The 112,545-nt window shown below is 71.4% G+C and carries 107 protein-coding genes and 1 pseudogene (2 of these 108 only partly in view); 53 read left to right on the top strand and 55 right to left on the bottom strand.

What is annotated here, in order from left to right; translation table 11 throughout:
- The 6 genes from JO379_RS21775 to JO379_RS21750 form a co-directional block, all read right to left on the bottom strand.
- Nucleotides 1-390, bottom strand: partial view of a type II secretion system F family protein gene (locus JO379_RS21775; RefSeq protein WP_372449147.1) — the 5' end (the start) only. 549 nt of this gene lie to the left of the window's left edge; 390 of the gene's 939 nt are visible here — the first part of the coding sequence; the start codon lies at nt 388-390; the stop codon falls past the left edge of the window.
- Nucleotides 391-407: 17 nt separating this feature from the next.
- Nucleotides 408-1,751, bottom strand: a complete 1,344-nt coding sequence (locus JO379_RS21770; RefSeq protein WP_130879641.1) for a TadA family conjugal transfer-associated ATPase — start codon at nt 1,749-1,751, stop codon at nt 408-410.
- Complete coding sequence (locus JO379_RS21765) at nt 1,748-2,242, bottom strand: TadE family protein (protein WP_130879640.1); 495 nt, start codon at nt 2,240-2,242, stop codon at nt 1,748-1,750. The genes JO379_RS21770 and JO379_RS21765 overlap by 4 nt, the downstream gene beginning before the upstream one ends.
- A gap of 3 nt (nt 2,243-2,245) precedes the next feature.
- Entirely contained in the window at nt 2,246-3,934 is a 1,689-nt protein-coding gene (locus JO379_RS21760; protein WP_130879639.1) for a TadE/TadG family type IV pilus assembly protein, read from the bottom strand.
- 27 nt (nt 3,935-3,961) lie between these two features.
- The gene (gene cpaB, locus JO379_RS21755) at nt 3,962-4,684 is read right to left on the bottom strand and encodes a Flp pilus assembly protein CpaB (RefSeq protein WP_209516508.1); all 723 of its coding nucleotides are present in this window, start codon (nt 4,682-4,684) and stop codon (nt 3,962-3,964) included.
- 109 nt (nt 4,685-4,793) lie between these two features.
- Nucleotides 4,794-5,681, bottom strand: coding sequence for a hypothetical protein (locus JO379_RS21750; protein ID WP_307842100.1), 888 nt, complete (start codon nt 5,679-5,681; stop codon nt 4,794-4,796).
- Between the two features lie 296 nt (nt 5,682-5,977).
- On the opposite strand from JO379_RS21750, the gene JO379_RS21745 reads away from it, so the two are divergent.
- Nucleotides 5,978-7,717, top strand: a complete 1,740-nt coding sequence (locus tag JO379_RS21745; protein WP_307842099.1) for a chitinase — start codon at nt 5,978-5,980, stop codon at nt 7,715-7,717.
- A gap of 68 nt (nt 7,718-7,785) precedes the next feature.
- Here the strand turns inward: JO379_RS21745 and JO379_RS21740 are convergent, their stop codons facing one another.
- Nucleotides 7,786-8,673, bottom strand: coding sequence for a trypsin-like serine peptidase (locus JO379_RS21740; RefSeq protein WP_209516505.1), 888 nt, complete (start codon nt 8,671-8,673; stop codon nt 7,786-7,788).
- 216 nt (nt 8,674-8,889) lie between these two features.
- On the opposite strand from JO379_RS21740, the gene JO379_RS21735 reads away from it, so the two are divergent.
- Complete coding sequence (locus JO379_RS21735; RefSeq protein WP_130879636.1) at nt 8,890-10,185, top strand: M14 family metallopeptidase; 1,296 nt, start codon at nt 8,890-8,892, stop codon at nt 10,183-10,185.
- A 78-nt stretch (nt 10,186-10,263) separates the two neighbouring features.
- Here JO379_RS21735 and JO379_RS21730 read toward each other — a convergent pair whose 3' ends face one another.
- From JO379_RS21730 to JO379_RS21720, 3 genes are read right to left on the bottom strand one after another with little or no spacing between them, the layout of a single operon-like run.
- The gene (locus JO379_RS21730; RefSeq protein WP_209516502.1) at nt 10,264-10,668 is read right to left on the bottom strand and encodes a RidA family protein; all 405 of its coding nucleotides are present in this window, start codon (nt 10,666-10,668) and stop codon (nt 10,264-10,266) included.
- Complete coding sequence (locus JO379_RS21725; RefSeq protein ID WP_209516499.1) at nt 10,665-11,438, bottom strand: IclR family transcriptional regulator; 774 nt, start codon at nt 11,436-11,438, stop codon at nt 10,665-10,667. Before JO379_RS21725 ends, JO379_RS21730 begins: the two co-directional genes overlap by 4 nt.
- Nucleotides 11,435-12,505, bottom strand: a complete 1,071-nt coding sequence (locus tag JO379_RS21720) for a sugar kinase (RefSeq protein WP_209518800.1) — start codon at nt 12,503-12,505, stop codon at nt 11,435-11,437. Before JO379_RS21720 ends, JO379_RS21725 begins: the two co-directional genes overlap by 4 nt.
- Before the next feature lie 206 nt (nt 12,506-12,711).
- On the opposite strand from JO379_RS21720, the gene JO379_RS21715 reads away from it, so the two are divergent.
- From JO379_RS21715 to JO379_RS21700, 4 genes are all read left to right on the top strand, one after another.
- Complete coding sequence (locus tag JO379_RS21715) at nt 12,712-14,019, top strand: amino acid deaminase (RefSeq protein WP_209518798.1); 1,308 nt, start codon at nt 12,712-12,714, stop codon at nt 14,017-14,019.
- Nucleotides 14,020-14,108: 89 nt separating this feature from the next.
- Nucleotides 14,109-15,725, top strand: a complete 1,617-nt coding sequence (locus JO379_RS21710) for an N-acyl-D-amino-acid deacylase family protein (RefSeq protein ID WP_209516496.1) — start codon at nt 14,109-14,111, stop codon at nt 15,723-15,725.
- An 87-nt stretch (nt 15,726-15,812) separates the two neighbouring features.
- A complete protein-coding gene (locus JO379_RS21705; RefSeq protein WP_209516493.1) occupies nt 15,813-17,024 on the top strand; it encodes a pyridoxal phosphate-dependent aminotransferase in 1,212 nt (403 codons plus the stop codon).
- A 125-nt stretch (nt 17,025-17,149) separates the two neighbouring features.
- A complete protein-coding gene (locus tag JO379_RS21700; RefSeq protein ID WP_130879631.1) occupies nt 17,150-17,575 on the top strand; it encodes an SCO4983 family protein in 426 nt (141 codons plus the stop codon).
- A gap of 119 nt (nt 17,576-17,694) precedes the next feature.
- Here the strand turns inward: JO379_RS21700 and JO379_RS21695 are convergent, their stop codons facing one another.
- Nucleotides 17,695-19,527 carry a phosphoenolpyruvate carboxykinase (GTP) gene (locus tag JO379_RS21695; RefSeq protein WP_130879630.1) on the bottom strand — a complete coding sequence of 611 codons (1,833 nt, stop codon included), beginning with the start codon at nt 19,525-19,527 and terminating at the stop codon, nt 17,695-17,697.
- 272 nt (nt 19,528-19,799) lie between these two features.
- Between JO379_RS21695 and trhA the strand changes: the two genes are divergently transcribed.
- On the top strand, nt 19,800-20,534 hold the full coding sequence (trhA, locus tag JO379_RS21690) for a PAQR family membrane homeostasis protein TrhA (RefSeq protein ID WP_130879629.1): 735 nt from the start codon (nt 19,800-19,802) through the stop codon (nt 20,532-20,534).
- A 379-nt stretch (nt 20,535-20,913) separates the two neighbouring features.
- On the top strand, nt 20,914-21,546 hold the full coding sequence (locus JO379_RS21685) for a TetR/AcrR family transcriptional regulator (RefSeq protein ID WP_130879628.1): 633 nt from the start codon (nt 20,914-20,916) through the stop codon (nt 21,544-21,546).
- A gap of 40 nt (nt 21,547-21,586) precedes the next feature.
- Here the strand turns inward: JO379_RS21685 and JO379_RS21680 are convergent, their stop codons facing one another.
- Complete coding sequence (locus JO379_RS21680; RefSeq protein ID WP_209516490.1) at nt 21,587-23,677, bottom strand: thioredoxin domain-containing protein; 2,091 nt, start codon at nt 23,675-23,677, stop codon at nt 21,587-21,589.
- Nucleotides 23,678-23,837: 160 nt separating this feature from the next.
- Between JO379_RS21680 and JO379_RS21675 the strand changes: the two genes are divergently transcribed.
- The gene (locus JO379_RS21675) at nt 23,838-27,221 is read left to right on the top strand and encodes a tetratricopeptide repeat protein (RefSeq protein ID WP_209516487.1); all 3,384 of its coding nucleotides are present in this window, start codon (nt 23,838-23,840) and stop codon (nt 27,219-27,221) included.
- A gap of 126 nt (nt 27,222-27,347) precedes the next feature.
- Here JO379_RS21675 and JO379_RS21670 read toward each other — a convergent pair whose 3' ends face one another.
- Both JO379_RS21670 and mca read right to left on the bottom strand, forming a co-directional pair.
- The gene (locus JO379_RS21670; protein ID WP_130880279.1) at nt 27,348-27,638 is read right to left on the bottom strand and encodes a hypothetical protein; all 291 of its coding nucleotides are present in this window, start codon (nt 27,636-27,638) and stop codon (nt 27,348-27,350) included.
- A gap of 7 nt (nt 27,639-27,645) precedes the next feature.
- Entirely contained in the window at nt 27,646-28,515 is an 870-nt protein-coding gene (gene mca / locus JO379_RS21665; protein WP_130879625.1) for a mycothiol conjugate amidase Mca, read from the bottom strand.
- A gap of 118 nt (nt 28,516-28,633) precedes the next feature.
- On the opposite strand from mca, the gene JO379_RS21660 reads away from it, so the two are divergent.
- Both JO379_RS21660 and greA read left to right on the top strand, forming a co-directional pair.
- The gene (locus tag JO379_RS21660) at nt 28,634-29,044 is read left to right on the top strand and encodes a DUF4307 domain-containing protein (RefSeq protein WP_130879624.1); all 411 of its coding nucleotides are present in this window, start codon (nt 28,634-28,636) and stop codon (nt 29,042-29,044) included.
- A 187-nt stretch (nt 29,045-29,231) separates the two neighbouring features.
- Nucleotides 29,232-29,729: a transcription elongation factor GreA gene (gene greA, locus JO379_RS21655; protein ID WP_130879623.1), complete on the top strand. Its 498-nt coding sequence runs from the start codon at nt 29,232-29,234 to the stop codon at nt 29,727-29,729.
- A gap of 127 nt (nt 29,730-29,856) precedes the next feature.
- Here the strand turns inward: greA and JO379_RS21650 are convergent, their stop codons facing one another.
- From JO379_RS21650 to ilvA, 3 genes are all read right to left on the bottom strand, one after another.
- Entirely contained in the window at nt 29,857-30,717 is an 861-nt protein-coding gene (locus tag JO379_RS21650) for an ABC transporter permease (protein WP_242626229.1), read from the bottom strand.
- A complete protein-coding gene (locus JO379_RS21645; protein ID WP_209516485.1) occupies nt 30,714-31,772 on the bottom strand; it encodes an ATP-binding cassette domain-containing protein in 1,059 nt (352 codons plus the stop codon). Before JO379_RS21645 ends, JO379_RS21650 begins: the two co-directional genes overlap by 4 nt.
- Before the next feature lie 86 nt (nt 31,773-31,858).
- A complete protein-coding gene (gene ilvA, locus JO379_RS21640; protein ID WP_245382363.1) occupies nt 31,859-33,055 on the bottom strand; it encodes a threonine ammonia-lyase in 1,197 nt (398 codons plus the stop codon).
- A gap of 416 nt (nt 33,056-33,471) precedes the next feature.
- Here ilvA and JO379_RS21635 point away from each other — a divergent pair, with 416 nt between their 5' ends.
- The 3 genes from JO379_RS21635 to JO379_RS21625 all read left to right on the top strand — a co-directional run bounded on the left by JO379_RS21635 (nt 33,472) and on the right by JO379_RS21625 (nt 34,804).
- A complete protein-coding gene (locus JO379_RS21635) occupies nt 33,472-33,972 on the top strand; it encodes a MarR family winged helix-turn-helix transcriptional regulator (protein ID WP_207303966.1) in 501 nt (166 codons plus the stop codon).
- Between the two features lie 68 nt (nt 33,973-34,040).
- On the top strand, nt 34,041-34,577 hold the full coding sequence (locus JO379_RS21630; protein ID WP_130879619.1) for a sigma factor-like helix-turn-helix DNA-binding protein: 537 nt from the start codon (nt 34,041-34,043) through the stop codon (nt 34,575-34,577).
- A complete protein-coding gene (locus JO379_RS21625) occupies nt 34,574-34,804 on the top strand; it encodes a hypothetical protein (RefSeq protein WP_209516482.1) in 231 nt (76 codons plus the stop codon). Before JO379_RS21630 ends, JO379_RS21625 begins: the two co-directional genes overlap by 4 nt.
- Before the next feature lie 28 nt (nt 34,805-34,832).
- Here the strand turns inward: JO379_RS21625 and JO379_RS21620 are convergent, their stop codons facing one another.
- The gene (locus JO379_RS21620) at nt 34,833-35,978 is read right to left on the bottom strand and encodes a cystathionine gamma-synthase (protein ID WP_130879617.1); all 1,146 of its coding nucleotides are present in this window, start codon (nt 35,976-35,978) and stop codon (nt 34,833-34,835) included.
- A 125-nt stretch (nt 35,979-36,103) separates the two neighbouring features.
- Between JO379_RS21620 and JO379_RS21615 the strand changes: the two genes are divergently transcribed.
- From JO379_RS21615 to JO379_RS21590, 6 genes are all read left to right on the top strand, one after another.
- Nucleotides 36,104-37,198, top strand: a complete 1,095-nt coding sequence (locus JO379_RS21615) for a hypothetical protein (protein WP_130879616.1) — start codon at nt 36,104-36,106, stop codon at nt 37,196-37,198.
- 75 nt (nt 37,199-37,273) lie between these two features.
- On the top strand, nt 37,274-37,933 hold the full coding sequence (gene msrA / locus JO379_RS21610; RefSeq protein WP_209516481.1) for a peptide-methionine (S)-S-oxide reductase MsrA: 660 nt from the start codon (nt 37,274-37,276) through the stop codon (nt 37,931-37,933).
- A gap of 298 nt (nt 37,934-38,231) precedes the next feature.
- A complete protein-coding gene (locus JO379_RS21605; RefSeq protein ID WP_209516477.1) occupies nt 38,232-38,741 on the top strand; it encodes a DUF6879 family protein in 510 nt (169 codons plus the stop codon).
- Nucleotides 38,723-39,592: a helix-turn-helix domain-containing protein gene (locus JO379_RS21600; RefSeq protein ID WP_307842216.1), complete on the top strand. Its 870-nt coding sequence runs from the start codon at nt 38,723-38,725 to the stop codon at nt 39,590-39,592. Before JO379_RS21605 ends, JO379_RS21600 begins: the two co-directional genes overlap by 19 nt.
- 119 nt (nt 39,593-39,711) lie before the next feature.
- On the top strand, nt 39,712-39,936 hold the full coding sequence (locus JO379_RS21595; protein WP_130879611.1) for a DUF397 domain-containing protein: 225 nt from the start codon (nt 39,712-39,714) through the stop codon (nt 39,934-39,936).
- Between the two features lie 84 nt (nt 39,937-40,020).
- Nucleotides 40,021-40,497: a hypothetical protein gene (locus tag JO379_RS21590; protein ID WP_130879610.1), complete on the top strand. Its 477-nt coding sequence runs from the start codon at nt 40,021-40,023 to the stop codon at nt 40,495-40,497.
- 204 nt (nt 40,498-40,701) lie between these two features.
- On the opposite strand, the gene JO379_RS21585 is transcribed toward JO379_RS21590, so the two are convergent.
- The 3 genes from JO379_RS21585 to JO379_RS21575 all read right to left on the bottom strand — a co-directional run bounded on the left by JO379_RS21585 (nt 40,702) and on the right by JO379_RS21575 (nt 43,739).
- Nucleotides 40,702-42,738, bottom strand: coding sequence for a tetratricopeptide repeat protein (locus tag JO379_RS21585; protein ID WP_209516474.1), 2,037 nt, complete (start codon nt 42,736-42,738; stop codon nt 40,702-40,704).
- Nucleotides 42,735-43,139, bottom strand: coding sequence for a hypothetical protein (locus tag JO379_RS21580; RefSeq protein WP_130879608.1), 405 nt, complete (start codon nt 43,137-43,139; stop codon nt 42,735-42,737). Before JO379_RS21580 ends, JO379_RS21585 begins: the two co-directional genes overlap by 4 nt.
- An 87-nt stretch (nt 43,140-43,226) precedes the next feature.
- Nucleotides 43,227-43,739, bottom strand: coding sequence for a hypothetical protein (locus tag JO379_RS21575; RefSeq protein ID WP_130879607.1), 513 nt, complete (start codon nt 43,737-43,739; stop codon nt 43,227-43,229).
- 50 nt (nt 43,740-43,789) lie between these two features.
- On the opposite strand from JO379_RS21575, the gene JO379_RS21570 reads away from it, so the two are divergent.
- The gene (locus JO379_RS21570; RefSeq protein ID WP_209516471.1) at nt 43,790-44,692 is read left to right on the top strand and encodes a phosphorothioated DNA-binding restriction endonuclease; all 903 of its coding nucleotides are present in this window, start codon (nt 43,790-43,792) and stop codon (nt 44,690-44,692) included.
- Between the two features lie 14 nt (nt 44,693-44,706).
- Here JO379_RS21570 and JO379_RS21565 read toward each other — a convergent pair whose 3' ends face one another.
- Nucleotides 44,707-45,273, bottom strand: coding sequence for a class I SAM-dependent methyltransferase (locus tag JO379_RS21565; protein WP_165451599.1), 567 nt, complete (start codon nt 45,271-45,273; stop codon nt 44,707-44,709).
- Between the two features lie 55 nt (nt 45,274-45,328).
- Here JO379_RS21565 and JO379_RS21560 point away from each other — a divergent pair, with 55 nt between their 5' ends.
- Nucleotides 45,329-46,120 (top strand): AraC family transcriptional regulator, encoded by a 792-nt coding sequence (locus JO379_RS21560; RefSeq protein WP_209516468.1) that lies wholly within the window; start codon nt 45,329-45,331, stop codon nt 46,118-46,120.
- Between the two features lie 64 nt (nt 46,121-46,184).
- Here JO379_RS21560 and JO379_RS21555 read toward each other — a convergent pair whose 3' ends face one another.
- The 3 genes from JO379_RS21555 to JO379_RS21545 all read right to left on the bottom strand — a co-directional run bounded on the left by JO379_RS21555 (nt 46,185) and on the right by JO379_RS21545 (nt 49,043).
- A complete protein-coding gene (locus JO379_RS21555; RefSeq protein ID WP_307842096.1) occupies nt 46,185-47,474 on the bottom strand; it encodes a DUF2786 domain-containing protein in 1,290 nt (429 codons plus the stop codon).
- A 68-nt stretch (nt 47,475-47,542) separates the two neighbouring features.
- Entirely contained in the window at nt 47,543-48,532 is a 990-nt protein-coding gene (locus JO379_RS21550; protein ID WP_209516466.1) for a GNAT family N-acetyltransferase, read from the bottom strand.
- Nucleotides 48,533-48,692: 160 nt separating this feature from the next.
- Nucleotides 48,693-49,043 carry a winged helix-turn-helix transcriptional regulator gene (locus JO379_RS21545; protein WP_130879603.1) on the bottom strand — a complete coding sequence of 117 codons (351 nt, stop codon included), beginning with the start codon at nt 49,041-49,043 and terminating at the stop codon, nt 48,693-48,695.
- 89 nt (nt 49,044-49,132) lie between these two features.
- Between JO379_RS21545 and JO379_RS21540 the strand changes: the two genes are divergently transcribed.
- Nucleotides 49,133-49,792, top strand: a complete 660-nt coding sequence (locus JO379_RS21540; RefSeq protein ID WP_209516463.1) for an NADPH-dependent F420 reductase — start codon at nt 49,133-49,135, stop codon at nt 49,790-49,792.
- Here the strand turns inward: JO379_RS21540 and JO379_RS21535 are convergent.
- The gene (locus tag JO379_RS21535) at nt 49,789-50,223 is read right to left on the bottom strand and encodes a winged helix-turn-helix transcriptional regulator (RefSeq protein ID WP_209516460.1); all 435 of its coding nucleotides are present in this window, start codon (nt 50,221-50,223) and stop codon (nt 49,789-49,791) included. The genes JO379_RS21540 and JO379_RS21535 overlap by 4 nt on opposite strands.
- Before the next feature lie 119 nt (nt 50,224-50,342).
- Here JO379_RS21535 and JO379_RS21530 point away from each other — a divergent pair, with 119 nt between their 5' ends.
- Nucleotides 50,343-51,275, top strand: coding sequence for an NADP-dependent oxidoreductase (locus JO379_RS21530; protein WP_245381515.1), 933 nt, complete (start codon nt 50,343-50,345; stop codon nt 51,273-51,275).
- 18 nt (nt 51,276-51,293) lie between these two features.
- Here the strand turns inward: JO379_RS21530 and JO379_RS21525 are convergent, their stop codons facing one another.
- Nucleotides 51,294-51,671: a DUF6415 family natural product biosynthesis protein gene (locus tag JO379_RS21525; RefSeq protein WP_209516457.1), complete on the bottom strand. Its 378-nt coding sequence runs from the start codon at nt 51,669-51,671 to the stop codon at nt 51,294-51,296.
- Between the two features lie 273 nt (nt 51,672-51,944).
- Between JO379_RS21525 and JO379_RS21520 the strand changes: the two genes are divergently transcribed.
- Entirely contained in the window at nt 51,945-53,303 is a 1,359-nt protein-coding gene (locus JO379_RS21520) for an NsdA family TPR-like regulatory protein (protein ID WP_209516454.1), read from the top strand.
- A 35-nt stretch (nt 53,304-53,338) separates the two neighbouring features.
- On the opposite strand, the gene JO379_RS21515 is transcribed toward JO379_RS21520, so the two are convergent.
- Both JO379_RS21515 and JO379_RS21510 read right to left on the bottom strand, forming a co-directional pair.
- On the bottom strand, nt 53,339-54,307 hold the full coding sequence (locus JO379_RS21515; protein WP_209516451.1) for a hypothetical protein: 969 nt from the start codon (nt 54,305-54,307) through the stop codon (nt 53,339-53,341).
- Between the two features lie 190 nt (nt 54,308-54,497).
- Nucleotides 54,498-55,766, bottom strand: coding sequence for a L,D-transpeptidase (locus JO379_RS21510; RefSeq protein WP_165451598.1), 1,269 nt, complete (start codon nt 55,764-55,766; stop codon nt 54,498-54,500).
- 319 nt (nt 55,767-56,085) lie between these two features.
- Here JO379_RS21510 and JO379_RS21505 point away from each other — a divergent pair, with 319 nt between their 5' ends.
- Complete coding sequence (locus tag JO379_RS21505; RefSeq protein WP_130879591.1) at nt 56,086-56,406, top strand: hypothetical protein; 321 nt, start codon at nt 56,086-56,088, stop codon at nt 56,404-56,406.
- Between the two features lie 152 nt (nt 56,407-56,558).
- On the opposite strand, the gene hutH is transcribed toward JO379_RS21505, so the two are convergent.
- From hutH to JO379_RS21480, 5 genes are all read right to left on the bottom strand, one after another.
- Nucleotides 56,559-58,097, bottom strand: coding sequence for a histidine ammonia-lyase (hutH, locus tag JO379_RS21500; RefSeq protein ID WP_130880273.1), 1,539 nt, complete (start codon nt 58,095-58,097; stop codon nt 56,559-56,561).
- 184 nt (nt 58,098-58,281) lie between these two features.
- On the bottom strand, nt 58,282-59,391 hold the full coding sequence (locus tag JO379_RS21495; RefSeq protein ID WP_130880272.1) for a GGDEF domain-containing protein: 1,110 nt from the start codon (nt 59,389-59,391) through the stop codon (nt 58,282-58,284).
- Nucleotides 59,392-59,600: 209 nt separating this feature from the next.
- Nucleotides 59,601-60,395: an enoyl-CoA hydratase/isomerase family protein gene (locus JO379_RS21490; RefSeq protein WP_130879590.1), complete on the bottom strand. Its 795-nt coding sequence runs from the start codon at nt 60,393-60,395 to the stop codon at nt 59,601-59,603.
- 128 nt (nt 60,396-60,523) lie between these two features.
- On the bottom strand, nt 60,524-61,747 hold the full coding sequence (locus JO379_RS21485; protein ID WP_209516448.1) for an adenylate/guanylate cyclase domain-containing protein: 1,224 nt from the start codon (nt 61,745-61,747) through the stop codon (nt 60,524-60,526).
- A gap of 189 nt (nt 61,748-61,936) precedes the next feature.
- A complete protein-coding gene (locus tag JO379_RS21480) occupies nt 61,937-62,794 on the bottom strand; it encodes a biotin--[acetyl-CoA-carboxylase] ligase (RefSeq protein WP_130879588.1) in 858 nt (285 codons plus the stop codon).
- A gap of 147 nt (nt 62,795-62,941) precedes the next feature.
- On the opposite strand from JO379_RS21480, the gene JO379_RS21475 reads away from it, so the two are divergent.
- The 8 genes from JO379_RS21475 (at nt 62,942) to JO379_RS21440 (ending at nt 70,219) form a co-directional block, all read left to right on the top strand.
- Nucleotides 62,942-64,546 (top strand): acyl-CoA carboxylase subunit beta, encoded by a 1,605-nt coding sequence (locus JO379_RS21475; RefSeq protein ID WP_130879587.1) that lies wholly within the window; start codon nt 62,942-62,944, stop codon nt 64,544-64,546.
- 35 nt (nt 64,547-64,581) lie between these two features.
- Complete coding sequence (locus JO379_RS21470; RefSeq protein WP_130879586.1) at nt 64,582-64,788, top strand: acyl-CoA carboxylase epsilon subunit; 207 nt, start codon at nt 64,582-64,584, stop codon at nt 64,786-64,788.
- A 176-nt stretch (nt 64,789-64,964) separates the two neighbouring features.
- On the top strand, nt 64,965-65,093 hold the full coding sequence (gene mmpB / locus JO379_RS21465) for a morphogenic membrane protein MmpB (protein ID WP_278046337.1): 129 nt from the start codon (nt 64,965-64,967) through the stop codon (nt 65,091-65,093).
- Nucleotides 65,094-65,226: 133 nt separating this feature from the next.
- Nucleotides 65,227-66,687, top strand: coding sequence for a peptidoglycan D,D-transpeptidase FtsI family protein (locus tag JO379_RS21460; RefSeq protein ID WP_130879585.1), 1,461 nt, complete (start codon nt 65,227-65,229; stop codon nt 66,685-66,687).
- Nucleotides 66,688-66,862: 175 nt separating this feature from the next.
- Nucleotides 66,863-67,243 (top strand): hypothetical protein, encoded by a 381-nt coding sequence (locus tag JO379_RS21455; protein ID WP_130879584.1) that lies wholly within the window; start codon nt 66,863-66,865, stop codon nt 67,241-67,243.
- A gap of 164 nt (nt 67,244-67,407) precedes the next feature.
- On the top strand, nt 67,408-68,016 hold the full coding sequence (locus JO379_RS21450; RefSeq protein ID WP_130879583.1) for a carbonic anhydrase: 609 nt from the start codon (nt 67,408-67,410) through the stop codon (nt 68,014-68,016).
- Nucleotides 68,017-68,082: 66 nt separating this feature from the next.
- Nucleotides 68,083-69,570, top strand: a complete 1,488-nt coding sequence (locus JO379_RS21445) for a SulP family inorganic anion transporter (protein WP_130879582.1) — start codon at nt 68,083-68,085, stop codon at nt 69,568-69,570.
- Nucleotides 69,571-69,607: 37 nt separating this feature from the next.
- A complete protein-coding gene (locus JO379_RS21440) occupies nt 69,608-70,219 on the top strand; it encodes a Maf family protein (RefSeq protein ID WP_130879581.1) in 612 nt (203 codons plus the stop codon).
- 46 nt (nt 70,220-70,265) lie between these two features.
- Here JO379_RS21440 and JO379_RS21435 read toward each other — a convergent pair whose 3' ends face one another.
- Nucleotides 70,266-70,556 carry a hypothetical protein gene (locus JO379_RS21435; RefSeq protein ID WP_130879580.1) on the bottom strand — a complete coding sequence of 97 codons (291 nt, stop codon included), beginning with the start codon at nt 70,554-70,556 and terminating at the stop codon, nt 70,266-70,268.
- A gap of 207 nt (nt 70,557-70,763) precedes the next feature.
- Here JO379_RS21435 and JO379_RS21430 point away from each other — a divergent pair, with 207 nt between their 5' ends.
- The 3 genes from JO379_RS21430 to JO379_RS21420 all read left to right on the top strand — a co-directional run bounded on the left by JO379_RS21430 (nt 70,764) and on the right by JO379_RS21420 (nt 74,709).
- The gene (locus tag JO379_RS21430) at nt 70,764-71,549 is read left to right on the top strand and encodes an IclR family transcriptional regulator (protein ID WP_130879579.1); all 786 of its coding nucleotides are present in this window, start codon (nt 70,764-70,766) and stop codon (nt 71,547-71,549) included.
- A 285-nt stretch (nt 71,550-71,834) separates the two neighbouring features.
- Nucleotides 71,835-73,589, top strand: coding sequence for an acetyl/propionyl/methylcrotonyl-CoA carboxylase subunit alpha (locus tag JO379_RS21425; protein WP_209516445.1), 1,755 nt, complete (start codon nt 71,835-71,837; stop codon nt 73,587-73,589).
- Between the two features lie 517 nt (nt 73,590-74,106).
- Nucleotides 74,107-74,709 carry a TetR/AcrR family transcriptional regulator gene (locus JO379_RS21420; protein ID WP_130879577.1) on the top strand — a complete coding sequence of 201 codons (603 nt, stop codon included), beginning with the start codon at nt 74,107-74,109 and terminating at the stop codon, nt 74,707-74,709.
- 2 nt (nt 74,710-74,711) lie between these two features.
- Here JO379_RS21420 and JO379_RS21415 read toward each other — a convergent pair whose 3' ends face one another.
- Both JO379_RS21415 and JO379_RS21410 read right to left on the bottom strand, forming a co-directional pair.
- Nucleotides 74,712-75,761 (bottom strand): DeoR/GlpR family DNA-binding transcription regulator, encoded by a 1,050-nt coding sequence (locus tag JO379_RS21415; RefSeq protein ID WP_130879576.1) that lies wholly within the window; start codon nt 75,759-75,761, stop codon nt 74,712-74,714.
- A gap of 133 nt (nt 75,762-75,894) precedes the next feature.
- Nucleotides 75,895-77,343 (bottom strand): NAD(P)H-quinone dehydrogenase, encoded by a 1,449-nt coding sequence (locus JO379_RS21410; RefSeq protein ID WP_130879575.1) that lies wholly within the window; start codon nt 77,341-77,343, stop codon nt 75,895-75,897.
- Nucleotides 77,344-77,541: 198 nt separating this feature from the next.
- On the opposite strand from JO379_RS21410, the gene JO379_RS21405 reads away from it, so the two are divergent.
- The 3 genes from JO379_RS21405 (at nt 77,542) to JO379_RS21395 (ending at nt 81,022) form a co-directional block, all read left to right on the top strand.
- A complete protein-coding gene (locus JO379_RS21405) occupies nt 77,542-77,979 on the top strand; it encodes a gamma-glutamylcyclotransferase family protein (protein WP_130879574.1) in 438 nt (145 codons plus the stop codon).
- Nucleotides 77,980-78,105: 126 nt separating this feature from the next.
- Complete coding sequence (locus JO379_RS21400) at nt 78,106-78,927, top strand: purine-nucleoside phosphorylase (protein WP_130879573.1); 822 nt, start codon at nt 78,106-78,108, stop codon at nt 78,925-78,927.
- Nucleotides 78,928-79,354: 427 nt separating this feature from the next.
- Nucleotides 79,355-81,022 carry a phospho-sugar mutase gene (locus JO379_RS21395; protein WP_307842094.1) on the top strand — a complete coding sequence of 556 codons (1,668 nt, stop codon included), beginning with the start codon at nt 79,355-79,357 and terminating at the stop codon, nt 81,020-81,022.
- 104 nt (nt 81,023-81,126) lie between these two features.
- Here the strand turns inward: JO379_RS21395 and JO379_RS21390 are convergent, their stop codons facing one another.
- Nucleotides 81,127-81,786, bottom strand: coding sequence for a PH domain-containing protein (locus tag JO379_RS21390; RefSeq protein WP_209516439.1), 660 nt, complete (start codon nt 81,784-81,786; stop codon nt 81,127-81,129).
- A 103-nt stretch (nt 81,787-81,889) separates the two neighbouring features.
- Between JO379_RS21390 and deoC the strand changes: the two genes are divergently transcribed.
- Genes deoC through JO379_RS21375 form a run of 3 tightly spaced genes read left to right on the top strand, consistent with a single transcriptional unit; the run spans nt 81,890 to nt 85,192 of the window.
- Nucleotides 81,890-82,882: a deoxyribose-phosphate aldolase gene (gene deoC / locus JO379_RS21385; RefSeq protein ID WP_207303992.1), complete on the top strand. Its 993-nt coding sequence runs from the start codon at nt 81,890-81,892 to the stop codon at nt 82,880-82,882.
- Nucleotides 82,879-84,315 carry an aldehyde dehydrogenase family protein gene (locus tag JO379_RS21380; RefSeq protein ID WP_165451609.1) on the top strand — a complete coding sequence of 479 codons (1,437 nt, stop codon included), beginning with the start codon at nt 82,879-82,881 and terminating at the stop codon, nt 84,313-84,315. Before deoC ends, JO379_RS21380 begins: the two co-directional genes overlap by 4 nt.
- Nucleotides 84,308-85,192: an aldehyde dehydrogenase family protein gene (locus JO379_RS21375; RefSeq protein ID WP_130879569.1), complete on the top strand. Its 885-nt coding sequence runs from the start codon at nt 84,308-84,310 to the stop codon at nt 85,190-85,192. Before JO379_RS21380 ends, JO379_RS21375 begins: the two co-directional genes overlap by 8 nt.
- A gap of 97 nt (nt 85,193-85,289) precedes the next feature.
- Here JO379_RS21375 and JO379_RS21370 read toward each other — a convergent pair whose 3' ends face one another.
- Nucleotides 85,290-85,727 carry a hypothetical protein gene (locus JO379_RS21370; protein ID WP_209516437.1) on the bottom strand — a complete coding sequence of 146 codons (438 nt, stop codon included), beginning with the start codon at nt 85,725-85,727 and terminating at the stop codon, nt 85,290-85,292.
- 93 nt (nt 85,728-85,820) lie between these two features.
- On the opposite strand from JO379_RS21370, the gene JO379_RS21365 reads away from it, so the two are divergent.
- A complete protein-coding gene (locus JO379_RS21365; RefSeq protein ID WP_209518791.1) occupies nt 85,821-86,501 on the top strand; it encodes a uridine kinase family protein in 681 nt (226 codons plus the stop codon).
- Between the two features lie 281 nt (nt 86,502-86,782).
- On the opposite strand, the gene JO379_RS21360 is transcribed toward JO379_RS21365, so the two are convergent.
- Nucleotides 86,783-87,541 carry a SigE family RNA polymerase sigma factor gene (locus JO379_RS21360; RefSeq protein ID WP_130879566.1) on the bottom strand — a complete coding sequence of 253 codons (759 nt, stop codon included), beginning with the start codon at nt 87,539-87,541 and terminating at the stop codon, nt 86,783-86,785.
- Nucleotides 87,542-87,758: 217 nt separating this feature from the next.
- On the opposite strand from JO379_RS21360, the gene afsQ1 reads away from it, so the two are divergent.
- The 5 genes from afsQ1 (at nt 87,759) to JO379_RS21335 (ending at nt 91,618) form a co-directional block, all read left to right on the top strand.
- Complete coding sequence (gene afsQ1 / locus JO379_RS21355; RefSeq protein WP_207303965.1) at nt 87,759-88,436, top strand: response regulator; 678 nt, start codon at nt 87,759-87,761, stop codon at nt 88,434-88,436.
- Nucleotides 88,437-88,536: 100 nt separating this feature from the next.
- Nucleotides 88,537-90,063, top strand: a complete 1,527-nt coding sequence (locus tag JO379_RS21350; RefSeq protein WP_130880270.1) for an ATP-binding protein — start codon at nt 88,537-88,539, stop codon at nt 90,061-90,063.
- Between the two features lie 5 nt (nt 90,064-90,068).
- Nucleotides 90,069-90,659, top strand: coding sequence for a hypothetical protein (locus tag JO379_RS21345; RefSeq protein ID WP_372449101.1), 591 nt, complete (start codon nt 90,069-90,071; stop codon nt 90,657-90,659).
- An 87-nt stretch (nt 90,660-90,746) separates the two neighbouring features.
- Nucleotides 90,747-91,301 (top strand): VanZ family protein, encoded by a 555-nt coding sequence (locus tag JO379_RS21340; protein ID WP_130879563.1) that lies wholly within the window; start codon nt 90,747-90,749, stop codon nt 91,299-91,301.
- A gap of 107 nt (nt 91,302-91,408) precedes the next feature.
- A complete protein-coding gene (locus JO379_RS21335) occupies nt 91,409-91,618 on the top strand; it encodes a PspC domain-containing protein (RefSeq protein WP_130879562.1) in 210 nt (69 codons plus the stop codon).
- Between the two features lie 223 nt (nt 91,619-91,841).
- On the opposite strand, the gene JO379_RS21330 is transcribed toward JO379_RS21335, so the two are convergent.
- Both JO379_RS21330 and JO379_RS21325 read right to left on the bottom strand, forming a co-directional pair.
- Entirely contained in the window at nt 91,842-92,228 is a 387-nt protein-coding gene (locus JO379_RS21330; RefSeq protein WP_165451579.1) for an ATP-binding protein, read from the bottom strand.
- Between the two features lie 137 nt (nt 92,229-92,365).
- Complete coding sequence (locus tag JO379_RS21325) at nt 92,366-93,532, bottom strand: adenosine deaminase (protein WP_130879560.1); 1,167 nt, start codon at nt 93,530-93,532, stop codon at nt 92,366-92,368.
- 103 nt (nt 93,533-93,635) lie between these two features.
- On the opposite strand from JO379_RS21325, the gene JO379_RS21320 reads away from it, so the two are divergent.
- The gene (locus JO379_RS21320) at nt 93,636-94,403 is read left to right on the top strand and encodes an alpha/beta hydrolase (protein WP_209516432.1); all 768 of its coding nucleotides are present in this window, start codon (nt 93,636-93,638) and stop codon (nt 94,401-94,403) included.
- 135 nt (nt 94,404-94,538) lie between these two features.
- On the opposite strand, the gene JO379_RS21315 is transcribed toward JO379_RS21320, so the two are convergent.
- Nucleotides 94,539-95,549: a LysR family transcriptional regulator gene (locus JO379_RS21315; protein WP_207303964.1), complete on the bottom strand. Its 1,011-nt coding sequence runs from the start codon at nt 95,547-95,549 to the stop codon at nt 94,539-94,541.
- Nucleotides 95,550-95,611: 62 nt separating this feature from the next.
- Here JO379_RS21315 and JO379_RS21310 point away from each other — a divergent pair, with 62 nt between their 5' ends.
- A complete protein-coding gene (locus JO379_RS21310) occupies nt 95,612-96,922 on the top strand; it encodes an MFS transporter (protein WP_130879558.1) in 1,311 nt (436 codons plus the stop codon).
- A gap of 135 nt (nt 96,923-97,057) precedes the next feature.
- On the opposite strand, the gene JO379_RS21305 is transcribed toward JO379_RS21310, so the two are convergent.
- From JO379_RS21305 to JO379_RS21250, 12 genes and pseudogenes are all read right to left on the bottom strand, one after another.
- Nucleotides 97,058-98,335 carry a thymidine phosphorylase gene (locus JO379_RS21305; protein WP_130879557.1) on the bottom strand — a complete coding sequence of 426 codons (1,278 nt, stop codon included), beginning with the start codon at nt 98,333-98,335 and terminating at the stop codon, nt 97,058-97,060.
- 101 nt (nt 98,336-98,436) lie between these two features.
- On the bottom strand, nt 98,437-98,781 hold the full coding sequence (locus tag JO379_RS21300; RefSeq protein ID WP_242626284.1) for a cytidine deaminase: 345 nt from the start codon (nt 98,779-98,781) through the stop codon (nt 98,437-98,439).
- 47 nt (nt 98,782-98,828) lie between these two features.
- Nucleotides 98,829-100,115, bottom strand: coding sequence for an ABC transporter permease (locus tag JO379_RS21295; protein ID WP_130879555.1), 1,287 nt, complete (start codon nt 100,113-100,115; stop codon nt 98,829-98,831).
- Entirely contained in the window at nt 100,112-101,224 is a 1,113-nt protein-coding gene (locus tag JO379_RS21290; RefSeq protein WP_130879554.1) for an ABC transporter permease, read from the bottom strand. The genes JO379_RS21295 and JO379_RS21290 overlap by 4 nt, the downstream gene beginning before the upstream one ends.
- On the bottom strand, nt 101,221-102,858 hold the full coding sequence (locus JO379_RS21285; protein ID WP_130879553.1) for an ABC transporter ATP-binding protein: 1,638 nt from the start codon (nt 102,856-102,858) through the stop codon (nt 101,221-101,223). Before JO379_RS21285 ends, JO379_RS21290 begins: the two co-directional genes overlap by 4 nt.
- 206 nt (nt 102,859-103,064) lie before the next feature.
- Complete coding sequence (locus tag JO379_RS21280) at nt 103,065-104,096, bottom strand: BMP family lipoprotein (protein WP_130879552.1); 1,032 nt, start codon at nt 104,094-104,096, stop codon at nt 103,065-103,067.
- 130 nt (nt 104,097-104,226) lie between these two features.
- Nucleotides 104,227-105,471, bottom strand: coding sequence for an amidohydrolase (locus JO379_RS21275; protein WP_209518788.1), 1,245 nt, complete (start codon nt 105,469-105,471; stop codon nt 104,227-104,229).
- A gap of 86 nt (nt 105,472-105,557) precedes the next feature.
- Nucleotides 105,558-106,706 (bottom strand): hypothetical protein, encoded by a 1,149-nt coding sequence (locus JO379_RS21270; protein ID WP_209518786.1) that lies wholly within the window; start codon nt 106,704-106,706, stop codon nt 105,558-105,560.
- 125 nt (nt 106,707-106,831) lie between these two features.
- On the bottom strand, nt 106,832-107,785 hold the full coding sequence (locus JO379_RS21265) for an N-acetylneuraminate synthase family protein (RefSeq protein WP_242626225.1): 954 nt from the start codon (nt 107,783-107,785) through the stop codon (nt 106,832-106,834).
- 62 nt (nt 107,786-107,847) lie between these two features.
- Entirely contained in the window at nt 107,848-109,032 is a 1,185-nt protein-coding gene (locus JO379_RS33390; protein ID WP_372449146.1) for an HAD hydrolase family protein, read from the bottom strand.
- Between the two features lie 9 nt (nt 109,033-109,041).
- Nucleotides 109,042-109,527: pseudogene (locus JO379_RS34190) on the bottom strand (acylneuraminate cytidylyltransferase family protein); the annotation flags it as partial.
- A gap of 35 nt (nt 109,528-109,562) precedes the next feature.
- Nucleotides 109,563-110,846 (bottom strand): DUF6716 putative glycosyltransferase, encoded by a 1,284-nt coding sequence (locus JO379_RS21250; RefSeq protein ID WP_207303990.1) that lies wholly within the window; start codon nt 110,844-110,846, stop codon nt 109,563-109,565.
- Between the two features lie 223 nt (nt 110,847-111,069).
- Between JO379_RS21250 and JO379_RS21245 the strand changes: the two genes are divergently transcribed.
- A complete protein-coding gene (locus tag JO379_RS21245; protein WP_209516429.1) occupies nt 111,070-112,047 on the top strand; it encodes a glycosyltransferase family 2 protein in 978 nt (325 codons plus the stop codon).
- Nucleotides 112,047-112,545, top strand: partial view of a polysialyltransferase family glycosyltransferase gene (locus JO379_RS21240; protein ID WP_209516426.1) — the start only. 908 nt of this gene lie beyond the right edge of the window; the window shows 499 of its 1,407 coding nt (coding positions 1-499); the start codon lies at nt 112,047-112,049; the stop codon falls past the right edge of the window. Before JO379_RS21245 ends, JO379_RS21240 begins: the two co-directional genes overlap by 1 nt.

The following is a 112,545-nucleotide window of genomic DNA, read 5'->3' as shown; positions in this document are numbered from 1 at the left end:
GCGCTGCCAGGCGAGGAAGGCGGACGCGGACCAGAGGGCGACGACCGCGGCCAGCGGGCCGAAGAACGGTGCGAGGGAGGCGGCCGCGACGAGCCATAGTCCGGCCGCCGCGGCGAGGGTGCACAGGACGAACTCGGCGGGGGTGACGTCCAGCCCCGTCGAGGCGATCCGTGACTCCAGGCGGCCGCCGAAGCGGGTGCCGCGCAGCCTCCGGTCGAGGCCGGTGAAGTACCGGGCCCGGCCGCCGGGCGGCAGGGCGGGGGCGTCGGAGAGCCGGTCGACCAGCGCCTGGTGCCGGGCCCGCCCGGTGGCGTACAGGTGCACGCCGGCGATGCCGAGGGCGCCGCACACCAGGGTGAGTCCGGCGGTGACGGTCGCGAGATTGTCCATACTGTCCATGTACGGCGTTACCTCTGTCCGGCCTCTCGGGGGCTGGGTGCGGTGGGTGACGCGGCGACGCCGAAGGCCGGTGGCACGGCCTCGTCGGCCAGCCGCAGCCGCTCCGCGACCCGCCCGGGAACGGGGAAGTGCGTGAAGTGCCCGCGGACCACGCGGTCCGCGCCCATCGGCCGGGCGTCGAAGCGGCAGACGGTGGCGAGGCGGTAGTCCTCCCGGCCGTGCGAGTCGAGGAGGGCGACCTCGGCGACGCGGCGCGAGCCGTCGGCGTTGCGGGTGAGCTGCACCAGACAGTCGACGGCACTGTTGATCTGGTCCCGCAGGGCCTCGTACGGGATCTTGACCTCGGACATGGACGCCAGGGTCTGGAGCCGCATGAGCGCGTCCTCGGCGCTGTTGGCGTGGACGGTGGCCAGCGAGCCGTCGTGGCCGGTGGACATGGCCTGGAGCATGTCGAGGGTCTCGCCGCCGCGCACCTCACCGACGATGATGCGGTCCGGGCGCATGCGCAGGGAGTTGCGCACGAGGTCGCGGATGGTGATGCGGCCCTTGCCCTCGACGTTCGGGGGCCGGGATTCGAGGCGGATGACGTGTGTCTGCTGGAGTTGCAGCTCGGCCGCGTCCTCGACGGTGATGATGCGCTCGCCCTCGGGGATCAGCCCGGACAGGGCGTTCAGCAGCGTGGTCTTGCCGGAACCGGTCGGCCCGGAGACGACCACGTTGAACTTGGCGCGCACGAGGGCCGCCAGCAGCATCAGCGTCTGCTCGTCCAGCGTCCCCATGCCGATCAGCTCCCGCAGCGTGTAGGCGCGCGGGAAGCGGCGGATCGTCAGGGTCGCGCCGTTCAGCGCGAGGGGCGGAATAATCACGTTGACACGTTCGCCGCTCGGCAGCCGGGCGTCGACCATCGGATTCGACTCGTCCACCCGGCGGTTGACGGTGGAGACGATGCGTTCGATGGTCTGCATCAGCTGCTCGTGGGAGGCGAACCGTACGGGGACGAGCTCGACGCGGCCCGCGCGCTCGACGAAGACCTGGTCGGGGCCGTTGACCATGATCTCGGTGACGGAGGGGTCCTCCAGGAGGGGTTCGAGGACCCCGAGGCCCAGTGCCTCGTCCACGACCCGGCGGATCAGCCGGTCGCGTTCGGCGGTGGACAGCACCGGCCCCTCACGGCTGATGATGTGGCCGAGCACCCGCTCCAGCCGGGTGCGCCGCTCGGCGGCGGCCAGGACGGACATCTCCGCGAGGTCGATCTCCTCCAGCAGCTTCGCGCGGTAGACGGGGACGAGATGGCTCGACTCCCGTCCGTCGGCGGGTGCTTCCGGTGCGACGATCCGCGCCCGTAGGCTCATGGCGCACTCCTCGCGGACGGGGGTGGGTAGGGGAACCCGCCGGATCCCAGGGCGGCGGGGCACGGCATGGTGGCGCGGCGCGTGGTGCTGAATCCGGTACCGGGGACGAGCTCGGGAACGGTGACCGTGACGGTCGCGGTGACCTCACCGCCGTCCGGGCACGTCGGCGCGCCGATCTCGGCACGGTCCGCGACCCAGCCGGTCATCGCGGACCGCGCCGCGGCCTCCGGGTCGGGGGGCTCCGCACCCGGCGTCCGGTCCAGCGTCGCCGTCCGGGCCGCCGCGCGGGCCCCGCTGCCCGCCTGCTGGGTGGCGAAGGCGGCGAGCCCCAGCTGGACGGCGGCCAGCGCGACGATCAGCAGCAGGGGCAGGAACCCGAGGAACTCGATCGACGCGACGCCGCGGTCCCGGGCGGGCGGGCGGGCCGCCGGGGGCGGCCCGCCGACGGAGCCGCCCTCGCCGGTGCGGCGGGACCGGAATCGCGCGCGCATCGCTCAGTCCTCCCGCGCCGCGCCGGCCGAGCTCTCCACCTGCCAGGGCCAGCTCACCGCCCCGGGGAAGAGCACCGGGACGTCCAGGGAGACCGTCGCCCGGTAGACCCCGTTCTCCTCGCCGCAGCCGATGCCGTCGCCGCCCCAGGCGCCGGGTAAATCGGCCTGTGCCGCGGCTGCGCAGTCGCCGCCGACGGCTCCCGTCCGGGCACCCTTGTCCGCCGCGTTCCCGGCGAGGGAGTAGGTGTAGCCGACCAGGACGCACTGCCAGACCACCGCCAGCACCACGAGGATCAGCGGCAGTACGCCCGCGAACTCCACCGCGACCTGTCCCCGGTCGCCGCCGCCCCGTCTGCGGAAACGGCTGGTCGGTACGGGGGCCAGCTGGTCGGGGCCGGTGCCGCCGGCGGGGGCGGGGCCGGGGCCCCCTATGGCCCGCCGTCGGCGCGGGGTGCCCGCGATCGGGCGGGCGGCGTGAGCGGCGTGGGCTCCGCCGTGCGCGAGCCGGGCACCTGAAGCGTCGGCCAGGCCCAGCTCGCCCGCCAGCGTCCACAGGGCTCCCCGTACGGAGGACTTGGCGTCGAGGTCCTGCATGCGGCCGGAGTCGACGGCGGCCTGGAGCTCCTTGTACCCGGCGGGGATCGTGGTCCGCGCGGTCCTCGTGCCCGTGGTCCGTTCGACGAGGGGCGGCTGGATCTCGGCGGTGCGGGTGTGACGGTTGATGACGGTCGTGGTCTCCTCGGCCTTGCGGATCTGGAGCCGGTCCCAGAGCCGGACCATGCGTTTGGCGGCCCGTACGGACACCACGTCCGGCGTCGTGACCAGCAGGGCCGTGTCGGCGGTCTCGACCACCGCCGCACCGGCGGCCGTGATCTGGGTGCCGCAGTCGACGACGACGAGTTCGTAGCGGCCGCGCAGCGCGGCGGCGATCTGGCGGGCGGCGAGGTCGCCGACCTCCTCGCCGCGCTCGCCCTCCGCCGGGGCGAGCAGCAGCCCGAGCCCGGTGGGGTGGGGGAAGACGGCGTCCTGAAGGACCCGGGGGGAGATGTCGTTGATGCCCGCCAGGTCGGCGATGGACCGGCGGAACTGGACGTCCAGGTAGGAGGCGATGTCGCCGGACTGGAGGTCCATGTCGACCAGGGCGACCTCCCGGCCGGCGGCGCACGCGGCGAGCGCGAGCTGTACGGCGGTGACGGTCGTCCCGACGCCGCCCTTGGCGCCGATGACGGCGACGAGCCGGCCGCCGGGTCCGCCCCCGGGGACGAGGTCGCCGGTGCCGCCCAGATGCCGGCGGACCCCGCTCGCCCACTGCGCGGCGGCCTGGACGCGGGCGCCCAGCTCCTCGTAGGACAGCGGCGTTCCGACGAGGCCGCGCGCTCCGGAGTCCATGGCGGCGGCGTACAGCGCGGGCCCGGCGTCGGCTGCGGCCAGGACGACCCCGGTGGCCGGGAAGCGGAGGGCCACCTCCCGGATGAGTTCGAGGGCGGGCACCGGCCCGATGCGCTCGTGCACGAGGACGACTTCGGGCAGTTCCTCGAGGGAGGCCGCGGCCAGGACGGCGAGGGTGTCGAGGAGCCGGGTGGTGTCCCCGACGGTCGGCAGTGGCTCGACGCCGGGGAGCTGGCCGAGCAGGCCGCCGATGGAGCGGGCGGTGTCCGGGTCGCCGATGGCCGGCAGGATTCTGATCGTCACCGTGGCCCCTTTGCCTCTCTTGTGCCGCTACTTGTCGCCGTCGAGGGTGTACGTGCGGTCGCCTTCGCTGACCGTGTCGTCGCCACCGGGCGCGACGAGGGCGAGCCGGACGTGCGAGGCGAACGACTCGGCGTACGCGACGCGCTGGGCGTCCTTGGTGCCGAGGGCGAAGGTGATCGGCACCGCGTCGCCGGCCGCCTTGCGCGTCGTGCCGCCCCCTCGGCTGCCGCCGTCGCGGTCGAGGGGGGTGAGCTTGCCGACGTCGATGACCTGGGCACCGCTGACGATGACCTTGGAGACGGGCTTGGCGCCCTGTTCCTTGGCGTCGAAGGTCGCGTAGATATTGACCTTCGCCCCCGGATTGATCTTGCCCGCGACCCCCGTCGCCGCGTCGATCATGATGGCGATCTCCTGCTGCCCGGCCGTCAGCGCCGGACGGGCGACGATCATGTCGCTCTGCAGCAGCGAGCCCTTGCGCAGGGGGGTGACGGCGATCTTCCCGCGTACCCGCGCGAGGTCGGTGACGGCCGTGGCGGGGAGCCAGCGCCTGGGCATCGAGACCTTCTCGAACTCGTCCTCTTCGAGGGTCCGGTAGGCGGGGACGTCGGCTTTCAGCCGGTAGGCGGCGACCTCGGGACCGACCTTGGATTCGACGTCGTCGATGACCGAGAAGACTCCGGCGCACGCGCCGACGGCGCAGAGGACCGACAGGAGCAGCAGGATGATCCCGCGGCGCTGGCGTGAATTCATGGGGCGGCGGACCTCATTCGTCGGCGTTCGTCAGCTTCGTCGGATGTGACCGGGGTGCGGCCCGGCGGGGCCGGTGGCGACCGGGCTCACGGGCCGGGCGCGGCGGGGATCAGCGGCGGCCGGGCGGGGCGCCCGCCCCGGCCCGTACGGGCGGGTCGAGGGCACCGGCGGCGGCACGCGGCACGGCCGCCCGGCAGAACCCGCAGCGGTCGCCGATGAGTTCGAGCCCGCACCAGCGGCACTCCTCCCGCCGTACGGACGTGACGAGCTGATAGAGCACGGAGGGGTCCCCGATGGCGGCGGCGAACTCGACGGCCCGGCGGGTGCCCCACCAGCGCGCGGACTCGGCGGGGAAGACGGCCTCCTGCACGCCCTGGACCCGCCAGTGGGGGGCGACGGTGTCGAGGACCCAGTCCTCGCCGCCGGCGGGCCTGCCGCGCGCCAGCGTCAGCCGGGTGCCGAAGCCGGGGCCGTCGGGGGGGCCACCGACGCCGATCCGCAGCAGCCGGGACACGGGGTTGACGAGGACCCCGAAGCGGGCGCCGGGCAGCAGGGACGCCAGGTGATCGCCAAGTCCGACGTCCGCCCTCTCCAGCCGGGTGACGGTGGAGAGCTGGGCTCCCGCGTAGATGTAGTGGGCGAGCAGCCGGGCGGCGGAGGCGAGCACGCCGGGGCTGAGGTCCGACACGGACAACTGCCGTAACTGGCGGGCCAGTACGCCGACGGCGAGCGGCGGCAGCGCGATGGGCAGCAGGGCCACCCGGTCGCTCTCCAGGACGGACCGGATCGTGTGCAGGCGCCGGACGTAGGGGCCGGGGAGCGAGTCGGGGTAGAGCACGACCAGATGGCCGCACTGATCGAGCAGGACGCCCGCCTGGGCGACCGCGGTCTCCAGCGGCTGCGCTTCGGGCGGCTGGAACACGGCGGCGTGCGGGGTCTTCCCGTCGGGGGGCGGGAGCACCAGATCGGAGCTGGTGACTGCTATCGCGATGGGCACGTCGGCTTCCCCGTTCACTCCGGCCGCGGGGGGCTCCGGCGGACGCGGATCGATACTGCCCGGTGCTGGTGCCTCCGCACTTTATCCACGAATGGAGCGGCTGAGAACCGTTCTTCGGGCTTTGCCACCGGCGCCCCGGCGCGACGTGGACGGGAGTTCACCGACCCGTTCCCCGCCCTTGACGCGAGCATTGGTCTGGACCATATTCACGCGCATACGGAGCCCACCACCCCCACGGTCACACCCCCCAGGGCTCCGGCTCACCCCCGTCAACTCCCTTCCCACCGGAGGCATTCGTGGAACGGGTACATCACATCGGCCGCACCGGCTTCACCAGAGGAAGACGCCGACTCGGCGGCGCCCTCGCCGCCCTGGCCCTCACGGCGGGCACGCTCCTGACCGTCGGCGGCGCGAACGCCGAGGCGGTCGGCGCGCACGCGAGGGCCGTCACGACCACCGGGGCCAACCTCGTCAAGAACCCGGGCTTCGAGTCGGGGATCGCCGACTGGACCTGTTCGAACAGCAGCGGCCAGGCGGTCGCCTCCCCCGCGCGTTCCGGCTCGGCCGCGCTCAAGGCGGCCCCCGCCGGATCCGATCACGCCAGGTGCGCGCAGACCGTCGCCGTCCGGCCCGGCTCCTCCTACACGCTCAGCGCGTGGGTCCAGGGCAGCTACGTCCACCTCGGCGCGAGCGGCACCGGCACCACGGACGTCTCCACCTGGACGCCCTCGGCGAGCGGCTGGCAGCAGCTCACCACCCGCTTCACGACCGGCGCGGACACCACCTCCGTCACCGTCTACACCCACGGCTGGTACGGGCAGCCCGGCTACTTCGCCGACGACGTCGAGCTGTCCGGCCCCGGCGGCACCGACCCCGGCGACCCGGTACCCGGCGCCCCCGACGGGCTGAAGGCCGGCGCCACGACGTCCTCGTCCGTCGCCCTGTCGTGGAACCCGGTCGGCGGCGCCACCGGCTATCACGTCTACCGGGACGGCACCAAGGTGCAGGCCGTCAGCGGCACTTCGGCGACCGTGACCGGCCTCGCGCCCTCGACCTCGTACCGGTTCGAGGTGACGGCGACGAACGCCAAGGGCGAGTCCCCGAGGTCGGCGGCCGTCACCGGCACCACCACCGCCGGCAGCGGCAACGGCCCCGGCGTCCCCAAGCACGCCGTCACGGGCTACTGGCAGAACTTCGACAACGGCGCCACGGTCCAGAAGATCAGCGACGTACAGGATCAGTACGACATCATCGCCGTCGCCTTCGCCGACGCCACGGCCACCCGCGGGGCCGTCGACTTCACGCTCGATCCCGCCCTGAACTACACGGAAGAGCGGTTCAAAAGCGATATCGCCGCCAAACAGGCGGCGGGCAAGTCCGTCGTCATCTCCGTCGGCGGCGAACGGGGGACGGTCACCGTCAACGACGCCGCCTCCGCCGCCAACTTCGCCGACTCCGTCCACGCCCTGATGCGGAAGTACGGCTTCAACGGCGTCGACATCGATCTGGAGAACGGGATCGACCCGACGTACATGACGCAGGCGCTGCGCGCCCTGTCGGCGAAGGCAGGCAGCAAGCTCGTCATCACCATGGCCCCGCAGACCATCGACATGCAGTCCACCTCGGCGGGCTACTTCAGGACCGCACTGAACATCAAGGACATCCTGACCGTCGTCAACATGCAGTATTACAACAGCGGTTCCATGAACGGCTGTGACGGCAAGGTCTACTCACAGGGCTCGGTGGACTTCCTCACCGCCCTGGCCTGCATCCAGCTCGAAGGCGGCCTCGTCCCGTCGCAGGTCGGTCTCGGCCTGCCGGCCTCGCCCCGCGGGGCGGGCAGCGGCTACGTCTCCCCGTCCGTCGTCAACAACGCGCTCGACTGCCTCGCCAAGGGCACGGGCTGCGGCTCCTTCAAGCCCGCCCGGACCTATCCGGACATCCGGGGTGCGATGACCTGGTCGACCAACTGGGACGCCGCGAACGGCAGCGCCTGGTCGAAGGCGGTGGGACCGCACGTCCACGGGCTGCCGTAACGGCCCCGCGGGAACGCGCGAGCGCCGGACGGGCCGAAAGGCCCGTCCGGCGCTCGGGACCGCAGCGGTTACGGCTTGGGCAGCGTGCAGCCCGGCCGACCGAGGTCGATCTTGTTGCCGGTGCCGACGCACTTGGTTATCTGGAAGGTCTGCTGGGCGTAGTTGATGCCCTTGCGGACCGTGATCCGGCCCTTCTCGTCGACCTCGCACGGGTTGTTGACCGTGCAGCGCTCACCGCTCTCGTTGCCGGTGTTGTTGATGGCGACGACCTTGCCGGAGTTCACGTCGATCACCGGCGAACCTGACGTGCCACCTATGGTGTTGCAGGCGGAGGTGTAGCGCAGGGAGTCCTTCCAGGTCCACTCCCCCTCCTTGAGCCGGTACACGAACGCGTCGGCGTTGCAGGAGTAGATCCGCTTCCAGTAGCCGGAGACGACCTTGATCGCGGTGCCCGCGGTCGGGTGGTCACCCGAGAGGGCCAGCGCGTTGATGTTGTACCGGTGCTTGATCTGCGCGTAGGTGGTGTTCAGCTCGTAGAGCGCGACGTCCGTGTCGGTCATCGTGCCGTACGAGAGCTTGGTGGCACGCAGCGTCGCGACCTTGCCCGCCGTGGAGTTGAGCAGGCTGAACGTACGGCTGGAGGGCTTGTCGGTGAGGACCTCGCCGGGGCCCGGCATGCCGCTCTCCAGACAGTGGCCGTTGGTCATGACGAGAGCGGGGTCGTTGTCGGCCGAGCCGGGCATGCGGATCAGCGAACCGGAGCAGTTGCTGAGCGCGACGGTACCGGCGAAGTCGACGGCCTTGGGCTTGGCTTCGGCCTGCGGGGCCGCGGCCGTCACGGCCGCCCTGCTGTCCGCCTTCTCCTGCGAGGTCGCGAAGGCGGAGGTCGTGCCGACGCCGACGGTGGCTCCGGTGAGGAGGAGCGTCGCGAGCGCACCGACGAGAGGTCGTCTCATGGGGGGTGGTCCTCTCTAGACCGACGTGCTTTTCGGTTTTGACGTGTTCATTGTTGGTACCGGTGGGGCCGATGAGCAATCAACCGGACGCAAGTACGAGGGAAGTTGGCTTGATTCACCCGCACTCGACACCTTGACCGTTGCATGCCAAAACTCGAACACTGGGAAGGCTCGCACCCCCCACCCGTCGCACTAACGGACCCTCCAGGAGACCGCATGCGACTGCGTTCCCAGGGCAGATGGGCCACCGCCCTCGCCGCCCTGCTCACCCTGGCCCTCGCCGCACCGGCGTCCCCCGCCACCGAGGAACAGGCCCACGAGTACGAGGTCACCGGCGCCCGGACCGCCGCCGAGCGCACCGCCCTCGCCGCCACCGGCGCCTCCGTGGACGCCGTCCGCGAGCGGTCCGTCGTCATCACGGCGGACGACGCACAGGCCGACGCCGTACGCCGGCTCGGTTACCGGCTGAAGCGACTGGCCGGACCACCGGAGCGGAGCGGCGGCGGCAAGCTCAAGCCGTACGACTTCCCGCCCGCCGACTCCGGCTACCACAACTACAACGAGGCCCTCGCGGAGATCAACGCCGGAGTCGCCGCGCACCCCTCGATCATGGCGAAGAAGGTCATCGGCAAGTCCTACGAGGGCCGCGATATCGTCGCCATCAAGATCAGCGACAACGTCGGCACGGACGAGGCCGAGCCCGAGGTGCTCTTCACCCACCACCAGCACGCACGTGAGCACCTGACCGTGGAGATGGCGCTCTATCTGCTGAAGGAGTTCGGCGGCAAGTACGGCAGCGACGCGCGCGTCACCAAGATGATCGACAACCGGGAGATCTGGATCGTGCCCGATGTCAACCCCGACGGCGGGGAATACGACATCGCGACGGGTTCGTACCGCAGCTGGCGCAAGACCCGCCAGCCCAACGCCGGCTCGTCCTCACGCGGCACCGACCCCAACCGCAACTGGGACTACAAGTGGGGCTGCTGCGGCGGCTCCTCCGGCAGCCCGGGTTCCGAGACCTACCGCGGCACCGCTCCCGAGTCGGCGCCCGAGGTGAAGGTCGTGGCCGACTTCGTCCGCGGCCGGGTCGTCGGCGGGAAGCAGCAGATCAAGGCCGCGATCGACTTCCACACCTACAGCGAGCTGGTGCTCTGGCCGTTCGGCTACACCTACAGCGACACCGCTCCCGGCATGACCAAGGACGACCGCGACGCCTTCGCGGCCATCGGCAAGTCCATGGCCGCCTCCAACCGCTACACGCCCGAGCAGTCCAGCGACCTCTACATCACCGACGGTTCGATCGACGACTGGCTGTGGGGCAACCAGAAGATCTTCGCCTACACCTTCGAGATGTATCCCGGCCCGAGCGGCTCCGGCGGCTTCTACCCGCCCGACGAGGTGATCGGCCGCGAGACCGCCCGCAACCGCGACGCGGTGCTCCAGCTCCTGGAGAACGCGGACTGCATGTACCGGGCCATCGGCAAGGAAGGGCAGTACTGCGCCCAGTGAACGCGCGACGCGGAACGCTCCCGCCCCGCCGGACCGACGGATCCGGCGGGGCGGTACGGCATTGGTGCCCAGCCGCACTCAGCCGAGGACGGCCAGGGCGTCGATCTCGATGAGCAGCCCCTCGGGCAGGCCGACGTACACCGTCGTACGGGCCGCCGGGGCCTCCTTCAGGCCGGCGAAGTAGTCGTCGTAGAGCGCGTTCATCTCGGCGAAGTGCGCGGTGTCGGTGAGGTAGACGCGCAGCATCATCACGTCCTCCCATGTCGCGCCGCCCGCTTCGAGGACCGACCGCACGTTGGCGAGCGTCTGCAGGGTCTGCTCGCGCAGGGTGGGGCCGGCCACGGTGGGCCCCTGCCCCGGGACGGCCGGCAGGAAGCCGACCTGGCCGGCGACCTGGAGGATGTTGCCCTTGCGCACTCCGTGCGAGAACTTCGCGGGCGGGGTGGTGTGGGTGGCCGGGGTGAGGGCGGTCTTCTCGGTCATGACAGTGCCTTCGCAGGGTTCGCGGGTGGGGTGCTTCCGGAGTACTCGGCGCTGATGGCGTCGGCGGTACGGCGCAACAGCGGGAGCAGGGCGAGGAGTTCCTCGGCGGTGACGACGACGTTCGGCGCGGAGATGGAGCAGGCGGCGACGACCCGCCCGTCGGTGCCGCGGATGGGGGCGCCGACGCAGTTGATGGACTCCTCGTGGCCGCCGAGGTCGGTGGCCCAGCCCTGGTCGCGCACGGTGGCCAGTTCCTTCAGGAACGCGGCGGCGTTCGGTGTGGAACGGGAGGTGTAGGCGGGGTAGTCGAGCCGCTCGGCGACGGCGCGCCGCTCGGCCTCGGGCAGGTCGGCGAGGAGCAGTTTGGCGACGGCGGCGACGGTGATCGCGACGGGCTTGCCGATGCGGGAGTACATGCGCACCGGATAGCGGCTCTCGAACTTGTCGATGTAGAGGACCTCGTTCTCCTCGTACACGGCCAGATGGACGGTGTGCCCGCACCGCTCGTTGAGGGCGGCGAGATGGGGGTGGGCGATCTCCCGGACGTCGAGGTTCTCGACGGCCTGCTGTGCGAGGGCGAACAGCCGGGTACCCAGCCGGTAGCGCTGGTCCTGCTGGCGGTAGACCATGCCGTGTTCGTGCAGCGTGCGCAGCAGGCGCAGCGCGGTCGACTTGTGGACCCCGAGCCGGCCCGCCACCATCTCCAGATTGGCGGGCCCCTCGGCGAGCAGCGGCAGGATGCGCAGGGCGCGGTCGACGGTCTGGCTCATACGGTGTGGTCCTCCACCTTCGCGGACCGGTCCTCGGTCTCGGCGGGACACCCGGTCCAGCCGGGGCCGAGTCGCAGTCTCTCCCAGCCGTCGGCATCGAGGGCTGCCCATCGGTCGGCGTGGGCCCGGCCGGGCGGCTCGCCGAGATCACCGGGCGCGGTGAGGGCGGCGGCGGCCATGAGGTGGCCGTGCCGCAGCCGCTCGTGGAGCGGCAGCCCCCGCAGCGTCCCGGACAGGAATCCCGCGGCGAAGGCGTCACCGGCCCCGACGGGCGCGACGACGTCGACGCGGAGCGCCGGCGCCGAGACGACGACGTCGGCGGGGCGCGGGAGCGCGGCCCGGGGCCGCGCGTCCTCGCGCCGCGCGAACACCGTGGCGCCCGCCGCGCCCCGTTTGACGACCAGCGTCGCGGGCTCCGGGAGGGCGGCCCGGACGGCGGCCGCGTCGCGCAGGCCCCAGGCGGCGGCCGCCTCGTCCTGGCCGACGAAGACGAGGTCACAGCCCCGGGCGAGGTCGGCGAGAACCTCCGGGCCGTTCGTGGTGCCCTGCCACAGGGCCACCCGGTGGTTGACGTCGAAGGAGACCAGGGGGCGGCCGGGGTGGCGGGTCGTCAGTTCACGCATCAGGGCGAGGCAGCCGGCGGAGAGTGCCGCGGTGATGCCCGTCAGGTGCAGGAACCGCCCGGACCACGCGGCGGCGCGGATCTCCCGGCCGGGCGCCATGGCCGAGGCCGCGGAGCCGGACCGGTAGTAGACGACTTCGGCGAGGCGCTCGTCCGTTCCGCGCGGCGGTGCCACATCGACCGCCCGTTCTCCCGACGTGCGGAAATAAACCCCGGTCGGCCGGTCGGGGTCGCGCCGGACGGGGGAGGTGTCCACGCCGTACGAGGCGATCGCCGCCAGGAGGTGGTCGCCGAAGCCGTCGGCGCCGACCCGGCTGACCCAGCGGGTGCGGTGCCCCGCACGGGCGAGCACACAGGCGACGTTCGATTCGGCGCCGCCGATGCCCCGGTCGAAGGACGGCACGTCGGCGAGGCGCCCCGGGGCCGACGGACGGAAGGTGACCATGGACTCGCCCAGGCACACGACATCGACGTCACCGGGCCGGCTGCCCAGCGGCGGCGGCGGGGCGGCTGCGGTCACGGGCCTCCGCTCCTTGATCCGCGCTTTACGCGCATTCTGTGACGGTCTCCCGAGGAGTCCCGGACACCGTTGACCGGGCGCTTGCCCGGATGTTAGACAGCACCGAGCGCTACTCGCAATGGGTGTTGCACATGCTGCAACCTACTTCTCTGGAGGCTCTCTTGGCCGCCCACGACGCCGTCACCCGCCTCGCCCAGGACCGGGTGGACCACCGCTTCAAGGGGCTGCCCCCGGACGCGGAGGGGCTGACCGTCGGCGAGCTGGCCGCCGAGCGCCGCTCGCTGTTCACCGGCGGCTTCACCACACCCGTCCTCGCCCTCTCCGCCGAGGCGCTCGCGCACAACCTCGCCCTCATGGAGCGCTATTCCACCGAGCACGGCCTGGCCTTCGCGCCGCACGGCAAGACCACGCTCGCCCCGCAGCTCTTCGAGCGGCAGCTCGACCACGGCGCCTGGGGCATCACCGCCGCCGTCCCCACCCAGGTCCGCGTCTACCGCGCCTTCGGCGTGCGACGGATCTTCCTCGCCAACGAGGTGGTGGACGCGGCCGCGCTGCGCTGGATCGCCGGCGAGCTGGCCGCCGACCCCGACTTCGAGCTCATCACCTACGTCGACTCCGCGCGCGGCGTCGAGCTGATGGACGCCGCCCTGCGGGGCGCCGGGGCCGGGCGCCCCCTCGACGTCGTCATCGAGCTGGGCGTCGCGGGCGGCCGCACGGGCGTACGGACCGAGGCCGAGAGCCTGGCGCTCGCCGAGGCGGTGGCGGCCACGGACACCCTCCGCCTGGTCGGCGTCGCCTGTTACGAGGCGGAGGTCCCGCGGGCCGACGGCGAGAAGGTACGCGCCTGGCTGCACCGGCTCACCGCCCTCGCCGTGGAGCTCGACAAGGCGGGACACTTCGCGGGCGTGGAGCGGATCGTCGTCAGCGCGGGCGGCAGCGCCTGGTTCGACGCCGTCGCCGAGGTCTTCGCGGAGCTCCCGCCGCTGTCCGCACCGGTGCTCAAGCTGCTGCGCTCCGGCGCGTACGTCACCCACGACGACGGGCAGTACCGGCGCAAGACCCCCTTCAACCGCCACCCGGAGGAAGGCGCCCTCCAGCCCGCCTTCCGGCTGTGGGCGCAGGTCGTCTCGCGGCCCGAGCCCGGCCGGGCCTACCTCAACGCGGGCAAGCGCGACGCCGCGTACGACCTCGGCCTGCCGGAGGCCCAGGTCGTCCGGTCCGCCCGGGACGGCTCGCTGCGCCCCGCCGAGGGGCTGAAGGTCACCGCGCTCGCCGACCAGCACGCCTTCGTCGAGATGGCGGAGGGCGCGGAGCTGGAGGTCGGGGACTGGGTCGGACTGGGCCTGTCGCACCCCTGCACGGTCTTCGACAAGTGGCAGCTGATCCCGCTGGCCGAGGCCGACGGAACGGTCACGGACTACATCCGCACGTTCTTCTAGCCCTCCGTTCCCTTCGCCGGACAGGCTCGCCGTTTCGGCGGCCCGTCCGGCGAGGAGGACCTGTCCGGCCGAGAGAAGGGCACGCACCTATGGACCTCGTCATCCGTGACACGCGCGTCATCGACGGCACCGGCGGCGCCTCCTACCGGGCGGACGTGGCCGTCGCGGGCGGCCGGATCACCGCGATCCACCGGGAATCGGCCGGCCCCCGCCCCGGCGGCGCCCGCGTTCTGGACGCCCACGGCCTGGCGCTGGCGCCCGGCTTCATCGACATGCACGCCCACAGTGACCTCGCCCTGCTGCGCGACCCCGGCCACGAGGCGAAGGCCGCACAGGGCGTGACGCTGGAGGTCATCGGCCAGGACGGCCTGTCGTACGCGCCGGTCGACGACCGCACCCTCGCCGAGGTCCGTACGCAGATCACCGGCTGGAACGGCGACGGGCACGACATCGACTTCACCTGGCGGAGCGTCGGGCAGTACCTCGACCGTCTCGACCACGGCTTCGACGGCGAAGGCATCGCGGTCAACGCCGCCTATCTCGTGCCGCAGGGCAGCGTCCGGATGCTCGCCATGGGCTGGGAGCGCCGGGCCGCCACGGCCGAGGAGACCGGGCGGATGAAGCGCCTGGTCGCCGAGGGACTGGAGCAAGGCGCGGTCGGGCTCTCCTCGGGGCTCACCTATACGCCGGGCATGTACGCCACCGACGCCGAGCTGACCGAGCTGTGCCGGGTGGTGGCCCGCTACGGCGGCTACTACTGCCCGCACCACCGCTCCTACGGGGCCGACGCGCTGCGGGCGTACGAGGAGATGGTCGCCCTCACCCGCGAGGCGGGCTGCGCCCTGCACCTGGCCCACGCCGTCATGAACTTCGACGTGAACCAGGGCCGCGCCCCCGAGTTGCTGGGCCTTCTCGACACCGCGCTCGCGGCGGGCGCCGACATCTCCCTGGACACCTATCCGTACACCCCGGGCTGCACCACGCTCGTCGCGATGCTGCCGAGCTGGGCGGGCGAGGGCGGGCCGGAGGCGGTGCTCGCGCGGCTGCGCGACGACGCGACGGCCGAGCGGATCCGGCGGGCCGTGGAGATCGAGGGCGCGGACGGCTGCCACGGAGTGCCGATCGACTGGGACACCATCGAGATCTCCGGTGTCGCGGACCCGGAGCTCGCGGACCACGTCGGCCGGTCCGTCGCCCGCAGCGCCCGCGAGCGCGGCGAGGAGCCGTGGAGCACGGCCCGCCGGCTGCTGACCGAGGACCGGCTGGGGACCACGATCCTCCAGCACGTCGGGCACGAGGAGAACGTCCGGACGATCATGCGGCACGCGGTGCACACCGGCGGCAGTGACGGCATCCTGCACGGCGAGAAGCCGCATCCACGCGCGTACGGCACCTTTCCGCAGTACCTGGGCCGGTACGCGCGGGAGCTGGGCGTGCTGTCGCTGGAGGAGTGCGTGGCGCATCTCACGTCCCGTCCCGCAGCCCGGCTCAGGCTGCCGGACCGGGGTGTCATCCGCCCGGGATTCCGCGCGGACCTCGTTCTCTTCGATCCCGAGACCGTGGCCCCCGGTGCCACTTTCGAAGCCCCTCGGACACTTCCGACCGGCATTCCATATGTCCTGATCGATGGTCGCTTTGTGATGGAAGACGGACGGCGTACGGACGTCCTGGCGGGGCGCGCGGTGCGGCGCACGCCGGCCGGCTGATCCGGTGCGCGTGGGCCCCGCCGGTGTGAGGCACGCCCGCCGACAAACAGTGCGCGCCTGATTTCGTGCCCCCGTATGGTGGCCGTCATGCAGGTGATCCAGTCAACGAAGCTCGCAAACGTCTGCTACGAAATCCGTGGCCCGGTGCTCGAGGAGGCCATGCGGCTGGAGGCGGCAGGTCACCGCATCCTCAAGCTCAACACCGGCAACCCCGCGATCTTCGGGTTCGAGTGCCCGCCGGAGATCCTCGAGGACATGCTGCGCAACGTGGGCGACGCGCACGGCTACGGCGACGCCAAGGGTCTGCTGTCGGCCCGGCGCGCGGTGGTGCAGCACTACGAGACCAAGGGCATCGAGCTGTCCGTCGAGGACGTCTACCTCGGCAACGGCGTCTCCGAGCTGATCCAGATGTCGATGCAGGCACTGCTCGACGACGGTGACGAGGTGCTCGTCCCCGCCCCGGACTATCCGCTGTGGACCGCCTCGGTGTCCCTGGCGGGCGGCACGGCCGTGCACTACCGCTGTGACGAGCAGTCGGACTGGATGCCGGATCTCGCCGACATCGAGCGCAAGGTCACCGACCGCACCAAGGCCATCGTCATCATCAACCCGAACAACCCCACGGGTGCCGTCTACGACGACGAGATGCTGCGCGGCCTCACCGAGATCGCCCGCCGCCACAATCTGATCGTCTGCTCCGACGAGATCTACGACAAGATCCTCTACGACGGCGTGACCCACACCCCGACCGCCGCGATCGCCCCCGATCTGCTGACGCTGACCTTCAATGGCCTGTCCAAGTCCTACCGGGTGGCGGGCTACCGCAGCGGCTGGATGGCGGTCTGCGGCCCGAAGGCCCACGCCGACAGCTACATCGAGGGTCTGACGATCCTGGCGAACATGCGACTGTGCGCCAACATGCCCGCGCAGCACGCGGTGGCCACGGCCCTCGGCGGCCGGCAGACGATCAACGACCTGGTGCTGCCGGGCGGCCGGCTGCTGGAGCAGCGCGACGTGGCGTACGAGCTGCTGAGCCAGATCCCGGGCGTCAGCTGCGTCAAGCCGAAGGGCGCGCTGTACGCCTTCCCGCGGCTCGACCCGAAGGTCTACAAGATCAAGGACGACCGGCAGATGGTGCTGGACCTGCTCCGGGCCGAGAAGATCATGGTCGTGCACGGCACGGGCTTCAACTGGCCGGAGCCCGACCACTTCCGTCTGGTCACCCTGCCGAACGCCAAGGACCTGGCGGACGCGGTGACGCGGATCGGCACCTTCCTCGACGGCTACAGCCAGACGTGACGGGCGACAGCCGGACGTGACGGGCGATTACAGCCCGCCGCGCCCCGAACCCAACCTGTAAGCAAAACAACTTTAGACGCCGTCTAAGTTAGGATGGCCTTCTGAGACTGTTCAGGAGGCCATTCATGTACGAGCCGATCCGTACCAAATCGGTCCACACCATGGCCGAGACCCGCACGAACCACGGTCCGCACCGCTCCCGCGAGGAGGAGCTGGACATCCGGCTGGCCGGGCATCTGACCGCGCTGCTGACCGTCACCGACGAGCTGCGCGCGCTCACGCCCGACGCCTCGCTGGACGACGCGGCGCGCCGGCTCGCCGAGCGGGTCGCGCGGCTGAGCGGCGGACACCCACCGCTGCGGGCCATGCCGTCGGCCGGCACCTCCGCCTGGACGGCCTCCCGGGTCGCCTCGCTGCACCAGCGCGCGCACACCCTCGCCGGACAGGCCCTGGTGGTCGCCACATCCCGTGGGGACGTGGCCGGCTCGGCGCTGGCCGCCGAGCGGCTGCGCGCCCACGCGACGACGCTCGGCCTCGCCGAAGTGGCCTGACGCCCCCCTCGGGCGGCGCGCCCCACTACGGCCGGCGCCGCATTTCACCTCGCGTCGTACGCCCGTGGGCCCGGTCCGAGACAGGTCGGACCGGGCCCACGGGGGTTTGCGGGGAGCGGTCAGCCGAGCCGCTGGACCAGCGCGCGGTACTCGTCCCACAGCTCCGGCGGGGTGTGGTCACCGAAGGTGTCGAGGTGCTCGGGCACGAGCGATGCCTCCTCGCGCCACACCTCCTTGTCGACCGTGAGCAGCAGATCGAGGTCGGCGTCGCTGATCTCCAGGCCGTCGGTGTCGAGTGCCGCACGCGTCGGCAGCACGCCGATCGGGGTCTCGACGCCCTCCGCCTTGCCCTCCAGGCGCTCCACGATCCACTTCAGCACCCGGCCGTTCTCGCCGAAGCCCGGCCACACGAAGCGGCCCTCAGCGTCCTTGCGGAACCAATTGACGTAGTAGATCTTCGGGAGCTTCGCGGCGTCTCCCTTGCGCGCGGCGTCCTGGCCGACCTTGACCCAGTGGCCCATGTAGTCGCCCATGTTGTACCCGCAGAAGGGCAGCATGGCGAACGGGTCGCGGCGCAGCTCGCCGACCTTGCCCTCGGCGGCGGCGGTCTTCTCGGAGGCGACGTTGGCCCCGAGGAAGACGCCGTGCTGCCAGTCGAAGGACTCCGTCACCAGCGGCACGGCCGAGGCGCGGCGGCCGCCGAAGAGGATCGCCGAGATCGGCACGCCCTTGGGGTCCTCCCACTCGGGCGCGATGATCGGGCACTGGGCGGCGGGGGTGGTGAAGCGGGCGTTGGGGTGGGCGGCCGGGGTCCCGCTGGCCGGGGTCCAGTCGTTGCCCTTCCAGTCCGTCAGGTGCGCGGGCTGCTCCTCCGTCATGCCCTCCCACCAGACGTCGTTGTCGTCGGTGAGGGCGACGTTGGTGAAGACCGAGTTGCCCCAGAGGGTCTTCATGGCGTTGGCGTTGGTGCTCTCGCCGGTGCCGGGGGCGACGCCGAAGAAGCCGGCCTCGGGGTTGATGGCGTAGAGACGGCCGTCCTCGCCGAAGCGCATCCAGGCGATGTCGTCGCCGATGGTCTCCACGGTCCAGCCGGAGATGGTCGGCTCCAGCATGGCGAGGTTGGTCTTGCCGCAGGCGGAGGGGAAGGCGGCGGCGACGTACTTGGACTCACCGACGGGCGGGGTGAGCTTGAGGATGAGCATGTGCTCGGCCAGCCAGCCCTCGTCGCGGGCCATGACGGAGGCGATGCGCAGGGCGTAGCACTTCTTGCCCAGCAGGGCGTTGCCGCCGTAGCCGGAGCCGTAGGACCAGATCTCGCGGTCCTCGGGGAAGTGCGAGATGTACTTCGTGCTGCTGCACGGCCACGGGACGTCGGCCTCGCCCTCGGCCAGCGGGGCGCCGAGGGTGTGGACGGCCTTGACGAAGAAGCCGTCGGAGCCGAGCTCGTCGAGGACGGGGCGGCCCATCCGGGTCATGGTGCGCATCGAGACGGCGACGTACGCCGAGTCGGTGATCTCGACGCCGATCGCGGACAGCGGCGAGCCGAGCGGCCCCATGCAGAACGGCACGACGTACATGGTGCGGCCGCGCATCGAGCCGCGGAAGATGCCCTGCTCACCGGAGAAGATCTCCCGCATCTCGGCCGGGGCCTTCCAGTGGTTGGTCGGGCCCGCGTCCTCCTCCTTCTCGGAGCAGATGAAGGTGCGGTCCTCGACGCGCGCGACGTCGCTGGGGTCGGAGGCGGCGTAGTAGGAGTTCGGGCGCTTGACCGGGTCGAGCTTCTTGAAGGTGCCCTTGGCGACGAGCTCCTCGCACAGGCGCTCGTACTCGGCTTCCGAACCGTCGCACCAGACCACCTGGGCCGGCTCGGTGAGGGCGGCGATCTCGTCGACCCAGGAGAGAAGCTCCTGGTGGTTGGTGAGGCTGGTGGGAGCCGCATTGCTGCGCGCCACGATCGCTCCGTCCCGCCGGAACCGCGGTGCCCGGCGTCAGATGTTGAGGGTGGAACGGACCTTGCCTGCTGGCCGTTCTGCCGGCGAAGTCCGCTTCGTGATGGTTGCCCCTTGGGGGCTGCGACCCAGACGCTTCGTGACCGCTCATCCGGTGCCGCCCGCACTCATTTGATCATCCGACTCCTCTTCCGATCTGTCCAGGGGGCGCCCCCGTGACCATCGCCACGTGATACCAGTCCGTAACCTACGGTGGCGTAGGTAGCATGTCGGGCATGACATCCGCGCCCGACGCAGCGCACAGCGCGCCCCTCGCTCCCGCCGGCGCAGTGACCGCCGCACTCCCCGACGGCACGCCGCTCGCCCCGGCGATCCCGGTCAAGCCGCGCCTGCGCGGCTGGCTGCACGCCGGGATGTTTCCCGCCGTACTGATCGCCGGCGTCTTCCTGACCGCCCTGGCCGACAGCACCCGCGGCCGGGTCGCCTGCGCGGTCTACGTCCTCACCGCGTGTCTGCTCTTCGGCATCAGCGCGCTCTACCACCGGGGCGACTGGAGCCCGCGCGTCAGCGGCCTGCTGCGCCGCCTCGACCACGCCAACATCTTCCTGATCATCGCGGGCACGTATACACCGCTGACCATGCTGCTGATCCCCGGCGGGCGGGGGCAGGCGCTGCTGTGGGCGGTCTGGGCGGCCGCCGTGGCCGGTATCGCCTTCCGGGTCTTCTGGGTCGGTGCTCCGCGCTGGCTCTACACCCCCTGCTACATCGCCATGGGCTGGGCCGCCGTCTTCTTCCTGCCGGACTTCCTGCGCAAGGGCGGCATCGCCGTGCTCGTCTGCGTGATCGTCGGCGGACTGCTCTACAGCGTGGGCGGCGTGATCTACGGCATCAAGCGCCCCAACCCGTCACCCCGGTGGTTCGGCTTCCACGAGGTCTTCCACTCACTCACGCTGGCGGCCTTCGTCGTGCATTACGTGGGCATCTCTCTGGTGGCCTATTCGCACGCCTGAGACACCCGGCGCAAGACGCGCCTGTCGGCTCCTGCGCGGTGGCCGTGGCCTCGATGCCACGGCCACTCGCCATGTCAGGGCACCGACGCCCGTCAGGACCACGGCCAGCACCGCCACCTCACCCGCCACCAGGAAGCCTCCGACGCATAACGCCGCGACCAGCGTGGCCATCAGCTTCGCGACGACACCTATCAGCATGTCCCCTCCGATCATCACTGAGTGAACCTTTGCCCTCTACTGAGCGTGACACACCCCACTGACAATCAGCGTGCCATCAAGACAGGGGAATTGAGGGCCGCATGCTTTTGAAAGCCGCCTTCTTTCCGCACCAACTCCCGCACGCGGGCGCTGTGGTCCCCCCGAACACACATGCCTGAGAATGCTCTTCATGGCCTCAGCTCAGACATCATCCGCGGCGCAGCCGCAGCCCAGGCTCGGGCTGCGCGAGCGGAAGAAGATCCAGACCCGGCAGGCGATCCGCCGCGCCGCCTACCGGCTCTTCGAGAGGCAGGGGTACGACGCGACGCCGGTCGACCAGATCGCGGAGGCAGCCGACGTCTCCCCCAGCACCGTGTTCCGGTACTTCCCGACCAAGGAAGACCTCGTTCTCACCGACGAGTACGACCGCGTCATGGAAGCCGCGATCAGAGCACGCCCGCCGCATGAGGCACCGCTGGAAGCCGTCCGGCACGGCGTCATGGACTCCCTGCGCCACACCATCGAGAACGACATCACCGGACTCATGCAGCGCACCAGACTCATGCGGGCGGTCCCGGCGCTGCGCGGCAGAACGGCGGAGGGCACGGCGGAGTCCTCCCGCATGCTCCGTGTGGTGCTGGCGGAGCGTACAGGGCGTCATGCGGACGACCTGGAGCTGCGGGTCGCCGCCGTGGCGATCCTCGCGGCGATACAGGAAGCCATGATGACGTGGGTGGACCGCGGTCAGGGCGAGGACCTTACGGCGATCATCGGCCGCGGCCTGGACGTACTGGCGCGCGGCCTGACGCTCTGACCCACCCCCTCAGGACTGCCCCCCGGGACTGCCTGCTCCCTCACTGCTGCCCCGTCAGCTGCTCCTCCAGGACCTTGGGATCGGACGTCGGCGCGTCGCAGGTGAAGTGGCGGCACACATAGGCGGCCGGACGGGCGTCGACCAGCGAACGACCGGCCAGCAGCGGGACCTCCACCTGCTCGCCCTCCGCGCCCGACGGCGGCTCGCCCACCGCGACGACCAGGCCGGGGGCCGTGGACAGCAGGGCGGTGCGGTGCAGTGCACCGGTGGAGGGGTGGTCGTGCGGGCCGACGACGGCGACCTCGCGGGGGCCGTCCAGCAGCGCCTCCGTGACGGCCAGACCCCAGCTGATGAAACGGGGGGCCTTGGGGCCCAACACCCGCACCACGCCGAGCGCGCGCTCCGCCGCCTCCCGGTGCGGGGAGCTGCCGGTGTAGGCGGCGTAGGACAGCAACGCCCCGGCGGCCGCCGTCCATCCGGAGGGGGTGGCGTTGTCCGTGGGGTCCTGCGGTCGGCGGATGAGGGCCTCGGCGTCGTCGGCGGTGTCGTAGAGCGTGCCGTTGGGGGCGGTGAAGTGCACCAGGACGGTGTCCAGGAGCAGCCCCGCGAAGTCGACCCAGACCCCTTCGCCGGTGACACCGGAGAGCGCGAGGAATCCCTCGGCCACGTCGGCGTAGTCCTCCAGGACGCCGGCGTGGGTGCCCGCGACGCCGTCGAGGGAGGTGCGGAAGAGCCTCGCCTGCCAGTCCATGTGGGTGCGTACGAGCAGGTCCGCGGCGTCCGTCGCGGCCTGGACGAGGTCGGGGCGGTCGAAGTAGGCGCCGGTCTCGGCGAGCGCGGCGATGGCCAGTCCGTTCCAGGCGGCCACGACCTTGTCGTCACGGCCGGGCCGCGGCCGCTCCGCACGCGCCGCGAGCAGCCGGGACCGTACGGACGCGATCTTCCCCGCTTCCATGAGCTGCTCGGTGTCGGGAAGCTGAAGGACGGAGGCGCCTTCCTCGAAGGTGCCGTCCTCGGTGACCCCGAAGTGGGCCGCGGCGAGCGCCGCGTCCTGCTCCCCCAGCACTTCCCGCAGCTGGGCGGGGGTCCAGACGTAGTAGGCGCCCTCGACGTGCTTGCCGCTCTCATCGCCCGGCACCGCACTGTCGGCGTCCAGCGCGGAGGCGAATCCGCCCTGCTCGGTGCGCATTTCGCGCACCAGGAAGTCGGCGGTCTCCAGAGCCACCCGCCGGGCGAGCTCGGATCCGGTGGCCCGCCACAGGTGCGCGTAGACCCGGCACAGCAGGGCGTTGTCGTACAGCATCTTCTCGAAGTGCGGCACGACCCACGAGGCGTCGACGGAATACCGCGCGAAGCCACCGCCGAGCTGGTCGTAGATCCCGCCGCGGGCCATCGCCTCGCAGGTGGCCTGCGCCATCTGGAGGGCGGCCGTCGAACCGGTGCGGGCGTGGTGGCGCAGCAGGAACTCCAGCGTCATGGACGGCGGGAACTTCGGTGCGCCGCCGAAGCCGCCGCGCACGGCGTCGAAATCGCGGGTCAGCCCCATCAGCGCCTTGTACGGGTCCTCGACGGTCGGCGGCTGCGGGGCGGCCGGGCCGCCGTCCTCCGATGTCGGCACGCCGAAGGCCAGGGTGCGCTCGGACAGCTCCCGCACGATCCGGCCGGCGACCTCACCGACCTCATCGCGGCGGTCGGTCCACGCGACCTTGATCCCCTCCAGCACCTGCCGGAACGACGGCATGCCGTGCTTGGGGGCGGGCGGGAAGTAGGTGCCGAAGTAGAAGGGCTCGGCCTCGGGGGTGAGGAAGACCGTCATCGGCCAGCCGCCCTGACCGGTGGCGGCCTGGACGGCTTCCATGTACACCGCGTCGATGTCCGGCCGCTCCTCGCGGTCGACCTTGACGGACACGAAGTGCTCGTTGAGGAAACCGGCGGTCGGCTCGTCCTCGAACGACTCGTGCGCCATGACATGGCACCAGTGACAACTCGAATACCCGACGCTCAGCAGCACGGGCACACCGCGGCGCCGGGCCTCGTCGAAGGCCTCGGGAGACCAGGGCCACCAGTCGACCGGGTTCTCTGCGTGCTGGAGGAGGTACGGGGACGTCTCATGCGCCAGGCGGTTCGGCATGACCCCATCCTTACCCGAACCGAGCCCGATGGTGAGTTGTCCACAGGCTCGACAGGCGCGGTCGGCCGGTTATCCACAGGGCTGCCGGAAATCTTGCCCAGACGGAACACTTGGGCTGCACACGTGAGGCACAGAGCAATCGCTGGTGAGGGGGAAGCACATGCCGGGTTCGCTGGCCGTGTTGCGAGAGGTCCACCGCACGGATGTCGAAGGCCTGTTGGGGCGCGCCGTCGAGGAGGAGGTGCGCCGTTCGGGTGGCCGGGCCGACGGTGCGGCGCTGCTGCGCCGGGCGCGTGAGGAGCTCGATGCCATAGCGGCCACGGCGGCCGAGGAGTACAGCGCGTATGTGCGCGCCCTCGATGAGGAGGCGGTGTCGGCGCGGCCGCTGACGGCCCGTCTGTCACGCGCCTCGCTCAGCACTCCGCTGCTGGTCACGGCCGTGGCGGCGGCGACAGCGTTCGGTGTCGACCTGGGGCACGGGACGCCGGCCGGAACCGCGCTCGGCGCGGGGGCCGTCGTGGCCCTGGCGGGCTCGGCCGCCACCCTCCTCAAGCTGACGGCCGGGCACTGGCCGGCCGCACACCGGCGGGCGGGCTTGCGGGGGCAGCCCGGCGGCGCCGAGCAGTTGCGTTTGCAGTGGCTGACGGCGGTGGAGGTGCGGGGGATCCGCCCGTTCCTGGACCAGCAGCGCATCCTGTCGGCGGCGACGCGCGCAGGCGGCACGGGTGGGCAGCCGAGCACGGACACCGTGGGCCACGACCCGCTGCGACGGGGCACGGACCGCAGCGCCGCCGCCTTGCGGCGCAGCGTGCTGGAGCAGTCCTTCGATCACCTGCCGACCCCGGACGGCCTGTTCGCGGGGCGCAGGGCACAGATCACGCAGATCGCCCAATGGGTCCATCAGGCACGGGCGAGCACGGAGACCAGGCCGACGGTCGTCCTGCTGTACGGGCCGCCCGGGTCCGGCCGTTCGACGCTCGCGGTGCGGGCCGCCCACCATCTGCGCGACCAGTTCCGGGGCGCCTGCGTGGTCGACCTGCGCGGGGAGACCCAGGGCGCACCGCCCCTGCCGACCCGGGACGCGCTGCTCCATCTGCTCAACAGACTGGGGGCGCCGCGTGATCAGCTGCTGTTCCGGGAGCGCTCCCCTCAGGAGCGGCATCTGCGGCGGCTGTCCGAGCTCTACCACCAGCACCTCACGGGGCTGCCGGTGACGGTGGTCCTGGAGGACGCCTCGGACGCGGAGCAGATCCGCACGCTGATCCCGGAGCGCTCCGACAGCCTGGTGCTGATCACGGCCCGCGCCCCGTTGGCCCTGCCCCCGGACCTGGTGGCCTGGGTGCACGAGCTGCCGGTCGAGCCGCTGGACGAGGCGGGCGCGGCGGAACTGCTGCGTTCGGCGGCCGAGGAATCTCCCCCGGTCGCCGCGCCGGGAGGCCCCGGCGGCGGGCCATGGGCGCCTTCCGGTCCTGACACCACGGCACCGGACGGCGCCGGGCCGAACGGCGCCGGACCGGAGGCCGCCGACCCGGAGGACGAGAAGGCCATGGCCCGGGTGAGGGAGCTGTGCGGTGGGCTGCCGCTCGCCCTGCGCGTGGCGGGCTCCTCGCTGGGCGCACGCAGCCCACAGTCGCTGGCTGCGGATCTGGAGGCGCACAGGACCACCGACCCGGTGGAGCGGGCCCTGCGACTGCGCTACGCCGACCAGGAGGACAGCGCCCGTCGGCTGCTGCGGCGGCTGGCGCTGGCGGGGCGGGCCTCGCTCGGGGCGGCCGCGGCGGCGGCGCTGCTGGGGACGGACGAGCAGGAGGCAGCCCATCAGCTGACGGCACTCGCCCGGGCCGGGCTGATCGAGAACGTGCGCGCCAACCGCTACCGGATGCACGATCTCGTCCGGGACTTCGCCCACGCCCGGCTGTTCGACGAGGAGGAGCCGGGCGAGCGCGCGGCGGCACAGGAGCGGCTGATCCGCAGTTACGCGGAGCTGGCCGACACGGTGATCCGCATGGTCGACGGCAAGACCTCCACCCGGGCGGACATGTTCACCCAGGGCGCCGCCGGGGGCCACGGCTTCGCCTCTCTGGCCGCGGCGCTGCGCTGGCTGGACGACGAGTCGAGCTTCATCACCGCGGCACTGCGCCACGCGGAGGGCGTCGACCAGGCGGCTGTGCTGCATCTGCTGGGTGCCCTGTGCGACTACTGCCTGCTGCGCGGCGATCTCTACCGGCTGGGTGAGCTGAGTGAGCTGACCCAGGCCACGGACCGGGGGCTGCTGTCGCGGTCGGTGCAGTGGCGCACGGGTGTCGCCGCCCGGCAGCTGGGCGAGCTGGACAAGTCCCGTACGACCCTGTCCTCCGTCGTCGATCTGTACTTCGACGCCCAGCATCCGGCGGGGGCCGCCCGGGCGCTGCGCGACTTGGGCGTCACCTTGCAGCATCAGGGCAATCTCCAGGAGGCGGCCGTGAAGCTCCGGGAGGCGCTGGAGCTCCAGGCCGCGCCGGAGCTGAGCGGGGACCGGGCCTGGACCATGCACGCACTGGCGGCGGTCGAGCGGGACCGGGCACGGATAGCGCAAGCGCTCGATCTGCTGAACGAGGCGCTGGAACTGCACCGGCGGAGCGAGAGCGTGCACGGCCAGGCGTGGGCGCACTTCCAGCTCGGCCAGGTGCGGCTGCGGATGGGCCAGGTGACGCGCGCGGAAGCCGAGCTCCGCGAGGCCCTGGAGAGCTACGGACGGACGCGGGACAGCCGTGGTGAGGCCTGGGCCCTGACCCAGCTGGCGCGGGCCCGCCTGGTGGCCGGGGATCCGGCCAGGGCAGCGGATCAGCTGCGGCGGGCGACGGCCCGCCACCGGGAGAACGAGGACGCGCGCGGCGAGGCCTGGTCGCTGTACTACCTGGGTCAGTCGCTGGAGGAGTGCGGGGACCAGGCGGCGGCGGTGCGGGCCCTGGAGCGGGCGCGCACGATGTTCAACCGCATGCGGGACGGATACGGCCTGGCCTGCGCCCGGCACCACTCGGGGCGGGTCACCCGTGATCAGCGTGCGGCGCAGACGGGTGGCCTGCGCAACAGCGGATTCGCCCGGCAATTGCTGCAGGACGCCCGGACGGACTTCCGGCGGCTGGCCGTCCCGCACGGCGAGGCGTGGTCCTGCGTGGAGCTGGCGGTGATCGACGCGGGCAACGGCCGCGCGGTGCAGGCACTGACGCTGCTGGAGGAGGCGGCACGGCTGTTCGCGGAGTACGGCGACCGGCGCGGGGGGAGCTGGGCCCGCTTCCTGCGCTGCACGCTGCTGCCGTACGCCTCGCCGGGAGGCGCGGTGGTGGGGGCGGCGGTGGCCGAGGAGGAGCTGACCGCGCTCCTGCGCGAGCTGCGGGATGCCGACTGGGCGGGCGACCCGGCGCTGGAGGACTACGCGGAGGCGTACGCCGTGATGCTGGAGAGAGGTGCCCCGCCGGAGACGGGGTGGCAGGCATGGCGGCTCGGCATGGTGCCGAACCGCCGGGCCCGAGAGGTCATGGCGGTGCTGCCCCGGGAGGCCTGAGCCACCCGCGACAGGTCGTACGACCAGGGGCCGGAGCCCTGTCCGGGCATGCCGACCTCACCCACCGGCCGGCCGGTCGCCCGTCGGGCGACCGGCCTCACCGATCGGGGTGGCCGGGCCCGCCGGTCAGGTGGCGGGCTCGCCCTTGGGCGCGGCGCCCTTGGTCATGGTGGTGGCGGTGGTCCGGGCGGTCTTGCCGCCCGAGCCGGTGCCACCCTGGTCCGGGCTCGCCGGGGTCTCCTCGAAGTCCACCTTCTTCATGTGCTTGTTCATGCTCTTCATCAGCAGCCATACGGCACCGCCGATGAGGGCGAAGACGATGAAACCGAGCACACCGGGAGTGACCTTGTTCTTGTCCAGCTCGTCGGCGGCGAACGGCACCAGGTGGGTGGCGGCGAGGGAAGCGGTCGCGCTCATCATGGGGTCAATTGTTGCGGATGCCCGCGAAGAGGTCGTCCTCGGGGAGGGAAGTGCCGACGCGGGACTTCGCCAGCTCGTACTCCTCGGTCGGCCAGACCTCCCGCTGGAGGTCCAGCGGCACGCGGAACCAGCCGCCGTCCGGGTCGATCTGCGTGGCGTGCGCGATCAGCGCCTTGTCACGGATCTCGAAGAAGTCACCGCACGGGACAAAGGTGGTCAGGGTCCGCTCGCGGCCGGCCGTGAGCCACCGCTCCAGCCACTCCCCGTACGGGGACTCCATGCCGCGCGCCAGCAGCGCCTCGTGGAGCGCCAGGGTGCGCTGCCGGTTGAAGCCCTGGTTGTAGTAGAGCTTCAGCGGCTGCCACGGCTCGCCGGCCTCGGGGTAGCGGGCCGGGTCACCGGCCGTCTCGAAGGCCAGCATCGAGATCTTGTGGGTCATGATGTGGTCGGGGTGCGGGTAGCCGCCGTTCTCGTCGTACGTGGTGATCACGTGCGGCTTGAACTCGCGGATCAGCTTCACCAGTGCCCCGGTCGCCTCCTCGACGTCCTGGAGCGCGAAGCAGCCCTCGGGCAGCGGCGGCAGCGGGTCGCCCTCGGGCAGCCCGGAGTCGACGAAGCCCAGCCACTCCTGCTTGACGCCGAGGATGTCGCGCGCCTCCGCCATCTCCTTGGCGCGGACCTCGTGGATGTGCTCCTCGATGTAGGCATCGCCTTGGAGCTTGGGGTTCAGGATGGAGCCACGCTCACCACCCGTGCAGGTGGCGACCAGCACGTCCACCCCCTCGGACACGTACTTGGCCATCGTGGCCGCGCCCTTGCTCGACTCGTCGTCGGGGTGGGCGTGAACGGCCATCAGTCGGAGCTGCTCAGTCAAGGCTCGATCCTCAGTCACTGGTCACGGGAGACGCCTCCTATAGTGACCGAAGCAGGGGTCGATTCATTCCGGCTTCCACTACCGGCCTTCCACCGGCCCCCGACCAGGAGGAAAGATCATGGCTGCGGTGCGCGACGGACTGCCCGAGGGTCGCTACGGCCGTACGGCGGACGAGCGCGCGGACCGCAAGCTGAAGATCGTCGGTGCGGTGCTGGGCGCGGCGCTGCTCGGCATGGTCGGCTGGTTCGGCGTGCACTACGTCACCAAGACGGACGTCAGCGGTGAGCTCGTACGGTCGAAGTCGATGTCGGACACCACCGTTCAGGCGGTGCTGGAGGTCCGCAAGGAGAAGGACGCCGCCGCGGTCTGCACCCTGCGTTCGCTGGCCGCGGACGGCTCCGAGACCGGGCGCAAGGACGTCAGGTTCGACCGCCGGGAGACCCATTTCACCGAGCTGGTCACGCTCCGTACGACACAGTGGGCCGCCGCTACGAAACTCGAGGGCTGCACGGTCGTTTCAAACGGCTGATCGCACCGCGCTGACCTGCCCTGACGCGATTCTTGCGCAGTATCGCCCGCTTGCTCCTTCCCCCTTCCCGGGCGGAATTGTTAGGCTCGTGGTTTCGCCCACCTCTGAAGGCGCACCCTTCTGAGTAGGGCGTTCATTTGTATCGCGATGTATCCCCAAGCATTCCCAGTACCGACGAGGAGCACCTGTGACCCAGACCAGCGACAACGTCACCTGGCTGACTCAGGAGGCGTACGACCAGCTCAAGGCCGAGCTGGAGTACCTGTCTGGTCCCGCTCGCACCGAGATCGCGATGAAGATCGCGGCGGCCCGCGAGGAGGGTGACCTGCGAGAGAACGGCGGGTACCACGCGGCCAAGGAGGAGCAGGGCAAGCAGGAGCTCCGTGTGCGTCAGCTCACGCAGCTGCTGGAGGCCGCGAAGGTCGGCGAGGCTCCTGCCGCGACCGGTGTGGTCGCCCCCGGCATGGTCGTGACCATCGCCTTCGACGGCGACCCGGACGACACGCTCGACTTCCTGCTCGCCTCCCGCGAGTACGCCAGCTCGGACATCGAGACGTACTCCCCCCAGTCCCCGCTGGGCACCGGCGTGAACGGCAAGAAGATCGGCGAGGACGCCGAGTACGAGCTGCCGAACGGCAAGAAGGCCAAGGTCCGCATCCTGGAGGCCAAGCCCTACCAGGCCTGATCCCAGCGCGCCCGGCTCCCGGGCGTGACCGAAGAGCCCCGGACCTCCTGTCGAGGTCCGGGGCTCTTCGCCGTCCACGCTTCGCCGTCCGCTCTTCACCGTCCACCCGTACGGGTGCATCCCGTGCTCAAGCCGTCGCCGAGCGGTATTTGCGGACCGACAGGGTGCGGAAGACGACGATGATCACCACTGACCAGATCAGCGACGCCCACACCGGGTGCTGCATCGGCCACGCCGCCGGCACCGGATAGCCGTCCGGCAGATTGCCGAAGAGCTGCCGGGCCGCCTGCACGGTCGCGCTGAAGGGGTTCCACTCGGCGATGTAGCGCAGCGCCGTCGGCATGTTGTCGGAGGGCACGAAGGCGTTCGAGATGAAGGTCAGCGGGAAGAGCCAGATCAGCCCGCCCGAGGTGGCCGCCTCCGGGGTCCGTACCGTCAGCCCGATCAGCGCGCCGATCCAGGAGAAGGCGTAGCCGAGCAGCAGAAGCAGCGCGAAGCCCGCCAGCGCCTTGAGGATGCCCTCGTGAATGCGCCACCCCACGATCACCGCGACGATCGCCAGCACCACCAGCGTCAGCGCCGTCTGGACGAGGTCGGCGAGCGTACGGCCCGTGAGCACGGCACCGCGCGCCATGGGCAGCGACCGGAAGCGGTCGATGAGCCCCTTGTGCATGTCGTCGGCGATACCGGCGCCCGCCCCCGCCGTGGCGAAGGTGACGGTCTGGGCGAAGATGCCCGCCATGAGGAATTGCCGGTACGTGGAGGGGTCGGTGCTGCCGCCCACGGCGATCGAGCCGCCGAACACATAGCTGAACAGCACCACGAACATGATCGGCTGAATGAGCCCGAAGATGACCACTTCGGGTATGCGCGCCATGCGGATGAGATTGCGCTTGGCGACGACCAGGGAGTCCCGCCCGGACTGGACGACCCCACCGCGCGCTCTGGGGGCCGCCGTACCGAGGGCGGTGTTGCCGATGGTGCTCACGTGGCGGCCTCCTCGTCCACACGCGTCCCGTCCAGCTTCCGCGTCCCGTCCGGCTTCCGGGTTCCGTCCGGTTTCCCGCCGCCACTCCCGCCGCCGTTCCCCCGCTCCTCCTCCGTCTCGGCGGCGTGGCCGGTGAGCGAGATGAAGACGTCGTCCAGCGTCGGGCGGCGAAGCCCGATGTCGTCGATCTCGATGCCCCGCCCGTCCAGCTCGCGGATGACCTCGGCGAGCAGCTTCGCGCCGCCGGAGACCGGGACGGTGACCTTGCGGGTGTGCTCCTCGATCTTGGAGCCGCCCTTGCCGAAGGACCGCAGGATCTCGTCGGCCACGGATATGTCGCCGGGCTCGTGCACGACGACTTCGACGCGCTCCCCTCCCGTACGGGCCTTGAGCTGGTCGGAGGTGCCGCGCGCGATGACGCGGCCGTGGTCGACGACCGCGATGTCGTGCGCGAGGTGATCGGCTTCCTCCAGATACTGCGTGGTCAGCAGCAGGGTCGTGCCGCCGGCGACCAGTTCCTGGATGACCTCCCACAACTGCTGCCGGTTGCGCGGGTCGAGCCCGGTGGTCGGCTCGTCCATGAACATCACGGGCGGGCTGACGACCAGGGCGGCCGCGAGGTCGAGGCGGCGGCGCATGCCGCCGGAGTAGGTCTTGGCGGTGCGGTCGGCGGCCTCGCCGAGGTTGAAGCGCTCCAGCAGCTGTCCGGCCCGCACCTTCGCGTCGCGGGCGCTCATCTGGTAGAGCTGACCGACCATCCGGAGGTTCTCGCGGCCCGTCAAATACTCGTCGACGGCGGCGAATTGGCCGGACAGACCGATCTGACGGCGGACCTCGGTGGGGTTCTTCAGGACGTCGATGCCCGCGACGACGGCCCGGCCGCTATTGGGTTTGATCAAGGTGGTGAGTACGCGTACTGCGGTGGTCTTGCCGGCGCCGTTGGGGCCCAGCAGTCCTAGAACGGTTCCTTCCGGAACGTCGAGATCGACGCCGTCCAGAGCCCTGACGTCGCCGAAGGTCTTGACCAGGCCTTCGGCGTAAATGGCGCCTGGCATGGAGGTTCTCCCCGTTTCGGGTGACGTATTACAGGATTTTACGTTCGCCGAGCCCGAACCGCCTTGGGAATGAACCACCCCACTTGTCACAACATGACGAGATAACCCGCATTCCGCAGGGCTTCGCCCACCTCCGTGCAGTGCTCCGGCCCCTTCGTCTCCAGGTGGAGCTCCACCTCCGCCTCCGTGAGCCGGAGCCGCGGATCGGTGCGCACATGGCTCACGTCGAGGACGTTCGCGTCCAGCTCCGACAGCACCTCCAGGAGCGCGGCGAGCGCGCCCGGACGGTCCGTCAACCGCAGCCGCAGAGAGAGATACCGGCCAGCCGCGGCCATGCCGTGCCGCAGGATGCGCTGCATGAGCAGCGGGTCCACGTTGCCGCCCGACAACACCGCGACGACCGGCCCCTCGAACGAGTCGGGCGCGGCCAGCAGCGCCGCCACCGGGCTCGCCCCGGCGGGCTCCACCACGAGCTTCGCCCGTTCCAGGCAGAGCAGCAGCGCGCTGGAGAGATCGTCCTCCGTGACCGTGACGACGTCGTCGACAAGGTCGTTGACGATCTTGAACGGCACGTCGCCGGGGCGCCCCACCTTGATGCCGTCCGCCATCGTGACCGGAGCCTGGATCGACACCGGATGCCCGGCGGCCAGCGAGGGCGGGTACGCGGCGGCGCCCGCCGCCTGCACCCCGACGATCCGCACATCGGGCCGCAGGGCCTTGACCGCCACCGCGATCCCGGCCGCCAGCCCGCCGCCACCGATGCCCACCACGATGGTGCGCACCTCGGGGCACTGCTCCAGGATCTCCAGCCCCACCGTGCCCTGCCCCGCGACGACATCGGGGTGGTCGAAGGGGTGGATGAAGACCGCGCCGGTCTCACGGGCGTAGTCCTGTGCGGCCCGCATCGCGTCGTCCACGATCTGTCCGTGCAGACGGACTTCCGCGCCGTACTCGCGGGTGGCGGCGACCTTCGGCAGCGGCGCGCCCGCCGGCATGAACACCGTGGAGCACACGCCGAGCAGGGACGCCGCGAGCGCCACGCCCTGCGCGTGATTACCGGCGCTGGCCGCGACGACGCCCGCCGCACGCTCCCGCTCGGTCAGGCCCGCGATCCGGACGTACGCGCCGCGCACCTTGAAGGAGCCGGTGCGCTGGAGGTTCTCGCACTTGAGGTGGACGGGCGCGCCGACCAGCCCGGACAGATAGCGGCTGCCTTCCAGCGCCGTGATCCGGGAAACCCCCGACAGTGTCTTCTGCGCGTGGCGCACATCATCAAGAGTCAGGACGGACAGGGCGGATGAGACGGAAGCGTCTTCCGAGGCTCTACCGGACTTTACGGACGCCTCAACCGTCGGAACGGGCGGCTCGGCCGTCGGAACGGGCGGCTCGGCCGACGAAGCAGTCGCCCCAGGCATCGAAATGCCCGCTCCCACCTCCGAAGCGGACCCCTCGGCCGGCGAAACGGTCGCCCCGGGCATCGAAGCAGAGGTACCCGCCTCGTCACCAACTCGTGCAGCCATGTGCCCAGTCTCGCAGCTCGCCCCGCCCCGGCCGCCGCAGAGCCGCACAAACCGACCGGTTTGCGCAGCACCAGTACGGCCGCCCGCCCGGCCGCGTACTCTGTCCCCCATTCCGCAGCGTTTCCGAAGCTTTTCCCCGCCCTTTTTCCGTCCCCGCCGCACGAAGTGAGTCCCAGGCCATGCCCACCCCTCCGGACATGACGACCGACCTCGCACCCGGTGTCCTCGACACCCTCCAGCACCAGGTGGCCGTCTTCGCCCGCCGCGCCGAACAGACCCGGCTCGGTGGCGTAGGCCAGGTCCGCAACTCGATGGACCGCGCCGCCTACCTCCTGCTCAACCGTCTCGACCAGGAAGGCCCGATGGGCGTCAAGGCGCTCGCAGCGGGCATGGGCATCGACTCCTCGACCGTGACCCGACAGGTGGCGCCGCTCGTCGACACCGGCCTGGTCAAGCGCACCTCCCACCCCGAGGACGGCCGGGCCGTCGTCCTGCAGCTCTCCCCGCGCGGCAAGGCCCGCCTGGAGGAGGTCCGCGCCTCCCGGCGCGAGCTGATGGCGCTGGTGACCGAGGGGTGGACCGAGGCGGAGCGGGACTCCTTCTGCACCCTGCTCACCCGCTTCAACGTGGCCCTGTCCGACCTGCACACCGCGCTCCCCCCGGTGCCGCCGACCTCTTGACCCGGCGCGGGTCCCTGCCGTGTCCTTGAGGGCACGTGCCCGTACGGGCACGTGCCACGGAGGCCCCGGTGAACGAACGGCGTGCGGCCAGGGAGCACCGTCGCGCCCAGGAGTTCGAGCTGTTCGTCGCGGGCGCGGGCGGCCGGCTGCTGCACGCCGCGCTCCTGCTGACCGGTGAGCCGTGCCGTGCCGCCGGCAGCGGTGGCGGCATCCACGGCGTCGACGGCAGCCGTGGCGGTGAGGCCGGCAGCCGTGGCACCGAGGCCGCCGAGCGCCTGCTGACGGCGGTCCTGGCGCGTACGTACGCGGACTGGGACCGGCTGCGCGGCGAGGATCCGTACGCCCGCACCCGCCAGGAGCTGGCGGCCCGCTTCGCGCGGTCCGCCCGGCGCTACCGCCGCCCGCGGGGCGGCGTCCTGGGCGGGCTCTCCCCGCGGGAGCGCCTGGTGCTCGTTCTACGGCTCCACGAAGGCGTTCCCGAGGAACAGACCGCGGCCGCCCTGGGGCTGTCCGTGGAGCGCGTGCGGGTCATCTGCACGCGGGCGGTCAGCGCCCTGCGCTCCCGCCCGGTGACACCCCCGGCGCCCGACCGGGCCGCGCCGTGAGCGCGCACGACCGCAAGGAGGACGAGGTCCGGCGGATGCTGGGCCTCTCGCACCCGCAGGTCCCGCCGGAGCTGGCCGCGCGGGCCGCGGACCGAGGGCGCGGGATCCTGCGCGCCCGCCGGGCCGTAGGGGCCGTGGTGTGGGTGCTGCTGCTGATCGCGGTCGTGGCCTTCTGGGTCTGGGCCGCGATCGAACAGCCCTGGTCGGCGCCGCCGCGGGACCCGTGACGGGCCCCGCGGCGCACGCCTCGACCGGTTAGCCCAGGGCCTGGGTGAGGTCGGCGAGCAGGTCGTCCGCCGACTCGATGCCGACCGAGGCCCGCACCAGGTCCGCCGGGACCTCCAGCGCGGAACCGGCCACCGAGGCGTGCGTCATCCGGCCCGGGTGCTCGATCAGCGACTCGACGCCGCCCAGGGACTCACCGAGCGTGAACAGCTTGGTGCGGTTGCAGACCTCGACCGCTGCCTCCTCGCCGCCCGTGACGCGGAAGGACACCATGCCGCCGAACGCGCGCATCTGCTTGGCCGCGACCTCGTGCAGCGGGTGCTCGGGCAGACCCGGGTAGTAGACCTGGGTCACCTTCGGGTGCGCGAGCAGCAGCTCCACCACGCGCTCGGCGTTGGCGGTGTGGCGGTCCATGCGCACGGCCAGGGTCTTGATGCCGCGCATCGTCAGCCAGGAGTCGAACGGGCCGGCGACGGCACCCATCGCGTTCTGGTGGTAGGCCAGCTCCTCGCCGAGGCCGGCGTCGGCGGTGATCAGCGCGCCGCCGACGACGTCGGAGTGACCGCCCATGTACTTGGTGGTGGAGTGGACCACGACGTCCGCGCCCAGGGCCAGCGGCTGCTGGAGGTAGGGGCTGGCGAAGGTGTTGTCCACGACCAGCTTCGCGCCGGCCTCGTGGGCGACGGTGGCGACGGCCGCGATGTCGGTGATGCCGAGCAGCGGGTTCGAGGGGGTCTCGACCCACACGATCTTCGTCTCCGGCCGGATGGCGGCGCGCACGGCCTCCGGGCTGGAGCTGTCGGCGACCGACCACTCGACGCCCCAGCGGCTGACGACCTTGGCGAACAGCCGGAACGTTCCGCCATAGGCGTCGTTCGGGATGACGACGTGGTCGCCGGGCGCCAGCAGCGTGCGCAGCAGGCAGTCCTCGGCCGCCAGACCCGACGCGAAGGCGAGGCCGCGGGTGCCGCCCTCGAGCGCCGCCAGGTTCTCCTCCAGCGCGGTGCGCGTGGGGTTGCCGCTACGGCTGTACTCATAACCACCGCGCAGGCCGCCGACGCCGTCCTGCTTGTAGGTGGAGACTTGGTAAATGGGCGGAACGACGGCTCCCGTCACGGGATCCGGTTCCTGTCCGGCGTGGATGGCGAGGGTTTCGAAGGAATGCTGGTCGCTCATTGAACCGAGGGTAGTACCAGGTTCACCGAAACACTCCTGTTCACTTGTAACCGGCGGATGAACGATCCGCCGGTTCCCCGCGTTGTCCCACCGTCGGCCCTCGTTCTCTGCTCTCAGGACACCTCATGGAGTTTCTGTTCATCCTGCTCGCCCTCGTACTGATCTGCGGGGTCCTGGTGGTGCCCGCGTTGCGGCGCCGCCGCGCCGGGCAGGACGCCGTACGGGGCCACCAGGCCGCCGTCGACCCGGCCGGTGTGTACGGCTTCGTCCCCGTCGAACAGCTCGACGTACGGCTGCCCGGCCCGGACCCGGAGCTGCTCGCGGCCGTCACGGAGGCCCGCCGCACCCAGGACTGGAAGCCCGCCTCCGAGCTGCTGGCCCGCACCGACGCCACCACCGCCGCCGAGCTGCGCTGGCAGCGGGTGCAGACCCTGGCCGGTGCGGCGGTCCAGGAGCTGGCCGAGGCGCCGGGCACCGGCGGGATGTGGCTGCGGCACTGGCGGGTCGTGGCGCCGAAGGACGCGGGCGGCGCGGCCGTGCAGGCCGAGTTCCTCGTGCAGCAGGCGCTGCGCGACCCGTCCTCGCAGGACTACCGCATGATCCTGGAGGAGGCCCGCTCGGTCTGCGCCGAGGCGGCCCTGCTGGCCCCCGGCGACGCCGTCCCGTACATCGTCCGGCTGGGCGTCGAGCGGGGTCTCGGTTCGAGCGAGGCGGAGTTCCAGTCCGTCTGGGAGACCGTCGTGGCCCGCGCACCGGGGCACATGGGGGCGCATCTGGCGGCGCTGCGCTACTGGAGCGCGAAGTGGCACGGCTCGCAGGACCGCGCGGACGCCTTCGCGCAGCGCGCGGCGGGCGCGGCCCCGGCGGGCAGCCTGCTGCCCGCGCTGCCGCTGTTCGCCGTGTACGACCATCTGTCGGACGTGAACCTGGTGCGCGGCCTCTACCAGAGCGCGGTCGTCACGCAGGCGATCGAGGCCGCCCGGTTCGCGGTGGCGCACGCGCCGGCCGACCACCCGGTGCTGCCGCACGTGCGGCACCTGCTGGTGTGGTTCCTGGTGCGCGCCGAGCGCTTCCAGGAGGCGATGGACCAGCTGCGCAAGGTCGACGGCCACATCGGGGCGGTGCCGTGGACGTACGAGTCGGACCCCGTCGGGGCGTACGCGACGTACCGGGCGCTGGCCGTGGCGGGCTGGGAGGCCCAGGGCGGAGCGCGGGGCTGAAGCCCGCGGGGCCGGAATGCGCTCCGGCCCCCGCACGTTCTACGGACGCCGCCTTCACCACCGCTGGGAGCCGAGATGCTGTTCCACCGCCGCGAAACCCGACTGCCGTCCCCCGAGGAAGCGCTCAAGGGCCGCCCGGAACCGGAATTCACCCTCCCCGACCGCCACACCGTCCTCGGCAACCCCCTGGCGGGCCCCTACCCCGAGGGCCTGACGGTGGCCGACTTCGGCCTGGGCTGTTTCTGGGGCGCCGAGCGCAAGTTCTGGCAGACCCCCGGCGTCTGGACGACCCTGGTCGGCTACCAGGGCGGGCACACCCCGAACCCGGCGTACGAGGAGGTGTGCAGCGGCCTGACCGGCCACACCGAGGCGGTCCGCGTCGTCTTCGACCCTTCATCGGTGTCGTACACGACCCTCCTCAAGCTCTTCTGGGAGTCCCACGACCCCACCCAGGGCTTCCGCCAGGGCAACGACACCGGCACCCAGTACCGCTCGGCGGTCTACACCCACTCCCCCGCCCAGCAGGCCGAGGCCGAGGCCTCCCGCACGGCCTACCAGTCGGTCCTGCGCGCCTCCGGCTACGGCGACATCACCACCGAAATCCTCCCGGCGGGCCCCTTCTACCCGGCAGAACCGCACCACCAGCAGTACCTCGACAAGAACCCGGCGGGCTACTGCGGCATCGGCGGCACGGGCGTGAGCTGCCCGGTGGGCGTGACGAAGGCCGACGGCTGACGGCAGCGCTTTCCTGTTTTGGAAAGATCCCGTCCTTGACCCCGCCGCAATCTCCTCGGGAGCATCAAACGCGACAGGAGCACGCCGACCCAGTGGGGGGCAAGGATGCTGCGGAAGCTGTCCGGTGACCCGGATTGCAGGAATGGAACGTGCCCGACTCTGTGGAGCACCGAGGACTCCAAGGACTACGTGGTCCAGGGATACGTGATTACCGACCCCGAACGGCTCGCACAGCTCGACCTGCCCAAGGGCGAGACCGCCGTCATGGTGCCGGCGGCAGTGCTGGAGGAGTACTTCCGTGCTCAGCGGTGAGGAGTTCGGCCGGCTCTTCGAGACGTTCGAGCGGGCCGCCTTCCGACTGGAGACGCTCTCCGTCTACGACGTGGAAGAGGAGCGCGAGGAGTTCGAACGCTTCCTGGCGAACGGGGACATGGGCCCCGACTGGCACGACAACCCGTGGGTCCGCTCGATGACCGGCAAGGGCAAGGGCGTGTCCCGCGTCCACGTCCTCCGCTCGCCCCTGACCGACTATTTGCGTTACGAACTGGCCGCGTACCCCGGAAACATCACGGCCGGCGAGACCATCGGCATCATCGACTTGGCAGAGCAGACCGTGGACGGCCTGCCTGATCACGACTTCTGGCTGTTCGACGACCAGGACGTGTACCGAATGCACTACACATCCGAGGGTGTGTTCATCGGCGCCGAGCCGCTCCCCGCCCACACACTTGCCGAGTACCAGGGCTACCGGGACCGGGCCCTGGCCGAAGCAGTGCCGTTCGCGGAGTACTGGGAGCGGCACCGCTGACCGCAGACTCGATCGGGAAGGCCCTGCGGGCGCTGCGCGACGCATCCGGTCTCACGGGTGACGCGGTGGCCCGCAGGGCTTCCATGTCCGCCGGGAAGCTCTCAAAGATCGAGACCGGCAAGGTGCGGCCGACCGTACAGGACGTGGACCTGGTCCTCACCGCCCTGGGCGTGAGCCAAGAGGTCAAGGAAGAGTTCCTGGCGACCGCCCGCGCTGATGCCACCGAGGCCACCGCGTGGCGCCTGCTGCGTCGCATGGGCCCGTGGAAGCACCAGAAGACCATCCGGGCCATCGAGGCAGGCACCACGACGCTCAGGCTCTTCCAAGGTCAGCTCGTCCCCGGCCTCCTCCAGACCCCCGAGTACGCCTCTGCTGTCTTCTGCTTACCGCCTGCTCTGCCGGAGCAGACCAGGGCCAGGACCGTGGCAGCGCGCCTCGGACGGCAATCGGTCCTGCACGAGCCAGGCCGGTCGTTCCGCTTCCTGATCTGCGAGCACGTACTCCGGTGGCGCATCAGCGAGCCCGTCATCATGGCGCTGCAGCTGGACCGGATCGTGTCTGTCTCTCGTCTGCCCAACGTCTCGCTGGGTGTGGTGCCGTCCGGCCGTCCGATGCCGGATTTCCCGATGACCTGCTTCAGCCTGCACGACGACCGGCTCGTCATTGTGGAAACGTTCCACGCCGAGGTCACTACCCGTGAACCGAAGGACGTCCAGCTCTACACCGACACCTTCGAACGATTCGCTGCCGTGGCCGTCTACGACGATGACATGCGGGCCCTGGTCGAGGGCATCAGAGATGGATTCTTGCCCCAACAGGAAAGGTCCTGGAACGAGCCGCTCAGCGGGTGAAGCATCGGCGATGCCAACACCCGAGGAGGGAATCCCAGTGAGCAGCCGCAGGACCACGATGGACTCACGGTTCGGCTGTCCCCTCCTCGCGAACACCTTCACCCGCGCCGGAGGAACAGATGACCGACCTGTACAGCATCGACATCACTGGTTCGCAATTCAGCAAGGCGTGTGGGGGCAACACGCACCCGGACGGCGAGGCGTGCGTGACTCTCTCCAAGATCGGGCCGAACTCGTGGGCCTTGGGCGACAGCAAGCGGCCGACTGCCGAACCGCTGCGATTCACCACAGCGGAGCTGGGCGCGGCCGGTATCGACCCCGCGCGGTTCGGGCTCTCCGCCTGACGCTCTGAGCAGAGCCCTCCTCACCGACGTCCCCGCCCATATGTCGACGGGCGGGGACGTTGCCTTCCCCCGGAACGGAGCACAGTGCACATCCACGGTTATGCCTGGCTGGGTGAGAAGAAGGCGTTCGACGAGGAAAGCTTGAGGCGACCGGTAGGCGAACCGCCAACGGCTGACAGCCCCCTGGATGTGATCCAGCGCTACCGTTCGGCGTTGGCGGACTTTCCCGTGACGGATCTGCCACCGCTTCAGACGGCACACTGGCTGCTGAAACCGGCGTCGCTGGTCCGGGGCACGTGGCAGGAACCGAAAGAGGCCGGGGAGTGGCTGGGGCTTCAGCTCTCAGAGTTCGCCCCGAGGTTCGTCTCTGAAGACGACCGAGAGGTGACCCGCTTGATGCTCCTGACGAAGGGCGCTGTGGAGCGGCTGGCCTGGGGCGGGGACGTGTCCTTCGGTCACTACCTGAAGGGCACTGTCTTCCACTCGATCGCACTCGTTACGTGCTCCCCGAATCGCACCGACTCCACCCTGCCCTGTCCCATTCGACAGACGCGCACATGACAGCTGCCCGCCGCAGGGCAGCGCGTGTCTACAGGCGACCGTCCGGTCCGACAACGGTCTCGCACGCATCGCAGAGCGTCAGTTCGATCGGTCGTCCTTCGCGCAGCGTTCATCACAGCCGGATGACGGATCACGGACGTGCCGTAGGCACGGCCCCAGTTCAGCGTCATGTTCAGCGGCAGGCGGTGGCACATGCACCGGCATTCAACCTGCGGACGCCGCGGCCGCGCGGGCGTTGGTCAGGAGTTCGTGGGCGAGGGTTGTGTGGGGGTGGGTGGGGCCCAGGGCTCGTTCTCGGGCGGTCAGGACGGCTTCGTGGAGGGGGATCGCCCGGGTGAGGTCGCCCGCGAGTTGGTAGGTGTACGCGAGGTTGCTGCGGGCCGTGAGGGTTTCCGGGTGGCCGGGGCCGAAGACGCGTGCGTAGTCTGCCGTGCTCTGCTCGTGCAGGGAGATGGCGCGGTCGAGGTCGCCCGCCTCGCGGTACGCGCTCGCCAGGTTGTTCCGTGAGACGAGGGTGAGCTTGTCGTCCGGGCCCAGGAGCCGTTCGCAGTCGGCGAGGTTGCGGCTGTGCAGTTCGGCGGCCAGGTGCACATCGCCGGCCAGTCCGTGGGCGTAGGCGAGATTGGCGCGGGCCATGAGCGTTTCCTCGTGGGCGGCGCCGAAGACGCGCTCGCAGTCGTCACGGTTTCGCTCGTGCAGTGTGATGGCCCGTTCCAGATCGCCCGCCGCGCGGTATGCGCTGGCGAGGACGGAGCGGGACGCCAGGGTCCGAGGGGCATCCGGGCCGTGCAGCCGCTGTGACGCCGCCATGGAACGCTCGGCGAAGCCGACGGCCCGGTCGAGTTGGACCTCGCTCTGCAGGAACGCCGAGGTCAGAAGCCAGATGACATCGGTCTCCTCGTCGTCCCGTGCGGGCGGGACATGGTCGGCGAGGGCCTCGATGTGCGGGAGCAGTGCCCGCCAGCGCGGACGGCCGGCCACGTTGAACAGCGGGTCTTCCGGGAGCGCCGCGCCGAGCAGGCCGATGGCCCGGCGGCGGGCCTCCTCGATCGTCTCCTCGGCGCGATGGGGGTCGGCCGGGTCGGGGGTGCGGGCCACGGCCTGGACGAGGCGGTGGACGGTGAAGGTCAGCGGGGTGAGCGTGATCATGCTGTACGCGTGCAGCAGCGCCAGCGCCTCGTCGACGGCGATCGGGTCGTCGTCGAGGGCCTCGGCCAGGTCGCGCGGCACGTCGTCGGGGCCGAGCCAGGCGAACGTCCGCAGGATGTCGACCGCGAGCGGGTCCCGGGCGGCGATGGCCTGCAAGGTCAGCTGCCAGACCCGGGCGACGGTGCGTTCGTGGTTGTCCGTGGCGGACGCGGCGAACATCCGTGCCGGATGGCGGCGCAGCCGCGCCAGGTACGACGCCGGGGTGATGGCGGTGTGCTGGATGTACGCGGCGGCCTGGGTCAGAGCGAGGGGGAGGTGGCCCAGTTCGGCTGCCAGCTCCGCCAAAACAGCGCCGTCGTCGGGCCCGCCCGGCTGGCCCGCCCCACCCGCCTCGCCGATGATGCGCATGAGCAGATCCGTCGACGCGTCGGGTGCCAGGGTTCGCAGGCCCAGGGGCCGGGCGAGGTGGTGCCAGCCGGTGGCGCGCCGGCTGGTGATCAGATGCTGCCCCGTCGTGAGAGGACCGATCACCGGGGCGAGATCGTCCGGGGCCTCGGCGTTGTCGAGGACGAGCAGCCAGCCCTCGTGCGACTGGAGCCATGCGGTGGCCCACGCGGCTCCTTCGGCACTCGCCGAAGCGGTGAGGTTCGCGTACGGGTCGAGGTGCGCGGCAAGGGAGGCGAGCGCGAGGGTGATGCCGTCGGGGGTCTCGGCGGGCACCCACCAGACGGGGTTGTAGCGGTCGCGGTGGCGGTGGGCGTAGTGCAGGGCGAGCGTGCTCTTGCCCATGCCGCCGAGGCCGTGCACGACGGTCGCGGCGCCCCCGCCGTCCATCGCGGCGCCGAGCCGCGCCAGGTCCTCGACACGGCCGACGAAGACGGCGCTGCGCGGTGCGGGCAGATTGTTCAGCCCGGGCGGCGCCGGCACCTCGGCGGGCGCTCTGAGCGCCTCGGCCGGAAGGTGCAGGGTGCGGTTGTCGATCGTGGCCGCGTCGCCGGTGCTGATGATGCCGTGGTTGCTGCCGACGGCCACCGCGCCGGGCCCGGACGCCTCCCCCTGCACCTCACGCCGCTCCTGATACTGGTGCGTCATCGCTGGATGGTGGCGTCGCTTCCGGTGCTGATGACGCCGGAGTTGTGCTGCACGGCGACGGCCCCCGCACCGGAGGCGGTGAACGACGACCCGGCGGGCGGCAGCAACCGCGCCAGCTCGGCGGTGAGTTCGGGGTCCGCCAGCAGCGCCCGCTTGAGCTGCGCCCGCAGCAGGGCTTGCAGGTCCTCGTCCTCGGGTGCGGCGGCGAGCGCGTCGACCGCGCCCTCGATGTCCTCGCGGCTCTCCTCCCGCCGCCAGACGCGCTGAAGGATCCGCTGCCCGAGCGACACGGTCGCGTCGGCGCCGGCGTCACTCACCCGCGTCACCACGGCCGTCCCGTACGCACCGACCGCCGCCGTGACGTACGGCGCTATCTGACCGGCCACCAGCAGAGCGTCCACGACGCGACCTCCCCCGTTCCGCCCACGCGGAGTCCCAGGAAACTCAACCTACCCGTGGGGCGGTCCGAACGGCAGCCCGATGTGCCGTCAGTCCGTGACTCCCAGGTCCTCGCGCATGAGGCGGCGCATGGCGGACAGCCGGGGTTCCGCCTCCTTGAGGTCGATCAGGACCTGTTGGGTGTTCTCGCCGTCACGGGCCCGCCCCCGGTCGATCCGTTTCACGGCGGCGTCGCTCGCGGAGAGGACCTTGTTGAGGTGGCGGGACGCGTCCAATACCGCCTCCGGCACGATCATTTGCGCCTCGGCGTAACGGTCGCGGTGATCGAGCCGGGCCTCTTCGAGCTGCGCGCGCTCCTGGTCGGTGTAGACGCCGTCCCGGATGCGGTGCAGGGCGTCCTTGAGGAGGGTGTGGAACTGCCCTGTCGCCCGGTTCATCGCCGTGTACGCGGCCCGTCGCTCCTCGAAGCGCCGCCGCTCCTCCGCCGCCTGCCCTTCCTCGGCACGCTGCCGCGCGGTCACCCGATGGGTGACCAGCGGTGCGAACAGGGTGCCCAGCACTCCCACCACAGCGGTGAGCATGGCGGCGATGACGGCGCTCATGCGCAGACCCTAGCGGGGCGGGCGCCGTGCGCCATGACTACAGTCCACGGATGGACTGGATGGAGCGGGTGAGGAATCTGCGGCAGTGGTCGCAGAACGGGGTGCGTGCTCCGCACAAGCCGTTGTTGCTGCTGTACGCGCTGGGACGGTTTCAGCAGGACGCCGACGCCGCTCTCCGTTTCACGTCCGTGGAGGGCGATCTGGCTCGTCTGCTGGAGGACTTCGGTCCCAACCGGAAGACGAGCGCGGCGTATCCCTTCCACCACCTGACCAGTGACGGCGTCTGGGAGGTCCGTACAGACACGGGCTCCGGAAGCCCCGGGTCCGTCGTGGGCAGGCTCCGGTCGAGCGGGGCGGCGGGGCGGCTGGCGCCCGGTCTGCGAGCGGCTCTGTCATCGGAACCCGCCCTGCTCGGACGCCTCGCGCACCTGCTCCTGGACAGCCACTTCCCGCCGTCCCTGCACCCGGACATCACCGCCGCCGTCGGGCTCGACCTCGAAGCGGCCGACGGAACGGCGGTACTGCTCGGCGAGGTCACCAAGGAGACCCGGCGCCGTAACGCCGAACTGCGGGCGAAGGTGCTCGTGGCCTACGAATACCGCTGCGCCTTCTGCGGATTCAGCGGATCGATCGGGCACACCCCCGTCGGACTGGAGGCCGCACACGTGCGGTGGTGGGCGTTCGACGGCCCGGACCGGCTGTCCAACGGCCTGTGCCTCTGCTCGCTCCACCACAAGCTGTTCGACCAAGGCGTGCTGGGCCTGAGCGGACAGCGCCGGATCATGGTCTCCCAGGAATTCACCGGCGACGGTCGCGCCGCGCGCGGGCAGGTCCACGACCTGTCCGGCCAAGCGCTCATGGGGCCCCAGCCGGGCACCGATCCGGTGGACCCGGAACACATAGCCTGGCACACCCGCCAGGTCTTCCGGGGCGAACCCCGACTGGCGGCCTGACCCCCGTCACCGGCCTACCGCCGACGGGCCCGGAACCGGAAACTGCCCTTCCCCACGGTCACTTCGGGGTCGGCGAACCCCGCCGCCCGCAGTCGTCCCGCCAGCGTGCCGGGCGGTACGGGCACGCAGGTGTCACCGAGGTGGACGAGGCGGAAGCCCCAGCCGGTGAGGGCGTCGCAGCCGACGAACTCACCGCCCGCGCGCAGCACCCGGTGCGCCTCCGCGAAGAGCGCGTCCTGCTGCCCCGGCGACGGCACGTGGTGGAGCATCGTGAAACAGGCGACGGAGTCGAACCGCCCGTCCGGCAGCGGCAGGGCGGCGCCGTCGCCGTGGATGACCTCGGCCCTGTCCCCGAACTCCCGGCGCAGGCCCGAGGCGGAGGCGGCGTCGATCTCGACGACGCTCAGGCGCGGCACCTGGCGCACCAGGACGCGCGTGGTCGCCCCGTAACCGGGGCCGATCTCCAGGGTGTCGGGCCCGAGCCGGACGTCCTCGAGGGCCCAGGGCAGCAGTTCGTTCTCGATCGCGCGGGCCCACATCCGGGAGCGGCACAGGTGGCGGTGAAAGCGGTTCATCGGCATGCTGCGAGGCTAGGAACCGGTCGGGGGTGTCGGATACGGGCCGGGGAGCCAACCCATGTCGCGAGACGGACAGTCGCAGGCACCGCGGGGCGGGCAGCTGACGTCCGCCCCCGGCGGTGCGGTCGTCGTCGGCAGCTTCGCGTTACGGACCGGCGAGTGGTTCGGCCGTCACGCGCACGGCGCGCACCAGCTCGCGTGGGCGCCCCACGGCGTCCTGGCCGTACGGGCCACCGGCCGCACCTGGGTCCTGCCGTCCACCCTCGCCCTGTGGATCCCGGCCGGCGTCCGCCATGCCACGGGAGCGACGAGCCCCGCCCTGCTGCGCAGCCTGTACTTCTGGCCGGAGCGCTGCCCGCTGACCTGGCGCGAACCCCAGGTCGTGCCCGTCTCCGGGCTGCTGCGCGAGCTGATCGGGCACCTCGCACAGGACCAGGACACGCTCGGCGCGGACGCGCGGCACCGCGCCGAGAGCGTCGTCCTCGATCTCCTCCACCCGGTGTCCGTCGCGACCGTGCGGGCGCCGCTGCCCGCCGATCCCCGGGCCCGCCGCGTGGCGGAGGCCCTGCGCGCGAACCCCGCCGACGACCGGACGCTCGCGCAGTGGGGCGCGGTGGTCGGCGCGAGCGCCCGCACGCTGGCGCGGGCCTTCGTCTCCGGCACCGGCATGACGTACGGGCAGTGGCGCACGCAGCTGCGCCTCCAGGCCGCGATGCCCCTGCTGGCGGCGGGCTCCACGGTCTCCTCCGTGGCCCACCGCGTCGGCTACGGCTCACCGAGCGCGTTCGTGGCGGCGTTCCGCCGGGGCGTGGGCGTGCCGCCGGGGTCGTATTTCGCACCGCCGGGCTGAGGCGTATTTCGCACCGCCGGGCTGAAGGGACACGGCGGCAGGCCGACCGTCCACGGCGGCAGACCTACCGTCCCCTCAGCACCGCCGCGTCCGCCGCCTCCTCGCCCCGCGCCCATCCCTCCGCGTCGCGTCCCTTGAGGCGGTGCGCCGTCGTCGTCGGGAAGAGCCGTTCGGCGGTCTCGCCGACCGCCACCTCGCGCGCCGCCAGCACCGGCAGCACCTCCCGGTCCTCCTGCCCGGCCTCCGCCGCGACGTCGCGCGCCGCGTCCGACAGCCGGTCGCGGATGCGGGCCGCGTAGGCGATGAGGAAGGACTGACGGAAGTCGCGGGTGCGGCGGGAGCGGGCGTGGTGGGCGTCGCCGGCCCGGCGCATGGCGGCGGTGGCCTGCACCAGCAGCGAGGTGTACATCAGCTCCACCAGCTCCAGATCGGCCTCGAAGCCGACGACCGTGGAGAAGTCGTAGTCGCTCGACCACACCGCCCGGCAGTGGTTGGCGGCGGCGACCGCGTCCAAAAGCAGCGCCTTCGCGGACTCGTACGGCCCCTCGACGCCGATCCGGCAGGCGGTGGGCCCGTCGACCGGTTCCGTGGAGTGGGCGGCGACCAGCGCCTCGTCGATGGAGTGCCGCGCCATGAGCTCCTGGGCCTTCGCCGACAGCGCCTCCGCCTCCTCGGCGAACTCCGTCGACTCCGCTTTCGCCAGCAGGGCCCGGATCCGGGCGAGCATGCGGGGCGCGATGGCGCCGGTACGGGCTTCCGCGCGCCCTGCGGCCGTCGCGTGCGCCCCGGCGGCCGCATGCGCGGTGCCCGTCCCGTGCGCGGCGCCCGGCAACGGACCGGCCGCTCCGATCTTCGGCAGCGTGCCGATCAGCCGTAGCGTCCCGAGCGCGCACGCCGTCGTCTCGAACCGGCTCAGCCGCTCGCGCCCCGCGAAGCCCTCCAGGAAGGCGTCGTCCGTCTTCCACCACACGCGGGCGTCCGCGTCCGCCAGCTGCGCGGCCCAGCGCGCCCCGAGCGTGTCCGGCGGGTACCGCCGGGCCTCGGCCGCGATGGCGTCCACCGTGAACCGCACCTCGGCGGCGGTCAGCTCCCGCCGCACGAGCCGCAGGACGTCGGCGGGCTGCCAGCCGTACTCCCAGGCACGCCGCAGGGTCGTCCCGGCGACCCGCAGCACGGACCGGCTCACGGCCTCCCAGCCGGCGGGGGCGGCGCTCAGCGCGGAGGCGGCGGCGTACAGCGCGTCGTCGAGGTCCTCCGGTGCCTGGGCGCGCAGACCGCGCAGGGCCTCCTCCACGGCCTCCCGCAGCCGGGCCTCCTCCGGCAGCTCCCGCTGCCGCTTGTCGCGCTTGGCCACGGAGCTCTCTTCCCTCGGGGTGTACGGGCTGTACACCCCATTTTCCCGTACACCGGCGTGGGCCCTGCCTACACGGACGGCAGTCGCACCTGGTAGATCCCGATCGACCGCTCGGGGCGGTAGCCGAGCAGCTTGTTCACGGCCCGCATCGGACCGTTGTCGTCGGCGACGGTGGTGGCGATCTCGCGCACCGGCAGGCCCTCCTCGGCCAGCAGCTCCAGCATCCGCAGCTTGACCGCCCGCCCGAGCCCGAGCCCCCGGTAGGCGGGGGCCACGGCGGTGTCGTACTGCAGGGCCCGTACGTCACCGGGCGCGCGCTGCACCAGCTCCGAGTAGCCCGCGTGGGTGCCGTCGGGGGCGACGGCAACGACCGTGAGCATCACCCCGCCGCGCTCGACGACGGCGTTCTGCGCGGCGCGGATGCGGGCGGCGTCCCACTGGAACGGCTTCTCGTCCACCTCGCCCATGGAACTGTCGGCCATGGCCCCGTGTGCGACCGCGAACGGCTCGGCGTGCTCGTCGGGCACGACACCGTTCCAGTGCACGAACCGATAGCCGTCGGGGAGCCGCGGCGGCTCGACGGTCTCCTCGGTGATGCGCTGCACGTACATGACGAGCGGCAGCGCGCAGGTGCAGTCGTGCGCGACCGCGAATTGTTCGCCCTCGCCACCGAGTTCGATCTCCAGGCTCACGGAGGTCCGCTTCTCCTCGGTGAGCACCTCCCGCAACTCCCGCCACAATCTCGCGCCGATCCCGCGCCGCCGCTGGTCCGGCCGTACAACGAGCCCGTCGATCCAGGCCGTCGCCCGGTTCTCCTCGTCGTCGAACAGCCGCAGCGAAGCGACCCCGGCGTATCCGTCGCCGTCCGGCATGGGCACGGCCAGCCGCACATAGCGGCTGCTCGCGGCCGGTACGCGCAGAGCGCCCGCCGTCTCCACCCGGTCGGGCGCGGGCACGGCGGCGGGCAGGTCATGCGCGTGCGCGTCGGTGACGACGGCGTGCCACGCGTCGATCTCGGCCTCGGTCGGGCTCGCGGTCAGCCGCAGCAGGTCAGTCATCCTCCGCACGGTACGGGCTGCGGTCTGGGCTGTCGTCGGGTTTTCCGATCAACGGGAGGTTCCGGGCGTCCGGGGGTTCAACGGGTCAATTCACCTGGTCGCCGACCGCCTTGTGTGGCGCCTCCTCCGCGGCCACGACACCGACCGGCGCCCGGCGTTCTCACCCGCCGTTCCGGTCCTGGGCGGCCATGACCTCATCGCCGTGCTCGAAGGCCCAGGCGCCGAAGGCGTCGATCGGGCCGAGCAACGTCCGCCCCAGGGCCGTGAGTTCGTACTCGACGCGGGGCGGCGCTTCGGCATGGGCGTGTCGTTCCACCAGACCGTTGAACTCCAGCCGCCGCAGCGTCTCGGTCAAGACCTTGGGGCTGATGCCGCCGATGCGCTCGCGAAGTTCGCCGGGGCGCCTGGGGCCGTCCCGCAGGACCCAGATGAGCACGGGGTTCCAGGTGTTGGAGAGCAGGTCGAAGGCGAGACGGGCACGGCAGTCGGCGAGGTAGGCGTCGGTCGTCACGTACCGAATGGTGCCTGACGGGTTTCCTAGTGTCGCCGTATCGCCGCCCAGGAAGCGGTGGGAACGAGCGAGGAGAGGGGCGGGGACCGATGAAGATCGGCGTGCTGGGAACGGGAAACATGGCGGACGCACTGGCCACGCACTGGGTGCGGGCCGGGCATGAGGTATTCGTCGGAGGCCGGGACGAGCGGAAGGCCCAGCGGCTCGCGACGCGCCTCGGGGGCGGCGCGGGTCACGGGAGCCTGCACGCGGCGACGGACTTCGGCGAGGTGGTGCTGGTCGCGCTGCCCTATGGCGTGGGGGCGGACGTCGTCAGGGAGTACCGGGCGGCGCTGAGCGGGAAGGTCCTGCTCGACTGCGCCAACCCGGTCGGGCCCGGCTTCCGCCTGCTGACGGAAGCCGGCCCCTCGGCGGCGGGCCGCCTTGCCGCGGCGGCGCCGGGCGCGCGGGTCATCAAGGCGTTCAACCTCTGCCACGAGTCCGTGTGGCGGATGACCCCGCCGGTCTTCGACGGTCAGCCCCTCGCGGTTCCGGTCTGCGGGGACGACGAGTCGGCAGTCGCGTTGGCGTACGAACTGGTGCGGGACGTGGGCTGTGCGCCGGTGTCCGGGGGCGGACTGGAACGCGCCGGACTGCTGGAGGCGACCGCGGCGCTGTTCATCGGACTGTGGGTGGAGGAGCAGGCGGACGCGCGGGCGATCGCGCCGCCCTTGGCGTATGCGACGGGTCCGGGGACCGGCCGGCACTAGGGCGTGTCCGGGGCGCCGGCCTGTCGCACCGGCTCCACCTCGGCTGCCGCCCGCCGGTCATAGCTCCGGCGGGCGGCGAGTACCTCGTGCTGGTGTTCCTCGGACCAGCCCTGGATCGCCGTCAGCAGGCCGGTGAGGCTGTGACCGAGCTCGGTGAGCTCGTATACGACCTTGGGCGGGATCGTCGGGTAGACGGTGCGGGTGACCAGGCCGTCGCGCTCCAGGGTGCGCAGTGCCTGCGTGAGCATCTTCTGCGTGACGCCGTCCAGACTGCGGCGCAGTGCGTTGAAGCGCAGCGGCCCCTGTTGCAGGGCGCCCACCGTGAGCAGGGCCCATTTGCTGGTGAGCAGTGACAGCACCGGGCGGGACGGACAAGTCTGGAAGTAGGCGTGGGCGCCGCCGTATTGCCGCAGGTCATCGCAGGTATCCATAGGGAACCTGGGTATCAGGAGGGTGCCTTCTTCTCAAGAGTCAGTGCCTGACGCAGGCTGGTGTGTGCCGCGCGGCGACCGTAAGAGATCAGCTGGACGATCAGTAAGAGGGGTACGTCATGGGTGTGCTCATGCGCGCCGTCCGTCAGCTTGCCTTCGGTGGTCCCGAGGAGCTGCGCGTGGCGGAGGTGGAGCGTCCGGAGCCGGTGGCCACCGAGGTGCTGGTGCGGGTGGAAGCAGCCGGTGTGAACCCGGTGGACGCGAAGTTCCGGGCAGGCGTGGTGCCTTGGGGAAGCCTGCCGTTCATTCCCGGCTGGGACGTGTCGGGCGTGGTCGAAGCGGTCACGCCCGGCGTCACCCGCTTCGCGCCGGGCGACGAGGTGTACGGGATGGTGCATTTCCCATGGCGCGGCGGCGGCTACGCCGAGTACGTCACCGCCCCGCCCCGCCATCTGGCCCACAAACCCGCCGCCCTCACCCACGCCGGGGCCGCGGCCCTGCCGATGGCGGCGCTCACCGCCTGGCAGGGCCTGGTGGACACGGCGCGGGTGTCGAGCGGGCAGCGGGTGCTGATCCTCGGGGCGGCCGGCGGGACGGGCCACCTGGCCGTACAGATCGCCAAGGCGTTCGGGGCGTACGTCATCGGCACCGCGCGGGCGGAGAAACACGCGTTCGTGCGCGGTTTCGGCGCGGACGACGTCGTCGACTACACCACGACGGATGTCGCTACGTCGGTACGGGACGTCGACGTGCTCTTCGACTTGGTCGCAGGTGACGACGCGGCGCGCGCGGTGGAGGTGTTGCGGCCCGGCGGGATCCTGGTGAGCGCCACCCGCGCGGCGGCCGTGCCGGGCCTGGCGGAGCGAGGGGTGCGCTTCGCCGCCCTCGGCGTCGAGCCCGACTACGCCTCGTTGGAAAAGCTCAACGCCCTCATCGAGCAGGGGCGGCTTCGGGTGCACGTCGAACGCAGCCTGCCGCTGACGGAGGCGGCCGAGGCTCACCGTCTGATCGAAAGCGGACGGGTGAAGGGAAAGATCGTCCTCGTTCCTTAGGACGGGGATTCCGGGGCCCTATTCGTCCAGGCAGTCGGCCAGGAACCGGCACGTGCGCCCGAGGTCCTTCATGTGCACCACCGCCGAGCACAGCCCCGGCCCCCCGTCGTGATCGAGATCCACCCGCACCCGGTCGATGAGCGCCCGCCATCGATGCCACGGCCCCGTGCCACGGTCGAGACCGTCCGCGATGGCCTGCGCGGCCGGCAGCATCAGCCAGAGGTGGGTACGCAGGGCCCGGGTGATCTCGTGGACCTCCTCGGCGCGGGGAAGAGCCGTCCGCTCCTGGAGGGCGCGGCGGACGGTGGCGCGGATGGTGACGAGGTCGAGGGGGACGTTGTCACCGGTCATCATCGTGGTGAGCGTGGGCTCTTGCTGAGGGCTCTGGGGGGTCATGGGCGGGACGTCCTCCAATTGGTCAGGGGCACTGCGGCACGCGCTCGGTCCGACCGCCCTCAGGCCGGGCGGCAAGGGCCGAAATGATCAGCGTCAACTGCTGGTCAGCTTGGAGACACGGAAGAGGGCAGCCGGGAACATGCAGGCCGGAGGCCTGTTCAAGCGACTCACCGGCCTCCGGTGACATCGAGTTAACCGGCGGGCTGTAGAGACCGGTACGTCCGTGCCAGGGTGGGGAGTTGAAATCCTTGAATTTCAGGGGAGGCCCTTCCCATGCATGCCGATCGCACCCCGAACCCCGGCCTTGCCTCGCTGATCAGCGAGGCTCGCTGGACGAACGGTGAGCTCGCTCGCCAGGTCAATCGCGTCGGCACCGAGATGGGCCTCGCCCTGCGCTACGACGACTCCTCGGTGTGCCACTGGCTGACGGGAACGAGGCCCCGGCGTCGCGCCCGTCCGGCGATCCTCGAAGCCTTCGCCCGCCGGCTGAACCGACCCGTCACGCCCGCTGAGGCGGGCTTGGGCAACACCGAGGAGGCCCCGGCCGCCCCGGCTGACGGCGTGACCGGTCTCATCGAGCTGGGCGGCGCCGACATGGACCCCTCGCGGCGAGCCGTGCTCGGCGCCGCGGGGCTGTTCTCCGTCGCCCTGACCATCCCGCAGTACCAGGATGTCATCGGCCGCTTCGAGACGATGAGGCGCAACCCTCGCGCCCGCATCGGATACGGCGAAGTGGAAGCCGTGGCGGCGATGACGGAACGCATCAGCGAGATCGACGACATGTTCGGCGGTCGCCATGCGCGCCCCATGGCTGCCGCGTTTCTGGTCAACACGATCGCGCCCCATCTCCAGGCCGAGGCGTCGGAAGACGTTCGCAAGGCGATGCTGTCGGCAGCCGCCGACCACCTCTACCTCACCGGATACATGGCGATGGACGAGCGTGCCGACGGCCTTGCCCAGCGGTACTACATCAAAGCACTGGAGTTGGCCGGTGCCGCACAGGACCATCTCACCTACTGCACAACCCTGCGCGGGATGAGCGTCCAGGCCGTCGACCTCGGCCACGCCCCCCTCTCGCTCCGCCTCGCCGACTCCGCGTCCGCCGCGTCCCCCGAGGCGGGCCCCCGCATGACGGCCTTCCTCTCCGGGCAGCAGGCGCACGCCGCAGCCCAGACCGGTCACCGCGCCACCGCGCTGACGAAGATCCGCGAAGCCGAGGTCGCCATGGAGAAGGCCGAGTCCAAGGCAAAGGCGTTCGGCTCGTACGACCCGTCGTCGCTGGCCTACCACGTGGCCCAAGTCCGTTACGCGCTCGGCGACAAGGAGGCGGCGATCGAAGCGCTGGAGGAGTCCGACCGCACCCGCTACTCGATCTACCGGCGCGGGCGCGTGCGGCACCTCGGCTTGCTGGCCGAGAGGAAGCTGGAGATCGGCCGGCTGGACGAGGCATGCGCGGACTGGCATCGCGTTCTCGACGACTTCCCGCACGTGCAGTCCGGACGGTGCGACGACCGGTTCCGCGCGATGCTGGCCGCCCTCCGCCCCTACGTGAAGAACGCCCGCGCCAGGGAGGTCTACGACCGGGCCAGGGCCATAGCGGCCTCCCCCCGGCCTTCAGCCCGCGAGGCGTAAGGGGCGCGGTCAGCGCCGATCGCCCCGGCAAGCCCTCACCCCGCTGCCCCGCCCCGCAGGGCCGCCCTCACCGTCGCCGCGCCGCGCAACGTGGCCTGGATGGCTCCCGAGGCGTCCTGTGCCGCCTCCGCGCGGTCCTGGCGGCATGCCGGGCACAAGCGCTCCCCCGCCACCGGTGTGAACAGCCGTGGCTGCGTGTGCTCACCCTGGCATTCCCGCATGTCCGCCGCCCTCGGGACCGCGCAGGTCAACGGCTCCTGCTCCGCGAACGACGGCACCTCCGGCATCTTGCGCAGCAAGCGGTCACGCAGCAGCCCCGCCGCCGAGTGCACCCGCTCCGGCAGGCCTGCCGTCAGGTCGTCGCGGAGGTCCCGCAGCGTCGCACCGCGCAGGAGCCACTCCCCCGCCAGCGGGGCGAGCGCCCGGACGTCGCTGCCCGTCAGCCGTAGGCGGCGCTCCGTGTGGGAGAGAGCCGCGAGGGCCTGGGCGCCCCGCTCCACCAGCGGGGCGGGCACCTGGCTCGGCGTCACTTCCGCCGTCCGCGAAGGGACTTCCGCAGCGGGCCGGGTGGGAGGGTGGTCGGTCTTCGCCCCCGTGTTGTCTTGGGAACGACCGACGGACCGGGCCTTCGGCTCACCGATGGCCGGGATGGCGCCCGTCGGTGGAGCGACGGCGGGAAGGCCGTCCCTGGCCGTCACCGCCTGCGCCGCCGTCAGGCATACGTTCGACACCATCTGCGTCGTCGACCACTGCCCGCCTTCACTCTGTTCTTTCCACTCGAACAGATAACCCTCGGCCACGAGTTGACGCTTCGCCAGGGTGAAGGACCTCTTCCCGATCCGCGCACGTTCCGCCGACTCCCACAACGGCTGGTCCACGCCGTCCGGCAGCGACAGCTGCCACAGCAGCAGCCGTACGGCGTTCGCCGACAGCCGTGGGTGGCGGATGATTTCGTTCGGCACCTGGGAGAAGAAGCGCGCAGGGGCGATAACATGCCTGAGCATCTCAAGGACCATCTTTCCTTGCGGGTGTAGGCCCCCCTCGCCGGTTGCAGCCAGCGTCGGGGGCCGCTTCGTTACCGTACGAAGCGACCCGATTACCCGCACCGTAGCGCACGAAAAGGCCCTCCCGGCGATGTTCCGCCGGAAGGGCCCCTTCTGTGCTACAGGCGCTACACGCGCTACAGGCTCAGGATCACGCGCCCGTCGCGCTGCCCGCGACCCACGCGTTCCAGTCCATGTTCCAGCCGTTGAGGCCGTTGTCCGGAGCGATCTTCTTGTCGTTCGAGTTCTTGACCTCGACGATGTCACCCAGCTGCGAGTTCTCGAAGAACCACGCGCCCGACGTCGACGGGTCGTCGGCGCCCTGCTTGTCCGCGAGACCGATGCAGCCGTGGCTGGTGTTCACCGAGCCGAAGATGCCGCTGCCCCAGTAGTTGCCGTGGATGAACGTGCCCGACGTGGACAGGCGCATCGCGTGCGGCACGTCCTTGATGTCGTACTCGCCCTTGCCGTCGCCCTTGGTGAAGCCGACGGTCGAGCCGTCCATCCGGGTCTCCTTGAACTTCTCGGAGATCACCATCTTGCCGTTGTACGTCGGGTTCTCGGGGCTGCCCGCGGAGATCGGGATGGTCTTGATGGTCTTGCCGTCGCGGACCACCGTCATCTGGTGGGTCTTGACGTCGACCGTGGAGACCTGGGCGTGGCCGATCTTGAACTTGACCGTCTTCTTCTGCACGCCCTTGATGCCCGGCGCGCCCTCCACCCCGTCGAGGTCCAGCTTCAGGGTGACGTCGGAGTTGGCCTTCCAGTACTCCTGCGGGCGGAAGTCGATCCGCTGGTCACCGAACCAGTGACCGACGACCTTCTGACCGCTGGTGGAGTTGACCGAGATGGCCGACTGGACGGCCTTGCGGTCCTTGATCGGCTTGTCGAAGTTGATCGACACGGGCATGCCGGCGCCGACGGTCGAGCCGTCCTCCGGCGTGAAGGAGCCGATGAAGCTGTTCGCCGGGGAGACGGTGGAGAAGGAGGAGTGCTCGGTCGCCTTGCGGCCCTCGGAGTCCTTGGCCTCCGCGACGACCTTGTACTTGGTCGACCGCTCGAGCTGCTTCGCGGGCTTCCACGACTTCTTGTCCGGCGATATTGAACCCTCGACCGGGGTGCCCTTTTCGGTCGTCATCTTGACGCTCGTGAGCTCGCCGTCACTGACGGTGACCTGGGTCGCATCGCCGGTGATGCCGGCGTTGGTGGTCCCGCCCTTCGGCGTGATCTTGATCTGCGCCTTGGACGCGTCCTTGGCGGCAGCGGCGTCGACCTGGTTCTGCGACTTGCCGGAGCCGCCGCTCTTGGTGTCGTCGTCGCCTCCGCCGCACGCGGCGAGAGTCAGTACACCGCCGAGCACGGCGGCCGCGGCCACCAGGCTCTTGCGGCGCTTGCCGTACGTCATCACACGCTTCTCCATTGCTCCTGGACCCCGAAATCCCCGAGCCGAATCGTGGGGCAACACGTATCCCGGCTACTGCTTAAGGAACGCCTGCACCGTTTCGTCCGTTCCACACCTCGGGAAAGTGTGGGCAAGACCACGCGGAACCACGCCAGTAAAGACCCTCCGGCGCCCAACGGGGAAACCGGTGAGGCAGATCCGGACGGTGTCCACGCGGACAGGTCGGTGGGGGCCACGACTTCCCCCGGATCCATCTGTATCACTAACATCGGGTCAGTCGGGATTCACACAAGATCCACGACCCCCAACTCTTCGTCACTTCAAGGGGGATCATCCCGTGACCGCACGCCGACCGCTGCTGACCGCCGTCGCCGCCGGTTCGCTGCTGTGTGCGGTGTGGTTCGTACCGACCGCCAATGCGACGGCAGAACGTTCCACTCACGCTTCCGCGGCCCCGCAGGACCGCGCCGCGTCGGCGCCCCGGCAGTCCGCCGGATCGTCCGCCTCCGGCACCGTCGCCGGGAGCGAACAGCTCGCCCTCGCTCATACGGGCGGCTTCGACACCACCCCGTACGTCGTCGGCGGTATCGCCTTCGTCGGCGCGGGTGGCGCCCTGGTCACCGTCGCCGTGCGCAGGTCGCGCCAGGCGGTCCGGTAGCTTCGTTCGACACCTCCATTCGACCGCGGAACACCTCCGGGGCGGAAGGGCCGAAAGGCCCTGCCGGGCGGGGGCCGGGGGCCCTCCACCCCGGCAGGGCCGGGTCAAGCAAAGGTAAAACCGCAGGTCGCTACGGGCCCGCTACGGGCTCGCTACGTCAGAGGGCCCGTCACCGTCTCCGCCGCCTCGACGAGCTTCCCCGCGCGGACGAACGCGTCGGCCGCCGCCAGGTCGGGCGCGAGGAAACGGTCCTCTCCCGGGCCCTCGACCCCCGCCGCGCGCACCGCGCGCAGCACGGCGCGCGTGGCGGGCGCGGGCTCCAGGCCCTCGCGCAGCTCGATCGCGCGGGTCGCGGCGACCAGCTCGACGGCGACGATCTTGGACAGGGCGTCAACGGCCGTACGCAGCTTGCGCGCCGCCGACCAGCCCATGGAGACGTGGTCCTCCTGCATCGCGGAGGAGGGGATCGAGTCCACGGAGGCCGGGACGGCCAGCCGCTTCATCTCGCTGACCAGGGCGGCTTGCGTGTACTGGGCGATCATCAGGCCCGAGTCGACGCCCGGGTCGCCCGCCAGGAACGGCGGCAGGCCGTGCGAGCGGTTCTTGTCCAGCAGCCGGTCCGTGCGGCGCTCGGCGATGGAGCCGAGGTCGGCGGCGGCGATGGCGAGGAAGTCCAGGACGTACGCGACGGGGGCGCCGTGGAAGTTGCCGTTGGACTCCACACGGCCGTCGGGCAGCACCACGGGGTTGTCGACGGCGGCGGCGAGCTCGCGGTCGGCGACCAGCCGGGCGTGCGCGAGGGTGTCCCGGCCCGCGCCCGCGACCTGCGGGGCGCAGCGGATCGAGTACGCGTCCTGGACGCGCGGCGCGTCGTCCTGGTGGTGGCCGGTCAGCCCCGAACCGGCCAGCACACGGAGCATGTTGTCGGCGCTGGAGCCCTGGCCGGGGTGCGGGCGGATGGCGTGCAGCTCGGGCGCGAGGACCTTCTCGGAGCCGAGCAGGGCCTCCAGCGAGAGCGCGGCGGTGATGTCGGCGGAGGTGACCAGGCGGGCGAGGTCCGCGCAGGCCATGACCAGCATGCCGAGCATGCCGTCGGTGCCGTTGAGGAGCGCGAGGCCCTCCTTCTCCCGCAGCTCGACCGGCTCGATGCCGTGCGCGGCGAGCAGCTCGGCGGCCGGGCGCAGCACCCCGTCGGGGCCCTCGGCGTCACCCTCACCCATGAGGGTGAGCGCGCAGTGGGAGAGCGGCGCGAGGTCACCGGAACAGCCGAGGGAGCCGTATTCGTGGACGACCGGGGTGATGCCGGCGTTGAGGATCGCGGCCATGGTCTCGACGACGAGGGGGCGGACGCCCGTATGGCCGGAAGCCAGGGTCTTCAGCCGCAGGAACATCAGCGCCCGGACGACCTCGCGCTCCACGCGCGGGCCCATGCCGGCGGCGTGCGAGCGCACGATGTTGCGCTGGAGCTGGGCGCGCAGGTCGGGGCTGATGTGACGGACGGCGAGAGCGCCGAAACCGGTGGAGACGCCGTAGACGGGGTCGGGCTTGGCGGCCAGATCGTCGATGATCTGCCGCGCCGCGGCGACAGCCGCGATCGCCTCGTCCGACACGACGACCCGGGCGCCGTCGCGCGCCACGGCGATCACGTCCTCCGCGGTCGTCCCGGCCGTCCCCACCACCACAGTGTGCATATCCATATTCAGGCACCCTAGAGACTGAATCGCTTACTGTCACTAGGTCTCGGCCAATCCCTCGCAGGGCCCCGACGAGGCCCTTTGCGTGGCCTGCCGCCTCCACTCCGTAACAACGCCAGGGGGCGGCCCCGGCATGCCCGGCACCCACGAGACCGCTTGGGCCCTGGTGGCGGCGGCCCCGTCACGGTCTGCGGCCCCGGAAGCGGCGGCGTTCGGCCTGTGGCGGAGCGGGCGGTCGGTCGGCGAGGCGGACGACCGGGTCCTCGGGGCCGCCCTCGCGGCCCGCGACGACCGGTTTCAGCTCGCGGGCCGCCTTCGCGCGGTACTGGGCCGCGTCCGCGAGGCGGAAGAGACGGCGCGCGGAGCGCACGTCCCCGATCGGGTCACCCGTCGAGGCGATCCCGCAGGCCACCCCCTCGCCGAACTCCAACTCCGCCGCCCGGAGGCACAGTTCCTCGGCCACCCGCACCACGTCGTCCGCCGGCTGGCCCACCGTCAGAAGACAGAACTCGTCACCGCCGAGCCGCGCCGCGAGCGCCCCCGGCAGCTTCGCCCCGCACAGCGACAGCACCGAGCCGAACCGTTCCAGCAGCCGGTCGCCCACCGCGTGGCCCAGCGTGTCGTTGACCCGTTTCAGCCCGTTCAGATCGCACACCACCAGGCTGACGACCACACCGTCCGCCAGGTGCCGCTCCACGGCCTCGTCGAGCCGCGCGTCGACCGCCCGACGGTTGGCGAGACCGGTCAGGGGATCGGTGAAGGCGAGCTTGCGGACCTCCTCCAGCCGTTCGGTCTGCGCGATCCCCGCCGCCGCCACGGCGGCCAGGACGGTCGCGAAGTCGGCGTCCGCGCGGTCGAAGGCGGGCACGCCCGGCGGGCGCGCCACATACAGCTCGCCCCACGCCCGCCCGTGCAGCACGATCGGGGCGACGACACAGCTGCCGCGGCCCCGCCGCCGCAGGCCGTGCGCCCGTCCGGGCCCGTACGTACCGAAGCCGCCGGCCGCCTCTTCCGGGGCCGCGGCGGTCTCCACCCAGGCGTGCGGCTCGCCACCGCCCACCCACTCGTCGTGCAGGAACTCCGCGATCTCCGGGAAGTCGTGCACGGGGTAGGACTCGTCGACCGGAAACCGCTCCTCGCCCTCGGCCCGCTCGCCGGCGTTCACCAGCACCCGCAGCCGCCCGCGGGCCCGTTCCCACGCCGAGACGGCCGCGAACGTGCCCTCCAGGGCACGTCGCGCGCCCTCGGCCGCGGCGTCGACGGTTTCCAGCGGGGTGCGCGCCGCCGCCATCGCCTGCGCCAGTTCCACCACGGCGCGCAGCCGGCCGTCGCACTCCCCGTCACCTGCCACCCGAGCCTCACAATCCGTCGCCGCGTGCAGCTTCGCACTCCAGCGTAAGAATTGTGGACCCGTTCCGCCCATTCCGCGCCCGTTCCGCTTAGCCGCGAAGCCATCGCAGTTCTGCGACGTTGACGCTGATGAAACGGGCTATGGGCCTACTACTCGCCCGGCCAGTTCGGCGTCCGCTTCTCATTGAACGCGGCCACGCCCTCCGCCCGGTCACCGGAGAAGGCCACCGACCGCCACGCCGCGTCCTCGACCTCCAGCCCCGCCCGCAGGTCCAGCCCGTGCCCGAGCCGCAGCGCCCGCTTCGCGGCCCGCAGCCCCACGGGCGAGTTGGCGGCCATGCGGTGGGCGAGCGCCAGCGCCTCCGTGCGGTCCTCGCCCTCGGGCACGAGCTCGTCCACCAGGCCCAAGTCCCGCGCCTCCTCCGCCGCTACGCGCCGCGCGGAGAAGATCAGCTCGGCGGCGCGGGCGGCGCCCACCCGGCGCGGCAGCAGCTGCGTCCCGCCGCCGCCGGGGATCACGCCCACGGACACCTCGGGCAGGCCCACCACGGCCGTACGGTCCGCGACGATCACATCGCAGGACAGCGCCAGCTCGAAACCGCCCCCGAGGGCGAAGCCGTGCACGGCCGCGATGGCCGGAACGGGCAGCTCCAGGACACCGGTGTACGCGGCGCGGGCGTGCGGGCGCTGGCGCCCCAGGTCGGCGTCGGAGAAGGAATTGCGCTCCTTGAGGTCCGCGCCGACGCAGAAGGCCCGCTCGTGGGTGGAGGTGAGGACGACGACCCGGACGCCCGGGTCGGCGGCGAGGGCGGCGGTGGCCTCCGCGATCCGGCGGCCCATCTCCGTCGAGACGGCGTTCATGGCCTTGGGCCGGTCCAGGGCGAGCTCGGCTACGTGGCCGTGTTTGATGACGGCGACCCATTCGCCGAAGCGTTGCTCACTCATGTGATGACCTCCGCGGTTAACGACCGTGAACCTGTCGCGTTGGATCATCGCATCGGTGGGGGGTGTCCTCAATCGCCGGACGGGCTTGATTTTCCAGCGGACGGGCTCGCCTTACGGGCGGGCCGGACTCAGTTGCCCCTGCGTGTGAGCAGCCAGGGTTCGACCACGCCCAGGCCTCGGACCGGGCGTTGCCACATCGGCTGGAGGGCGAAGCGGTACTTCTCTACCTCCTCCGGGGACGCCGACGCCGCGGCCTCCGCCTCCGACTTCGGGGCGTCGCCGTTGCGTGCGAGCTCCTCCGCGAAGGCGCCGTCCACCAGCACCGCGTCCTTCGGCGCTATCGACGTCAGCCGGGACGCCAGGTTCACCGTCGTGCCGAAGACGTCGCCCATCCGGGTCGTGACCGTCCCCAGGGCGATGCCGACCCGCAGCTCGGGCATCGTCTCGTCGTGGGTCAGGGTCTCGATCAGCCGCAGCCCGATCTCGGCGGCGGTGCCGGCGTCGTCCGCCGCGTAGAGCACCTCGTCGCCGAGGGTCTTGATCAGCCGGCCGCCGTGCGCCGCGACCAGGTCGGCGGCGGTCGTCTCGAAGGCCTCGACCAGCTCGCCGAGCTCCTCCTCCTCCAGACGGCGCGTCAGACGGGTGAAGCCCACCAGGTCGGCGAAGCCGACCGCGAGCCGCCGGTCGACCATCTCCGCGTCGTCCTGGGCCTGGACGACGCGGCCGGTGGCGGCGGCCAGCTGGCGCCGCCAGACGTAGATGAGGAACTCCTCCAGCTCCGGCAGCAACAGCTCGACCAGCGGATAGGTGATCTCCGTGCGGGTCATGCCCGGTTCCTGCGGCTCCGTCAGGCCTTCCAGGAAGGAGTCGATCTGCCAGTCGGCGAGCCGTGCCGTGGTCTGTCCGGTGGACCGGGCGACCTGGACGGCCATCGGCTCGCTCAGCAGGCCCGCCTCGACGAGGCCCGCAAGCCGGCGCAGCGCGAGGACGTCCGCCTCGGTCAGGGCCTTGGCCTGTCCGATGTCGGCGAAGCCCATGGCGCGCCAGAAGCGGGAGGCCAGATCCATGGACACACCGGCCGCCCGCGCGGCCTGGAAGGGGGTATAACGACGCTCGGCACCGAGGATCAGCGCTTCCAGCCGGAGCGCGATCGGGTCCCCGCCCTCGTCGGCGGAGTCCCCCTCTACGCCCCGGTGCGAGGCGCCCTTGTGCGGGGCGTCCCCGTGCGGGGCTTCGCGGTCCGCCCGGCCGGCCGACGCGCCCACGGTCTCCCCGGCAGCCCCGCGCGCACCACCGCTGTCCTCCCCCGTAGCCCTGACGGCACGGGAGGTGCCCCCATCGTCGGCGGTCACCGCCCGCCCCCTGTCCGATCCGTGCGCACTGCCCTGCCGATCGCTGCTCGCCTAGGTTCTGGGCACAACGATACGGCAGGTGTGCCGTAGCTCACTCTCTTGACGGTATCGCCTCACTCTTCCCGCCCACTCTTCCGGCCTCTCTTCGTCTCGCCGCGGTGAAGCACTCGGGCCCACTCGCGGCGCGCGTCACTCCTCCGGCCGCGCCGGGCGTAGATGGACGATGTCGCCCGCGCCGACCGGTTGCTGCACACCGTCCTCGGTCGCGAGCACCAGCCGGCCGTCGCCGTCCACGGCCACCGCCTCCCCGAGCAGCTCGCGCCCGCCGGGCAGTTCGGCCCGTACGGTGCGGCCGAGCGTCGCGCAGCCGGCCGCGTACGCCTCCTGCAGGCGGCACGCCCCCGGGTCGCCCCCGGCGCGCCGCCACTCGCCGTACCACTCCTCGACCGACCGCAGCACGGCCCGCAGCAGCGGATCGCGGTCCAGCACCTTCGCCCCGGCGAGCGCCAGCGAACCCGCCGTGGGCACCGGAAGTTCGTCGGCACGCAGCGAGACGTTGAGGCCGATGCCGATGACGACGCTGTCGCCGGTCCGCTCGGCGAGGATGCCGCCGGCCTTGCGCTCGGCCCCTTCGACGTCGATGAGCAGGTCGTTGGGCCACTTCAGGGCCATGTCGACGCCCGCCGCGCGGGTGAGCGCCGTCGCCGTGGCGACGCCGGTGAGCAGCGGCAGCCAGCCCCACCGCTCGGCCGGTACGTCCGGGCCGGGGGTGAGCAGGAAGGAGAAGAACAGCCCGGAGCGCGGCGGCGCCGACCAGGTGCGGTCGAGCCGGCCGCGCCCGGCGGTCTGCTCCTCGGCGACGAGCACCGCGCCCTCGGTGCCGCCGGAGGCGACGAGGTCCGAGTTGGTGGACCCGGTGGTCGCGACGACGTCCACGGACGTCCACAGTCCGTCGGGGCGCAGCAGGCCGCGCCGCAGGGAGGTGGTGTTGAGCGGGGGGCGGTCGAGGTCGGACCAGGGGTTGCCGGAAGCGTCGGAGGGCGTCATAACAGCCACCATAGGAGGGAAACCACAGCGAACCGGTGTGGCCAACGACGCACTTCCGCAGCGCAGCCGCGCCGATACGCTACGAACCGGTAGCCAGTCGGTAGCCAGTGACCCCCGCCCCTCAGGACGAGCAGGAGCCGCATCCCGATGTCCGAGCCAGACACCAGTGGAATCGACGGTATCGACATCCACACCACCGCCGGGAAGCTCGCGGATCTTCAGCGCCGGATCGATGAGGCCACTCACGCCGGCTCCGCACGGGCGGTGGAAAAGCAGCACGCCAAGGGCAAGTTGACGGCACGCGAGCGCATCGAGCTGCTGCTGGACGAGGGCTCGTTCGTCGAGCTGGACGAGTTCGCCCGGCACCGGTCGACCAACTTCGGCATCGAGCAGAACCGCCCGTACGGCGACGGCGTCGTCACCGGTTACGGCACGGTCGACGGCCGCACGGTCTGTGTGTACTCGCAGGACTTCACGATCTTCGGCGGTTCACTCGGTGAGGTCTACGGCGAGAAGATCGTCAAGGTGATGGACTTCGCCCTGAAGACCGGCTGCCCGGTCGTCGGCATCAACGACGGTGGCGGGGCCCGGATCCAGGAGGGCGTCGTGGCCCTCGGACTGTTTGCCGAGATTTTCCGTCGAAACGTCCACGGCTCGGGTGTCATCCCGCAGATTTCCCTGATCGTCGGCCCCTGCGCGGGCGGCGCGGTGTACTCCCCCGCGATCACCGACTTCACCGTGATGGTCGACCAGACCTCGCACATGTTCATCACCGGCCCCGACGTCATCAAGACGGTCACCGGCGAGGACGTGGGCTTCGAGGAGCTGGGCGGCGCCCGTACGCACAACACCACCTCCGGCGTGGCGCACCACATGGCGGGTGACGAGAAGGACGCCATCGACTACGTCAAGGCGCTGCTGTCGTACCTGCCCTCCAACAACCTCTCCGAGCCCCCGGCCTACCCCGAGGAAGCGGACCTGGAGATCTCGGAGACCGACCGCGAGCTGGACGCGCTCATCCCGGACTCGGCGAACCAGCCGTACGACATGCACACGGCGATCGAGCACGTGCTGGACGACGGCGAGTTCCTGGAGACGCAGGCGCTCTTCGCGCCGAACATCATCACCGGCTTCGGCCGGGTCGAGGGCCACCCCGTCGGCATCGTCGCCAACCAGCCGATGCAGTTCGCCGGCTGCCTCGACATCAACGCGAGCGAGAAGGCCGCGCGCTTCGTGCGCACCTGCGACGCCTTCAACGTCCCGGTGCTGACCTTCGTGGACGTCCCCGGCTTCCTGCCGGGCACCGACCAGGAGTACAACGGCATCATCCGGCGCGGCGCCAAGCTGATCTACGCCTACGCCGAGGCGACGGTTCCGCTGATCACCGTCATCACCCGCAAGGCGTTCGGCGGCGCGTACGACGTCATGGGCTCCAAGCACCTGGGCGCGGACCTGAACCTCGCCTGGCCCACCGCGCAGATCGCCGTGATGGGCGCCCAGGGCGCGGTCAACATCCTGCACCGCCGCACGATCGCCGCGGCGCCGGAGGTGGAGCGGGAGGCGCTGCGCGCCAAGCTGATCGCGGACTACGAGGACGCGCTGCTCAATCCGTACGCGGCCGCCGAGCGCGGTTACGTCGACGCGGTGATCATGCCGTCCGAGACCCGTCGCCACATCGTGCGCGGCCTGCGGACGCTGCGTGACAAGCGCGAGACGCTGCCGCCGAAGAAGCACGGCAACATCCCGCTGTAAGCAGCCCGACCGCCGGCCGAGGAAGGGATCCATTCGTGATCAAGGTCGTACGGGGCAACCCCACCCCGGAGGAGCTGGCCGCCGCACTGGCGGTGGTCCAGGCCCGCGCGGCGGCCCGCGCCGCCGCCGCGCCGGAGGGCGAGGCCCGGCCGGAGTGGGCCGACCCGGCCCGCCTCGTCGCGTCCCGCCGCGTCCCCCACCGGGGGCCCCGCGCCTGGCGGACCACGTACTGGCCCGGGTAGGGCCTGTCCGGCGGATCGCCGAGCTCAGCCCTAAGCCTGTCCGGCGATTGAGGACGCGCCCGCAGGGCGCCCGCCGCCGCAGGCGGCCAAGACGGCCCGCAGCCGAAGAATCCGCCGGACAGGCCTGAGTACCCGTACTCAGGCGCGCCGGGCATTCCGGGCGGAGCATGGACAGCATGCTCTGGTCCGACCCGTCCGACGAACCGCCCGAGGAGCTGCGCGAGGCGCAGGCCATGCTCCGGAGGGCGGGCGTCGTGCTCGCGGTGGGCATGGTGATCCTCTTCCTCATGCTCGGCGTGGCCTGACCGGTGGCCTGACGCACACCGGACCGCACCAGGGGTCACAGCGGACACACAGGTGCATTCCACCTGCAACCAAAACCTCCCCTATTCGCATCACTACCAGTGATATGCCGCGAACCGGGGAGTGCGTCGAACCATGAACAGGCCCGTACGCCACATAGCGATATTCGTCGGGGTGCTGGTGTTCGCCCTGCTCGCCCAGGCCACCTGGGTGCAGTTCGCACGCAACGGCGAGCTCTCGAACCACGAGAAGAACCACCGGGTGACCATCGCCCGGTTCGCCCAGCCGCGCGGCAGCATCATCGTCGGCGGCCAGCCCATCACCGGCTCCATCGCGACCGACGGCGACCTGAAGTACAAGCGCACGTTCAAGGACGGCGCGATGTACGCTCCCGTCACCGGCTTCTCCTCGCAGGGCTACGGCAACACGTTCCTGGAGGGTGTCAACGACAAGCTGCTCAGCGGCAAGGACGACCGGCTCTTCTTCCAGCACACCAGTGACATGCTCACGGGCAAGAAGTCCCGCGGCGGCGATGTGGTGACGACCATAGACCCCAAGGCGCAGAAGGCCGCCTACGAGGGCCTCGGCAAGTACAAGGGCGCGGTCGTCGCCCTCGACCCGCGCACCGGCAAGATCCTCGCCCTGGCCTCCACCCCGTCCTACGACCCGTCGCTCATCGCCGGGCAGTCCGCCAAGGACAAGGCCGAGTGGAAGAAGCTCCAGGACGACAAGGACAAGCCGATGAACAACCGGGCGCTGCGCGAGCGGTTCCCCCCGGGCTCGACGTTCAAGATCCTCACCGCGGCGGCGGCGCTGGAGCACGGGCTGGTCTCGGACATCGACGCCAAGGGCGACGCCCCGGCCCCGTACCAGCTGCCCGACAGCACCACGAAGATCGGCAACGACATCAAGACCGCGCCCTGCGACAAGGCCTCGCTCAAGACCGGTCTGCAGTGGTCGTGCAACAACGTCTTCCTCGACCTCGCGGCCAAGCTGGGCAAGGACAAGATGCGGGAGACGGCGGAGAAGTTCGGCTTCAACTCCGAGGTCTTCACCCCGGTGCGGGCCAGCGAGAGCCTCTACCCCAAGAAGCTCGACCGGCCGCAGACCGCGCTGACCGGCATGGGCCAGGGCAGCCTGGACAGCACGCCGCTGCAGATCGCGATGATGACCGCCGGCCTCGCCAACGACGGCAAGGTGATGAAGCCCTACATGGTCGAGGAGCTGCGCGGCCCCGATCTGTCCGTCCTGGAGAAGCACGAGCCCGAGGTCCTGAACCAGGCCGTCTCCGCCGGGACCGCCAAGAAGGTCCAGGCGATGATGGAGAACACCGCCGAGAACGGCACCGGCAAGAAGGCGCTCATCGACGGCGTCACGGTCGGCGCGAAGACCGGCACCGCGCAGCACGGCGTGAACAACGAGAAGCTGCCGTACGCCTGGTTCGTCTCCTACGCCAAGCAGGGCGACGGTTCGCCGGTCGCCGTCGCCGTGTTCATCGACCCCGAGGGCTCGGGCATCGACCGCGAGGAAATCTCCGGTGGCGGGCTCGCGGGTCCCATCGCGAAGAAGGTCATGGAGTCGGTCCTCGAGAAGTAACCGACGCTGCCACAAAGGCCGTTCATCGCCCCGTCATCTACCCACCAAACACCCACCGACGGAAAATCGTACGATCTGCGGACTTAACTGAGAGGTAATCACTCCGCCCCTGCAACGACACCTCGTGTGGCTAGAATCGATCTCCACAGTCACTCGAACGAGGGAGCGGGATGTGATGCGCCACCGGTCCGCCGGCTTCGTCGGCACGCTCCTCACCCTCGTCCTGGCGCTGTTACTGCTCGCCCAGACGGCACCCTGCGGGGAAACCGCGATGGTGCCGTCGTCGGCCTCGTACACGGCCCAGGCCGCCGAGACCGACCGCCTCCACACCGACGAACGCGGCGACGACGACCAGGTCCGTCGCGGCCGGATCCCCAGTGGCACCGGCACCATGTCGCAGCTCAAGCAGCGGCCCACCCCCACCGCGCCCACCGGGAACTCACCGGACGCCGCGCGCGTTGGAACGGGTGCGGGGCAGCCCGATTGGCGGATGCCCGCGTCAGCTCGCGGATCCAGCCATCAACTCTCCACCGTGTTCCAGGTGTTCCGGCACTGAGCGTGCCCGGGTACTGAGCACGGCGGCTTCGCCGACTTCTCGGCCGCACCGATCTCTTCGGTGCTTCTCACCCATATCCGCCACAAGTCCATACGAGACGTACCGACGACGCAACGTCTTCGATGTCCGACCGACAACGACGACCTCCAGGAGGTCAGCCGTTCATGCAGTCCCTCATCGACCACGCCCGCGCCTTTTCGACCCGCGCGCCTCAATCCACCGGGGAACTCAGCAGCCTTGAGCTGGGCCAGTCCCCCGAAGCACTGTTCATCACCTGTTCCGATTCCCGTGTCGTGCCGACACTCATCACCGGGACCCGACCCGGAGATCTGTTCGAACTTCGTACAGCGGGCAACATAGTCCCCGAATACAACAGCGAACACCCCTCCGGCGAAATGGCCACCATCGAGTACGCCGTTTCGGTCCTCGGCGTCCGCGACATCATCGTCTGCGGGCACTCCCACTGCGGCGCCGTCGGCGCGCTGGTGCGCGACGAGGACCTGACCCAGCTGCCCGCCGTCCGCGGCTGGCTGGAACGCGGGGCATCGGACGAGCTGAAGGAACCGGGCACCGGCACCGACGGCCCCGACGTGGCCGAGCCCGTGCAGCGGCACGCGCTCGCCCAGCTCGACCGGCTGCGCGCCTACCCCTGCGTGACCGAGCGGCTCGCCAAGGGCGAACTCGGGCTGCACGCCTGGTACTACGAGGTCCACACCGGGGCCGTCCTCGCCCACCAGTCCGCTGGCGACGAAGCCGAGTTCCTGCCCCTGTGAACCGCCGGCGGTGATCCGCGGCATCGGATCACCGCAGCTCGCCTTCCCCACCTACGTGAGGAATCCATGCATTCCAGATTCCGTCCCGCAGACCTGCGGCGGGACTTCACCGCTTCACTCGTCGTCTTCCTCGTGGCCGTCCCGCTGTGCGTCGGGGTCGCCGTCGCCTCCGGGGTGCCCGCCGAACTCGGCTTGGTCACCGGCATCGTCGGCGGTCTCGTCGTCGGCCTGCTGCCCGGTAGCTCCCTCCAGGTCAGCGGCCCTGCCGCCGGACTGACCGTGCTCGTCTACGAGGCCGTCCAGACCCATGGCCTGGGCACCCTCGGAGTGATCGTCCTGGCCTCCGGTGCCATCCAACTCGTCCTCGGCTTCCTGGGGTTCGGGCGCTGGTTCCGTGCCATCTCCGTCGCCGTCGTCCAGGGAATGCTGGCCGGCATCGGGCTCGTCCTGATCCTCGGCCAGTCCTACGCGATGGCCGGCCTCAAGGCTCCCAGCAGCGGACTGGACAAGATCGCCGGGATCCCCGGGCTCGTCGGCGACATCGCCGCCGACCGGAATGCCCTGTCCGCGTTCGCCCTGGGCGCCGGGACCATCGCCGTCCTGGTGCTCTGGAAGAAGCTGCCCGCGCGGATCTCGGGCATCGTGCCCGCCCCGCTGGTGGCGGTGGCACTCGCCACGGCCGCCACGGCGCTGTTCTCCCTGAAGGTCGCCAAGGTCGAGGTGAAGGGACTGCTGGAAGCCATCCAGCCGCCCGGCGTCGACGCCTTCTCCGACCTGGGCAATGTGGCCCTGCTCGGCACGGTCCTGGCGTTCACCCTCATCGCCTCCGCCGAAAGCCTGTTCAGCGCCGCGGCGGTGGACCGGATGCACGACGGACCGCGCACCGACTACGACAAGGAGCTGATGGCCCAGGGCGCGGGCAACGCCGTCTGCGGGCTGCTCGGCGCACTGCCGATGACCGCGGTCATCGTGCGCAGCGCGGCCAACGTCCAGGCGGGCGCCCGTACCAAGGCCTCGCGCGTCCTGCACGGCGTGTGGCTGCTGCTGTTCGCGGCACTGCTCCCGGCGGCGCTCGGTGTGATCCCCATCGCGGCCCTCGCGGGTGTGCTGGTGCACGCGGGCTGCAAGCTCGTCCCGGTCCGTGAGCTGGTTCCGCTGTGGCGGGAGCACCGCGGCGAGGCCGTGGTGCTGGCGGTCACCGCCATCGCCATCGTCACGACGAACATGTTCGAGGGCGTCCTGATCGGTCTGCTGCTCGCGGTCGCCAAGACGGCGTGGACGATCTCGCACATCCAGATGAACGTCAAGGACGACGACGAGACCGGCCCCATCCACGTCCGGCTCACCGGCAACGCCACGTTCCTGCGGCTGCCGCACATGCTCGACACCCTCGAAGCGCTGCCGAAGGACCGGCCGATCGAACTCGACCTGTCCGGGCTGCGGCACCTCGACCACGCGTGCCTGACCGCCCTCACGAACTGGGCGGACCGGCACAACGAGGAGGGCACGGACCCGGTCCGGATGAGCGGGAAGGTGGCCTCGGCCGTCGGCTGAGCCACCCGGCGGCGGCGGACCTCTTAGGCTGGCCCGTATGAACGACAGCCCCGAGCGCCGCCGCCTCGTCCTCGCCTCCCAGTCCCCCGCCCGACTCGGCCTGCTGCGCCAGGCCGGGCTCGCGCCCGAGGTGATCGTCAGCGGTGTGGACGAGGACGCGATCACCGCGGCGACCCCCGCCGAGCTGGCGCGGGTGCTCGCCGAGGCGAAGGCCGCGGCCGTGGCCGCGCGGGCGGAGGCGGCCGGGGCGCTCGTCATCGGCTGCGACTCGGTGCTGGAGCTGGACGGCGAGGCCCTCGGCAAGCCCCGCGACGCCGAGGACGCCACCGCCCGCTGGAAGTCGATGCGTGGCCGGTCCGGAGTACTCCGGACCGGCCACTGCGTCATCGACACGGCCACCGGCCGCCAGGTCTCCGCCACCGCCTCGACGACGGTCCGCTTCGGCGAGCCGAGCGATGCCGAGATCGCCGCGTACGTGGCCTCCGGCGAGCCCCTTCACGTGGCGGGCGCGTTCACCCTCGACGGCCGGTCCGCGCCCTTCCTCGAGGGCATCGACGGCGACCACGGCAATGTCATCGGCCTGTCGCTCCCCCTGCTCCGCAAGCAGCTCGCCGAGCTGGGCGTCGTGATCACCGACCTGTGGGCGTGACGGCCCGCCGCGAAGCAGCGACCCGCCCCGAAGAAGCGGCCCGGCCCTAGAGCGGCAGGATGCCGAAGATCGGGGTCAGGGCCCCGGTGACCTGGTTGAGCTGGCCCAGCTCGTTCAGCTTCTCGAGCTGCTGGAGCTTGCCCAGCTCATCGGTGGCGCCCGGGTAGATGCTGGTCTGCGGGTTGCCGTCCTTCGCCATGCCCGGCGGCGGGGTCACGACATCGCCCGCCGTCGCGTTCGGCGGGGGCACGGGGGTGGGCACGGCGGACGCGGAGGCGGCGGTCATCGTGAGAGCGGCGCCTGCCAGAACGGCGGCGGCTGCAATGCGCTTGATCATGACTTCACCAACGATGTCGTGTCATCCCGGTCACCGACGCTTCGGCCACTCGGGCGCTCCTTCCCGGAAACCCCCATGCCGCTCCGCGGAGCTGGTAGAGAGAGCGGACCGGGCAGCTCCGGGGCCGGCCGTGCCAAGCTGGTGGGTCCGCCCGCCGAAGAAGTCCTGTACTCACCCAGCATCCGATCCCCGAGGAGCCGTTCCGTCATGCCGCAGTCCGTCGACCGCGCTCTGGACGTGCTGGACGCCGTCGCCGCGTCCGACGGGCCGGTGCCCGCCAAGGTGCTCGCCCGGCAGCTGGGCTGCGGTCTATCGACGGTCTACGACCTGCTCGGCACCCTCACCGCGCGCGGCCATCTGGTCCGCGGCTCCGGCGGCTACACCCTCGGCTATCGCGTCCCCTCCCTGCACAGCGCCTTCCAGCGGCAGATGCGGATGGACGAGCGGGTGCACGAGCTGCTCGCCCGGGTGCGGCGGGCGGCCGGGGCGGACACGTACTTCAGCACCTACCGCGACGGCGACATCGCCGTCCTCGCCGGAGCGGCCGCCTCCCACCCGGCCACCGGGGGCTTCTCCGTCGGCCGCGACACCGACGGACACGCCACCGCCCACGGCAAGGTCCTGCTCGCCGCCCTCCCCCGGGCCGCCCGGCTGCGCTATCTCTCGGACTCCGGGATGCGGGCCATCACCCCCCGCACGATCACCTCGCCGGAACGGCTGGATCTGGAGCTCCGACAGGTGCGCCGGAGTGGCGTCGCAGTGGAGGTGGAGGAATGCGCACCCGGCGTGGCCTGCATCGCGGTGCCCGTGCCGGGCGCGGGCGGCGGCCCGGCGCAGGCTGTCTCGGCGGCGCTGCCACTGGCTGATTTCCATCGGCGCAGACACCAGGTGACCGAGGTGATGCGCCATGTCGCGGCAGAAGCCGGAAAGTTGGCCGACTCGGGGACGCTACTGGTGGGTAAACCGACCGTCGAGAGGCCCGGAACCGCCTGAGGCCCACCACAACGCCCCGGGCGAGAGCGCAAACTTTGTGTCACCCGTTCGTAGGGACTCCACAAAGAATCGGCACCGCCACTCCCAGGCGCTCATCGAGACCTTGACCACATCGTCACGCGCGCAGCACTCCAGGAAACGCGGCGTACCGTGGGGGATCTGGGAACTTCAGTCCATAGGGCGCTTCCGTTTAACGCTCCGTGTGGGCAAGGTCACCCTGGAAGTCGGGTCGGCACAGAGTGTTGCCAGTACCTAAACTCACCTTGTTTCAAGGAGGGAGCCATCGTGCGCAAGGTGCTCATCGCCAACCGTGGCGAAATCGCTGTCCGCGTTGCTCGTGCGTGCCGGGATGCCGGGATCGCGAGCGTGGCGGTCTATGCCGACCCGGACCGTGACGCGTTGCATGTCCGCGCGGCCGACGAGGCCTACGCGCTGGGCGGTGACACCCCGGCGACGAGCTACCTCGACGTGGCCAAGGTGCTTGCCGCGGCAGCCGAATCGGGCGCGGACGCCATCCACCCCGGATACGGATTTCTGTCCGAGAACGCCGAATTCGCGCAGGCCGTCCTCGACGCCGGCCTGACCTGGATCGGCCCGCCCCCGCAGGCCATCCGCGACCTCGGTGACAAGGTGGCGGCCCGTCATATCGCGCAGCGGGCGGGTGCCCCGCTCGTCGCCGGCACCGCCGACCCGGTCTCCGGGGCGGACGAGGTCGTCGCGTTCGCCGAGGAACACGGCATGCCGATCGCCATCAAGGCCGCCTTCGGTGGTGGCGGTCGCGGTCTGAAGGTCGCCCGCACCCTCGAAGAGGTACCGGAGTTGTACGACTCCGCCGTCCGCGAGGCCGTCGCCGCCTTCGGTCGCGGCGAGTGCTTCGTGGAGCGCTACCTGGACCGGCCGCGCCACGTCGAGACGCAGTGCCTGGCCGACAAGCACGGCAACGTCGTGGTGGTCTCCACCCGCGACTGCTCGCTCCAGCGCCGCCACCAGAAGCTCGTGGAAGAGGCCCCGGCCCCCTTCCTCACCCCGGAGCAGAACGCGGAGCTCTACCGCGCCTCCAAGGCCATCCTGCGCGAGGCCCGCTACGAGGGCGCGGGCACGTGCGAGTTCCTCGTGGGCCAGGACGGCACGATCTCCTTCCTGGAGGTCAACACCCGCCTCCAGGTCGAGCACCCGGTCACCGAAGAGGTCACCGGCATCGACCTGGTCCGCGAGATGTTCCGCATCGCCGACGGCGAGGAGCTCGGCTACGACGACCCGCCGATGCGCGGTCACTCGTTCGAGTTCCGCATCAACGGCGAGGACCCGGGCCGGAACTTCCTTCCCGCCCCCGGCACGGTGACCCGCTTCGACCCGCCCTCGGGTCCGGGCGTGCGCCTGGACGCCGGCGTCGAGAGCGGCGCGGTCATCGGCCCGGCGTGGGACTCCCTCCTCGCCAAGCTCATCGTCACGGGCGCCACGCGTGAGCAGGCGCTCCAGCGCGCGGCACGGGCCCTGGGCGAGTTCACCGTCGAGGGCATGGCCACGGCGATCCCCTTCCACCAGGCGGTCGTCACCGACCCGGCGTTCACCGCGGACCCGTTCACGGTCCACACCCGCTGGATCGAGACCGAGTTCGAGAACACCATCCCCGCCTTCACCGGCGCGGCGGCGGACGAGGACGAGGAGGCCCCGGGCCGCGAGACCGTGGTCGTCGAGGTCGGCGGCAAGCGCCTGGAGGTCTCGCTGCCCTCCTCGCTCGGCATGACCATCGCCCGCACCGCCGCCGCGGGCGGCGCGAAGCCGAAGCGCCGCGCGGCCAAGAAGGCCGGCTCGGCGGCCTCCGGTGACGCGCTCGCGTCGCCGATGCAGGGCACCATCGTGAAGGTCGCGGTCGAAGAGGGCCAGGAAGTGGCCGCGGGCGATCTGATCGTGGTCCTGGAGGCCATGAAGATGGAGCAGCCGCTGAACGCGCACCGCGCGGGCACGGTCAAGGGCATCACCGCGGAGGTCGGCGCCTCGGTCTCCTCCGGTGCGGTCATCTGCGAGATCAAGGACTGACCCCGGCCTCACCGCCGTGACCGCGGGCCCCGACCGGATCCTCCGGCCGGGGCCCGCGTCTTTGGCTGCGCGTCTTTGGCTGCGCGTCTTTGGCTGCGCCTAGCGGCACCTTTCAAGCGAGCCGCACCTCCAGCCCGTCCGGCAGCCGGGGGTTCAAGCCCGTCCGGCGATTGAGGACACCACGGGCCGCAGGCCGCATGGGGCCACGCCCGCCGAACCCGTCCGTGCCACACCGGCCGCACCTTCCAGCCCGTCCGGCGATTGAGGACACCACCCGGCCGCACGTTTCAGCCCGTCCGGTGGTCGAGGGTTTCAGCCCGTCCGGCGATTGAGGACAACCACCGAGCCGCAGGCTCACGCCGACCGCCGGCCGCGCTGCGTGCGCTCACGACCGCCGACCGTCGGTCACCGTAGTAGCCCACCCACCCGCCGGGAGGGCAACTGGCATCCTTGGACCCGCGAGGACCAGGACCGTACGCGGCCATGTGAGCGCACCGAAGCGGGAGGACGACGCAAAATGGCGACCGATACGGCGCAGACGTCACCACGACCCATGCGCGCGGACGCGCGGCGCAACTACGAGCGGCTGCTCGTGGAGGCCCGCACCGCCTTCACCCGGCACGGCACGGACGCCTCCCTCGAAGACATCGCCCGGCGGGCCGGCGTCGGCATCGGGACGCTCTACCGGCACTTCCCCAACCGCACGGCCCTGATGAGCGCGGTCTTCCAGGGTGAGGTCGACTCCCTCCTCACCCGCTCGCGGGAGCTGCTGGCGGCGCCCGAGCCGTGCCGGGCGCTCGTGGACTGGCTGCGGGCCATCGTGGCGCACGCCAGCACCTACCGGGGGCTGTCGCGGGCCCTGATGGCCGCGCAGAGCGATGAGGCGTCCGCCCTGTCGCGGTGCAGCCTGCCGATGCGGGAGGCGGGCAGCACGCTGCTCGCCCGCGCTCAGCGGGCCGGGACGGTCCGGTCGGATGTGGACATCGTCGATCTGATGCAGCTGACGAACGCCATTTCCCTGGCGGTCGAACAGTCTCCGGACGATCCGGAGTTGGCCGACCGCCTGCTGATGTTGACGCTCACCGGTCTCAAGGCGTCCTCGGACCCCGGGCGGGACTGAGGTCAGCGCCGCCGGGGTGCCAGGTCCGCCACCCGGGCCGTGGGCTGGTCGCCCATGCCGGACGCGCTGCGGAGCTGGGGCGCGCCCGGCGGGCCGCCCTGGCCCCGCCCGGGGTCCTGGCCGGGCCCCAGCGGCATACTGCGGCGCTGCCCCGGCAGGGGCGGCACGTCGCGCACCTCACGGCGACGGGAGCCCTGGGCCTCACCACCGGCCACCCCGCCCGGTCCCGAGCCCGACCCCGCGCCGGGCCCGGCGACCGAGATGTGCACGCCCTGGTCGGCGAGCGCCTGGAGCTCCGTCGCGGCCCGGTCGTCGTGACCGGGCGGCTCGTCGGTCACGAGTCTGGTGATGACGTCCGTGGGCACCGTCTGGAACATCGTGTCGGTGCCCAGCTTCGTGTGGTCCGCGAGCACCACGACCTCCGCGGCGGCCTGCACCAGCGCCCGGTCCACGCTCGCGGAGAGCATGTTGGACGTGGAGAGCCCGCGCTCGGCGGTCAGTCCGCTCCCCGACAGGAACGCCCGGGTCACCCGCAGGCCCTGCAGGGACTGCTCGGCCCCGCTGCCCACCAGGGCGTAGTTGGACCCGCGCAGGGTGCCACCGGTCATGACGACCTCGACCCGGTTGGCGTGCGCGAGCGCCTGCGCGACGAGCAGGGAATTGGTGACCACGGTCAGACCCGGCACCCGCGCGAGCCGGCGGGCCAGCTCCTGCGTGGTCGTACCGGCGCCGACGACGACGGCCTCGCCCTCGTCGACGAAGCTCGCCGCGAGATCGGCGATGGCCGTCTTCTCGGCGGTCGCTAGATGGGATTTCTGCGGGAAGCCGGACTCCCTGGTGAAACCGCCCGGCAGTACCGCACCGCCGTGCCGGCGGTCGAGCAGTCCTTCTGCCTCCAATGCCCGCACGTCGCGCCGCACGGTCACTTCGGAGGTCTGGACGACGCGGGCGAGCTCCCGGAGCGAAACCGCTCCGTTGGCGCGCACCATTTCGAGGATCAATTGACGACGTTCTGCAGCGAACACGAAACCGACAGTAACGCCAACGCGCATCCGTTTTCAGCAGGTTGCAGCAATTAACGGAAGTTGTCCGCTACGCAACCCGCCAAGTGATATAGGGGAACCGGAAGAAGAGGCCCCGGCTCCCCTTGTCCGGGGGCGGGACCTCTCGTGCCGGCCCTCGCGACTAGCCCTCCCGCTGCGCCTTGCGGGTGTGCAGCTGACGGGCCACCTCGGCGATCGAACCGGACAGCGACGGGTACACCGTGAACGCGTTCGCGATCTGCTCCACGGTCAGGTTGTTGTCGACCGCGATCGAAATGGGGTGAATCAGCTCGCTGGCCCGGGGCGAGACCACGACGCCGCCGACCACGATGCCCGTGCCGGGGCGGCAGAACATCTTGACGAAACCGTCCCGGATGCCCTGCATCTTCGCCCGCGGATTGCGCAGCAGCGGCAGCTTCACCACGCGGGCGTCAATGCGGCCGGCGTCGACATCGGCCTGCGTATAGCCGACCGTGGCAATCTCCGGATCCGTAAATACGTTCGCGGATACAGCCTTGAGATTCAGCGGCGCGACCGCGTCGCCCAGGAAGTGGTACATGGCGATCCGGCCCTGCATGGCGGCGACCGACGCCAGTGCGAAGACCCCCGTGCAGTCGCCGGCCGCGTAGACGCCGGGCGCGCTCGTACGGGAGACCTTGTCGGTCCAGACGTGCCCCGAGTCCTTGAGCCGGACGCCGGACTCCTCCAGCCCGATGCCCGCCGTATTGGGAATCGAGCCGACCGCCATCAGGCAGTGCGTACCGGTGATGACCCGGCCGTCCGCCAGCGTCACCTCGACCCGGTCGCCCACCCGTTTGGCGGACTGGGCCCGGGAGCGCGACATCACGTTCATGCCGCGGCGGCGGAAGACGTCCTCCAGCACGGCGGCCGCGTCCGGGTCCTCACCCGGCAGCACCCGGTCGCGCGAGGACACCAGGGTGACCTTCGAGCCGAGCGCCTGGTACGCGCCGGCGAACTCGGCACCGGTGACGCCGGAGCCGACCACGATCAGCTCTTCGGGGAGCTCCTCCAGGTCGTACACCTGGGTCCAGTTCAGGATCCGCTCGCCGTCCGGCAGCGCGTCCGGGATCTCCCGGGGGTGCGCGCCCGTGGCGATCAGCACCGCGTCCGCGACGAGCGTCTCCTCCGAGCCGTCCGCGGCCCGTACGACGACCTTGCGCGAACCGTCCGGGGCCTGGTTCGGCTCCAGGCGGCCGCGGCCGCGCATGACCCGGCCCCCGGCCCGCGTCACCGAGGCGGTGATGTCGTGCGACTGGGCCAGCGCCAGACGCTTCACACGCCGGTTCACCTTGCCCAGGTCCACGCCCACCACGCGCGCCGCCTGCTCCAGATGCGGCGTGTCGTCGGCGACGATGATCCCCAGCTCCTCGTACGAGGAGTCGAAGGTCGTCATCACCTCAGCCGTCGCGATAAGAGTCTTCGAGGGCACGCAGTCGGTGAGCACCGACGCCCCGCCCAGACCGTCGCAGTCGACGACGGTCACCTCCGCGCCGAGCTGCGCGGCGACGAGCGCCGCCTCATAGCCGCCGGGTCCGCCACCGATGATCACGATCCGAGTCACGTATTCCATTGTCCCGCACCCATCAAAGCGAATCCTTCCGGGGCCCGTATACGCGATTTCGCACGTAATACGCCGTGATCCAGGCGATCCCGTCCGGGGGCGGCATCCGAGGATCCGTACGAGGTTCGGCTGCAGGTTCCGCGCGAACCCTCCTTCGAGACTGCCACCCCAAATGCCGTCCCGCCTCACTCCCGTACCCTCAGAACCATGTCGCTCTACGCCGCGTACGCCGGCAACCTCGACGCGCGGCTGATGTCCCGCCGCGCACCGCACTCGCCGCTGCGCGGCACGGGCTGGCTCGCCGACTGGCGGCTGACCTTCGGCGGTGAGCAGATGGGCTGGGAAGGGGCGCTCGCGACGGTCGTCGAAGCACCGCGCTCCCAGGTCTTCGTCGCCCTCTACGACATCGCCCCGATGGACGAGGACTCGATGGACCGTTGGGAGGGTGTCGGCCTCGACATCTACCGGCGGATGCGGGTCCGGGTCCACACCCTGGACGGCGAGGAACCGGCGTGGATCTACGTCCTGAACGGTTACGAGGGGGGCCTGCCCTCCGCGCGCTATCTCGGCGAGATCGCCGACGCCGCGGAGTCGGCGGGCGCCCCTCACGACTATGTGATGGAACTACGCAAACGACCCTGCTGACCAGGCAGGGCCGAACGGTGGGAAACGATGAGAAATCGGTCTCGTCTAAAACCACAAGGCAACAATCAGAACACCGTCACCAGAGACATCTACGCGCGTAGGCCATTAGCGGTTACCCTCGTCCGCGTGAACGCATCAGTTACTCCGGACATCCAGGCCGACCCGTACACCGCGGCCGACGCCGCCGCCGCCCGCCTGCGCGAGCTCACGGGCGCCGAGACCCACGACGTCGCGCTGGTCATGGGCTCCGGCTGGCTCCCCGCCACCGAGGCGCTCGGCACCCCCGAGGCCGAGTTCCCCGTCACCGAGCTGCCCGGCTTCCCGCCGCCGGCCGTGGCCGGGCACGCGGGCACCATCCGCTCGTACAAGGTCAACGACAAGCGCGTCCTGGTCTTCCTCGGCCGCACGCACTACTACGAGGGCCGTGGCGTCGCCGCCGTCGCCCACGGTGTCCGCACGGCCGTCGCCGCGGGCGCCAAGACCATCGTCCTGACCAACGGCTGCGGTGGCCTCCGCGAGGGCATGCGCCCCGGCCAGCCGGTGCTGATCAGCGACCACATCAACCTCACGGCGACCTCGCCGATCGTCGGCGCGAACTTCGTCGACCTCACCGACCTCTACTCGCCGCGGCTGCGCGCGCTGTGCAAGGAGGTGGACGCGACCCTCGAGGAAGGCGTCTACGTCCAGCTCCCCGGCCCGCACTACGAGACCCCGGCCGAGATCAAGATGGTCCGCACCATCGGTGGCGACCTGGTCGGCATGTCCACCACGCTCGAGGCCATCGCGGCCCGCGAGGCGGGCGCCGAGATCCTCGGCATCTCCCTGGTCACGAACCTGGCCGCGGGCATGACGGGCGAGCCGCTCAACCACGAAGAGGTCCTCCAGGCGGGCCGCGATTCCGCTGCGCGTATGGGGACGCTGCTGGCGAGCGTTCTGGACCGTCTCTGACATTTCGCGTTCCCGCCTTCGGCGGGAGTGGGGGTTCGGGCCGTCGGCCCACAGCGCGGGCCCGGCCATTGGTCGGGCCCGTCCCGCTCCGGTGGGTCGCGGGGCTGCTTCGCTTTACGCCCCGCACCCCGCCTGCGCGTGCCCTTCCAGCCGCCCCTACAGCCCCACAGGTCAGAGCCGGGCACCGGCACCGGGCGGATCTACGGGAGGGGACGGGGTGGGGTGGGCCCGGCAAGGGGCGTAAGGCGTGATTTGCGGGCCCAATCTCAGGGCACCGATGCAACACCGGGTGACGGGCCCGTAAATCATGCAGCCCCGTAGGGCCCGCCCACCCCGGCACCGACCCACCCACCCACCGGGCACGCGCCCCCGGCACCGGCCGCCGCACCCCCAGTTCGTACCCCCTGACCACTCCGGAGGAGAACCCGTGGAGCGAGACCTCATCACGCTGGCCAAGTCGTGGCTGGCCGAGGACCCCGACCCCGACACCCGCGACGAGCTGGCCAAGCTCATCGACGCCGAGGACCTGACCGAGCTGACCGCCCGTTTCGGCGGCACCCTGCAGTTCGGCACCGCCGGTCTCCGCGGTGAGCTCGGCGCCGGGCCGATGCGCATGAACCGCGCCGTCGTCATCCGCGCGGCCGCCGGTCTCGCCGCGTACCTCAAGAAGCAGGGGCACGCGAACGGCGTGGTCGTCATCGGCTACGACGCCCGCCACAAGAGCGCCGACTTCGCCCGCGACACGGCCGCCGTCATGGTCGGCGCGGGCCTGCGCGCCGCGCTGCTGCCGCGTCCGCTGCCCACCCCCGTGCTCGCCTTCGCGATCCGCCACCTCGGCGCGGTCGCCGGCGTCGAGGTGACCGCCAGCCACAACCCGCCGCGCGACAACGGCTACAAGGTCTACCTCGGCGACGGCTCCCAGATCGTGCCGCCCGCCGACGGGGAGATCGCCGCCGAGATCGCCGCGATCGCGAACCTCGACGACGTGCCCCGCCCGAGCGCCGGCTGGGAGACCCTGGGCGACTCCGTGGTGGAGGCCTACCTGGAGCGCACCGACGCCGTCCTGACCCCCGGCTCCCCGCGTGACGTCCGCGTCGTCTACACGCCCATGCACGGCGTCGGCCACGACACCCTGACCGCCGCCTTCGCGCGCGCCGGGTTCCCCGCGCCGACCGTGGTCGCCGAGCAGGCCGAGCCGGACCCCGACTTCCCCACCGTCGCCTTCCCCAACCCGGAGGAGCCGGGCGCGATGGACCTGGCGTTCGCCACCGCCCGCGAGGCGGCGCCGGACATCGTCATCGCCAACGACCCGGACGCGGACCGCTGCGCCGTCGCCGTCCCCGACCGGGACAGCGTCGTCGGCTGGCGCATGCTGCGCGGCGACGAGGTGGGCGCGCTGCTGGCCACGCACCTGGTGCGCAAGGAGGCGACCGGGACGTTCGCCACGACGATCGTCTCGTCCTCGCTGCTCTCCCGGATCGCGGCCGCCGCGCCGGGTGCCGCGTACGAGGAGACGCTCACCGGCTTCAAGTGGCTGGCCCGCGTGGACGGCCTGCGCTACGCCTACGAGGAGGCGCTGGGCTACTGCGTCGACCCCGAGGGCGTCCGCGACAAGGACGGCATCACCGCCGCCCTGCTGATCGCCGAGCTGGCCGCCGGGCTCAAGGCCGCCGGGCGCACACTCACCGACCTCCTGGACGACCTCGCGGTCGAGCACGGTCTGCACGCCACGGACCAGCTGTCGGTGCGCGTCGAGGACCTGTCGCTCATCGCGAACGCCATGCGGCGGCTGCGCGAGCAGCCCCCGACGACCCTCGCCGGGCTCCGGGTCTCCTCGGCGGAGGACCTGTCCGAGGGCACGGAGTCGCTGCCGCCGACCGACGGCCTGCGGTACCACCTGGCGGGTGACGCCTCGGGCGCCGTCTCCGCGGCGCGCGTCATCGTCCGCCCGAGCGGCACCGAGCCCAAGATCAAGTGCTATCTGGAGGTCGTCGTCCCGGTGACCGACGCGAGCGCCCTCACCGCCGCCCGCACCCAGGCCGAAACGGTCCTCGCCGCCATCAAGGCCGACCTGTCCAAGGCCGCCGGTATCTGACGGAACAGGGGTGTTGCGGGACGCAGAGCGAAGCAGTCCCGCAACACCCCTGTGTCCCTAGGCCACAGTCCCCCTAGGCCGCAGTTCCCCTACGCCACAGCTCCCTACGCCACAGCGAAAAGCACCACGAGCAGCACCAGCCCCACCACGGACGGCACGATCAGCTCGAAGGCCCACCGCACCTCCGGCTCCCCCTGCGCCCCCGGACGCGAAGCGTTCCGCTCCGCGAGTTCGCGCAGGTCGTCGATCGCCTGGTCCGCGGGTGCCCGGGTGAAACCGGAGGACGAGGCCGCGACCGAGGCCGACACCGTGCCCGTGACGTCCTCCGAAGCCGCCCGTGCCTGCCGCCGCGCAGCGGACTTGCGCTGGCGGAGCGAGACGGGGATCGCCCACAGCTGGTACTTGGCGCCGCCCGCCAGGACCTCGCTGGAGTAGCCGGCGCGGACGCCGGCCACGCTGGCCCAGGGCAGCGTGATCGTGCGGAAGGGATTGCGCACCCGGAGAGCGTCCTCGCCCGCCCACACCGCGGGGCGCAGGGTGAAGGCGATGACCAGCGGCACTCCGCACAGCAGCGCGGCCAGGGTGAGCCACGGGGTGCGGCCCGCGCCACGTACGATCGCGTCGCCGCCCAGCCAGGCGCCGATCAGAAGCAGCAGCACGCCGCCGCCGATGCCTGCGGCGGAGCGGTAGCACCGCTCGGCGTACCCCTTGTCCGGTGTGTTCTCAGGGGGCCGTGGTGCGGATGAGTCGTCCGGGCTCGTCATGCCGCCGATTGTGCACCACGCTCACAGGGGGCAGTGTGGTGCAGGGGACGCCACCCTGGGGGGTGACACGCGCTACGCGCGTAGATATGCTCATCCGGTGACCATGCCCACTGTTCCCTCAAACGGCAACGAAGCCGCCGAGCGACTGGCGTCGATGGCGGACGTGACCGCCTCCGACGGTGCGCTGCGCCGCTTCCTGCACGGCCTGCCGGGTGTCGACACGGTCGGGCTCGAGGCCCGCGCCGCCATGCTCGGCACCCGCTCGATCAAGACGACGGCGAAGGCTTACGCCATCGACCTGGCGATCTCCATGATCGACCTGACGACGCTCGAGGGCGCGGACACCCCGGGCAAGGTCCGGGCGCTGTGCGCCAAGGGCGTCAACCCCGATCCGATCGACCGCACCACGCCCAAGGTCGCGGCGATCTGCGTCTATCCCGACATGGCGGCCACCGCCGCCGAGGCCCTCAAGGGCTCCGGCGTCAAGGTCGCCTCCGTGGCCACCGCCTTCCCGGCCGGCCGTGCCGCGCTGCCGGTGAAGCTGGCCGACACCCGGGACGCCGTCGCCGCGGGCGCGGACGAGATCGACATGGTGATCGACCGGGGCGCGTTCCTCTCGGGGCACTACCTCTCGGTGTTCGAGGAGATCAAGGCCGTCAAGGACGCCTGCCGCCGGGAGGACGGCAGCGCCGCCCGGCTGAAGGTCATCTTCGAGACCGGCGAGCTGTCGACGTACGACAACATCCGCCGCGCCTCCTGGCTCGGGATGCTGGCCGGCGCCGACTTCATCAAGACGTCGACCGGCAAGGTCGCGGTGAACGCCACTCCGGCGAACACCCTGCTGATGCTGGAGGCGGTCCGCGACTTCCGCGCCACCACGGGCGTCCAGGTGGGCGTGAAGCCGGCCGGCGGCATCCGCACCACGAAGGACGCGCTGAAGTTCCTGGTCCTCGTCAACGAGACCGTCGGTGAGGAGTGGCTGACCAACACCTGGTTCCGCTTCGGCGCCTCCAGCCTCCTCAACGACCTGCTGATGCAGCGCCAGAAGCTGAGCACCGGGCGCTACTCCGGTCCCGACTACGTGACGGTGGACTGATCATGGCCTTTGAATACGCACCCGCGCCGGAGTCGCGCGCGGTCGTCGACATCGCCCCGTCCTACGGGCTGTTCATCGACGGCGAGTTCCGCGACGCCTCGGACGGCAAGGTCTTCAAGACCCTCTCCCCCTCCTCCGAGGAGGTCCTCTCCGAGGTCGCGCAGGGCTCGGCCGAGGACGTGGACGCGGCGGTCAAGGCCGCCCGCAAGGCGTTCGAGAAGTGGTCGGCGCTGCCGGGCGCCGAGCGCGCCAAGTACCTCTTCCGGATCGCCCGGATCATCCAGGAGCGCTCGCGCGAGCTGGCCGTCCTGGAGACCCTGGACAACGGCAAGCCGATCCGCGAGACGCGCGACGCCGACCTGCCGCTGGTCGCCGCGCACTTCTTCTACTACGCGGGCTGGGCCGACAAGCTCGACCACGCCGGCTACGGCCCGAACCCGAAGGCGCTGGGCGTCGCGGGCCAGGTCATCCCGTGGAACTTCCCGCTGCTGATGCTGGCCTGGAAGATCGCCCCGGCGCTCGCCACGGGCAACACGGTCGTCCTCAAGCCGGCCGAGACCACCCCGCTGTCGGCGCTGTTCTTCGCGGACATCTGCCGCCAGGCCGGTCTTCCCAAGGGCGTCGTCAACATCGTCACCGGTGACGGCTCCACGGGTGCCGCGCTGGTCGAGCACCCGGGCGTCGACAAGGTCGCCTTCACCGGCTCCACCGCCGTCGGCAAGGCCATCGCGCGCAGCGTCGCCGGTACGGACAAGAAGCTGACCCTGGAGCTGGGCGGCAAGGGCGCGAACATCGTCTTCGACGACGCGCCCATCGACCAGGCCGTCGAGGGCATCGTCAACGGCATCTTCTTCAACCAGGGCCAGGTCTGCTGCGCGGGCTCGCGGCTGCTGGTCCAGGAGTCGATCCAGGACGAGCTGCTGGACGCGCTCAAGCGCCGGCTGTCCACGCTGCGCCTCGGCGACCCGCTGGACAAGAACACCGACATCGGTGCGATCAACTCCGCCGAGCAGCTGGCCCGGATCAAGGCCCTCGCCGACAGCGGCGAGGCCGAGGGCGCCGAGCGCTGGGCCCCGGCCTGCGAGCTGCCCTCCGCGGGCTACTGGTTCGCCCCGACGCTCTTCCTGAACGTCACCCAGGCGCACCGCATCGCCCGCGAGGAGATCTTCGGCCCGGTCCTGTCGGTGCTGACCTTCCGCACCCCGGCCGAGGCCGTCGCGAAGGCCAACAACTCGCAGTACGGGCTGTCGGCGGGCATCTGGACCGAGAAGGGTTCGCGGATCCTGTCGGTGGCGAACAGCCTGCGCGCGGGCGTCGTCTGGGCCAATACGTTCAACAAGTTCGACCCGACCTCGCCCTTCGGCGGCTACAAGGAGTCGGGCTTCGGCCGCGAGGGCGGCCGTCACGGTCTGGAGGCGTACCTCGATGTCTGAGCGCTTGAGCGTTTTCAAGACCTACAAGCTGTTCGTCGGGGGCAAGTTCCCCCGGTCCGAGAGCGGACGGGTGTACGAGGTGACGGACCCCAAGGGCAAGTGGCTCGCCAACGCCCCGCTGTCGTCCCGCAAGGACGCGCGTGACGCGGTCGTCGCGGCGCGCAAGGCGTTCGGCGGCTGGGCGGGCGCGACCGCGTACAACCGCGGCCAGATCCTCTACCGCGTCGCCGAGATGCTGGAGGGCCGCCGCGACCAGTTCGTCGCGGAGGTCGCCGACGCCGAGGGGCTCTCGAAGTCCAAGGCGGCGGCCCAGGTGGACGCGGCGATCGACCGCTGGGTCTGGTACGCGGGCTGGACCGACAAGATCGCGCAGATCGTCGGTGGCGCGAACCCGGTCGCTGGTCCGTACTTCAACCTCTCGACGCCGGAGCCGACCGGTGTGGTGGCCGTCCTGGCCCCGCAGGAGTCCTCCTTCCTCGGCCTGGTGTCGGTGATCGCCCCGGCGATCGCGGTCGGCAACACGGTCGTGGTCGTCGCCTCCGAGAAGGCCCCGCTCCCGGCGCTGTCGCTGGGTGAGGTGCTCGCCACCTCCGACGTGCCCGGCGGTGTGGTCAACATCCTGTCCGGCAGGACCGCGGAGATCGCCCCGTCCCTCGCCGCGCACCAGGACGTCAACGCGATCGACCTGGCCGGTGCCGACGCGGAGCTGTCGAAGGCGCTCCAGATCGCCGCGGCCGACAACCTCAAGCGCGTTCTCCGTCCACAGGCTGTGGACTGGTCCGCCGACCCCGGCACCGACCGGATGACGGCGTTCCTGGAGACCAAGACGGTCTGGCACCCGACCGGTTCGCTCGGCGCGGGCGGCTCGGCCTACTAGCCGACGGCACCAGGACATACGACGGCGGCGGCTCCCCGGACCGGGAGCCGCCGCCGTCGCGCACGCGCGGCCATTTCTGACGGCCGTCGGCCGGCCGTCAGCCGGGCAGGAATTGCGCCGCGTAGCTCAGCAGCGGCAGTTGCTCCAGGGCGCCGCCCTGGGAGAGCGGCGCGGTGACGATCGCAGTGCTCACGGGCTGGAAGTCGGCGACCTGGGTGCCGACCGCGTTGTTCGTCGGGTCGCTGCCCGTGCCGGCGAGCGGGTTGAGCCGCAGCACCTTCAGCGGGCCGAGAGCGCCCGCGGAGGAGTGGTACAGCGACTGGCCGAGGGCCGTCCCGGCCGACTCCGCCGAGATCTCGCCGAGCGAGACGCCGACCGGCTGGGCCTTGTCCTTGGCCGGTGCGGCGCTCGCGATCGCCGCACCGCCCGCGACGATCGCAGCTCCCGCCGATACGGACACCCCGACGCGCACGAGGCCGCGCGGGAGCCCCGGACGGGGAGACTTGGAGCGTGCGTGTCGTGCGTGCGAGGCCATGGCCACCTGCCGGGTCGGAGATGTCGGAGGACGACAACGCAACGTAGTGGAATGGTGACGTTCCGCGCACGCTGCGACCCGGGGGGCTCCCCCATGTGGCCCAATGCCTCACACTGGTGTCCCGTGACTCCCCACCTGACTCCCGCGCGCGTCATCCTGCTGACCGGACCCTCTGGTTCCGGAAAGTCGTCCCTCGCGGCCCGCACCGGGCTGCCCGTGCTCAACCTCGACGACTTCTACAAGGAAGGCGACGACCCGACCCTGCCGCCGCTCGCGGACGGGTCCGGCGCCGACTGGGACTCGCCGCTGTCGTGGGACGCGGAGGCGGCCGTCGCCGCGATCGACGCGCTGTGCCGCACGGCCCGTACGCCGGTGCCGCTGTACGACATCTCCACCAGCTCGCGGACCGGGCAGAGCACGCTGGATATCGGGCGCACCTCGCTGTTCATCGCGGAGGGCATCTTCGCCGCGGACATCATCGAGCGCTGCCGGGAGCTGGGCGTCCTCGCCGACGCGCTGTGCCTGCGGGGCAGCCCCTCGACGACCTTCCGCCGCCGGCTGGTGCGCGATCTGCGGGAGGCCCGTAAGCCCGTCCTGTACCTGGTGCGCCGCGGCCTGCGGCTGATGCGCGCCGAGCGCGGCATCGTGGCCCGGCAGACGGCACTCGGCGCGCACGCCTGCGACAAGGACGCGGCCATGGGCCGGATAGCCGCCGCGGCCGCCGGCCGCCGGGAGACATGCGCGCCCGAGGCGGACCCGGTACGGGTGGCCTAGGCGGCCTGCGCGGGCCCGCTGACGCGGGACGACGAAACGGCGAGAGCGGGCAGGACAGACCCCCCGGCTGTCCGCCCGCTCTCTCCCCCGTGGTTCCCCCGTTGGTCCCCGGCCCCCGGCTGCGAGCCGTCGTTGCCGCCTGCGGCGGCGAGCGCCCTGCGGGCGCGTCCTCAAGCGCCGGACGGGCTTGATTCGGCTGAGCTCAACCACAACCAGCCCGTCCGGCGATTGAGGACACCGCCGCGCAGCGGTGGTGCGTCCCCATGAACCGCCGGCCAGGCCTAGGCCACCAGCTCGCCGAAGGACTCGACGGCGCCACGGCCCGAGCCGATGACCTCGTCCTCGCGCAGCCGGCGCAGCGAGCGCCAGATGCTGCTCTTGACCGTGCCGACGCTGATGTCCAGGATGTCGGCGATCTCCGGGTCGGTGCGGCCTTCGTAGTAGCGCAGCACCAGCATCGTGCGCTGGAGTTCGGGCAGCCGGGCCAGCGCCTGCCAGAGCACGGCGCGCAGTTCGGTGCCGCGCATCGCGTCCTGGTCGCCCACCGTCTCCGGCAGCTCCTCCGTCGGGTACTCGTTGAGCTTGCGCCGACGCCAGGCGCTGATGTGCAGATTGGTCATGGTGCGGCGCAGATAGCCGCCCACCGCCGCCTTGTCGGCGATCCGGTCCCAGGCCCGGTAGGTGGAGAACAGCGCGCTCTGGAGCAGGTCCTCCGCCTCGAAGCGGTCACCGGTCAGGTGGTAAGCGGTCGCGTACAGGGAGGCCCGGCGCTCCTGGACGTAGGCGGTGAACTCCGCCTCCGACCGGGACTCAGCCTTGCGTTCCCCCGAACCCCCGGGCTTTTCCCCCGTGCCCCGGGCGGCCTCCCCGTACACGCTCGCGTCGATGGCCGCCAGGTACATGGCCTGTGACCGTCCACGTCCGGTGCCGCGGGCGCACCCCCGTCCGCCCACGGCACCGGACTTCTCCGAACCCCGCCCGGCGTCGTGCAGGCGCGTGCGAATGACTGCGCTGGTCGTAGTGCTGTGCAGTGTGTTCATCTCGCGCCCCCCGTCGGTGGAGCCAGCTCGGTCCGATTGCGTCCGAGCCCTGGTACCGCTCGGTGAAACCAAAGCCTGCCGGGCCAGTTTCATCGCGCTGTCCCCCGACTGTCACAGCCCTGCAACAGGGCACGGAGCACTCCGGACACCCTTCGGCCGCACTCCGGACGACGCCGTCTGTCGAACTGAGGGCCACTCTTAGGCCAGAATGACCACCGTGCCTTTCCTGTTGCTGATCGAGGACGACGACGCCATCCGCACGGCCCTCGAGTTCTCCCTGTCCCGCCAAGGTCACCGAGTGGTGACCGCGGCGACCGGCGAGGACGGCCTGAAGCTGCTGCGCGAGCAGCGGCCGGATCTGATCGTGCTGGACGTCATGCTGCCCGGGATCGACGGTTTCGAGGTCTGCCGCCGGATCCGGCGCACCGACCAGCTGCCGATCATTCTGCTGACCGCGCGCAACGACGACATCGACGTCGTGGTCGGCCTGGAGTCCGGGGCGGACGACTACGTGGTCAAGCCCGTGCAGGGCCGGGTGCTCGACGCCCGGATCCGCGCGGTGCTGCGCCGCGGCGAGCGGGAGTCCAACGACTCGGCGTCGTTCGGCTCGCTGGTCATCGACCGCTCCGCGATGACCGTCACCAAGAACGGCGAAGATCTGCAACTCACCCCGACCGAACTGCGGCTGCTGCTGGAGCTCAGCCGGCGGCCGGGGCAGGCGCTGTCCCGGCAGCAGCTGCTGCGGCTGGTCTGGGAGCACGACTACCTCGGCGACTCGCGGCTGGTGGACGCCTGTGTGCAGCGGCTGCGCGCCAAGGTCGAGGACGTTCCGTCCTCCCCCACCCTGATCCGTACGGTCCGCGGGGTCGGCTACCGCCTGGACACCCCGCAGTGATCATTTCGGACCGCCACAACAGCACAGAGAGCGCACCGTGAATCAAGAGCCCGGTCGGGTACGGGGCTGGGCGGCGGCGAAGCGGGTCGTGCAGCTCAGCATGCGATGGGTGAGCCTCCGGCTGCGGCTGATGCTCGTCTTCGCGCTGGTCGCGCTGGCCGCGGCGGTGTCCGCGTCCGCCATCGCGTACTGGCTCAACCGCGACGCGGTCCTCACCCGCACCCAGAACGCCGCCCTCGACGACTTCCGCAAATCCCTCCAGGACAACACGGGTTCGCTGCCGCTGACCCCGACCTGCCCCGAGCTGCAGGAGGCCGCGGACCGGATGGCCGCCACCTCGCAGAAGTACGAGGTGCTGCTGATCGACAAGGTCACCGGCGGCGGCAGTTGCGCGGCGCCCTCGGACCGGGACCTGTTCACGCTCGAGGTCGTGCCCGAGTCGCTGCGCAAGGCCGTGAACCGCGAGCGGCCGGTCACCGACTCGAACCGCTACCCGTACCACCTGTACTGGCAGCGGATCACGCTCGACGGCAAGCCCTATCTCGTCGGCGGCGCCAAGGTGATCGGCGGCGGGCCGACCGGCTATCTGCTGAAGTCCCTGGACAACGAGCGGGCGGACCTCAATTCCCTCGCCTGGTCCCTGGGCATCGCCACCGGCCTGGCCCTGATCGGCTCGGCCCTGCTCGCCCAGGCCGCCGCCTCGACGGTGCTGCGGCCCGTGCAGCGGCTCGGTGACGCGGCGCGGCGGCTCGGCGAGGGCAAGCTCGACACCCGGCTCCAGGTGTCGGGCACGGACGAGCTGGCGGATCTGTCGCGGACGTTCAACAGGGCGGCGGAGTCGCTGGAGAAGCGCGTCGAGGAGCTGAGCGCCCGGGAGGCCGCGAGCCGGCGCTTCGTCGCCGACATGTCGCACGAGCTGCGGACCCCGCTCACGGCGATCACCGCGGTGACGGAGGTGCTGGAGGACGAGGCGGAGAACCTCGACCCGATGATCGCTCCGGCGGTGCAGCTCGTGGTGAGCGAGACCAGGCGGCTGAACGATCTGGTGGAGAATCTGATGGAGGTCACCCGCTTCGACGCGGGCACCGCCCGGCTGGTGCTGGACGACGTGGACGTCGCCGACCAGGTCACCGCCTGCATCGACGCCCGTGCCTGGCTGGACGCGGTCGAGCTGGACGCCGAGCGCGGCATCATGGCGCTGCTCGACCCGCGCCGCCTCGACGTGATCCTCGCCAACCTCATCGGCAACGCCCTCAAGCACGGCGGCTCGCCCGTACGAGTGGCCGTGCGGACCGCGGACGACTCCCTGGTGATCGAGGTGCGCGACCACGGCCCCGGCATCCCCGAGGACGTCCTGCCGCACGTCTTCGACCGCTTCTACAAGGCGAGCGCCTCCCGCCCCCGCTCCGAGGGCAGCGGTCTGGGGCTGTCGATCGCCCTGGAGAACGCCCATATCCACGGCGGCGAGATCACCGCCGCCAACTCGCCCGACGGCGGTGCGGTCTTCACCCTCACCCTCCCCCGGGGCACGGCCACGGAGAGTGAGCCGGACGACGGGGACGGGAGCGGGGCGGACGGCGACGGGGACGGCTCGTCGCCGGGTACGGCTGAGGGGAACGCACGATGAGGACCGTGACCGCGAGGACCGCGGCCCGGGCACTCGCGCTGGTGCTCGGGGCGGGCGCCCTGGCCGGGTGCGGGATCCGGGGCACGGCCGTGCCGGTGGACGCCGGCAGCGCGCCCTCCCGGGCGACGTGTGTCGTGCGCTCCGGCGCGCAGAGCCTGCCGCCCGCGGGCAGCGTCGCGATGTCCGTGCAGCTCGTGTGCGGCTCGCAGCTGCTGCCGGTGTCCCGGGTCATGCCGCTGCCCGATAAGACGCCCGAGGACGCCCTGACGATCGCCCAGGCGCTCCTGGAGGAGCTGCGGCGGGCGCCCTCGTCCACGGAGGCCGCCGCCGGGTTCTCCACGGACGTCCCGCTGCGGCTGTCCGTCAGCGGGCCGCGCAAGGACGATCCGGCCGGGACGCTGCGGCTGAGCCGCGCCCCGGAGGAGCTGCCGCCGCTCGCGGTGGCGCAGCTCGTGTGCACATTCACGAGCACCGCCGCGACGGGCAGCAAGGCCGCGGTCGTCCTCGGCGGGCCGGGCGACGAGGCGCCCAAGCGCTTCGCCTGCACCGACGAGGTCCGGACCCGCCCGGAGACCGTGCGGGGCACCGCCGTCTGACGGGGCGCGGCGGCGTAGCGCCAGGGCGTTGACGCTCTGTTGCGGACCGGCGGAACCGCGCGGGGCGCGCGCCGCGTCCTGTGGGGCGTGCAGGGTCATGGTTACGGCGGTACGACCGCCCTCCGATACCGCTACCGCGTCGCGGGCTGCGTCCTTCTGGCCGTCCACCTCCTCGTCGTCGGCTGGCTGGCCCTGCGCCCGCTGACCGCGCCGTGGGTGACCGCCGCGCAGGTCGAGCCGCTGGCCACCATCCGCGCCGACCTGGCGCTGGCGCCGTGGGACGCGGCCCGGGCGATCGGCGCGATGGTGCTGACGTTCGCGCCGCTGGGCGTGCTGCTGCCGTGGGCCCGCGGCCGGCTGGCGGTGTCGTCGCTGGGCTCGCTGACCCGCACGGTGTTCACCAGCGCGATGATCGCGCTGGTGCTCCAGGTGGTGCAGAGCGGCGTGGTGGGCCAGGTGCTGAACGCGGACGCGTTGTTGCTGAACGTGACGGGGGTGGCCCTCGCGCATCTGGCGGTGGTCCCGGCCGTCCGGGCCCGGCTCCGTCGCGGGGGTGAGGTGCGGCCCCGCAAAGCCCTCCGCCGGGATGAGGTGACTCAGGGTATGACCCCGACGATCCCCAGGGTCGGTATCGCCCCTTAGAGTGACGCTTTGCCCGGGGCGCGGTCGTAGCGTGGAGTCATCAGGGAAACCCCCGCGGCCGCCGCTTCACCAGCGCGTCGCCGCACCGACGACGAGGAGTCGCCACCATGTCCGCTCCGCTGGTCCGCCCCCGGAACAACAGGATGATCGCCGGTGTCTGCGCGGGTCTGGCCCAGCGCTTCGGCGTCTCCCGTACGACGATGCGGGTGATCTTCCTGGTCTCGTGCCTGCTGCCCGGCCCCCAGTTCGTGCTGTATCTGGCGCTGTGGCTGCTGCTGCCGAGCGAGAAGGCACACAGCGAGGCCACCGCCTGGTGACCTACGGGCTGTTTTTTGGACCGTCGGCTACGGCCCTCCGTGCCGCCTGCGGCGGCGGGCGCCCTGCGGGCGCGTCCGCAAACGCCGGACAGGCTGATTTCGGCTGAGCTCAGCCCATGCCGGCCGCTGGGGCACCTGCCGGACATCCCGCAGCGCCCTCACGCGCACGGCGGGCCGCGCACCCCTTACGGGTGCGCGGCCCGCTCGTCGCGTGGGTACGGCGTCAGCCGGTGAGGCCGCCGACCGGGAGGCCCTTGGTGGGCAGCTTGCCGGCGAGGGCGCCGGGCTGCAGGCCGCCGAGCAGACCGCCGTTGCCCTTGGTGTCGGTCGGCAGGAGGTGGGGGGCCGCCGCGGTGTCGACGGCCTTGGCGGCGCTCGTCACGACGCCGGTGGCGATGGCCCGGTTCACGGCGGAGACGACCGGTCCCCCGGCCGGGGCCAGGTTGGCGACCTGCTCTACGGGGAGGCCCGCCATGGTGCCCTGGGCGGTGGTGCTGACCGACTCGAGAGTTCCGGCGGTACCGGCCGCGGAGGCGGTGCCCGACGCCGTGACGGCGAAGGCGGCACCGACGGCGGCGACGCCGAGCGTCTTGATGGTTCCCTGCTTCATCAGAAATCTGTCCTCGTGACGGGGGGATTTTGAGCGGCACTGCAACCTAGTCACGAGTCCGGGGAGCCCGCAAACAATGACACGGCCGGGACATTGAAGTCCCGGCCGTTTTCACTGTATTCGACGCTGATGGACCGTCAGCCCTCGGTGGAGCCGGAATTGCTGGTCACAGCGGTCGCGGCGGCCGTCTGGCGGAACAGCCACTCCGACCGCAGCTCCGCATAACCCGGCTTGATCACGTCATTGATCATGGCCAGACGTTCATCGAATGGGATGAACGCGGACTTCATTGCGTTGACGGTGAACCACTGCATGTCGTCGAGGGAATAGCCGAACGCCTTGACCAGGTGCTCGAATTCGACACTCATGCTCGTGCCGCTCATCAGACGATTATCCGTATTCACCGTCAGACGGAAATGCAACTTCCGCAGAAGGCCGATCGGATGGTCCTCGTACGAGCTCGCGGCGGCGGTCTGGAGGTTCGACGTCGGGCACATCTCCAGCGGAATGCGCTTGTCCCGGACGTAGGAGGCCAGCCGACCGAGCGTGACCGTGCCGTCCTCGGCGACCTGGATGTCGTCGATGATGCGCACGCCGTGGCCGAGCCGGTCGGCGCCGCACCACTGGAGCGCCTGCCAGATGGACGGCAGGCCGAAGGCCTCGCCCGCGTGGATCGTGAAGTGGTTGTTCTCGCGCTTGAGGTACTCGAACGCGTCCAGGTGGCGGGTGGGCGGGAAGCCCGCCTCCGCGCCCGCGATGTCGAAGCCGGCCACGCCGCTGTCGCGGTAGCGGTTGGCGAGTTCGGCGATCTCCAGCGCACGGGCGGCGTGCCGCATGGCGGTGAGCAGCGCGCCGACGCGGATGCGGTGACCATTGGCCTTGGCCCGGCGCTCGCCCTCGCGGAAGCCCTCGTTCACGGCCTCGACGACCTCTTCGAGGGTGAGCCCGCGCTCCAGGTGCTGCTCGGGGGCGTAGCGCACCTCGGCGTAGACGACGCCGTCCTCGGCCAGGTCCTCGGCGCACTCGGCGGCCACCCGGAACAGGGCCTCGCGGGTCTGCATGACGGCACAGGTGTGCGCGAACGTCTCCAGATAGCGCTCCAGCGAACCGGAGTCGGCCGCCTCCCGGAACCAGACGCCCAGCTTGTCCGGGTCGGTCTCGGGGAGGTTGGCGTAGCCGATCTCGCGAGCGAGATCGACGACGGTGCCGGGGCGCAGGCCGCCGTCCAGGTGGTCGTGGAGCAGCACCTTGGGCGCGCGCCGGATCTGATCGGGGGTGGGCTGTGAGGTGGTCTCGCTCGTCATCTCGGCACTCTAGCCCCTACGCGCGTAGATGGCGGCGAACGATACGGAACGGTGACCCGTCGGCGGGGTGGACACCACCGGGCCTTCTGCCATCGTTTCTGCCATGGCTCAGCAAGCGTTGCCGCAGCGGGACCCGGAGAGAACGGTCCGCCTCGGAAAACCGCTCGGTGCCGGGCACACCGTGCACGGTGTGGCCCTGTTGCTCCCCGGCGGCCGGGCCGCCGGGACCCGGCGCCCCTCCCTCCTGGCGCTCGCCGCGCAGCGCCCACTGGCTCGCCGGCTGACCCGTGCGGGTGAGACCGAAGGACTGGTCACCCATGTCGTCCGCTACCGCTACCGCGGCTGGAACGGCACCGCGGCCCACCCGGTGCGGGACGCGGAGTGGGCCGTGGACGAGGTCGTCCGGCGCTACGGCGATGTGCCGGTCGTCCTGATCGGTACGGGCATGGGGGCGCGCGCGGCGCTGAGCGCCGCCGGGCACAAGGCGGTGACCTCGGTACTGGCGCTCTCGCCCTGGCTGCCGGAGCCCGAGGCGGTCATCGACCCCGATCCCGTCCGGCAGCTCGCCGGCCGCACGGTGCTGCTCGTGCACGGCACCGACGACGAGCGCACCGACCCCGACCTCTCCTACCGGCTCGCCGAGCGGGCCAAGAAGGTCAACCGCGACACCTGCCGGTTCGAGGTCCACTCCGACGGTCACGACCTGCGGCAGCACCGGTCCGAAGTGCTGGCGCTCGCGGCGGACTTCGTACGGGGTTCGCTGTTCGGGCACCACTACGCCCGGCCGCTGGCGGACGCGCTGGCGGCGCCGCCGCCGCTGGGCCTGCGCATGCCGTTGGCCTGCGGCTTCGGGGAGTCGTTGGGGCACTGAGTGCCGTGGGTCCGCAAAGGCCGGGCGGGCTGCTGTCTCCTACGTCCTCAAGCGCCGGACGGGCTGGTGTGCTGTGTCCTCAAACGCCGGACGGGCTGGATTTCCAGCCCGTCCGGGGCGGAGCCCCGAAGGCCGTCAGCCGTGCAGCAACTGCCCGCGCCGGGACAGCAGGAACTTCTTGAAGGCCGCCACGGGCGGGGTGTCGGGATGTCCGTCGAGCCAGGCCACACCGATCTCGCGGAAAGCGCGCGGGGCGGTGACGGTCAGCTCGACGACCCCGGGGCGGGGGACGGCCGGGGGTGGCAGCAGCGCGACGCCGAGGCCCGCGGCCACCAGGCCGCGGAGCGTCTCGGCCTCCTCGCCCTCGAAGGCGACCTTCGGGGTGAAGCCCGCCTCGGCGCAGACCGCGTCGGTGATGCGGCGCAGCCCGTAGCCCGGTTCGAGGGTGACGAAGAGTTCGGCGGCGGCCTCGGCGAGCCGGACGCGCTTACGGGCGGCCAGCGGATGGTCCTCGGGGACGACGAGCCGGAGCTTCTGCTCGTCCAGGCGGCGGGCGACCAGGTCGGGGGCATCGGGCACGGGCGAGGTCAGACACAGGTCGAGGTCGCCGGTGCGCAGACGTTCGAGCATGGCCTCGCCGTAGTTCTGCACGAGCTGGAACCGTACGCGCGGGTGATCGACGCGGAAGGCGCGGATGAGCCCGGGGACGGTCTCGGGGCCGAGGGTGTGCAGAAATCCGAAGGCGACCTTGCCGGCCGCCGGATCGGCATCGGCCCGTACGGACTCGGCGGCGCGGTCGACCTCCGACAGGGCGCGCTCGACGGAGACGAGGAAGGCGCGGCCGGCGGCGGTGAGCGAGACGGTGCGGCCGTGACGGGCGAACAGCGCGACACCCAGGTCGTGTTCGAGCCGGGCCATCGCACGGCTGAGGGTGGACTGCGGCATGGCGAGCTGCTGCGCGGCCCGGGTGACGTGCTCGTGGCGGGCGACGGCCACGAATTGGGCGAGGCGCGGGGTGAGGGTGACCGCCCAGGAATCCACCTCGATGTCAGGTGTGTCGGGTGTTACCGGGATGTCAAAATTCTTGGTAACTCCCGTGTTGCCACTTGGTGACAGAGCCCTGGCTGACCTGCGCTGATGCTGCATGGGAACGATTATCGCGATTTTGTGCATTGGACGCATGAGCGGTGCATGCATACGGTCGGTACATGCCTCCTGCGGATACCGGGGCATCCGACGTGATCACGCGTCCGGATGCCTCTGCCTCGTCGTCCCCGACTCCTGTCTCTCCCTCCTCGCCCTGCGACACCAAGCTGGCCCCCGGCGGGCCCGGCTACCGCCGGATGAGCTTCGCGCTCTTCGCCGCCGGTGTCGCCACCTTCGCGCTCCTCTACTCCACGCAGGCCCTCCTGCCGGCGATCTCCGCCGACCTCGGGGTGACGCCGGATCAGGCGAGCTGGACCGTGTCCGCCGCGACGGGCGCGCTCGCCGTCGCCGTCGTCCCGCTGAGCGCACTCTCCGAGCGCTTCGGGCGCCGCGCGATGATGACGGCCGCGCTCTGTGTGGCCGCGCTCGTGTCGCTGCTCGTGCCGTTCGCCCCGGACCTCGGCTGGCTGATCGCGCTGCGCGCCGTGCAGGGCGTGGCGCTGGCCGGTCTGCCCGCCTCGGCGATGGCGTTCCTGGCGGAGGAGGTGCGCCCGAAGGCACTGGTCGGCGCGATCGGGCTGTTCGTCGCGGGCAACGCGATCGGGGGCATGTCCGGACGGATCGTCACCGGCTGGGTGGCCCAGGCCTGGGGCTGGCGGGCCGGGCTCGCCGCGGTCGGGCTGATGGCCATGGTGTGCGCGGTCGTCTTCCGGCTGCTGATCCCGAAGGCCCGGCACTTCACCCCGGCCACCGTCTCGCCGCGGGCCCTGGCCCGTACGGTCGGCGGTCATCTCTCCGACCCGCTGCTGCGCCGGCTGTACGCGATCGGCGCGCTGTTCATGACCGTCTTCGGCGCGGTCTACACGGTCATCGGCTACCGCCTGGTCGAGGCGCCGTTCTCGCTGCCGCAGGGTGTCGTCGGTTCGATCTTCCTGGTCTATCTGGTCGGTACCGTCTCCTCGGCGGCGGCCGGAAAGCTCGTCGGCCGGCTGGGCCGGCGGGGCGCGCTGTATCTGGCGGTGGGCACGACGACGGCCGGCCTGCTGCTGTCCCTGACCGAGTCGCTGGGGGCCGTACTGCTCGGCCTGGTCCTCATCACGGCGGGTTTCTTCGCGGGCCACGCGGTGGCCTCGTCCTCGGTGAGCCGCGCGGCCAAGACCGGCCGGGCGCAGGCGTCGGCGCTCTATCAGACGGCGTACTACCTGGGCAGCTCGCTGGGCGGCACGGTGGGGGCACTCGCCTACAACTGGGGCGGCTGGGACGGCACGGTGGTGCTGGGTCTGGTGGCCATGGTGAGCGCGGCGTCCATCACCCTCTACGCCACGCGTAAGGCTCTCGCCGAGCAGCGGGTGATCGTGGCGGCCCGCCGCTGAGGCCCCGCCAAACGCCGGACGGGCTGCGAAAGCAGCCCGTCCGGCGTTTGAGGACGCGCCCGCAGGGCGCCCGCCGCCGCAGGCGGCCAGACGGCCTGTATGCGGCGACGAGAACACCCGTACGGGAAAACCGCGTCAGCTGATGCGGTCCAGCACGATCGGGTTCGCGGTGAACTCCGTGCCGGCCGGGGCGTAGTCCGCGGCGCCTTCCAGGGCCTGGAGGGCGTAGTCGAACTTCTCCGGCGTGTCGGTGTGCAGGGTCATCAGCGGCTGGCCCGCCGTGACCGTGTCGCCCGGCTTGGCGTGCAGCTCGATGCCCGCGCCGAACTGGACCGGGTCCTCCTTGCGCGCGCGGCCGGCGCCCAGGCGCCAGGCGGAGACGCCGACGGCGTAGGCGTCGAGCTTGGTGAGGATGCCGGACTCGGCGGCCGTCACGACGTGCTGCTCGCGGGCGACCGGCAGGGCCGCGTCCGGGTCGCCGCCCTGCGCGATGATCATGCGGCGCCAGTGGTCCATCGCGGAGCCGTCCGCGAGGGCCTTGGCCGGGTCGGCGTCGGGCAGACCGGCCGCGACGAGCATCTCGCGGGCCAGCGCGATGGTCAGCTCGACGACATCGGCCGGGCCGCCGCCCGCGAGGACCTCGACGGACTCGCGGACCTCGAGGGCGTTGCCCGCGGTCAGGCCGAGCGGGGTCGACATGTCGGTGAGCAGCGCGACGGTCTTCACGCCGTGGTCCGTGCCCAGGCCGACCATGGTGGAGGCCAGCTCACGGGCGTCGGCGAGGTTCTTCATGAAGGCGCCGGAGCCGACCTTGACGTCCAGGACGAGCGAGCCCGTACCCTCGGCGATCTTCTTCGACATGATGGACGAGGCGATCAGCGGGATGGCCTCGACCGTGCCGGTCACGTCGCGCAGCGCGTAGAGCTTCTTGTCGGCGGGGGCCAGGCCGTCGCCCGCCGCGCAGATGACGGAGCCGACGTTGCGCAGGACGTCCATCATCTCGTCGTTGGAGAGCAGCGCGCGCCAGCCGGGGATGGACTCCAGCTTGTCGAGCGTGCCACCGGTGTGGCCGAGGCCGCGGCCGGAGAGCTGCGGCACGGCCGCGCCGCAGGCGGCGACGAGCGGGGCCAGCGGCAGGGTGATCTTGTCGCCGACGCCGCCGGTGGAGTGCTTGTCGGAGGTCGGGACGGGCAGCGAGGAGAAGTCCATGCGCTCGCCCGACTTGATCATCGCGGCGGTCCAGCGGGCGATCTCCGCGCGGTCCATGCCGTTGAGCAGGATCGCCATCGCGAGCGAGGACATCTGCTCGTCGGCGACCTCGCCGCGGGTGTACGCGTCGATGACCCAGTCGATCTGCGCGTCGGTCAGTCGGCCGCGGTCACGCTTGGTGCGGATAACGGAAATGGCGTCCATCAGCACATTTTCCTTAAGGTTCGTGCGTCCTCAGTCTTCCCGGGGCCGGAAAGTGACCCGGAGGGGCTGAACATCAGCCCCTCCGGCGCTTGAGGACATCTTTATCGATTCAGGTCGGCGGGCCCAAACGCGTCCGGCAGCAGCTCCGCCAGCGGGCGGACCCCCTTGGCGGTGTCCACGGCCAGCTCCGGGCCGCCGTGCTCCCACAGGAGCTGACGGCAGCGGCCGCACGGCATGAGGATGTTGCCGTGCCGGTCGCAGCAGGTGAACGCGGTGAGCCGGCCGCCGCCCGAGGAAATGAGAGCGGAGATCATGCCGCACTCGGCGCAGAGGGTCACGCCGTAGGCGGCGTTCTCCACATTGCAGCCGGTGACGGTGCGCCCGTCGTCGACGAGGGCCGCCGAGCCGACGGGGAAACCGGAGTACGGGGCGTAGGCCCGGGACATCGCGTCCCGGGCCTGCGTCCGCAGGTTCTCCCAGTCGATGGGAGAGGTCACTTTCCTTCGCCCTTCCGATAGGGCTTGCCATTGGCCTTCGGCATCCGCAGACGTTGCGCGGAGAAGGACAGTACGAGCAGCGTCGCGACGTACGGGGTGGCGTCGACGAGCTCCAGCGGCACGGTCTTGGTCATCGTGTACCAGACGATGAGCGCCACACCGAAGGCCGCGCTGACGATCGCGGGCCGGGTCTTGCCGGCCCGCAGCCGCCAGGCGGCGAAGCCGATCAGCAGCACCGCGACGAGCAGCAGCAGCGCGTGGACGGTCGGGCCGCCGGAGCGCAGCTGGAGGCTGTCCATGAAGCCGAACAGACCCGCGCTCATCGCGACGCCGCCCGGCCGCCAGTTGCCGGAGATCATCGTGGCGAGACCGATGTAGCCACGGCCGCCGGTCTGGCCGTCGGAGTACATGTGCGTGCCGATGGCGAGGAACGCGCCACCGAGGCCCGCGAGACCGCCGGAGACGACCACGGCCGCGTACTTGTACTTGTAGACGTTGACGCCGAGGGACTCGGCCGCCACCGGGCTCTCACCGCAGGAGCGCAGGCGCAGACCGAAGGACGAGCGCCACAGCACGAAGAACGTGACGACGAACAGGCCGCCCGCGACGATCGTCAGCCAGGACACGTCGGTGACCAGGCCGTCGACGATGCCCGCGAGGTCGGAGACGAAGAACCAGTCCTTCTTCTCGATCGTGTTCAGCCAGTCGGAGAGACCGGGGATCGAGAAGTGCGGCATGTTGTCCATGACCGGCGACTGTTTGTCGTTGCCGCCCGCCTGCTGGGCCTCGCTGCCCTCCGCGCCGAACCAGAGCTTGGCGAGGTACTGCGTGACGCCGAGCGCCAGGATGTTGATCGCCACACCGGAGATGATGTGGTCGACGCCGAAGGTGACGGTGGCCAGCGCGTGCACGAGGCCGCCGAGCGCGCCGCCGATGATGCCGGCGGCCGCCGCGGCCCAGGGGCCGTGCTGCCAGCCGATCCAGCCGGCGCTGAAGGTGCCGAGCATCATCATGCCCTCGAGGCCGATGTTGACGACGCCCGCGCGCTCGGCCCACAGGCCGCCGAGGCCCGCGAGTCCGATGGGCACGGCCGCGCCGAGGGCACCGCTGAACTGGCCGGAGGAGGTCAGGTCCTCCGCGCCGGTGATCGCCCGCAGGAGGGAGAGCACCAGCAGCCCGCCCGCGATGAGCAGCAGGATCACGGGGTAGGAGAGCTTGCGCCGCTCGCCCTTGTTCTTGCCGGACAGGCCCTTGGCAAGCGCGTCGGTGAAAGTCGTACTCACGCGGAAACCTCCGCCTTGTCGCTCTTGGCCTGGGCGGCGAGCTCCTCGCCGACCTTGCGCTGCTGCATCTTGAGGCCGTACCGGCGCACGACCTCGTACGCGATGACGACGCACAGGACGATGACGCCCTGGATCACTCCGACGATCTCCTGCGCGTAGCCCTCGAACTCGAGCTGCGTGCCGGTGCGGTCCAGGAAGCCCCAGAGCAGGGCGCCGAGCGCCATGCCGATGGGGTGGTTACGGCCCAGCAGCGCGATGGCGATGCCGGTGAAGCCAATGCCGGTGGGGAAGTCGGTGCCGTAGTTGTACGAGACGCCGAGCAGGGTCGGCATGCCGACGAGGCCCGCCATCGCGCCGGAGAGCACCATCGAGGTGATCACCATGCGCTTGACGTTCACGCCGCTGGCCTGCGCCGCGGACTCGGAGCGGCCGACCGTCCGCAGGTCGAAGCCGAACCGGGTGCGGTTCAGACCGAACCAGTAGACGACGCCCGCGAGGGCCGCGATCACGACGAAGCCGTAGATCGGCTTGGGCATGGTCGGGATCTCGAAGAAGTGGGCCGAGTCGGGCAGGTAGGGCGTGTGGATCAGGTTGCCCTCCTTCTCCGCGAGCCGCCCGTCCTGGAGCAGGTAGCCGATCAGCGAGGCGCCGATGGCGTTCAGCATGATCGTGCTGATCACCTCGCTGACGCCGCGGGTGGTCTTCAGCAGACCGGCGATACCGGCCCAGATCGCGCCCACGATCATCGCGACGAGGATCATGACCGGGATCTGGATGATGCCCGGCAGCGCCATCGCGCCACCGACGACGGCGGCGAAGAAGGCCGCGATGCGGTACTGGCCGTCGACGCCGATGTTGAAGAGGTTCATCCGGAAGCCGATGGCGACGGCCAGCGCGGCCAGGTAGTACGGGGTCGCCTTGTTGACGATCCAGACCTGGCTGTCGCTCTTCGACCCGAAGTCGACCATCACCTGGTAGGCGTGGAACGGGTCCTTGCCGGTGGAGACGATGATCAGCGAGGTGATGACCAGCGCGGCCACGATCGCGAGGACCGGGGCGGCGAAGCCCAGGACGATCTTGTCCTTGTCGAACTTCTTGGTGAGGCTCATGCGGAATCGCCCCCTTCCCGCTTCGTGTCGTTGCTGTCGGCAGCGGTGTCGGTCGCGGCGTCCCCGCCGTCCTCGACATGCTCAAGGTGGCCGGTTGCGGCGCCGGTCATGGCCGAGCCCAACTCCTCCGGGGTGATGGTGGCCGGGTCCGCGTCGGCGACCAGACGGCCGCGGAACATGACCCGCAGGGTGTCGGAGAGCCCGATGAGCTCGTCCAGGTCGGCGGAGATCAGCAGCACCGCCAGACCCTCGCGGCGCGCCTCGCGGATCTGGTCCCAGATCTGCGCCTGCGCGCCGACGTCCACGCCCCGCGTGGGGTGCGCGGCGATGAGGAGCTTCGGCTGGTGGCTCATCTCGCGGCCGACGATCAGCTTCTGCTGGTTGCCGCCGGACAGCGAGGCCGCGGTGACCTCGATGCCGGGGGTGCGCACGTCGTACTCGCGGACGATCCGCTCGGTGTCGGTACGGGCGGCCTTGTTGTCCAGGAGCCCGCCCTTGCTGTTGGGCTTCTCCGTGACGTGGCCGAGGATACGGTTCTCCCACAGCGGGGCCTCGAGGAGCAGGCCGTGCCGGTGGCGGTCCTCGGGGATGTAGCCGATGCCGCCCTCGCGCCGCTTGCGGGTCGGGGCCTTGGTGATGTCGGCGCCGTCGAGGGTCACGACGCCCTCGCTCGGGGTCCGCATGCCCATGATGGCCTCGACCAGTTCGGCCTGGCCGTTGCCCTCCACGCCCGCGAGGCCGAGGACCTCGCCCTTGTGGATGGTGAAGGTGATGCCGTCGAGCACCGCCCGGACGACGCCGTCGGGGTCGGTGGCGGACAGCCGCAGCCCCTCGACGTTCAGCATCGGCGTGTCGGTGACCGTCGACTCCCGGGTCTCGGGCGAGGGCAGCTCGCTGCCGACCATCAGCTCAGCGAGCTGCTTGGGCGTCGTCTCACTCGGGGCCACGGAGGCGACGGTGGTGCCGCGCCGGATGACGGTGATGTCGTCGGCGACGGAGAGCACCTCGCCGAGCTTGTGCGAGATGAAGATGACGGTCAGGCCCTCGGCCTTGAGCTCGCGCAGGTTGTCGAACAGGGCGTCGACCTCCTGGGGCACCAGGACGGCGGTCGGCTCGTCGAGGATCAGCGTGCGCGCACCCCGGTAGAGGACCTTGAGGATCTCCACCCGCTGGCGGTCGGCGACGCCGAGGTCCTCGACGAGGACGTCGGGACGGACGCCGAGGCCGTACGCGTCGGAGATCTCCTTGATCTTCGCGCGGGCCTTGTCGCCGATGCCGTGCAGCTTCTCGGCGCCGAGGACCACGTTCTCCAGGACGGTGAGGTAGTCGGCCAGCATGAAGTGCTGGTGCACCATGCCGATGCCGCGCGCGATGGCGTCACCGGGGCTGTGCAGGGTGACCTGCTCGCCGTCGAGCGTGATGGTGCCCTCGTCCGGCTTCTGCATGCCGTAGAGGATCTTCATCAGGGTCGACTTGCCGGCGCCGTTCTCACCACAGAGGGCGTGCACGGTGCCGCGGCGGACGGACAGATGGATGTCGTGGTTGGCCACGACACCGGGGAACCGCTTGGTGATGCCCGCGAGTTCTACGGCGGGGGCGGTACCAGCGGAGGCGGTACTACTGGACGCTTTGATGGCGCACTCTCCTCGGGGAAGGGAGCGGGGAAGCCTGGTCGGCAGGACGGGCTACCGGAAAGATCTCCGGCTGAGCGGGGGCGACGCTACCGCGTCAACGCCACGCTACGCGCGTAGCGTTGGCTCGCATCGCGGGCCCGGCACGAGAAGAACGCTTCTCGTACCGGGCCCCATGACCTACTGGACCGGTCGAAACCGGTCATGGATCACGGAGAGGTCTTGACCTTGACCGAACCGTCCGCGATCTTCTTCTTCGCTTCCTCGATCTTGGCCTTGATGTCGTCGATGTGACCACCGGAGGTGGCCAGCGAGACGCCGCCGTCCTTGAGCAGGTAGGCGTGCGGGCCGGTCAGCGGCTTGCCGTCCTTGACGCTCTTGGCCAGGTCGAACACCGCGACGTCGACGTTCTTGACGACCGAGGTGAGGATCGAGTCCTTGTACTTCGCGAGGCCCGGCTGCTGGTACGCGTCGGAGTCGACGCCGATCGCCCAGGCACCCTTCTGACCCGCGACGGCCTCGATCGAGCCGTTGCCGGAGAGACCGGCCGCGGTGTAGATCACGTCGATGCCCGAGTCGAGCATGCCCTTGGCCTTGTCCTTGGCGGCCGCCGGGTCGTTGAAGCCCTTGTCGTTGTTCGGGTACAGGTACTGCGAAGTGACCTCGATCTTCGGGTCGGCCGCCTTCGCGCCCTGCTCGAAGCCCGCCTGGAACTTCTGGATCAGTGCGTTGTTCACACCGCCGATGAAGCCGACCTTGTGGGTCTTGGACTTCAGGGCCGCGGCGACACCCGCGAGGTAGGAACCCTCGTGCTCACCGAAGGTGATGCTTTCGACATTGTCGCCCTTGGCAACCGAGTCGACCACGGCGAAGGTCGTCTTCGGGAAGTCCTTGGCGACCTTCTCGATCGACTTCGAGTAGTTGAAGCCCACGCCGATGACCGGGTTGTAACCCGCCTCGGCGAGGGAGTTCAGCCGCTGCTCGCGCTCGGCCTCGGTCTCGCCGTTCTTGGCGGTCAGCATGCGGGCGCCGACGCCCAGCTCCTTCTGTGCCTTGTCCACGCCACGGGCGGCGGACTCGTTGAAGGAGTGGTCGTCACGGCCGCCGACATCGAACGCGAGACCGATGCCCTTGTCCTTGCCGCCACCCGATTCGGTGGAGGACTCACCACAGGCGGTGAGGGAGAATGCGAGAGCCGCGGTAGCAAAACCCGCGACAGTGATTGTGGATACCCGGCGCACGAGGGGCCCCTTCACTCGAAGCGCCTCCGTCGGCGCTGGTTCGCGGGCATCGTAACGCGCGTAGATGCAGATAAAAGGGGTGCTTCAAAGCCGTTATCGGATCGTCGCGAACCTGTCTTGACCCGAATGGCTACATTCGCCCTCCATCCAGCAATGCGGCGGCGGTGAACAGTTCCACGGCCACCTGGATCGCGCCCTCGTCCACGTCGAAATCACCGCAATGCAGGTCACGGCGGGTCGTATCGCCGACGGGACGCACGCCGAGCCGGGCCATCGCCCCCGGCACCCGCTCCAGGTACCAGGAGAAGTCCTCGCCACCCAGGCTCTGCTCGGTGTCCTCGATCGCGAAGGTGCCGCGCCGGGCCGCCATGGCCCGCCGCAGCAGGCCCGTGACCTCGGGATCGTTGACCACCGGGGGCACGCCGCGGACGTAGTTGATCTCCGATTTGGCGCGGTGCATCGTGGCGACCTCGTCGATCGCGGCGTGCACCAGGTCGGGGGCGTCCCGCCAGGCGTTCAGATCCAGGCAGCGAACAGTTCCGGACAGTTCCGCGTGCTGCGGGATGACATTGCAGGCGTGCCCAGCCTCCAGCCGTCCCCAGGTGACGGCCAGGCCCGAACGGGCGTCCACCCGGCGGGCGAGCAGGGCGGGCACGTCGGTGGCGACCCGGGCGGCGGCCGTGACCAGGTCGGTGGTGAAGTGCGGGCGGGCGGTGTGCCCGCCGGGGCCGTCCAGCGAGACCTCCAGCCGGTCGCACGCGGAGGTGATCGGCCCCGCCCGCAGCCCGAGCCGGCCGACCTCGACCTTGGGGTCGCAGTGCACGGCGATGATCCGGCCCACGCCGTCCAGCGCCCCGAACTCGATCGCGTCGAGCGCGCCGCCGGGCAGCACCTCCTCGGCGGGCTGGAAGATCAGCCGCACCGGGCGCGGCAGCAGGGCGCGCTCCGCCAGCTCGGCGAGGACGAGACCGGCGCCGAGGACGGCGGTGGTGTGCACGTCGTGACCACAGGCGTGCGCCATCTTGGGGACGGTCGAGCGGTACGGGACCGTCTTGGTGTCCGGGATGGGCAGCGCGTCGAGATCCGCGCGGAGCGCGAGCATCGGCCGCCCGGCACCGGCCCACGCCCCGGTGCCGGTGTCGATGTCCGGGCCGATGTCACAGACGATCCCGGTGCCCATGGTCAGCGTGCGGGGTCTGAGCCCCGCTTTCTCCAGCCTCGCCTTCACCGCCGCCGTGGTACGGAACTCGCGGTTCCCCAGCTCGGGGTGCATATGCAAGTCCCGCCGGAAGTTGATGAGTTCGGCGCGCAGCCCCGAGGGCAGCGCGCCGGGAAGATCGCCATCGGCGGTATCGGGCTCGGCTTCGCAAGGCATCAGATGGTTCACCCTGCGAAGGGTAGAGCCACGAATGGGGCAACTGCCGCCCGATCAAGAAAAGTTCAGCCGCATGGATGGGTTCCCTATGGGGTATGACCCGTATTTACGGCCTGCGTCGTTGAAAGAGGGGCATACGGCAGCCTGCGCACATCGCGGGCCGTGTCCGTGACGCCGGAGAGGAAACCCTCGGCGCGCGGCGAGGCGGTCTCCGTGAGCCAGGCGGGGTCGATGTCGCAGACCACGACGGTGACGCCAGTGCCGACGAGGGCGAGCGGCAGGGTGTGCACCACGGTCGAGGGGAAGCTCAGGACGGTGCGCCCTATGGGGCCGCGGCGGGCGATCAGTTCCAGCGGCAGCTCGGGCCGTACCACCTCCAGACCGAGCCGGGCGCCGATGCGGTGCAGCTTGTCGGTGTGCTCGCGGCGGTGTGCGAAGTAGCGGGTGGCGCCATGGGTGCGGGCCAGCGCGGCGACGGCCTCCAGATAGGCCTCCGCGTCCACGACCCCGGTCTCGACGAGGGACGTTCCGACCAGGTCCGTGCCACGCGTGAGCCGGGGCGGGCCGAAGGTGGCCCGGGTCCAGGCGAAGTCGTTGGCCGTGACGGTCACCCCGGCGGGTGCCTCGACGGGCATCGAGGTGAACACCTCGACGGTTCTGCGGGTGTTCGGAGTGAGTTTCCGGCGCGCGGAAGCAGACACAGGCGCGAAGACGACATCGCGCGCCCCCCGGCCGCCGCGCCGGTGCCAGCGCACGAGGCGTTCGCCGCGCGCGAGTTGGGAGACGAACTCCATCGTCGCCGTGCCGTCGTCCACCACGACCAGTTCCCGGGCCCGCGTGATCATCAACAGCAGCTGGACGTACCGCGAGAACGGGTCGCCGATGACGACGCGGCGCGCCTTGCGCAGCGCCCCGGCGAGCCCCCCGATCGTGTGCGCGGGCGCCCCGGGGCCGCCCCGCGCCTCCTCCCAGCGGACCCGGTACCCCTGCTCCCGGGCCAGTTCGGCCATCCGGCGCAGCTGCCCCCGGGTCATGGGGTCGTGCGGGGCGAGGACGACGAGGAGCAGCCCGCCGACGTCGTCCGCGTCGTCCGGGAGAGGGGGCGTCGCCCGCCCGGCGCTCTGGCGCGGTACGCCGTCGCACAGCGGGCTGTGCTCCGGGCGGGCCGCACCGGTGTGGTGGTGCGCCCATTCGAGGACGTTCAGCAGCTGGACCGGGCTCTCGACGAAGGCCAGGGTCCGTGCCGTGGCCCGCTCGGCGGCGGGCCCGCGGCCCCGGAAGCGGCCGGGCCGGGCGGCCGGGGCCGCCTCCGGGGGTGGGCCGGGGACCGGCCCCTCGGGAGAGGTCACCGTGGTGGCCGTCAGACCGCTACGGGCTTGCGGTCATCGGACCCGCCGGCCTCGGCGACGACGCCCGGCACCCGGCGCAGCTTCTTCATCGGCCCGAGCTCGCTCTCGTACACCTTCTTGACCCCGTCGCCCAGCGACTCCTCGACCACCCGGATGTCGCGCACGAGCCGCTGGAGCCCGCCGGGCTCGACGGACGCGGCCTGGTCGGAGCCCCACATGGCCCGGTCGAGCGTGATGTGGCGCTCGACGAAGCCGGCGCCGAGGGCGACGGCGGCCAGGGTGGTCTGCAGGCCCGTCTCGTGGCCGGAGTAGCCGATCGGCACGTTGGGGTACTCGGCCTGGAGGGTGTTGATCACCCGGAGGTTGAGCTCCTCCGCCTTGGCGGGGTAGGTGGAGGTGGCGTGGCAGAGCACGATGTTCTCGCTGCCGAGCACCTCGACGGCGTGCCGGATCTGCTGCGGGGTCGACATCCCGGTGGACAGGATGACGGTCCGGCCGGTGGCGCGCAGGGTGCGCAGCAGCTCGTCGTCGGTGAGCGACGCGGAGGCGACCTTGTGGGCCGGGACGTCGAACTTCTCCAGGAAGGCCACGGCCTCGGTGTCCCACGGGGAGGCGAACCAGGCGATGCCGCGGCGCTCGCAGTGCTCGGAGATCCGGCGGTACTCCTCCTCGCCGAACTCGACGCGGTGGCGGTAGTCGATGTAGGTCATGCGCCCCCACGGGGTGTCGCGCTCGATGTCCCACTGGTCGCGCGGGGTGCAGATGTCGGGGGTGCGCTTCTGGAACTTGACGGCGTCGCAGCCGGCGTCGGCGGCGGCGTCGATGAGGGCGAAGGCCTTCTCCAGGTCGCCGTTGTGGTTGATGCCGATCTCACCGGTGATGTAGACGGGGTGGCCGGGGCCGACCGCCTTGTCGCCGAGGATGCGGGTGTTCCGGACGGTGCCGGTGGACAGCGTGGGGCTCATGGAGGCCGTTTTCCTTCGGGTTTCGGGTGAGTGCTGCGGTCTGGGGTGAGACGGTCGGACGGTCAGAGGGACGGGCCGAGGAGCCAGGAGGCGATCTCGCGGACGGCGCCGCGGCCGCCGGGCGCGGAGGTGACGGCGCGGGCCGCGCCGCGTACGACGTCGTGCGCGTCGGCGACCGCGACGGGCCAGCCGACGAGGTCGAAGCAGGGCACGTCGTTGACGTCGTTGCCGACGTAGAGCACGCGTTCGGGTGCGACGGCGTGCTCCTCGCACCACTGCTTGAGGGCGAGGTCCTTGCGGTCGATGCCGTGCAGCACGGGCACCCGCAGCTTGCGGCCCCGCGCGGCGACGACCTGGTTCACCTCGGTGGAGAGGATGAGCAGCGCCAGCCCCGCCTTCCGCAGCGCGGCGACACCGAGCCCGTCGCCGCGGTGCACGGCGACGAGTTCGCGCCCGTCGGAGTCGATCAGCACCCGGTCGTCGGTCTGGGTGCCGTCGAAGTCGAGGACGACCGCGTCGACGTCGTCACGGGTGGGCAGCGCGCCGGCCCCGGGGACGTCGAGCAGCGGGGCGAGCGCACGGGCCCGCGCGAGATCGTGCGGGTCGTCGACCTCCAGCACCCGGGCGGCATCGGTCCGCACGAGCTCGGTCCGCCCGAAGAACCGGTGCCCGGCCCTGCGGAACCCGTCCGCGCGCATGGCGTACGCGGCACCGGTCTCCAGCAGGTCCTGGGGTCGGTCCTGGCGGCGGGGGCGGTGGGACTTGTCGTGGTTGACGCCGTGGCCTCCGGCGGCGGGGATGGGGGACGTCGGCCGGGCAACCGCACTCTCGCGCGTGTCCGTGACCTGGGGCGGGCGCCCGCCGGCCCGCGCGTCCGTAGCTGTCCCGGGCGCGGCGCCCTGATCACCGCGGGCGGGGGCCACGGGCCGCGTGGCCCCGGCCTGCGGCGGGGCGTAGCCGGCCGGGGACGGCGTATCGCCCTGCCCGGCAGGGCGCCCTTCACCCGGCCCCGGCGCGGCCACGCTCCCGGCGGATCCCGGGACCACGGCGAGCTCGCCCGCCGACGGCGTATCCCCGTGCCCGACGGCGAACGGCCCACCCGGCGTCGCGCCGGGCACGGCGTCCTGATCCCCCCGGGCCGGGCCGGGCACCACGGCGAGCTCGTCCCCCGACGCCGGCCCGGCACCGGCCCGCACGTCCGTGGCTGCCTCCGGCCCGGCGGGCCGGTCGCCCCGCGCGAGCGGGATCGCGGCAGCCTCCTCGCCGGCTGCGAAGTCGTCCCCCTCCCGCCACACGAAGCCGTGGAAGGGGGCCACCGTCAGGGCACTGTCGGCGCCCTGTTCGAGTACCGCGGCGGCCACGCCGTCGATGTCCTCGCCGGTGAGGAAGGGGCTGGTGCACTGGACCAGCAGGACCGTGCCGACCCGGGTGCCGTGCATGGCCTCGTACGCGTCCATCGCGTGCAGCACCGCCGCCTCGCTCGTCGCGGTGTCGCCCGCGATCACGGCGGGGCGCTGGACCACGACCGCGCCCGCGCCGCGCGCGGTGGCCGCGATGGCGGCGTCGTCGGTGGACACCACGACGTCGGTGACCAGGCGGGCCGCCCGGCAGGCCCGTACCGCGCGGGCGACGAGCGGGATTCCGCCGACCGCGGCGAGGTTCTTGGCGGGCACGCCCTTGGATCCCCCGCGGGCGGGGATGACGGCCAGTACGGCGGCGGGGCCGGACGGGGCGGCGGACATGGCGGTCTCCTTGCGGTCGTGGGGTGTTCCGGCCCTCACAGCTCCCCCAGCCGGCGGATGGCGGGGGCGACGCGCTGGACGCCGTGGCGGTACGCGCCGCGCGCCGCCTCGCGCACCGCGCGCCGCACGGCGCTCGGCTCGCCGGGCTCCCGGGCGGCGCCGGGCAGCGGCCGGCCCTGCGGGTCGAGGCCGTGGCGGGCGAGGATGGCGGGCAGGTAGTGAGGGGCGGTCTCGGGCGTGTAGTACGGGGCGAGCGGGGGCAGCGTGTCCGCCGCGACCAGCTCCGTGATCCGCTTCCGCGCCGCGTCGAAGGCGGTGGCGTACGAGCCGTCCGCGGCGACGCCCTGGCGGGCGGTCCACGCCGGGTCGGCCACCGGCAGGTGCCCGGCGTCGAGTTGGTCCCAGGACGCGAGGCAGCCGGAGCCGAGGAAGTGGTGGTTGCCGAGCGGTTCGCGAATGCCGAGGTCGGTGAGGACGGCGGTCGGGATGCCGCGGTGGAGGGACTCCAGGGCGGCCGTGGAGCTGACGGTCACCAGCAGGTCGGTCCGGTCGAGGACCTCGCCCATGTGCCCGTAGACCAGACGGCAGTTGGGCGGCAGGCCGCCCGGCAGCTTGGCCGCCAGCTTCTGGTACGGGAGTTCCTCGATGTGCGTGGTGTGCTCACCGGGCTTGCTGCGCAGCTTGATGAGCACCTCCCGGCCGGGGTGCCGCCGGGCGTGCCGGACGGCGCGGCGCAGCAGGTACGTACGGTCGGCCCGGTTGTCGGGGACGGAGGGCTGGGCGGCGAACACCACGGTGCGGGGCCCCTCCGAGCCGGCCGGGGCCGTGTACCGCTCGCCGCCGAGGAACGGCAGCGCGCACTCCGTGACGCTCTCCCCCGAGGCGCCGACGCCCGCGTACACCTCGCGGAACCGCCACGCGTCGTGGCGGGAGTTGGCGAGCACCACGTCCGCGCCGTGCCGCAGCAGCAGTCCGTCGGCGAGCTTCTCGTAGACGACGCCCACGTACCCGGTGGCGACGACCGGCCGCGCCGGTGCGCCGTCCCAGGCGCGGGCCAGGCCGTGCAGCATGGCCTGGACGGCGCCGCCGACGCAGGCCAGTACGGTGATGTCGTACCGCCTGCGGTCGATCGCCTGGACGAACTCGGTCCCCGTGACCTCGCGCAGGGCGTCCGCCCGCACGCCGACCTCGGCGAGCTGCCGGACGGTCGGCGTGGCGCGGCCGCGCAGCAGATAGCCGTCGAGCCGGGCGGCGTCCGGGGCGAGGCGGTGGGCGGTGAGGGCACCCCATTTCCACCGGGTGTCGGAATCGGCGAGCACGGCGACGCGCGGCGGGGATTCGGTTCGTTGTGGCACGTGGCCGACGATAGGAATCCATTCCGTTTCGTTGCCCAACGCGAGTTCAACAACCGGTAAACAGCACACCGCCGGACGGCGAATCGACTGGCGTCCGTGGCGGGTTCATCATTCCGCCGTTCTTCGTTCACCTCCGCGTACGCCATAGGTCAAGACGAATGCCGGGGGGCCACCTAACGTCACCCGAGTGGTTAAGCTCTCCGTCATCGTGCCGTTCTTCAACGTGCAGACCTACGCGCCCGACACACTGAGAAGTCTGCGTGCGAACGCCCGCGCGGACTTCGAATTCATTCTCGTCGACGACTGTTCGACCGACGAGACCCCGGACATCCTCCGGCGCGCCGAGCGCGAGTTGCCCGGGGCCGTGCTCGTGCGGCACGAGAAGAACGGCGGCCTCGCCACCGCCCGCAACACCGGGCTGGAACGGGCGCGCGGCGAATACATCACCTTCCTCGACGGCGACGACTGGCTCGCGCCGGGCTACTACGAGCAACTGCTCGACGTCATCGAGGGTTTGGGGGTGGAATTCGTCCGTACGGACCACGTGCAGTGCACGGCCCGCGCCCGGACGGTCCACCGCGTGCCGCACGGCAGGCGCGGTGTGGTGCTGAGCCCGCGCGACGCGATACTGCCCGCCGACCGCTCCACGTCCGTGGACTACGCCTACGCGTGGGCCGGGATCTACCACCGGCGGCTGCTGGACGAGGGGCTGCTGCATTTCCGGCACGGGCTGCGGACGGCCGAGGACCGGCCCTGGATCTGGCGGCTGCACCGCGAGGCGCGTACCTTCGCGGTCGCCGGGCTGCTCGGTGTCTTCTACCGGCGCGGGGTCGCGTCCTCCTTGACCCAGATCGGTGATGTGCGGCAACTCGATTTCCTTCGCGCATTCGATCAGGTAATCGACGAAACCTCGCGCGACGCGGACGCCGAGATCCTGCTCCCGAAAGCCGTACGCACCTATTGCGCGATCATTTCCCACCATCTCGGTTCCATCGAACGATTCGAACCGGCCGTGGCCCGGACCTTGCGTTCGAAGAGCGCGGCCGCCCTGCGGCGAATGCCCCAGGATCTCCTCAAGGACGCCTTGAATTCCATGGACGACGATCGCGCGGCCCGGCTGCGCAGGCTCCGCCGCCGCCCCGCTCCGGCGGAGGTGACCGGCTGATGGCCGAGCGCCGGCGCACCCAGATCTTCCTCGCCTCGACGCTGTACGGGGCGGCGACGCTCGCCGCCGCCCTGGACGCCGAGCAGTTCCCCCGCGCCGACCGCCGGCTGCTGCTGGTGGCCAACAACGCGGCGACGCCCGAGACCACCCCCGCCTTCGACGAGGCGCCCGGCTTCGACCGGCTGCGCGCCCGCTTCGACGGGGTGCTGTCCTGGAACGAGACGATCAGGCCCTTCCACCCCGGCGGCTGGTCGCCCCGGCCGGACGACGTCCCGCTGTGGGAGCGGCACCTGCGGCTGCTGTGGGGGCTCGGCACCGACGACGTCGAACTCGTCGTCGAATCCCTCCAGGTCAACCCGGCCCTCGCGGTCGCCCAGCTCTTCCCCGACGCGCCGCTGGAGGTCTACGCCGACGGTCTGATGAGCTACGGCCCCACCCGCAACAAGCTCGATCCGCTCGTGGGCGGGCGCGTGCGGCGGCTGCTCCATCTCGACCTGG

Origin of the sequence: Streptomyces syringium (assembly GCF_017876625.1) — a bacterium.
In the GTDB taxonomy this organism is placed as follows: Bacteria; Actinomycetota; Actinomycetes; order Streptomycetales; family Streptomycetaceae; genus Streptomyces; species Streptomyces syringius.
This window is presented reverse-complemented; position numbering and strand designations above follow the sequence as displayed.

What these genes read in the sequence shown, in the direction of transcription:
- JO379_RS21770 (WP_130879641.1), bottom strand. Translation starts at nt 1,751, where the DNA reads ATGAGCCTACGGGCGCGGATCGTCGCACCGGAAGCACCCGCCGACGGA.
- JO379_RS21765 (WP_130879640.1), bottom strand. Translation starts at nt 2,242, where the DNA reads ATGCGCGCGCGATTCCGGTCCCGCCGCACCGGCGAGGGCGGCTCCGTC.
- cpaB (WP_209516508.1), bottom strand. Translation starts at nt 4,684, where the DNA reads ATGAATTCACGCCAGCGCCGCGGGATCATCCTGCTGCTCCTGTCGGTC.
- JO379_RS21740 (WP_209516505.1), bottom strand. Translation starts at nt 8,673, where the DNA reads ATGAGACGACCTCTCGTCGGTGCGCTCGCGACGCTCCTCCTCACCGGA.
- JO379_RS21735 (WP_130879636.1), top strand. Translation starts at nt 8,890, where the DNA reads ATGCGACTGCGTTCCCAGGGCAGATGGGCCACCGCCCTCGCCGCCCTG.
- JO379_RS21730 (WP_209516502.1), bottom strand. Translation starts at nt 10,668, where the DNA reads ATGACCGAGAAGACCGCCCTCACCCCGGCCACCCACACCACCCCGCCC.
- JO379_RS21725 (WP_209516499.1), bottom strand. Translation starts at nt 11,438, where the DNA reads ATGAGCCAGACCGTCGACCGCGCCCTGCGCATCCTGCCGCTGCTCGCC.
- JO379_RS21720 (WP_209518800.1), bottom strand. Translation starts at nt 12,505, where the DNA reads ATGGTCACCTTCCGTCCGTCGGCCCCGGGGCGCCTCGCCGACGTGCCG.
- JO379_RS21715 (WP_209518798.1), top strand. Translation starts at nt 12,712, where the DNA reads ATGCTGCAACCTACTTCTCTGGAGGCTCTCTTGGCCGCCCACGACGCC.
- JO379_RS21710 (WP_209516496.1), top strand. Translation starts at nt 14,109, where the DNA reads ATGGACCTCGTCATCCGTGACACGCGCGTCATCGACGGCACCGGCGGC.
- JO379_RS21705 (WP_209516493.1), top strand. Translation starts at nt 15,813, where the DNA reads ATGCAGGTGATCCAGTCAACGAAGCTCGCAAACGTCTGCTACGAAATC.
- JO379_RS21700 (WP_130879631.1), top strand. Translation starts at nt 17,150, where the DNA reads ATGTACGAGCCGATCCGTACCAAATCGGTCCACACCATGGCCGAGACC.
- trhA (WP_130879629.1), top strand. Translation starts at nt 19,800, where the DNA reads ATGACATCCGCGCCCGACGCAGCGCACAGCGCGCCCCTCGCTCCCGCC.
- JO379_RS21685 (WP_130879628.1), top strand. Translation starts at nt 20,914, where the DNA reads ATGCTCTTCATGGCCTCAGCTCAGACATCATCCGCGGCGCAGCCGCAG.
- JO379_RS21680 (WP_209516490.1), bottom strand. Translation starts at nt 23,677, where the DNA reads ATGCCGAACCGCCTGGCGCATGAGACGTCCCCGTACCTCCTCCAGCAC.
- JO379_RS21675 (WP_209516487.1), top strand. Translation starts at nt 23,838, where the DNA reads ATGCCGGGTTCGCTGGCCGTGTTGCGAGAGGTCCACCGCACGGATGTC.
- JO379_RS21670 (WP_130880279.1), bottom strand. Translation starts at nt 27,638, where the DNA reads ATGAGCGCGACCGCTTCCCTCGCCGCCACCCACCTGGTGCCGTTCGCC.
- JO379_RS21660 (WP_130879624.1), top strand. Translation starts at nt 28,634, where the DNA reads ATGGCTGCGGTGCGCGACGGACTGCCCGAGGGTCGCTACGGCCGTACG.
- JO379_RS21645 (WP_209516485.1), bottom strand. Translation starts at nt 31,772, where the DNA reads ATGCCAGGCGCCATTTACGCCGAAGGCCTGGTCAAGACCTTCGGCGAC.
- JO379_RS21635 (WP_207303966.1), top strand. Translation starts at nt 33,472, where the DNA reads ATGCCCACCCCTCCGGACATGACGACCGACCTCGCACCCGGTGTCCTC.
- JO379_RS21620 (WP_130879617.1), bottom strand. Translation starts at nt 35,978, where the DNA reads ATGAGCGACCAGCATTCCTTCGAAACCCTCGCCATCCACGCCGGACAG.
- JO379_RS21615 (WP_130879616.1), top strand. Translation starts at nt 36,104, where the DNA reads ATGGAGTTTCTGTTCATCCTGCTCGCCCTCGTACTGATCTGCGGGGTC.
- msrA (WP_209516481.1), top strand. Translation starts at nt 37,274, where the DNA reads ATGCTGTTCCACCGCCGCGAAACCCGACTGCCGTCCCCCGAGGAAGCG.
- JO379_RS21595 (WP_130879611.1), top strand. Translation starts at nt 39,712, where the DNA reads ATGACCGACCTGTACAGCATCGACATCACTGGTTCGCAATTCAGCAAG.
- JO379_RS21585 (WP_209516474.1), bottom strand. Translation starts at nt 42,738, where the DNA reads ATGACGCACCAGTATCAGGAGCGGCGTGAGGTGCAGGGGGAGGCGTCC.
- JO379_RS21575 (WP_130879607.1), bottom strand. Translation starts at nt 43,739, where the DNA reads ATGAGCGCCGTCATCGCCGCCATGCTCACCGCTGTGGTGGGAGTGCTG.
- JO379_RS21570 (WP_209516471.1), top strand. Translation starts at nt 43,790, where the DNA reads ATGGACTGGATGGAGCGGGTGAGGAATCTGCGGCAGTGGTCGCAGAAC.
- JO379_RS21565 (WP_165451599.1), bottom strand. Translation starts at nt 45,273, where the DNA reads ATGCCGATGAACCGCTTTCACCGCCACCTGTGCCGCTCCCGGATGTGG.
- JO379_RS21560 (WP_209516468.1), top strand. Translation starts at nt 45,329, where the DNA reads ATGTCGCGAGACGGACAGTCGCAGGCACCGCGGGGCGGGCAGCTGACG.
- JO379_RS21550 (WP_209516466.1), bottom strand. Translation starts at nt 48,532, where the DNA reads ATGACTGACCTGCTGCGGCTGACCGCGAGCCCGACCGAGGCCGAGATC.
- JO379_RS21540 (WP_209516463.1), top strand. Translation starts at nt 49,133, where the DNA reads ATGAAGATCGGCGTGCTGGGAACGGGAAACATGGCGGACGCACTGGCC.
- JO379_RS21535 (WP_209516460.1), bottom strand. Translation starts at nt 50,223, where the DNA reads ATGGATACCTGCGATGACCTGCGGCAATACGGCGGCGCCCACGCCTAC.
- JO379_RS21530 (WP_245381515.1), top strand. Translation starts at nt 50,343, where the DNA reads ATGGGTGTGCTCATGCGCGCCGTCCGTCAGCTTGCCTTCGGTGGTCCC.
- JO379_RS21525 (WP_209516457.1), bottom strand. Translation starts at nt 51,671, where the DNA reads ATGACCCCCCAGAGCCCTCAGCAAGAGCCCACGCTCACCACGATGATG.
- JO379_RS21520 (WP_209516454.1), top strand. Translation starts at nt 51,945, where the DNA reads ATGCATGCCGATCGCACCCCGAACCCCGGCCTTGCCTCGCTGATCAGC.
- JO379_RS21515 (WP_209516451.1), bottom strand. Translation starts at nt 54,307, where the DNA reads ATGCTCAGGCATGTTATCGCCCCTGCGCGCTTCTTCTCCCAGGTGCCG.
- JO379_RS21510 (WP_165451598.1), bottom strand. Translation starts at nt 55,766, where the DNA reads ATGGAGAAGCGTGTGATGACGTACGGCAAGCGCCGCAAGAGCCTGGTG.
- hutH (WP_130880273.1), bottom strand. Translation starts at nt 58,097, where the DNA reads ATGCACACTGTGGTGGTGGGGACGGCCGGGACGACCGCGGAGGACGTG.
- JO379_RS21495 (WP_130880272.1), bottom strand. Translation starts at nt 59,391, where the DNA reads ATGGCGGCGGCGCGCACCCCGCTGGAAACCGTCGACGCCGCGGCCGAG.
- JO379_RS21490 (WP_130879590.1), bottom strand. Translation starts at nt 60,395, where the DNA reads ATGAGTGAGCAACGCTTCGGCGAATGGGTCGCCGTCATCAAACACGGC.
- JO379_RS21480 (WP_130879588.1), bottom strand. Translation starts at nt 62,794, where the DNA reads ATGACGCCCTCCGACGCTTCCGGCAACCCCTGGTCCGACCTCGACCGC.
- JO379_RS21475 (WP_130879587.1), top strand. Translation starts at nt 62,942, where the DNA reads ATGTCCGAGCCAGACACCAGTGGAATCGACGGTATCGACATCCACACC.
- mmpB (WP_278046337.1), top strand. Translation starts at nt 64,965, where the DNA reads ATGCTCTGGTCCGACCCGTCCGACGAACCGCCCGAGGAGCTGCGCGAG.
- JO379_RS21460 (WP_130879585.1), top strand. Translation starts at nt 65,227, where the DNA reads ATGAACAGGCCCGTACGCCACATAGCGATATTCGTCGGGGTGCTGGTG.
- JO379_RS21455 (WP_130879584.1), top strand. Translation starts at nt 66,863, where the DNA reads ATGCGCCACCGGTCCGCCGGCTTCGTCGGCACGCTCCTCACCCTCGTC.
- JO379_RS21450 (WP_130879583.1), top strand. Translation starts at nt 67,408, where the DNA reads ATGCAGTCCCTCATCGACCACGCCCGCGCCTTTTCGACCCGCGCGCCT.
- JO379_RS21445 (WP_130879582.1), top strand. Translation starts at nt 68,083, where the DNA reads ATGCATTCCAGATTCCGTCCCGCAGACCTGCGGCGGGACTTCACCGCT.
- JO379_RS21440 (WP_130879581.1), top strand. Translation starts at nt 69,608, where the DNA reads ATGAACGACAGCCCCGAGCGCCGCCGCCTCGTCCTCGCCTCCCAGTCC.
- JO379_RS21435 (WP_130879580.1), bottom strand. Translation starts at nt 70,556, where the DNA reads ATGATCAAGCGCATTGCAGCCGCCGCCGTTCTGGCAGGCGCCGCTCTC.
- JO379_RS21430 (WP_130879579.1), top strand. Translation starts at nt 70,764, where the DNA reads ATGCCGCAGTCCGTCGACCGCGCTCTGGACGTGCTGGACGCCGTCGCC.
- JO379_RS21420 (WP_130879577.1), top strand. Translation starts at nt 74,107, where the DNA reads ATGGCGACCGATACGGCGCAGACGTCACCACGACCCATGCGCGCGGAC.
- JO379_RS21415 (WP_130879576.1), bottom strand. Translation starts at nt 75,761, where the DNA reads ATGCGCGTTGGCGTTACTGTCGGTTTCGTGTTCGCTGCAGAACGTCGT.
- JO379_RS21410 (WP_130879575.1), bottom strand. Translation starts at nt 77,343, where the DNA reads ATGGAATACGTGACTCGGATCGTGATCATCGGTGGCGGACCCGGCGGC.
- JO379_RS21405 (WP_130879574.1), top strand. Translation starts at nt 77,542, where the DNA reads ATGTCGCTCTACGCCGCGTACGCCGGCAACCTCGACGCGCGGCTGATG.
- JO379_RS21390 (WP_209516439.1), bottom strand. Translation starts at nt 81,786, where the DNA reads ATGACGAGCCCGGACGACTCATCCGCACCACGGCCCCCTGAGAACACA.
- deoC (WP_207303992.1), top strand. Translation starts at nt 81,890, where the DNA reads ATGCCCACTGTTCCCTCAAACGGCAACGAAGCCGCCGAGCGACTGGCG.
- JO379_RS21375 (WP_130879569.1), top strand. Translation starts at nt 84,308, where the DNA reads ATGTCTGAGCGCTTGAGCGTTTTCAAGACCTACAAGCTGTTCGTCGGG.
- JO379_RS21370 (WP_209516437.1), bottom strand. Translation starts at nt 85,727, where the DNA reads ATGGCCTCGCACGCACGACACGCACGCTCCAAGTCTCCCCGTCCGGGG.
- JO379_RS21365 (WP_209518791.1), top strand. Translation starts at nt 85,821, where the DNA reads ATGTGGCCCAATGCCTCACACTGGTGTCCCGTGACTCCCCACCTGACT.
- JO379_RS21360 (WP_130879566.1), bottom strand. Translation starts at nt 87,541, where the DNA reads ATGAACACACTGCACAGCACTACGACCAGCGCAGTCATTCGCACGCGC.
- JO379_RS21350 (WP_130880270.1), top strand. Translation starts at nt 88,537, where the DNA reads ATGCGATGGGTGAGCCTCCGGCTGCGGCTGATGCTCGTCTTCGCGCTG.
- JO379_RS21335 (WP_130879562.1), top strand. Translation starts at nt 91,409, where the DNA reads ATGTCCGCTCCGCTGGTCCGCCCCCGGAACAACAGGATGATCGCCGGT.
- JO379_RS21330 (WP_165451579.1), bottom strand. Translation starts at nt 92,228, where the DNA reads ATGAAGCAGGGAACCATCAAGACGCTCGGCGTCGCCGCCGTCGGTGCC.
- JO379_RS21325 (WP_130879560.1), bottom strand. Translation starts at nt 93,532, where the DNA reads ATGACGAGCGAGACCACCTCACAGCCCACCCCCGATCAGATCCGGCGC.
- JO379_RS21320 (WP_209516432.1), top strand. Translation starts at nt 93,636, where the DNA reads ATGGCTCAGCAAGCGTTGCCGCAGCGGGACCCGGAGAGAACGGTCCGC.
- JO379_RS21315 (WP_207303964.1), bottom strand. Translation starts at nt 95,549, where the DNA reads ATGCAGCATCAGCGCAGGTCAGCCAGGGCTCTGTCACCAAGTGGCAAC.
- JO379_RS21310 (WP_130879558.1), top strand. Translation starts at nt 95,612, where the DNA reads ATGCCTCCTGCGGATACCGGGGCATCCGACGTGATCACGCGTCCGGAT.
- JO379_RS21305 (WP_130879557.1), bottom strand. Translation starts at nt 98,335, where the DNA reads ATGGACGCCATTTCCGTTATCCGCACCAAGCGTGACCGCGGCCGACTG.
- JO379_RS21300 (WP_242626284.1), bottom strand. Translation starts at nt 98,781, where the DNA reads ATGTCCCGGGCCTACGCCCCGTACTCCGGTTTCCCCGTCGGCTCGGCG.
- JO379_RS21290 (WP_130879554.1), bottom strand. Translation starts at nt 101,224, where the DNA reads ATGAGCCTCACCAAGAAGTTCGACAAGGACAAGATCGTCCTGGGCTTC.
- JO379_RS21275 (WP_209518788.1), bottom strand. Translation starts at nt 105,471, where the DNA reads ATGCCTTGCGAAGCCGAGCCCGATACCGCCGATGGCGATCTTCCCGGC.
- JO379_RS21265 (WP_242626225.1), bottom strand. Translation starts at nt 107,785, where the DNA reads ATGAGCCCCACGCTGTCCACCGGCACCGTCCGGAACACCCGCATCCTC.